General features: G+C 44.1%; 101 protein-coding genes, 1 other RNA gene, 1 pseudogene and 2 other annotated features. Of the genes and pseudogenes, 21 read left to right on the plus strand and 82 right to left on the minus strand.

Annotated elements, in window-relative coordinates; all coding sequences use genetic code 11:
- Positions 1-296 precede the first annotated feature (296 nt).
- From FFM78_RS04715 to FFM78_RS04755, 9 genes are all read right to left on the minus strand, one after another.
- Positions 297-866, minus strand: coding sequence for a sigma-70 RNA polymerase sigma factor region 4 domain-containing protein (locus tag FFM78_RS04715; protein WP_137637289.1), 570 nt, complete (start codon positions 864-866; stop codon positions 297-299).
- A gap of 91 nt (positions 867-957) precedes the next feature.
- Positions 958-1,485, minus strand: a complete 528-nt coding sequence (locus FFM78_RS04720; protein ID WP_137637290.1) for an NYN domain-containing protein — start codon at positions 1,483-1,485, stop codon at positions 958-960.
- Positions 1,482-2,264, minus strand: coding sequence for a 23S rRNA (guanosine(2251)-2'-O)-methyltransferase RlmB (gene rlmB, locus FFM78_RS04725; RefSeq protein ID WP_137637291.1), 783 nt, complete (start codon positions 2,262-2,264; stop codon positions 1,482-1,484). Before rlmB ends, FFM78_RS04720 begins: the two co-directional genes overlap by 4 nt.
- Positions 2,248-2,667 carry a Mini-ribonuclease 3 gene (locus FFM78_RS04730; protein WP_137637292.1) on the minus strand — a complete coding sequence of 140 codons (420 nt, stop codon included), beginning with the start codon at positions 2,665-2,667 and terminating at the stop codon, positions 2,248-2,250. The genes rlmB and FFM78_RS04730 overlap by 17 nt, the downstream gene beginning before the upstream one ends.
- Positions 2,667-4,073, minus strand: a complete 1,407-nt coding sequence (gene cysS / locus FFM78_RS04735; RefSeq protein WP_137637293.1) for a cysteine--tRNA ligase — start codon at positions 4,071-4,073, stop codon at positions 2,667-2,669. Before cysS ends, FFM78_RS04730 begins: the two co-directional genes overlap by 1 nt.
- A 93-nt stretch (positions 4,074-4,166) precedes the next feature.
- Positions 4,167-4,425: a binding site (T-box leader), on the minus strand.
- Complete coding sequence (gene gltX / locus FFM78_RS04740) at positions 4,421-5,911, minus strand: glutamate--tRNA ligase (protein ID WP_137637294.1); 1,491 nt, start codon at positions 5,909-5,911, stop codon at positions 4,421-4,423. Its footprint overlaps the feature before it by 5 nt.
- 119 nt (positions 5,912-6,030) lie before the next feature.
- Positions 6,031-7,170, minus strand: a complete 1,140-nt coding sequence (locus FFM78_RS04745; RefSeq protein WP_137637295.1) for a PIN/TRAM domain-containing protein — start codon at positions 7,168-7,170, stop codon at positions 6,031-6,033.
- Between the two features lie 14 nt (positions 7,171-7,184).
- Positions 7,185-8,555, minus strand: coding sequence for a DNA repair protein RadA (gene radA / locus FFM78_RS04750; RefSeq protein WP_137637296.1), 1,371 nt, complete (start codon positions 8,553-8,555; stop codon positions 7,185-7,187).
- Between the two features lie 79 nt (positions 8,556-8,634).
- Positions 8,635-9,171 carry a dCTP deaminase/dUTPase family protein gene (locus tag FFM78_RS04755; protein WP_137637297.1) on the minus strand — a complete coding sequence of 179 codons (537 nt, stop codon included), beginning with the start codon at positions 9,169-9,171 and terminating at the stop codon, positions 8,635-8,637.
- A 254-nt stretch (positions 9,172-9,425) separates the two neighbouring features.
- Between FFM78_RS04755 and FFM78_RS04760 the strand changes: the two genes are divergently transcribed.
- Both FFM78_RS04760 and FFM78_RS04765 read left to right on the plus strand, forming a co-directional pair.
- Positions 9,426-9,710, plus strand: coding sequence for a GNAT family N-acetyltransferase (locus FFM78_RS04760; protein WP_137637298.1), 285 nt, complete (start codon positions 9,426-9,428; stop codon positions 9,708-9,710).
- Positions 9,711-9,801: 91 nt separating this feature from the next.
- The gene (locus FFM78_RS04765; RefSeq protein WP_137637299.1) at positions 9,802-11,139 is read left to right on the plus strand and encodes a C1 family peptidase; all 1,338 of its coding nucleotides are present in this window, start codon (positions 9,802-9,804) and stop codon (positions 11,137-11,139) included.
- A gap of 155 nt (positions 11,140-11,294) precedes the next feature.
- Here the strand turns inward: FFM78_RS04765 and FFM78_RS04770 are convergent, their stop codons facing one another.
- Positions 11,295-11,969 (minus strand): 2,3-bisphosphoglycerate-dependent phosphoglycerate mutase, encoded by a 675-nt coding sequence (locus tag FFM78_RS04770; protein WP_137637300.1) that lies wholly within the window; start codon positions 11,967-11,969, stop codon positions 11,295-11,297.
- 204 nt (positions 11,970-12,173) lie between these two features.
- On the opposite strand from FFM78_RS04770, the gene thrB reads away from it, so the two are divergent.
- Positions 12,174-13,040 (plus strand): homoserine kinase, encoded by an 867-nt coding sequence (gene thrB, locus FFM78_RS04775; RefSeq protein WP_137637301.1) that lies wholly within the window; start codon positions 12,174-12,176, stop codon positions 13,038-13,040.
- 102 nt (positions 13,041-13,142) lie between these two features.
- Here the strand turns inward: thrB and FFM78_RS04780 are convergent, their stop codons facing one another.
- Entirely contained in the window at positions 13,143-14,084 is a 942-nt protein-coding gene (locus FFM78_RS04780; protein WP_137637302.1) for an AEC family transporter, read from the minus strand.
- Positions 14,085-14,285: 201 nt separating this feature from the next.
- Here FFM78_RS04780 and FFM78_RS04785 point away from each other — a divergent pair, with 201 nt between their 5' ends.
- Positions 14,286-14,573, plus strand: coding sequence for a chromosome partitioning protein ParB (locus FFM78_RS04785; RefSeq protein ID WP_137637303.1), 288 nt, complete (start codon positions 14,286-14,288; stop codon positions 14,571-14,573).
- 130 nt (positions 14,574-14,703) lie between these two features.
- Here FFM78_RS04785 and accA read toward each other — a convergent pair whose 3' ends face one another.
- The 8 genes from accA to FFM78_RS04825 form a co-directional block, all read right to left on the minus strand.
- A complete protein-coding gene (gene accA, locus FFM78_RS04790; RefSeq protein ID WP_137637386.1) occupies positions 14,704-15,468 on the minus strand; it encodes a carboxyltransferase subunit alpha in 765 nt (254 codons plus the stop codon).
- Between the two features lie 7 nt (positions 15,469-15,475).
- Positions 15,476-16,255: an acetyl-CoA carboxylase carboxyltransferase subunit beta gene (locus FFM78_RS04795; protein ID WP_137637304.1), complete on the minus strand. Its 780-nt coding sequence runs from the start codon at positions 16,253-16,255 to the stop codon at positions 15,476-15,478.
- Entirely contained in the window at positions 16,252-17,577 is a 1,326-nt protein-coding gene (locus FFM78_RS04800) for an acetyl-CoA carboxylase biotin carboxylase subunit (protein ID WP_137637305.1), read from the minus strand. Before FFM78_RS04800 ends, FFM78_RS04795 begins: the two co-directional genes overlap by 4 nt.
- Positions 17,578-17,976: an acetyl-CoA carboxylase biotin carboxyl carrier protein gene (locus tag FFM78_RS04805; RefSeq protein WP_137637306.1), complete on the minus strand. Its 399-nt coding sequence runs from the start codon at positions 17,974-17,976 to the stop codon at positions 17,578-17,580. It abuts the gene before it with no gap.
- Positions 17,977-18,021: 45 nt separating this feature from the next.
- Entirely contained in the window at positions 18,022-18,996 is a 975-nt protein-coding gene (locus FFM78_RS04810) for a beta-ketoacyl-ACP synthase III (protein ID WP_137637307.1), read from the minus strand.
- A gap of 505 nt (positions 18,997-19,501) precedes the next feature.
- Entirely contained in the window at positions 19,502-20,920 is a 1,419-nt protein-coding gene (locus FFM78_RS04815; protein ID WP_137637308.1) for an APC family permease, read from the minus strand.
- Between the two features lie 216 nt (positions 20,921-21,136).
- Positions 21,137-22,099, minus strand: a complete 963-nt coding sequence (locus tag FFM78_RS04820; protein WP_137637309.1) for an AEC family transporter — start codon at positions 22,097-22,099, stop codon at positions 21,137-21,139.
- Between the two features lie 14 nt (positions 22,100-22,113).
- Entirely contained in the window at positions 22,114-23,742 is a 1,629-nt protein-coding gene (locus FFM78_RS04825) for a malolactic enzyme (protein ID WP_137637310.1), read from the minus strand.
- Between the two features lie 124 nt (positions 23,743-23,866).
- Between FFM78_RS04825 and FFM78_RS04830 the strand changes: the two genes are divergently transcribed.
- The gene (locus FFM78_RS04830) at positions 23,867-24,751 is read left to right on the plus strand and encodes a LysR family transcriptional regulator (RefSeq protein WP_137637311.1); all 885 of its coding nucleotides are present in this window, start codon (positions 23,867-23,869) and stop codon (positions 24,749-24,751) included.
- Between the two features lie 85 nt (positions 24,752-24,836).
- Here FFM78_RS04830 and FFM78_RS04835 read toward each other — a convergent pair whose 3' ends face one another.
- The 21 genes from FFM78_RS04835 to cdaA all read right to left on the minus strand — a co-directional run bounded on the left by FFM78_RS04835 (position 24,837) and on the right by cdaA (position 44,245).
- Positions 24,837-25,724 (minus strand): N-acetylmuramoyl-L-alanine amidase family protein, encoded by an 888-nt coding sequence (locus FFM78_RS04835; protein WP_137637312.1) that lies wholly within the window; start codon positions 25,722-25,724, stop codon positions 24,837-24,839.
- 316 nt (positions 25,725-26,040) lie between these two features.
- Positions 26,041-26,411, minus strand: a transfer-messenger RNA (tmRNA) gene (gene ssrA, locus FFM78_RS04840).
- 53 nt (positions 26,412-26,464) lie between these two features.
- Complete coding sequence (locus tag FFM78_RS04845; protein WP_137637313.1) at positions 26,465-26,911, minus strand: nucleoside 2-deoxyribosyltransferase; 447 nt, start codon at positions 26,909-26,911, stop codon at positions 26,465-26,467.
- 145 nt (positions 26,912-27,056) lie between these two features.
- Entirely contained in the window at positions 27,057-27,713 is a 657-nt protein-coding gene (locus FFM78_RS04850) for an ABC transporter ATP-binding protein (protein ID WP_137637314.1), read from the minus strand.
- Between the two features lie 15 nt (positions 27,714-27,728).
- Entirely contained in the window at positions 27,729-29,183 is a 1,455-nt protein-coding gene (locus FFM78_RS04855) for an ABC transporter permease (protein ID WP_137637315.1), read from the minus strand.
- Between the two features lie 165 nt (positions 29,184-29,348).
- Entirely contained in the window at positions 29,349-30,728 is a 1,380-nt protein-coding gene (locus FFM78_RS04860; protein WP_137637316.1) for an amino acid permease, read from the minus strand.
- Positions 30,729-31,000: 272 nt separating this feature from the next.
- Positions 31,001-32,200, minus strand: a complete 1,200-nt coding sequence (locus tag FFM78_RS04865) for an acetate/propionate family kinase (protein ID WP_137637317.1) — start codon at positions 32,198-32,200, stop codon at positions 31,001-31,003.
- A 140-nt stretch (positions 32,201-32,340) separates the two neighbouring features.
- A complete protein-coding gene (locus FFM78_RS04870) occupies positions 32,341-33,351 on the minus strand; it encodes a class I SAM-dependent methyltransferase (RefSeq protein ID WP_137637318.1) in 1,011 nt (336 codons plus the stop codon).
- Between the two features lie 85 nt (positions 33,352-33,436).
- Positions 33,437-33,727 (minus strand): hypothetical protein, encoded by a 291-nt coding sequence (locus tag FFM78_RS04875; RefSeq protein WP_137637319.1) that lies wholly within the window; start codon positions 33,725-33,727, stop codon positions 33,437-33,439.
- A complete protein-coding gene (comGF, locus tag FFM78_RS04880) occupies positions 33,724-34,173 on the minus strand; it encodes a competence type IV pilus minor pilin ComGF (protein ID WP_137637320.1) in 450 nt (149 codons plus the stop codon). Before comGF ends, FFM78_RS04875 begins: the two co-directional genes overlap by 4 nt.
- Positions 34,154-34,441 (minus strand): type II secretion system protein, encoded by a 288-nt coding sequence (locus tag FFM78_RS04885; protein WP_137637321.1) that lies wholly within the window; start codon positions 34,439-34,441, stop codon positions 34,154-34,156. The genes comGF and FFM78_RS04885 overlap by 20 nt, the downstream gene beginning before the upstream one ends.
- Positions 34,434-34,847, minus strand: a complete 414-nt coding sequence (locus tag FFM78_RS04890; protein WP_137637322.1) for a hypothetical protein — start codon at positions 34,845-34,847, stop codon at positions 34,434-34,436. Before FFM78_RS04890 ends, FFM78_RS04885 begins: the two co-directional genes overlap by 8 nt.
- Positions 34,847-35,140, minus strand: coding sequence for a competence type IV pilus major pilin ComGC (gene comGC / locus FFM78_RS04895; protein WP_137637323.1), 294 nt, complete (start codon positions 35,138-35,140; stop codon positions 34,847-34,849). Before comGC ends, FFM78_RS04890 begins: the two co-directional genes overlap by 1 nt.
- Positions 35,140-36,216 (minus strand): competence type IV pilus assembly protein ComGB, encoded by a 1,077-nt coding sequence (gene comGB, locus FFM78_RS04900; protein ID WP_137637324.1) that lies wholly within the window; start codon positions 36,214-36,216, stop codon positions 35,140-35,142. Before comGB ends, comGC begins: the two co-directional genes overlap by 1 nt.
- Complete coding sequence (comGA, locus tag FFM78_RS04905) at positions 36,128-37,084, minus strand: competence type IV pilus ATPase ComGA (RefSeq protein WP_137637325.1); 957 nt, start codon at positions 37,082-37,084, stop codon at positions 36,128-36,130. Before comGA ends, comGB begins: the two co-directional genes overlap by 89 nt.
- A gap of 128 nt (positions 37,085-37,212) precedes the next feature.
- A complete protein-coding gene (locus tag FFM78_RS04910; protein ID WP_137637326.1) occupies positions 37,213-37,953 on the minus strand; it encodes a YebC/PmpR family DNA-binding transcriptional regulator in 741 nt (246 codons plus the stop codon).
- Between the two features lie 94 nt (positions 37,954-38,047).
- The gene (locus tag FFM78_RS04915) at positions 38,048-38,566 is read right to left on the minus strand and encodes a VanZ family protein (protein WP_137637327.1); all 519 of its coding nucleotides are present in this window, start codon (positions 38,564-38,566) and stop codon (positions 38,048-38,050) included.
- Positions 38,567-38,671: 105 nt separating this feature from the next.
- On the minus strand, positions 38,672-40,486 hold the full coding sequence (gene glmS / locus FFM78_RS04920; RefSeq protein ID WP_137637328.1) for a glutamine--fructose-6-phosphate transaminase (isomerizing): 1,815 nt from the start codon (positions 40,484-40,486) through the stop codon (positions 38,672-38,674).
- Positions 40,487-40,902: 416 nt separating this feature from the next.
- Positions 40,903-42,261 carry a phosphoglucosamine mutase gene (gene glmM, locus FFM78_RS04925; RefSeq protein WP_137637329.1) on the minus strand — a complete coding sequence of 453 codons (1,359 nt, stop codon included), beginning with the start codon at positions 42,259-42,261 and terminating at the stop codon, positions 40,903-40,905.
- Between the two features lie 29 nt (positions 42,262-42,290).
- Entirely contained in the window at positions 42,291-43,409 is a 1,119-nt protein-coding gene (locus FFM78_RS04930; protein ID WP_137637330.1) for a CdaR family protein, read from the minus strand.
- Positions 43,406-44,245, minus strand: coding sequence for a diadenylate cyclase CdaA (gene cdaA, locus FFM78_RS04935; RefSeq protein WP_137637331.1), 840 nt, complete (start codon positions 44,243-44,245; stop codon positions 43,406-43,408). The genes FFM78_RS04930 and cdaA overlap by 4 nt, the downstream gene beginning before the upstream one ends.
- A gap of 210 nt (positions 44,246-44,455) precedes the next feature.
- Between cdaA and FFM78_RS04940 the strand changes: the two genes are divergently transcribed.
- Complete coding sequence (locus tag FFM78_RS04940; protein WP_137637332.1) at positions 44,456-45,148, plus strand: DUF1361 domain-containing protein; 693 nt, start codon at positions 44,456-44,458, stop codon at positions 45,146-45,148.
- 25 nt (positions 45,149-45,173) lie between these two features.
- Here FFM78_RS04940 and FFM78_RS04945 read toward each other — a convergent pair whose 3' ends face one another.
- The 12 genes and pseudogenes from FFM78_RS04945 to FFM78_RS05000 all read right to left on the minus strand — a co-directional run bounded on the left by FFM78_RS04945 (position 45,174) and on the right by FFM78_RS05000 (position 58,904).
- Positions 45,174-46,721 (minus strand): glycosyltransferase-like membrane protein, encoded by a 1,548-nt coding sequence (locus tag FFM78_RS04945; protein ID WP_137637333.1) that lies wholly within the window; start codon positions 46,719-46,721, stop codon positions 45,174-45,176.
- 35 nt (positions 46,722-46,756) lie between these two features.
- Positions 46,757-48,298, minus strand: a complete 1,542-nt coding sequence (locus FFM78_RS04950) for a glycosyltransferase-like membrane protein (protein ID WP_137637334.1) — start codon at positions 48,296-48,298, stop codon at positions 46,757-46,759.
- A 52-nt stretch (positions 48,299-48,350) separates the two neighbouring features.
- Positions 48,351-49,373, minus strand: a complete 1,023-nt coding sequence (locus FFM78_RS04955) for a glycosyltransferase family 2 protein (RefSeq protein ID WP_137637335.1) — start codon at positions 49,371-49,373, stop codon at positions 48,351-48,353.
- A 35-nt stretch (positions 49,374-49,408) separates the two neighbouring features.
- Complete coding sequence (locus FFM78_RS04960) at positions 49,409-50,968, minus strand: TIGR03766 family XrtG-associated glycosyltransferase (RefSeq protein WP_137637336.1); 1,560 nt, start codon at positions 50,966-50,968, stop codon at positions 49,409-49,411.
- Between the two features lie 49 nt (positions 50,969-51,017).
- Positions 51,018-51,389 (minus strand): 6-carboxytetrahydropterin synthase, encoded by a 372-nt coding sequence (locus FFM78_RS04965; RefSeq protein ID WP_137637337.1) that lies wholly within the window; start codon positions 51,387-51,389, stop codon positions 51,018-51,020.
- Between the two features lie 5 nt (positions 51,390-51,394).
- Complete coding sequence (locus FFM78_RS04970; protein ID WP_137637387.1) at positions 51,395-52,732, minus strand: TIGR03111 family XrtG-associated glycosyltransferase; 1,338 nt, start codon at positions 52,730-52,732, stop codon at positions 51,395-51,397.
- A 7-nt stretch (positions 52,733-52,739) separates the two neighbouring features.
- Positions 52,740-53,362 (minus strand): annotated as a pseudogene (xrtG, locus tag FFM78_RS04975) (exosortase XrtG).
- A complete protein-coding gene (locus FFM78_RS04980) occupies positions 53,359-54,678 on the minus strand; it encodes a Firmicu-CTERM sorting domain-containing protein (RefSeq protein WP_137637338.1) in 1,320 nt (439 codons plus the stop codon). Before FFM78_RS04980 ends, xrtG begins: the two are co-directional and overlap by 4 nt.
- 429 nt (positions 54,679-55,107) lie before the next feature.
- Positions 55,108-56,181, minus strand: a complete 1,074-nt coding sequence (locus FFM78_RS04985; RefSeq protein WP_137637339.1) for an ABC transporter substrate-binding protein — start codon at positions 56,179-56,181, stop codon at positions 55,108-55,110.
- A complete protein-coding gene (locus FFM78_RS04990) occupies positions 56,178-57,005 on the minus strand; it encodes an ABC transporter permease (protein ID WP_137637340.1) in 828 nt (275 codons plus the stop codon). Before FFM78_RS04990 ends, FFM78_RS04985 begins: the two co-directional genes overlap by 4 nt.
- Entirely contained in the window at positions 57,002-57,814 is an 813-nt protein-coding gene (locus tag FFM78_RS04995) for an ABC transporter permease (RefSeq protein ID WP_137637341.1), read from the minus strand. The genes FFM78_RS04990 and FFM78_RS04995 overlap by 4 nt, the downstream gene beginning before the upstream one ends.
- Positions 57,801-58,904, minus strand: coding sequence for an ABC transporter ATP-binding protein (locus tag FFM78_RS05000; RefSeq protein WP_137637342.1), 1,104 nt, complete (start codon positions 58,902-58,904; stop codon positions 57,801-57,803). Before FFM78_RS05000 ends, FFM78_RS04995 begins: the two co-directional genes overlap by 14 nt.
- A 472-nt stretch (positions 58,905-59,376) precedes the next feature.
- Here FFM78_RS05000 and FFM78_RS05005 point away from each other — a divergent pair, with 472 nt between their 5' ends.
- On the plus strand, positions 59,377-60,363 hold the full coding sequence (locus FFM78_RS05005) for a YhdH/YhfP family quinone oxidoreductase (protein ID WP_137637343.1): 987 nt from the start codon (positions 59,377-59,379) through the stop codon (positions 60,361-60,363).
- A 202-nt stretch (positions 60,364-60,565) separates the two neighbouring features.
- Here the strand turns inward: FFM78_RS05005 and FFM78_RS05010 are convergent, their stop codons facing one another.
- Both FFM78_RS05010 and murB read right to left on the minus strand, forming a co-directional pair.
- Complete coding sequence (locus tag FFM78_RS05010; RefSeq protein WP_137637344.1) at positions 60,566-62,689, minus strand: cation:proton antiporter; 2,124 nt, start codon at positions 62,687-62,689, stop codon at positions 60,566-60,568.
- Positions 62,690-63,151: 462 nt separating this feature from the next.
- On the minus strand, positions 63,152-64,066 hold the full coding sequence (murB, locus tag FFM78_RS05015; protein ID WP_137637345.1) for a UDP-N-acetylmuramate dehydrogenase: 915 nt from the start codon (positions 64,064-64,066) through the stop codon (positions 63,152-63,154).
- A gap of 151 nt (positions 64,067-64,217) precedes the next feature.
- On the opposite strand from murB, the gene FFM78_RS05020 reads away from it, so the two are divergent.
- Together FFM78_RS05020 and FFM78_RS05025 are read left to right on the plus strand one after the other, a co-directional pair.
- A complete protein-coding gene (locus FFM78_RS05020) occupies positions 64,218-64,982 on the plus strand; it encodes an exodeoxyribonuclease III (RefSeq protein WP_137637346.1) in 765 nt (254 codons plus the stop codon).
- A 215-nt stretch (positions 64,983-65,197) separates the two neighbouring features.
- Entirely contained in the window at positions 65,198-65,734 is a 537-nt protein-coding gene (locus tag FFM78_RS05025; RefSeq protein WP_137637347.1) for a 3'-5' exonuclease, read from the plus strand.
- A gap of 158 nt (positions 65,735-65,892) precedes the next feature.
- Here FFM78_RS05025 and FFM78_RS05030 read toward each other — a convergent pair whose 3' ends face one another.
- From FFM78_RS05030 to FFM78_RS05045, 4 genes are all read right to left on the minus strand, one after another.
- On the minus strand, positions 65,893-66,420 hold the full coding sequence (locus tag FFM78_RS05030) for a GNAT family N-acetyltransferase (protein ID WP_137637348.1): 528 nt from the start codon (positions 66,418-66,420) through the stop codon (positions 65,893-65,895).
- Positions 66,417-66,884: a tRNA (adenosine(37)-N6)-threonylcarbamoyltransferase complex ATPase subunit type 1 TsaE gene (gene tsaE / locus FFM78_RS05035; protein WP_137637349.1), complete on the minus strand. Its 468-nt coding sequence runs from the start codon at positions 66,882-66,884 to the stop codon at positions 66,417-66,419. Before tsaE ends, FFM78_RS05030 begins: the two co-directional genes overlap by 4 nt.
- Before the next feature lie 184 nt (positions 66,885-67,068).
- Positions 67,069-68,043: a phosphate acetyltransferase gene (gene pta / locus FFM78_RS05040; RefSeq protein WP_137637350.1), complete on the minus strand. Its 975-nt coding sequence runs from the start codon at positions 68,041-68,043 to the stop codon at positions 67,069-67,071.
- 71 nt (positions 68,044-68,114) lie between these two features.
- Complete coding sequence (locus tag FFM78_RS05045) at positions 68,115-68,813, minus strand: uracil-DNA glycosylase (RefSeq protein ID WP_137637351.1); 699 nt, start codon at positions 68,811-68,813, stop codon at positions 68,115-68,117.
- 141 nt (positions 68,814-68,954) lie between these two features.
- Here FFM78_RS05045 and FFM78_RS05050 point away from each other — a divergent pair, with 141 nt between their 5' ends.
- Together FFM78_RS05050 and FFM78_RS05055 are read left to right on the plus strand one after the other, a co-directional pair.
- Complete coding sequence (locus FFM78_RS05050; RefSeq protein ID WP_137637352.1) at positions 68,955-69,827, plus strand: Cof-type HAD-IIB family hydrolase; 873 nt, start codon at positions 68,955-68,957, stop codon at positions 69,825-69,827.
- 68 nt (positions 69,828-69,895) lie between these two features.
- Positions 69,896-70,417: an LURP-one-related/scramblase family protein gene (locus FFM78_RS05055; RefSeq protein ID WP_137637353.1), complete on the plus strand. Its 522-nt coding sequence runs from the start codon at positions 69,896-69,898 to the stop codon at positions 70,415-70,417.
- 310 nt (positions 70,418-70,727) lie between these two features.
- On the opposite strand, the gene FFM78_RS05060 is transcribed toward FFM78_RS05055, so the two are convergent.
- A complete protein-coding gene (locus tag FFM78_RS05060; RefSeq protein ID WP_137637354.1) occupies positions 70,728-71,291 on the minus strand; it encodes a GNAT family N-acetyltransferase in 564 nt (187 codons plus the stop codon).
- Between the two features lie 275 nt (positions 71,292-71,566).
- Between FFM78_RS05060 and FFM78_RS05065 the strand changes: the two genes are divergently transcribed.
- Together FFM78_RS05065 and FFM78_RS05070 are read left to right on the plus strand one after the other, a co-directional pair.
- The gene (locus tag FFM78_RS05065) at positions 71,567-73,015 is read left to right on the plus strand and encodes an amino acid ABC transporter substrate-binding protein/permease (protein ID WP_137637355.1); all 1,449 of its coding nucleotides are present in this window, start codon (positions 71,567-71,569) and stop codon (positions 73,013-73,015) included.
- Positions 73,012-73,761 (plus strand): amino acid ABC transporter ATP-binding protein, encoded by a 750-nt coding sequence (locus FFM78_RS05070; protein WP_137637356.1) that lies wholly within the window; start codon positions 73,012-73,014, stop codon positions 73,759-73,761. The genes FFM78_RS05065 and FFM78_RS05070 overlap by 4 nt, the downstream gene beginning before the upstream one ends.
- A 111-nt stretch (positions 73,762-73,872) precedes the next feature.
- Here the strand turns inward: FFM78_RS05070 and FFM78_RS05075 are convergent, their stop codons facing one another.
- The 7 genes from FFM78_RS05075 to FFM78_RS05105 form a co-directional block, all read right to left on the minus strand.
- Entirely contained in the window at positions 73,873-74,241 is a 369-nt protein-coding gene (locus FFM78_RS05075; protein ID WP_137637357.1) for a PTS sugar transporter subunit IIA domain-containing protein, read from the minus strand.
- Between the two features lie 150 nt (positions 74,242-74,391).
- Positions 74,392-75,351 carry an ABC transporter ATP-binding protein gene (locus tag FFM78_RS05080; RefSeq protein WP_137637358.1) on the minus strand — a complete coding sequence of 320 codons (960 nt, stop codon included), beginning with the start codon at positions 75,349-75,351 and terminating at the stop codon, positions 74,392-74,394.
- Between the two features lie 12 nt (positions 75,352-75,363).
- Positions 75,364-76,458: an ABC transporter ATP-binding protein gene (locus FFM78_RS05085; protein WP_137637359.1), complete on the minus strand. Its 1,095-nt coding sequence runs from the start codon at positions 76,456-76,458 to the stop codon at positions 75,364-75,366.
- Between the two features lie 5 nt (positions 76,459-76,463).
- Positions 76,464-77,486 carry an oligopeptide ABC transporter permease gene (gene opp3C, locus FFM78_RS05090; RefSeq protein WP_137637360.1) on the minus strand — a complete coding sequence of 341 codons (1,023 nt, stop codon included), beginning with the start codon at positions 77,484-77,486 and terminating at the stop codon, positions 76,464-76,466.
- Positions 77,486-78,421, minus strand: coding sequence for an oligopeptide ABC transporter permease (gene opp3b / locus FFM78_RS05095; RefSeq protein WP_137637361.1), 936 nt, complete (start codon positions 78,419-78,421; stop codon positions 77,486-77,488). The genes opp3C and opp3b overlap by 1 nt, the downstream gene beginning before the upstream one ends.
- A 132-nt stretch (positions 78,422-78,553) precedes the next feature.
- Positions 78,554-80,203, minus strand: a complete 1,650-nt coding sequence (locus FFM78_RS05100) for a peptide ABC transporter substrate-binding protein (protein ID WP_137637362.1) — start codon at positions 80,201-80,203, stop codon at positions 78,554-78,556.
- A 285-nt stretch (positions 80,204-80,488) separates the two neighbouring features.
- The gene (locus FFM78_RS05105; RefSeq protein WP_223877013.1) at positions 80,489-81,586 is read right to left on the minus strand and encodes a competence protein CoiA; all 1,098 of its coding nucleotides are present in this window, start codon (positions 81,584-81,586) and stop codon (positions 80,489-80,491) included.
- A 218-nt stretch (positions 81,587-81,804) separates the two neighbouring features.
- Here FFM78_RS05105 and FFM78_RS05110 point away from each other — a divergent pair, with 218 nt between their 5' ends.
- The gene (locus tag FFM78_RS05110) at positions 81,805-82,476 is read left to right on the plus strand and encodes an EAL domain-containing protein (RefSeq protein WP_137637363.1); all 672 of its coding nucleotides are present in this window, start codon (positions 81,805-81,807) and stop codon (positions 82,474-82,476) included.
- A gap of 117 nt (positions 82,477-82,593) precedes the next feature.
- Complete coding sequence (locus tag FFM78_RS05115) at positions 82,594-83,247, plus strand: hypothetical protein (RefSeq protein WP_137637364.1); 654 nt, start codon at positions 82,594-82,596, stop codon at positions 83,245-83,247.
- A gap of 87 nt (positions 83,248-83,334) precedes the next feature.
- On the opposite strand, the gene FFM78_RS05120 is transcribed toward FFM78_RS05115, so the two are convergent.
- The 10 genes from FFM78_RS05120 to FFM78_RS05165 form a co-directional block, all read right to left on the minus strand.
- Complete coding sequence (locus FFM78_RS05120) at positions 83,335-83,982, minus strand: nucleotide-binding protein (protein WP_137637365.1); 648 nt, start codon at positions 83,980-83,982, stop codon at positions 83,335-83,337.
- Positions 83,983-84,138: 156 nt separating this feature from the next.
- On the minus strand, positions 84,139-84,507 hold the full coding sequence (rplL, locus tag FFM78_RS05125) for a 50S ribosomal protein L7/L12 (protein ID WP_137637366.1): 369 nt from the start codon (positions 84,505-84,507) through the stop codon (positions 84,139-84,141).
- Positions 84,508-84,539: 32 nt separating this feature from the next.
- Positions 84,540-85,049, minus strand: coding sequence for a 50S ribosomal protein L10 (gene rplJ, locus FFM78_RS05130; RefSeq protein WP_137637367.1), 510 nt, complete (start codon positions 85,047-85,049; stop codon positions 84,540-84,542).
- A 52-nt stretch (positions 85,050-85,101) separates the two neighbouring features.
- Positions 85,102-85,250, minus strand: a sequence feature (ribosomal protein L10 leader region).
- Between the two features lie 194 nt (positions 85,251-85,444).
- A complete protein-coding gene (gene rplA, locus FFM78_RS05135) occupies positions 85,445-86,134 on the minus strand; it encodes a 50S ribosomal protein L1 (RefSeq protein ID WP_137637368.1) in 690 nt (229 codons plus the stop codon).
- A gap of 87 nt (positions 86,135-86,221) precedes the next feature.
- On the minus strand, positions 86,222-86,647 hold the full coding sequence (gene rplK, locus FFM78_RS05140; RefSeq protein WP_137637369.1) for a 50S ribosomal protein L11: 426 nt from the start codon (positions 86,645-86,647) through the stop codon (positions 86,222-86,224).
- Positions 86,648-86,856: 209 nt separating this feature from the next.
- Entirely contained in the window at positions 86,857-87,396 is a 540-nt protein-coding gene (locus FFM78_RS05145) for a hypothetical protein (protein ID WP_137637370.1), read from the minus strand.
- 21 nt (positions 87,397-87,417) lie between these two features.
- The gene (nusG, locus tag FFM78_RS05150) at positions 87,418-87,966 is read right to left on the minus strand and encodes a transcription termination/antitermination protein NusG (protein ID WP_137637371.1); all 549 of its coding nucleotides are present in this window, start codon (positions 87,964-87,966) and stop codon (positions 87,418-87,420) included.
- A gap of 128 nt (positions 87,967-88,094) precedes the next feature.
- Positions 88,095-88,277, minus strand: coding sequence for a preprotein translocase subunit SecE (gene secE / locus FFM78_RS05155; RefSeq protein ID WP_137637372.1), 183 nt, complete (start codon positions 88,275-88,277; stop codon positions 88,095-88,097).
- A 9-nt stretch (positions 88,278-88,286) separates the two neighbouring features.
- Positions 88,287-88,436 carry a 50S ribosomal protein L33 gene (gene rpmG / locus FFM78_RS05160; RefSeq protein WP_137637373.1) on the minus strand — a complete coding sequence of 50 codons (150 nt, stop codon included), beginning with the start codon at positions 88,434-88,436 and terminating at the stop codon, positions 88,287-88,289.
- Between the two features lie 80 nt (positions 88,437-88,516).
- Positions 88,517-89,497, minus strand: a complete 981-nt coding sequence (locus FFM78_RS05165) for a UbiA family prenyltransferase (protein ID WP_137637374.1) — start codon at positions 89,495-89,497, stop codon at positions 88,517-88,519.
- 485 nt (positions 89,498-89,982) lie between these two features.
- Here FFM78_RS05165 and FFM78_RS05170 point away from each other — a divergent pair, with 485 nt between their 5' ends.
- The 4 genes from FFM78_RS05170 to FFM78_RS05185 all read left to right on the plus strand — a co-directional run bounded on the left by FFM78_RS05170 (position 89,983) and on the right by FFM78_RS05185 (position 93,987).
- On the plus strand, positions 89,983-91,863 hold the full coding sequence (locus FFM78_RS05170; RefSeq protein ID WP_137637375.1) for an NAD(P)/FAD-dependent oxidoreductase: 1,881 nt from the start codon (positions 89,983-89,985) through the stop codon (positions 91,861-91,863).
- A gap of 123 nt (positions 91,864-91,986) precedes the next feature.
- Positions 91,987-92,403: a NusG domain II-containing protein gene (locus FFM78_RS05175; protein ID WP_171001841.1), complete on the plus strand. Its 417-nt coding sequence runs from the start codon at positions 91,987-91,989 to the stop codon at positions 92,401-92,403.
- The gene (locus FFM78_RS05180) at positions 92,400-93,020 is read left to right on the plus strand and encodes a Gx transporter family protein (protein ID WP_137637377.1); all 621 of its coding nucleotides are present in this window, start codon (positions 92,400-92,402) and stop codon (positions 93,018-93,020) included. The genes FFM78_RS05175 and FFM78_RS05180 overlap by 4 nt, the downstream gene beginning before the upstream one ends.
- Entirely contained in the window at positions 93,007-93,987 is a 981-nt protein-coding gene (locus FFM78_RS05185) for a polyprenyl synthetase family protein (RefSeq protein ID WP_137637378.1), read from the plus strand. The genes FFM78_RS05180 and FFM78_RS05185 overlap by 14 nt, the downstream gene beginning before the upstream one ends.
- Positions 93,988-94,093: 106 nt before the next feature.
- Here the strand turns inward: FFM78_RS05185 and FFM78_RS05190 are convergent, their stop codons facing one another.
- The 5 genes from FFM78_RS05190 to FFM78_RS05210 form a co-directional block, all read right to left on the minus strand.
- Positions 94,094-95,203, minus strand: a complete 1,110-nt coding sequence (locus tag FFM78_RS05190) for an Ldh family oxidoreductase (protein ID WP_137637379.1) — start codon at positions 95,201-95,203, stop codon at positions 94,094-94,096.
- Between the two features lie 197 nt (positions 95,204-95,400).
- Complete coding sequence (locus FFM78_RS05195; protein ID WP_137637380.1) at positions 95,401-96,909, minus strand: glycosyltransferase; 1,509 nt, start codon at positions 96,907-96,909, stop codon at positions 95,401-95,403.
- A 200-nt stretch (positions 96,910-97,109) separates the two neighbouring features.
- Positions 97,110-98,258, minus strand: coding sequence for an RNA-guided endonuclease InsQ/TnpB family protein (locus tag FFM78_RS05200; RefSeq protein ID WP_137637381.1), 1,149 nt, complete (start codon positions 98,256-98,258; stop codon positions 97,110-97,112).
- 156 nt (positions 98,259-98,414) lie between these two features.
- Positions 98,415-99,962, minus strand: coding sequence for a glycosyltransferase (locus tag FFM78_RS05205; protein WP_137637382.1), 1,548 nt, complete (start codon positions 99,960-99,962; stop codon positions 98,415-98,417).
- Between the two features lie 122 nt (positions 99,963-100,084).
- The gene (locus FFM78_RS05210) at positions 100,085-101,113 is read right to left on the minus strand and encodes a DUF1002 domain-containing protein (RefSeq protein WP_137637383.1); all 1,029 of its coding nucleotides are present in this window, start codon (positions 101,111-101,113) and stop codon (positions 100,085-100,087) included.
- A 347-nt stretch (positions 101,114-101,460) separates the two neighbouring features.
- On the opposite strand from FFM78_RS05210, the gene FFM78_RS05215 reads away from it, so the two are divergent.
- Both FFM78_RS05215 and FFM78_RS05220 read left to right on the plus strand, forming a co-directional pair.
- Positions 101,461-102,360, plus strand: a complete 900-nt coding sequence (locus FFM78_RS05215; protein ID WP_137637384.1) for a proline-specific peptidase family protein — start codon at positions 101,461-101,463, stop codon at positions 102,358-102,360.
- 170 nt (positions 102,361-102,530) lie between these two features.
- Entirely contained in the window at positions 102,531-103,202 is a 672-nt protein-coding gene (locus tag FFM78_RS05220; RefSeq protein WP_137637385.1) for a histidine phosphatase family protein, read from the plus strand.
- A 44-nt stretch (positions 103,203-103,246) separates the two neighbouring features.
- Here FFM78_RS05220 and FFM78_RS14165 read toward each other — a convergent pair.
- Positions 103,247-103,331 (minus strand): IS3 family transposase (locus tag FFM78_RS14165; RefSeq protein WP_137637389.1); only part of this gene is annotated, 85 nt, incomplete at its 5' end.

Genomic DNA, 103,331 nt, shown 5'->3' on the forward strand with positions numbered 1-103,331 from the left:
CACCCGTAGTCTATTTGGTTTTCAATTAAAGATTGAATTGACGATATTGGTATACAATTTAGGCTTTTTTGATTTTATGACGAACTAGCACCACGCGTATAACTAATATAAAATAACACAAGAAGCAACGGCATTAAAAGTACTAATAGAATTTCACGAATAAGCATAACGATCCCCCGACTTCCTTTATCGCAATCATTATAGCAATAAAATAGACATAACAACAATAGTATTAGGTTATAAAAAATAACGGTGCACCAGAAGATTCTGATACACCGCTATTTTTTAATAACCAGTTAATGAAAAAAATGATCGTTTAAGTAGCGTTTTAGCTTATAACGACACCTTTCTAATGCATTACGTGTCTGTGAATCACTTAGATCTACCTGCTCACACTGCGAATTTAGACTACTCAATACAAAGCGACAAAAAATTTGATACTCAAAAGTTGATAAACAGTGAAGAAAATCAGGCGCAGCGGTAAGGATCAATGCTAAATCAAGCGATTGCTGTGTACCTTTTGCTTCAATACACTGCCTAATATCTTCATTTTCCATTGAAACCGTATGCGCTTCACCTACACGCTTTTGCGCACTTTGCCGCCGAATTAGGGAATAGACGCGGCACAATAGACATTTCTGATAATACCGACCAAAGGTTAGATTTGTATCCCACCGATAGTTTTGTGCTGCGCGAAAGCAAACAATTCGCGCCTCTTGATCCCAATCATCATCATCAAAATCACGTAGATAATAATGTTGCTGAATCTTCTTTAACATCGGCCGATAACGGGAAAATAATTGCTCGCAAGCACGAGAGTCGCCGGTCGCTGCTGTAAGGATTAACACTCTAAGGTCTTCATTCATTTTATTCACTAGTTGTCATGTTCAAAAAAAGCATAGCAATAATGAAAGCGTCTTTCAAGCGAACTAATGTTTATTTAGCTATTACTTATCCCTAATCGTTTTGCGTTAAATCATCACGTAATTTGGCTAACGATAGCATTTGTTGTGAATCCCACGGCGAACTGCGGCGAAGATCCGTGTCACGATAATGACGAACATCCCGCGCAATCTCTGCCTTAGCACGTTGAATCACCATTTTAAACTCCCGTGATGAAATCCGAACCGCGCCACGCGAGAAGATCGTCCACTGCTCAGCCTGATCGCTGGTTACCACCGTGACTTGTGTCAACCGATTTTGTAATTTACCGGCCATTTTTTCGATATAACTATCCGCGGTTTCATCTTCCTGCGTCCAAACGACCTGTAAATTATATTGATCATAGCGCTGTGTGATCCCGGGCACATACATTGCATCAAAAACTAAAATAATTTCTGCATCTTCGTATTTACGGAATTCGGCTAATTGTGCTAACAATTCGTCTCGGGCATCCGCCAATTTATCATCCTGCTTTAGCTGCGCTAATTCTGGCCAATTACCGATCACATTATAGCCGTCAATGATCAGGATCTCATGCATCATGGGAGCTCACCGCTTCCTTGCTTAACTGCATACGCCTGATATAGCAATAAGCCGGTGGCAACGCTGGCGTTCAGGCTTTGCACATGTCCGATCATGGGGATCGTAACGATCTCATCCATCTCCCGCTTCAACAGTGGTGCGATGCCTTTACCTTCATTGCCGATCACCAAAGCAATGGCGCCTTTAGCGTTCCACTGTCGATAATCGGTGCCCGCCATATCCGTACCAAATAACCAGACACCACGCTGCTTTAATTCCTTTGCTACTGCCACTAAATTAGTGGCCCGTACCACCGGCATGTGTTCGATCGCCCCAGTTGATGTTTTGGCCACTGTACTAGTTAGCCCAACAGCACGATGCTTAGGAATAATGATGCCGTGAACACCAACAGCATCCGCAGTTCGCATGATCGAGCCTAAATTGTGCGGATCTTCAATTCCATCTAAAATCAGGAAAAAAGGCGGTTGTTGCTTAGCTTCAGCCCGAGCAAATAAATCGTCTAAATCAGCGTAAGCATAGGGTGTGATCGCCAAAACAACCCCTTGATGATTGCCATGATCACTTAACGTATCCAACTTATTTTTTGGCGCCGATTGTACTGGGATCCGCTTAGCCTTAGCCAGCTGCTGAAGCGCGTGTAAAGAATCAGACTTTAACCCTTCCTGTAAAAAAACTTTATTGACCCGTTTGGCGCCTTCAGTTTGCAATGTTTCATGGGCAGCGTGTCGGCCAATCACAAAATCAGTGGCGTCAGTTTTGGGCTCATTTGATTTGTTCATTTATTTTTCCTTCCTCTACTTGGGCAATGCACCAAGCGGCGAGCTCATCTAAGCGCTGTTGTTGGTCGCTTAACGCTAAATAGCCCATTAAAGCCTCGAAACCAGTCGAGATCCGGTAAGTCGTCACCGACGTATTTTTAGCATGTGTATGACTATTAGCGTTACGCCCACGTTTATAAAAACTCAGTTCTGTTGCGCTTAATAACTCCTGAGCCAACATGGCTTCGATCAAAGCGGCCTGCGCTTTGGCCGATACAAAATGTGTGGCTTGATGCTGCAAACGTGTCGGCTTAGTGATCCCTTTACTTAACAGGTGCCGGCGAATATATACCTCATAACTGGCATCACCCATATAGGCTAAGGCGATCCCGTTTAACTGCTGATAATCTACTGTTTCTGCCATTATTTCCTCCGCCAACGTGTGCCTTGTGCCGTATCTTCTAAAACGATGCCTTGTGCCTTCAATAAATCACGGATTTCATCGCTGCGCTGATAATCCTTATTGGCCCGCGCAGTTTGGCGATCTTGTAATAATTGTTCAATGTCGGCCGCCAATAAAGCCTTAGGTTGGAAGCTGACCCCAAAAATCTGTAGCCACATCGTGAAGCTGCTGAGTAAATGGTTCAACGTCGCCTCACGAACAACCTGCTGTTCACTATAAATATTCATCAATTTAGCCAACTCGTAAACTTCTGTCATACCATTTTGTACATTGAAATCATCGTCCATTGCCGCAATAAAAGCAGCCGTCAATTTGGTCAATTGTTGTTCGATTTCTGGATCAAGCCCAGCGGCTACATCTTTTTGCCGATAACTTAAATTATCCAAAGCGATCCGCAACTTCTGTAAATTATTGGCAGCTTCTTTTAAGGTTGCTTCACTGTAACGAATCGGCCGCCGATATTGAGTGGTCGCCATGAAAAAACGCAACGTTTGTGGATCGACTTGCTGAATCAGATCATGAACAGTTACAAAATTACCTAGCGACTTACTCATTTTTTCATCGTCATCACCAATGGTCACAAAACCATTGTGCAACCAATAGTTAGCAAATTTTTGACCGGTTTTGGCTTCACTTTGGGCAATTTCATTTTCATGGTGCGGAAATTCTAAGTCTTGGCCGCCGCCATGAATATCAAAGGTATCCCCTAAATATTTAGTCGCCATCACTGAGCATTCGATATGCCAGCCAGGCCGACCCTGCCCCCAAGGTGCTGACCAGGCAATCTCTCCCGGCTTAGCCGCCTTCCATAAAGCAAAGTCAATGGGATCTTCTTTGCGCTGAGTTTCTTCATCAACAGTGTGTTCACTAGCCCCTTGTTCTAACTGATCAATATTTTGATCCGATAATTCCCCATAATGAGCGAACTTACGGGCACGATAATAAACATCGCCGGCCGCAACATAAGCATAGCCCTTATCCAATAAAACCTGAATAAAAGCCACAATATCGGGAATATTTTCTGTTGCCCGTGGTCGTACTGTAGCCGGTTCAATATTCAAAGCGGCTGTGTCTTCGTCAAAGGCTTTGATGAACTTAGCAGCCAGCTCTGGAACTGTGATTCCGTCGCGTCGCGCCTGCTTGATCATTTTGTCGTCAACGTCCGTAAAGTTGGAAACATAATTAACGTGATAGTGACGAAACTCAAAATAACGGCGAATCGTGTCAAAAGCAATGGCCGAACGCGCATTACCAATATGAATGTAATTATAAACAGTGGGGCCGCAGACGTACATATTGACCACACCGGTAGTTAAAGGTTTAAAGATTTCTTTTTGCCGCGTCAACGTATTATAAACTTGAATCACTACTCGCACCCCCATAATTTTTAATGATTACTTTATTTTAACATTAAACTAAATTCAAATTAAATAAAAAACGCCTCTTGATCGTTATTGCAATCAAAAGACGTTTACACGTGGTTCCACTTTTTTTCGAAGCCAAATAGCTTCCTTGGCATTCGCTAACGTGAATGATTCCGGTAAGAACTACCTTGACCAACACCCGATCAAAAAACTGCCAGCCGGCTTGTTTTTAAGGCTGTACCAATTCATTCTTACACTCCAGGAGGCATTTCGATCGAGTAACTGACGCTTTTTCACCAGCCAAGCGCTCGCTATGACAGTCGCACGATCTACTTATTCCCATCACTGCTTTAATGATTCAATTCAGCTAAAGTAACTTCCAAATGATGCATCGTTTTTTCGCGACCTAACAACTCAATTGACTCTGCAATAGCAGGGCCATGAGTTGCCCGCGTTGTCCCAATACGAATCGGCATGTACAGCTGCCGTCCCTTGACCCCAGTTGCTGCACGGACTTGTTGAATTGCGTTATTGATCTCAACTGCATCAAAGATCTTAACTTGCTTGATCAATTCAGCAAATTTATTCAACACTGCCGGTGCGGTTTCCACTGCTAATTCGGTCAATGCGGCTTCATCCAACTTAGGCGGTTCTGTGAAGAAAACAGCCGATTCTTCGACAACTTGCGCCGCGTAACTCATTTGATCATGGTACAAACCAACCAAAGTCCGGGCCCATTCAATCGTCTTATTATCTGGATCTTCTGGTAAGCGCCCTGCTTTGATCAATTGATACAAGCCCATATCAGTTACTTTGCTGCTATCAGTTTGTTTCATGTATTGATTGTTGACCCATTCAAGTTTCTTAGCATCGAATTTAGCTGGTGATTTACTCAACCGCTTAGGATCGAACATTTTGATCAATTGTTTCCGGCTAAAGATCTCATCTTCGCCCACTGGTGACCAGCCTAACAAAGTAATGAAGTTAAACATGCCTTCTGGTAAATAGCCTAACTCACGGTATTGTTCAATGAATTGTAGGGTATTTTCATCACGTTTAGATAATTTTTTACCAGTTTGCGTATTGATAATCAAAGTCATATGGCCAAAAATTGGTGGCTCCCAGCCAAGGGCCTCATAGATCATCAATTGCTTAGGCGTGTTAGCAATATGATCATCCCCACGTAAAACGTGGGTGATCTTCATTTTATGATCGTCCACCACAACGGCAAAATTATACGTCGGCATCCCGTCACGCTTCATAATGACAAAATCGCCGCCGATCGAATCGGAATCAAATTCAATATGACCCTTCACTAAATCATTGAATTCATACTTTTTATGCACCGGTACATGGAACCGAATAACTGGTTTCAACCCTTGGGCTTTAGCCGCCGCAATTTTAGCTGCCTTTTCTTCCGCGTTGAGGCCAGCAAATTCATCTTCATAATGAGGCATTTCATGGCGCGCTTTTTGTGCTTCACGCTGCGCCGCTAATTCATCTTCAGTAATATAAGATTCATAGGCTAGGCCTTGATCAACCAATTGTTGGATCAAAGGTGCATAGATCGCACTGCGTTCTGACTGGCGATAAGGACCAACTTCACCAGGCTTATCGGGACCTTCATCCCAATCCATCCCTAACCATTTAAGCATGGTCAATTGGCTTTCTTCGCCACCTTCAACATTACGTTTAGTGTCGGTGTCTTCGATCCGGATCACAAATTCACCTTTATTATGCCGCGCAAAAAGATAGTTGAACAATGCCGTCCGTGCGTTACCAATATGCAAATGGCCAGTTGGGCTTGGGGCATAGCGCACACGAATTTTTTTATCTGCCAATTTAAATTCCGCCTCTTTCAAATTTTTCCTTTTTTGATCATTATTGTCAGGCACTCAGCCTGACACAGCACTTATAATTTTACTGGTCAAAACCAGACTTGTAAAGGTAACTGCTGAAATTATTTATTGTGTTCACGTAAACTTTTCTGTGAGTGAGTTGGCTTAGCAAAGATCATGCGTCCAGCCGCAGTTTGTAGCGCACTTGTCACGGTGACCGCTAAGGATTTGTTCATATAATGTTGACCATCCTCAACGACGATCATCGTGCCATCGTCAAGGTAAGCAACGCCTTGCTGACGCTCGGTTCCTGCTTTCACAACCGTCACCGTCATCCCATCACCCGGAATCACTGCTGGTTTCAACGTATTCGCCAATTCATTAATGTTCAACACTGGTACATTTTGGAACTCACTGACCTTATTTAAATTAAAATCATTAGTTACGACGATTCCATCCAGCAATTTAGCCAATTTGATCAGCTTGCTATCGACTTCAGTAAGATCTTCAAAATCGCCTTCGTACATTTCCACAGGCATCGCGTCAGTTTTTTGTAGATCATTCAAAATATCTAATCCGCGCCGCCCCCGGGTACGCTTCAATGAATCGGCCGAATCAGCGATCAACTGTAGCTCATGGAGCACGAAATTAGGAATCAATAAGGTGCCTTCAATAAAGCCGGTTTGCGCTATTTCGTAAATTCGCCCATCGATGATAACGCTGGTATCCAGAATTTTATATTTATGAAAATTGTCACCGACCTTGCGTTCCAATACTTTATTCTGTTCAGCGGTAGTTTCAACCACCGCTTTTTTACTCCGGAGTTGGAATAGCCGCCGCCATTCATCCGTTCGGGTCGTTCCCACACGAAAACCGATATAGCCTAACAACACCATTAAAATAATCGGTGCTAACGTGTTAAACAAGAAAAAGTTTATCCGGTAAAGTGGAATCGAAATGATATTGGCTAAAATCAAACCAACGATCGTAGCTAAACTACCAAATAGTAGATAGGTCGGGGATTGCTTGCTGACAAAGACCTCCGCTCGTTTAACGATTCGATCGAACAAACGCACAATTAATCCAGCCAGGAAAAGCGCAATCAAAAAGGAAATAATAGCACCAAGCAAAACATCAACGAATAAATTATTTAAATAACGCACGCTGGCCAGACCAGTTAGACGCCACAACGCGGGTAGAAAAGTTCCTGCCACTGACGCACCAACTAAAACGATCAATAACGCTGTAATTCTTTTTTTCATTAATTCACCTTCTTTCAATTAAATGCTTTTTGTAATGCCTCCGCGATGGTAGTCACACCGACAACTTTGATCGTTTTTGGGATCTCTAAACCCTTTAAATTATTATGCGGAATGAATACGCGTTTAAAGCCAAGTTTAGCTGCCTCGTTGATCCGTTGTTCGATTCGATTAACGCTGCGTACTTCACCGGTCAACCCAATTTCACCAACAAAACAATCCGTTGCCTGAGTGCCCTTATCCCGATAAGATGACGCAATGCTGACGGCAACCGCCAAATCAATCGCCGGTTCATCTAGTTTCACACCACCGGCGGCTTTTAAGTAAGCATCTTGATTTTGTAACATTAAGTTGGCCCGCTTTTCTAACACTGCCATGATCAGGGCAGCGCGGTTCCGATCAATCCCGGTGGTGGTCCGTTGCGCATTGCCGAACACCGTTGGCGTGATCAAGGCTTGAATCTCCACCAAAATTGGTCGCGTTCCTTCCAAAGACACGACCACCGCCGAACCAGTGGCACCGGTCAAGCGTTCTTCCAAAAAAATTTCCGATGGGTTGGCCACTTCGTGTAACCCGCCGGCCCGCATTTCAAAAATACCAATTTCATTAGTTGAACCAAACCGATTTTTTACTGCTCTTAAAATTCGGTAAGTTCGCTGTTGGTCGCCTTCAAAGTACAGAACCGTATCCACCATATGCTCCAGGATCTTAGGCCCCGCGATGGCGCCACCTTTAGTCACATGGCCCACAATAAAGATCGTGATCTGATTTTGCTTAGCGATCTTCATTAACGACGCCGTGACTTCCCGAACCTGTGCCACGCTACCGATCGCTGAACTAAGGTCAGGCTCTTGCATTGTTTGAACAGAATCGATCACCACGTAATCAGGCTTCAACTGCTCAATTTGGTGGCGAATACTCCCCATATCGGTTTCAGGATAAAGATATAGTTGCTTGCCAGCAACACCTAATCGGCCGGCCCGCATTTTGATCTGCGACGCACTTTCTTCACCAGAAACGTATAACACTTTACCTTTGTCCTGGCTTAACTGGCCGGAAACTTGTAGTAATAAGGTCGATTTACCGATCCCAGGATCGCCACCAATCAGTACTAAAGATCCTGGCACAATGCCACCGCCAAGTACACGATTAAGTTCCCCTAATTGTGTATGTACCCGCGGTTCCTTTTCAATACTGACCTTGGCCATTAATTCTGGTTTAGCCACTTGGCCAACTAAATTAGTCTGAGCATTGGTTGTTTCGACTTTAGTCGGCACTTTCTCCTCCACCATTTGGTTCCAAGCGCCACAGTTAGGGCAACGACCTAAAAAACGTGGTGAATTATAGCCGCAATTTTGACAAACAAATTGTGTTTTTGTTTTTGCCACAGAATACATCCTTTTCTATTGTAAGATAAATTTTAGTTTAGCCGTTTGTGCTTACTAACGAATCCGTCAAAAGGCTGAACTAACGCCCCGAAGAACCAAAACCGCCAGTTCGCTGTCCTTGACCACCTTGATCGCTATCACTACGTAAATAAGGCATAAAAATACCTTGACCGATACGTTCACCTTTTTTAATGGTCACTGAACGCACCCCTAAATTAACCAACTGAAAGAAAATTTCGCCTTCATTTTGCGCATTATCATAATAGTCAGCATCCACGATCCCCACCCCGTTCGGTAAGATCAAACCGCGTTTGATCGGCCCACTGGAACGATTGGCCAGCAATAAATATTCATCAGGTTGCATATAAGCCTTGATCCCAGTGGGAACTAAATATGGTTTTAACGTTTTACCCGCAGCAATATAATCTGCGTCAGTCAATGATTGGCCATGACGTTTATGCCACAGTAGCCGTAAAAAATCGCCACGCCAAATTGAAGGTAACGTAAAATCTTCCGCCGCTTGAAAATCATAACCGGCTGCCTGTTGCGTTGCGCGTTGGGGAAGCTGTAAACCAGCATCTCGATAGCGCGCAACGGTTGCAAATCCACGTTTCATAACAAACTCCTTATTTAATCGTATCAGCAACAACTTAAATCAAAATGAATGCTGAAAATTTTTTATTTAAACTTATTTCTTGTCTTTAATGATAGCATTTATTAGCTTAAATGGGTAACAATCTTAGTGCTTCACTGCTCCCTATCTACATGGCTAAAAGCGTTTCCTTGCCTTTTAAGTGGCGAAACTTTACAATGATTTTGCTAGTGGCGTTTTCAAAGATCCTTAACTTAATAGAGAAAGTAGGCACGGATATGAAATTTACTTTTGAACCAGGTCGTTATTATTACAATGATGCTGATGATCGTTTAGTCGCTGAAGTGACTTTTCAAAGTTTACATGCGGGAACTGTTTTAGCAGTCGACCATACTTTTGTTCGTGAAGATCACCGTGGTCAAGGAATTGCCAGCCAATTGATCACCACTATGATCACCTATGCGCAGGAACAACAAGCCAAAATTTTACCGCTTTGCCCTTACGCCAAACGTTTTTTTGCCAATAAACCTGAATATACTGCATTGCTTACATCGAAAGGCTAACTTTTAGATCACCCTTATTTACTAATCGGTGACGCTTGTACTAAAATAGAAACAGACGTGTAAACGTCATTAAAATTGGGGAGTGAATAAATTGAGTCAAGAAATTACGCCCGCTGCAATTGCCGCTTACCAAGCACAATTACAACAAGTCCCACAATCGGCCACGATCAAACGTGCCGTCATGAATAATGGGGTGCTTACTACCAGTGAAAACACTGATTCTAAAGTGGCCATGAACCAAACGTTCTCCGTTGATCTAGCTGCTGAAAAGGTAGCCAATCAAAAGCAAAGTGGTCGTTGCTGGATGTTTGCTGCGTTAAACACCATGCGCCGTAGCATTGCCGACCAATATAATTTAAAAGATTTTGAATTATCACAAAATTACACTAATTTCTGGGATAAATTTGAAAAATCTAACTATTTTTATGAAAACATTTTGGCTACGGCTAACGATCCCTTAACTAGCCGTAAAGTTGCCTTCTTACTGGCGACACCACAACAAGATGGTGGTCAATGGGATATGCTGACTGCTTTGATCGCTAAATACGGGATCGTCCCGCAATACGTGATGCCCGAAACGTATAATAGTTCAAAATCAAGCGAACTAAACAGTGTTTTGAATCTGAAATTACGTAAGGACGCCGTCACTTTGCGTCAATTAGTTGCGGACAAGGCGACTGATCAAGTTATTGCCGACACCAAAGCGCACTTGCTTAGTGAGGTTTACCGGATCTTAGTTTATACCTTAGGTGAACCGCCAGTGAAATTTGATTTCGAATATCGTGATGGTGATAAAACTTATCATATTGATCGTCACTTAACGCCGCAGAGTTTTTTCAAAAAGTATGTTGGTTGGGATCTAGATAATTATCAATCAATCATTAACGCCCCCACCGCTGATAAACCATACAATCATTTATACACGATCGAAATGTTAGGTAACGTAGTGGGCGGTCGCCAAGTACGCCATTTAAACTTGGACATTGCTACCTTCAAACAATTAGCCATCAAACAATTGCAAGCTGGCGAAAGTGTGTGGTTCGGTAGTGATGTTGGTCAGTCCTCCGATCGTCAAATTGGGATCATGGACACTGCGATCTATAATAAGGATGACTTGTTCAGCGTTGATCTGACCATGACTAAGGCACAACGCCTAGACTATGCCGAAAGTTTAATGACCCACGCCATGGTGATCACCGGGGTTGACTTAGTTGACGGACAACCGACTAAATGGAAGGTCGAAAATTCCTGGGGTGACAAGGTCGGTGAAAAAGGTTACTTTGTCATGAGTGACGCTTGGTTAGACCAATATGTCTACCAAATCGTTATCAATAAAAAGTATTTACCAGCTGAGCTTTTAGCCGTCACCAAGGAAGATCCTAAGGTTTTAGCACCATGGGATCCCATGGGCGCTTTAGCAGCACGGTAAGTACGGTCAGTGGCTATAAATAATGGTTTAGTTAGCCCAAAGATAGTGGCCGTACAAAACAGCACCAATAAAGTAGTAATCTACTTTTATTGGTGCTGTTTTTTTATTATTGGCTAATGCGCATCAGCTGCCTATTTTCCAACCGCAGCTAAACTTCAATCAATGATCGTTTTATTTTTAATCCGTAGCTTGGCGTCAAGTTCATAAACGATCGGCTGCCCATTGGCGACTTCCACACCATCAATCCCCGCATCGGAAATACCTTCTAAATATTTGATCAACGCGCGAATCGTACTGCCGTGAGCCACAACGAGTTGATCCTGACCGTTGATCAATGCAGGGCCAATATGATCTAACCAATAGGGCACTAAGCGTTTCAGCGCCATGGCCAAACTTTCGGCCAAAGGTTCAAAGCGATAACCATAACGCGTGTAGCGCCGCTCATAATCGGGTCGTGTTAATTTAGGCGGCACTGTGGTGTAACTGCGCCGCCACAAAGCAACTTGCTGCGCCCCATATTCTTGGCGGGTCAGTTCCTTATTTTGGCCCCGTAAAGCGCCATAATGCCGTTCATTTAAACGCCAAGTTTTGTGTAACGGAACCGCCGCAATATTCAATTCATCCATCACAATATTCGCCGTGACAATGGCGCGTTGCAATAACGATGTGTGTACAGCGGTAAAATTAAAATTTTGCGTCAGCAAAAGTTGCCCTGCACGTTGCGCCTCACTAATACCGGCACTAGTCAACGGGACATCTGACCAGCCTGTGTAGACATTATCTCGATTAGCGGTACTTTCACCATGCCGCAATAAAACTAATCGTGCCATTTACTGATCACCCCTTTTTAGCTTGTTTTTAAATTGTCTAGGTCACTTTTCATTTCATAACACCTTCTAGTTTACCGAAAAGATCACGAAAAAAACAGTTATACCGCGATTTTTCTGTTCACTTAAAGCATTGAATTCGTTATAATTAAAATTAAATAAATATCTAATGAAATTTTAATTTTCCGTTTTACATGGAGGTAACTTATGAAAATTCAAGTTCCCGCAACGACTTCCAACCTCGGCCCTGGCCTAGATTCTTGTGGTCTTGCGTTAGCCCTTTATTTACGAATTCAAGTGGGCGCTGAAAGTGCACATTGGGAAGTGCAGCATAATTTAGGTCCACAAATTCCTAATGACCAAAAAAATCTGATCGTTAAAACGGCACTAACCGTTGCTGGCCAATCCCTACCCCCGCATCAACTTAGTGTGATGTCGGATATTCCTGTACAACGCGGCTTAGGTAGTAGTGCTGCCGCTGTTGTTGGTGGCATTGAACTGGCCAACCGCTTGGCGAATCTCAATCTAAGCGTTGATCAAAAAATCACTTTGGCAACGGGCTTTGAGCATCACCCTGATCATGTAGCCCCTGCGATTCGCGGCAATTTTGTCACTTCGGTCATGATCAAACAACATGTTTTCTCAGTCCGCCACCTTTTTCCAGACTCTGATTTTGTGATCTACATCCCCCGGGAAATGTTGCCTGCCGTCAAAAGCCGGGAAGTTTTACCGACTACATTAAACTACAGTCAGGCAGTAGCTGGTAGTGCGGTGGCCAACGTGATGATCGCCGCAATTTTAAATGGTGACCTAAACTTGGCCGGCGATATGATGGAACACGACTTATTACAAGAACGTTATCGGGATAACTTTGTTCCTTTTTTGAAACAAATGCGCACTACAGCTAAGGACCTCGGCGCCTACGGAACTTTCATTTCTGGTGCTGGCCCAGCGATCATTACTATGTGTCCAGAAGAAGCTACCGAAGATATCAAGGCGGCGTTAATGCAAAAACACCCGACCGGCACTGTGATCTCTCTTTCAGCTGATAAGGATGGTATTCAAGTCTTTTAAAACTAAATTTCTAGCGCCAAAACAAGAGAACTTCTATTGAATTGATTTTTCAACAGAAGTTCTCTTTGTGTTTAAACTAACTGGCATCCAGCAATCCTTTTTCTACTGGCGCAAAATAGTCATTAAAATCGGAATAACGATCAAACTAAGTAACGTTGATTCCGTCACCATTAACGCCGCATAATCCGCGTCGGCCCCATATAATTTGGCCACAACTGGCGCATTGGTCATGACGGGCATCGCCGATTGTAAAATAAAAACTTGTTTCATCAACAACGGTACCGGTGCCGGCAGCACCAATAAACTCATCAATATTGGGGCTAAAATGAAGCGGCCGACTAAAATACCCAGACTGTGCCGCGAAACGCGCATTTGACTCAACCCAGCATTCTCAATCGCGATCCCAATAAAGATCATGGATAGTGGAATCGTTAATCCCCCGATATAACTGAAATCTGACATTAAAAACTTCGGTACTTGGATATGTAACAACACTAAAATAACGGCCACCATGAAGCCTAACAATGGCGGTGAGAAAACTTTTTTGATCGTCGTCCACCAGCTAAATTGTTCCGTGCTAGTGCCATCGCGTTTGATCAGGTAAACACCTAAGGTCCAGAAAAATGTGGTGTTAGCCATATAATAGACCAAAACGTACGGTAAACTTTTAGCCCCAAACAAAGCCATGTTGATCGGTAAACCAATAAAAACCGTATTAGAATTGAAAAACATGGATTCAAACAATCCGCGCCGTTCTTTACGAATACGAATAATCCGCGCCACAGCCACCGAAATGCCGAATAAAATCAGCATTGAAACAACCGGGAATTTTAGATCCGGTAGCAAACGAAATAATTCAGCCGCGGTAAAATCACGCGTGATCGTGTCCAGCATGTAGCAAGGTAACGCGATCTGCGTCACTAAACGCGCAATCAGTTTACTACTTTTCTCATCAAACCAACCTGCACGTGCCAAGCAGTAACCAACCACAATCATCACCAGGATGACCAAAACACCCTCGATGCTTTGTAAAAATATGCCCATAAAACCACACCTTATCATTGTAATAGCTATCAGTTTACCACTTTCATAAGCTTTTCCAAAGTACTGCCGGACTAAAAATCAGCCTTTAAACGGTTACATTAGCTTAAAAGGCGGTATAATTAAGTTAGTAACAATTGACGTGATTCCCTATTAGGTTAAGCGAACAGCATGCTATTTAAGCGTAAGAAGGAGTGGTTTATAATGGCTAATTATTACGATATTACTTTTAACACCATCGATGGCAAAGCTTTTATCAAACGGAATGTGGCTTCTGATCTGCCGGCAACTAAAGTCTGGCAAGATGCCTGCGAAAAAGTTGAGGCTGATAATCTTTATATTCTGATGAACGATAAAACATTAGTTAATCTTGTGCGGCACCACATTGTGCGAATTGATATGACAAAATTAGATACCCCTAGTGAAAAACGTGCGCGTTATCAAGATCAATTTCTAAATACAGTCAATTCGTTGGCCAATATTGGCTTATAGCATATAAGTAACCGCCTAGCAGCTAAGGTCAATCGTTCACCGTACCCACTCACAAGCGGCTTTCTGAAGATGACAAGTCAAGCGCGTACCATAAGGCTATCTATAGCTACCTTATGGCACGCGCTTGTTTTTATTGATCGGTAAAGCGATCTAAAATCGCTAAATATTTTTCCGTACGTTGCTGCTGTAATTGCTTAGCCGACAAGTGACCTAATTCAGTTAATTGCTGCTGCAGCACTTGTTCAATATGCGGTAGTAGTTGCTCATCTTCAGCAATGATCTGATCAACTAAGCCTAACTGCTTAAGCTGATCCGCAGTCATCGGCAAATAGTTAGCTAAGGCCTGCTGTTTATCTTTTAAAATTGCTTGCACCGCTTCAGGCGATGCCACTGAGTACAAGCTATTCGCTAACATGATGATCCGATTACAATTGGCTAACGCCAACGCACCGCCACTTTCTCCTTCACCTAAAAATAAAGCAACATTGGGCACCGTTAAATGCCCCATCTGACTGATCGTCGTGGCCAAGGCTTGACTTTGACCATTTAATTCAGCCGCAACATCCGCTGCAGCTCCAGGCATATTGATCAAGGTCACCACTGGCCAACCAAATTTTTCAGCTTGCGTCAAGCCACGACTAACTTTACGATAACCGGCTGGACTTAAAGCACCAAAATGATAATCAAGCCGCTGTTGTAAATTAGCACCACGATTAACACCGACAAAGAGAACCGTTTGCTGGTGAAAGTGGCCATAACCAACCGTAACTGCCGGATCATCAGCCTGCAGGCGATCCCCATGCAGCACAAAGAAATCCGTGGTCAGCGCTGCGATTACGGTAGCCGCACTAATTCGTTGTGCACTGCGAATCTTTTTTAATTGTTCTTCTAACATCACTGACTCACTTTCTTTGATGAAGGCGCAATAATTGGGTCAAGGTCGCGGCTAAGTCAGGCCGCGCAACCACCGCATCTAATTGACCATGTTCAAAAAGACTTGCGGCTTTTTGAAAATCAGGTGGTAACGGTTCACGACTAGTTTCTTCAATCACACGCCTACCCGCGAAGCCAATGGTGGCACCAGCCTCAGCGATCACAGCATCAGCAGCAAAAGCAAAACTAGCCGTTACGCCTCCCATTGTCGGATCCGTTAAAATATTCAGCGTAAAATTGCCGGCAGCGTTGAGGGCATCATAAGCAGCTAACACCGTATTCATTTGTAGCAAAGACAGAATACCTTCTTGCATTCGCGCGCCACCGGAAGCAATCACTAACACTAACGGTAATTGCTGCTGCTGGGCGGCAGTAATCGCCTGACGCAAACGCGCACCAACGATCGTATTCAACGTTCCCATCATAAAATGACTATCCATAACACCTAGCACAAAAGCTTGATCACTCAAAGTGGCCGTCCCAGCAGTAAAGGCCTCACTTGCACCAGTTTGTTGTTGTGCTTGGGCTAACTTCTTTTGATAGCCTGGAAAAGCAAATGGCGGTGCGGCGGTCAACTCCGGTAACGGTTGAAACTTTTCACTGAGTTGTTGAATCCGGCGGGTGGCACTTAAACGTAAGTAGTGCCCACAATGAGGACAGATTTGTAAGTTGCCCCACTCTAAACGGTGGACATTACGCCGGCATTTAGGACATTGCTGCCAAATACCGTTTGCTGGCAAATGACTCATTGCGCATCACCTGCCAAATGGGCTAAAAAGTGAATATCAACTAAATTAGCTTGATAACTAGGAAGTGCCATAATCTGGGTCAACGTTGGTAAATTGGTGCCAATGCCGTTGATCTGCACATGCTGCAGGCAGCGTTGTAACTTTTCAATCGCCTTTTGCCGCGTTGGTTGTTTAACCAAAATTTTAGCAACTAAGGCATCATAGTACGGTAAAACCTGGTCGCCTTGGCGATAGCCAGTGTCCACGCGAGCCCCGGTGAATAATCGAAAAGTTGTCAGTTTCCCGGTCGCGAGTAACGCGCCTTGAGCTTGAGCATTTAACCGAACTTCAATGGCGTGACCTTTAAACTGCTTAATACCTGGTTTGATCAACTGGCCAGCAGCCACTTTGATTTGTGTGACGACTAGGTCCATACCGGTGGTCAGTTCGGTCACCGCATGTTCCACCTGTAAACGCGTATTCATTTCCAAGAAATAAAATTGATGATCCGCAAACAAAAATTCCAACGTCCCCAAGCCAATGTAAGCCAACCCCACCATCAACTGCTGTGCTAATTGATAAAGCTTAGTACGTTCAGCCACCGTCAAAATAGCCGCTGGACTTTCCTCGACTACCTTTTGATGATTACGTTGTAAACTGCATTCACGGTCACCAAGCAACTGTAAATGGCCGGCACGATCTTGTAAGACTTGAACTTCAATATGCCGCGCGCGGGTCAAATACTTTTCTAAATAAACCGCATCATTCAAAAAAGCTTGCCGGGCCTCTTCTTGAATTAAATGATATTGATGTTGTAGCTCTTGTTCCGAGGCTAACACACGCATCCCTTTACCGCCGCCACCAAAACTGGCCTTCAACATCACGGGATAGCCTAGACGCGCCGCAGTTTGTCGCAAAGCCGCTTCATTTTTAAGCGCACTGCCCCCTGGAATCACCGGAACACCTTGCTTTTGCACGTAAACTTTGGCAGCCGCCTTATCAGCCAATAATGCAATCGTCGCTGGTTGTGGCCCAATAAAAGTCAAGCCACATTCGGCACACATCTTAGCGAAAACCGCATCTTCAGCTAGAAAGCCGTACCCAGGATGAATCGCGTCGGCACCACTTAACAAAGCCGCCATTAAAATCGCTTCCCGATTCAGATAACTAGACTGGGCAGTATTAGGGCCTACACAATAGGCCTCATCAGCTTGTTGCACAAATAAACTGGTGCGTTCGACCTGTGCATACACAGCCACCGTTGCAATATTTAATTGATGACAGGCGCGAATGATCCGCAATGCCACCTCACCACGATTAGCAATCAAAATTTTTTTGAACATTTAGTCCGCCTCAGTAATTTTAAATAAGGGTGTGGCAAATTCAACGCCCTGGCCATCACTGACCGTAATAGCGGCGACAGTGCCGTTAACAGGACTTTTAATATCATTAAATAATTTCATACTTTCGATCTGGGCCAAAGTTGTTCCCTTAGTGACCTGTTGGCCAATTTTGACAAACGGCTGCTTCGTATCATCCAATAAATGAATGATCCCCACCATGGGACTATTAACAGTCTTACCTGCTGTGGCCGCACCTGGTGTAGCCGGCTTAGTGATCACATCAGGTGCGGCCACCGTACGCTTAACGTGTACGTATAGATCCGCATCCCTTAATTCAACTTCGGCAAATTCACTTTTAGCCAACACAGCTAACAGGTCAGCGATTTGTTTTGCATCCATCCCCAAGCCCTACTTTCTAACTAGTTAATTATATTTGCACACTCTTTAGAGACGTAACAGCAGGCTACCATAAGCTAGGCCACCGCCAAAACCTGTCAGTACAGCTAGTTTACCGTGTGCTTGCGGCCAAACCTCAGCCAAGGCCATCGGGACCCCCGCCGACGAAGTATTACCATAACGCTGGACATTAGTGGGAAACTTACTCATCGGCTGTTTTAATGCCGCCGCAATTTGTTCAATGATCCTTAAATTAGCTTGATGACAAATGAATAAATCAACATCATCTGCCGTTAACTGATTAGCGGCCAGTAAGTCAGCAATTTGCACCGGCACCGTTTTAGTGGCAAACTCAAACACCGCCCGCCCTTGCATCGTAAATGGTGCCATCTGCGGCTTGTGGTCTGCTTGCAGTGTACTTAACGGCGCCACCGCACCACTCATAATTGCTTCATGCCGCCGACCATCGGTTTGTAACTTACTATCAATAAAACTTTCTGCCGTAGCAACCGTACTTTGGCTCAATAAAACCCCACCAGCCCCATCACCGAAAAATACAGCTGTGGTACGGTCCTGCCAATCCAACATTTTACTATTGGTTTCCGCGCTGATCACTAACGCATGTTTAAATTTACCCTGGCGCAAAAATTTTTCGGCAGTAGTCGCGGCAAAAATAAACCCTGCACAGGCAGCGCTAACATCAAAAGCCACTGCATTAGTTGCACCGATCTGTTCCTGAACTAAGCAAGCCGTCGCCGGCGTTAAATAATCTGGTGTGATCGTGGAAACAATGATCAAATCAATGGCACTAGCCGCCACACCACTTTGGGCTAACAACTCAGCGGCAACTTTACTAGCTAAAGTCGCCGTATTCTGCTGTAACGCAATGTGGCGCGTTTTGATTCCAGTATGACTTTGGATCCATTCATCACTGGTTGGCATTAGCTGACTCATTTCATCGTTGGTCACCACTCGCTCCGGCACATAATAGGCGCTAGCAGCAAGTTTCACGTAATTAGGCATGGATATAACCCTCCCATTTCGTTTACTTGATCGTTAACATTACTGACCTAATTAGCCGTAATGCTAAAAGTTGTTTTATGAATAAATAGTGCAAAGATTGTTCTCTAATTGGTAGCAGGAACCGTTTAGTAACTACGGACAACCCCTAAAATTTGACTAAACGTGTTGTTATGCTCAGATATCCCTGCCTTGGGGCCGTACTCACCTTAGATCAAGCGGCAAGCACTTCCCCTTCATTTTAAAGTTCTAACTTAAAATGACTTAATTCCAAACAGATTAATTATAATAAGCTGACGCGACATAAACAAGTCATCTGGTTGTAACTTGGTTTTTTATTAATAATTTGGTGGTTGTTAAGTTGAAGTGCTATTATAACATACTCACGTTAAGCGCCGTAGTTAAGCAAAAAAAGAATCGCGACATAAATAATATTATGCCGCGACCCTTTACTTTTTTCAAATCATAGACTTAAAGTGCCTAGTTGCACACTTGCTTAGGGCATACTTTATTCTTCCTGTTGGCGGGTAACACTGTGCCAATAACCATAACTGAAGTAAACGATCAACCCAATGACCAACCAAATAATAAAGGCAACCCAGGTAAACAAACGTAACTGCGTCATCAATACAATACAAAAGATAAATGACAACCACGGCAAATACGGATAAAACGGTACTTTAAAGGACTTAGGTGCGTTGCCTAAAACTTTATCCTTGCGCAAGAACACCACCCCAACCGAAACCAAGGCGAAGGCAAACAAGGTCCCGATGTTCACCAGTTCAGCAATTCGGTCCAACGGAATAATTGCGGCAAAAATTGCGGCGATCAAACCAAAAACCCAAGTGTTTAAAACAGGGACATGGGTTTTTCGATTTAATTTCATCAATCCCTTAGGCAATAAGCCATCACGACTGATTGCAAACAAGAGGCGCGTGCCCCCGTAGGACATGACCAACAATACCGTTGTCATGCCGATCACAGCGCCAACAGAAACGATCCCTGCTACCCAATTTTGCTGCATTAATCCAAGGGCAAAAGCAACTGGATCATCAACATTTAACTTCGTGTAGTGGACAACACCCGTTAAAACTGTGGATAAAATCGTGTAAAGCAGTGTGGTGATGATCAAGGAAGTAATGATCCCGATCGGCATATCCCGTTGCGGATTTTTAACTTCCTCCGAAGCCGTTGAAACGGCGTCAAAGCCAATATAGGCGTAAAAGGCCACTGATGCACCAGTTAAGACCCCATGAAACCCAAAAGGTAAAAAGGGATGCCAGTTAGTTGGCTTAATGTAAAACGCCCCGACAACCACAAATAACACGATCACGGAGATCTTGATCAAAACCATCACATTATTGACCCGCGTTGATTCAGTGATTCCGCCAGTTAACAGCAATGCGATCAATAGAACAACGATAAAGGCTGGCAAATTAAACACCGCACCCGCCTTACTGGCCGTCCCTGCGGCAGCCGTCAGCGCCACCGGTAATTTTAAGCCAAAACCGGCTAAAATATTTTGAAAATACGCCGACCAACTGACCGCCACCGATGAAACGGCAAATAAATATTCTGAGATCAACGCCCAACCTAAGATCCAGGCCAGAAATTCGCCAAAAATACTATAAATATAAGTATAGGCACTACCAGCTAACGGGATCGTTGATGAAAATTCTGAGTAACACAGCGCCGCTAACGAACAGACCACAGCTGCCAACAAAAAGGAAAACATTACCCCTGGGCCGGTATATTGAGCCGCCAAGATCCCCGGTAAAATGAAGATCCCTGAACCAACGATCGCGCCAACACCCATCATACTCAAACTAAAAGCCGACAAGTTTTTTTCCAGCCCTTGTTTTGAGTTCGCCAACGCATCTAAGTCAATGTGTTTGCGCACAAATAAATTCTTTAATGTAAACTTCAATATTAATTTCCTCCTGACACTCACAAAAAAATGGCGCAATACCGCTTTAGCGCAACCACACCCGCTGTGCTGGTCTTTTTAACCAATCACGATACTATCGTCAATTTCATTGTTTAGCCATTTAATTTTAATGCATCTCTTATTCTGTGTCAATTTTCTAAGAATCAAAGTGACATCAGTGTACAAAAAAAATCGCCGGCTAGCGGCGATCTAAATTTAAATAAATTGAATCAATTCCATTAAAATTGGCACGACGATCACGAAAAGGACCGTACTTGTCGTCACAACGTTAGTCGCATATTCCACATCACCATGTGACTGTCCCGCCAAGATCGGTAAAACGGCTAAGCCAGGAGCAGCGGCCTGGATGATCAAGGTGCTTGATTCCAAATTAGGAATACCGGCGCCACCACTTTTACCGATAATCAACATTAAGATCATCAACGCTGGCGCAATGACGAAACGGCCTAACAACGCCCAAACTGTATCACGATCAAAATGGATCGAGGCCAAACCAGCATCGGCTAAAACGATACCGATATAGATCAATGACATCGGTGTGACAATCCCGCCAACCATGGATAACGTGCTATCGATCCATGCCGGAACGGGAATTGCTAACAGCAGAAAAACCAAAGCAACCAAGAAACCGATCAATGGTGCTGGCAATAACTTACGCCAATTAAACGGTTCCTTATGACTTTTATCCTTCGTTGGATCATCATTGGAAATAAAGAAGACACCGACGGCCCAAGTAGAAACAGTATTCATCACATAATAGATCAGGAAGTACGGCATACTTTTTTCACCGAATAACGCTAAATTTAGTGGTAACCCAATAAAAATCGTATTGGCGTTAACAAACATATTAATAAACGTGCCCCGGCGTCCAGGCCGAATGTGTAATAGCTTAGTCAGTAGCCACGCGACAATGTAACCAAGCGTGAAGCTCCCAAAAGCATACAATAAGCCACCAGACAGACTAACTAACTTGTCCCGGGTCAAATATTTTAACACGGAAACGAAAATCGAAGCCGGTAACGCAATATTCATGATCAAAAAGGAAATACTAGTTTTAAATTTTTCATCGAATTTATTTTTTTTACGTAGGTAAAACCCTAAGGCAATCACTAAAATAATTTCGACAACACTTTCGACTGACGTCATAAATGCAGTCATTGATCAACACCCCATTATTTATATTCTGGTACCCATTTTAAGTTAGTTACGGCCGCGTCCACATCCGTGATCGGCTGCCGATTTAATTGCTGGGCAACGGCACTGTGTGCAACAGCGGTGGCTACAGTCTGTGAGAATTCGGCCAATTTGGAAACTGGCGGTAACACCGCAGCACCTGGTTGGCTGGCGTCAACAATGCCACCTAGCGAGTGCGCCGCTGCCGAAATCATGGTGTCATTTAAACGTGTCGCCGTTGCGGCCAACGTCCCTAAACCTAAGCCAGGATAAACTAAAGCATTGTTGGCCTGACCGATTTGGTAAGTGACCCCTTTGTAAGTCACATCTGCAGCGGGAATTCCGGTTGCCACCAAGGCGCGGCCATCCGTCCACGCAATTAAATCAGCGGCTTTGGCTTCAGCTAATTTAGTTGGGTTAGACAATGGGAAAATAATTGGCCGGTCAGTATGGGCCGCCATTTCCTTAACAATTGTTTCGGTAAATGCCCCTGGCTGAGTTGACGTTCCGACTAAAATCGTTGGTTGCACGGCTTTGACCACCGCAGCTAAGTTAGTCAACTCAGCTGCGTTAGTAAATTCACTGCGTTGCCGCGCAAATAATTTTTGTTCTGGCGTCAAAGTTGGATCATCGCTGAACAGTAATCCTTGCTTATCCACTAAATAAAAATGCCGCCGTGCTTCATCCGGTGTCAAACCAGCTTCCACCATTTCGTCAAAGATCCGGCTAGTAATACCGGCGCCGGCAGTTCCGGCACCAAAGGACAGATAAACCTGATCCGTGAATTTTTGTTGAGAAATTTGTAGCGCCCCTAAAATGCCAGCTAAAACAATAATTCCTGTCCCTTGAATATCATCGTTGAAGGTCGTGATCTTGTCTTGATAACGATTCAAAATATTAGCAGCATTACTGCGGCCAAAATCTTCCCAATGCAAGTACAATTCTGGGAATAAGTCTTCAGCAGCGGCCACAAAATGATCCACAAAGTCATCATAACGTTGCCCGCGGATCCGTTCATGCTGATTACCTAGATACAAAGGATCAGCCATTAGCTTTTGATTATTAGTTCCTGCATCTAAAACAACGGGTAAGACGGTACTAGGGTCAATACCGGCGGCAGCAGTATAAACCATTAATTTACCCACCGCAATATCAACACCATTTGTACCCCAATCGCCAATCCCTAAAATACCTTCAGCATCAGTGACAACGATCAACTTAATGTCACGACCGGCGGCAGCATGACGCAAAGTTTCTTTGATCGTTGCATCGTCTTCATCGATCGATAAGAAGGCTGCTCCTTGGGACTGTACATACAATTCACTGTAATTTTCAATGGTATCGGCGATCGTAGGATCATAAACGATCGGCATAAATTCAACTACATGTTGACTAAATAGCTTATAGAATAGGACCCGGTTGGTATTAAAGATTGCCATCAAAAACAACCGTTTTTCCAGATCAGATGATTTCGTTTGGTACTGCGCGTATGTTTGTTCAACTTGCTGCGCCAAAGTTTGAATCTGCGGTGGCACCAAACCGGTCAAACCAAGTTCTTGCCGTTCAGCGGCCGTAAAAGCAGTTCCTTTGTTTAGAAATGGATCATTTAAAATTGTTTGTGGATTCATAAAAAGCGCTCCCTTTAAGTCATTAATAAGTTCATGACCGTAGTCTACACGCAAGCAAAACTTATAGTCAAACCCAGCAACTGTGATAAAATATTTTTATATGAGCACAAAAGGAGGAGCTATTATGAACTTACGCGACTTAACTTACTTTGACGCTTTAGCAACCTTAAAAAATTACACCGCTGTTGCCCAGCGGTTTCACGTTAGCCAACCTACGATCACTTACGCGATCAAACGCTTGGAAATAGAGTTAGACACACAATTACTATTGCGCGATCGTTCCCACCGGCAGATCGAACTGACCACTAACGGGCAACAATTCGAACAACATGTGGCCTTGATCTTACATGAATTAAAATTGGCGCGAACCGAGATCACCGCCAGTCGCCAACAAAAAGTTAAGTTTGGCTTACCACCGATCATTGGGACGTACTACTTTCCAAAATTGGCGCAGCGCTTGGCGCAACACGGCCTGATCAGTCACCTAAATACACTGGAAGCTGGCTCTAGTACGCTTTTACAACAGCTGCGCACCGGTGAAGTTGATCTGGCTTTATTAGGCTCCACTACCCCGCTGACAGATCAATTGATCGCGGCCGAAATTTTATATCAGCAACCATTTAAAATCATTGTCAGTCCCGAACATCCGTTGGCCCAAGCTGGCAAAGTTGCGTTTACGCAATTGGCAAATGAAAACTTCGTTACCTTAAAGGAAGGTTTCGTTCACCCCGCCGCTTTACGCCAATTAGCACAGCCAGCTGGCTTTACGCCTAATGTCGTTTACACCACACCCGATATCAGCGTTTTGAAAAGTATGGTCGCCGAAAATATTGGTATCGGCTTTTTGACGGCTTTGGCGATCTCCCCAGCCGATAATGTGATCGCCTTAGAACTAGCCGATGTTAAGCCACCGCAATTTCTGATTTCGTTGGCCTACCGTAAAAACCAGGTGCAATCTGCTTTGCAACAAAAACTGATCACCCAATTACAACAGCCACTCAAGGCATAAAAAAAGTCACGCCACCTTGATCAGGGTGCCGTGACCAGCTATTTATTTTCGGAACCACCACGCCGTATTAAGTCGTTTTTCGGGTTTAATTGGCCGTGTAGTTTGCTAAACCTTTATAAACTAACCGTGCAACTTGCTGCTGATACGCACTGGAACTGATGTACGAATAATCAGTGTAATCGTTAATATAACCCATTTCCAACAAGACAGCCGGCATTGTGCTATCCCGAATAACTTGGAAATTACCGTAAGCTGTGCCCCGATTGTCCAAAGTCAAAGTATTCAACGATTTGGATAAGGTTTTGGCAAAAGTTTTACTAGCTTTATGATAATAATAAGTGGTAAAACCAGTTGCGGTGTTCGCCTCGGGAGAAGAATCAAAATGGAAACTGATAAACAGACTTGCTCCCTGCTTGTTGGCTAATTTAGGGCGCGCTGCTAAGGCGACACTGGTGTCACTGCTACGGGTCATGATCACCCGTGCGTGGCTGGCCTTTAATTGTTGCTGCAATGCCAGCCCCATTTTTAAGGTGTATTTCTTCTCATAAGTCCCATTTGTGGCTAACGCACCTGAATCGACGCCACCATGACCAGGATCGATCACGATGGTTTGTTCCGCTAAACGGTTAGTTGCCGTTGTCGCGTTATAATCGCTATTGATCAGCCACGACGGCAACCAACCGATTTTACCTGCATAGGTGACCTTATCCCAACCATTTTTCTTACTTAAATAACCGATTTTAGCGCCACTTTTGACTGTCGCCACTGCCTTACTGGAGTTAGGCGCTTGACGCATGATCAATGCTGGTGCAGAAACTGTGATCGTTTTGGTCGCCTTTTCATTGGGCTGCGTCACGTGTTTAATACCCAACCAAATCGCACCACATACCAAAATCAATACTATGATCTGAGCAATACGAAAAGTCATTAATTGTTTTTTGCGTCGCTGCTGCGCTCGTTTCAAACTGGTCACCTTTTCATCATCTAATTTATTTCGTAACGTCTATTTTACGCATCTTAGCTAAAAATAACCTTAAAATTTTTATTAATAATTCTGATTACCCTACATCGCGAATCAGGTGCGCCCTTCAAGTACGCCTAAAACACTCGGCTAGCCGTACCACAAGCACCGTTTACACTCAGATTACTAAATAGCTTAATATACAAACTGATTGCCGCGCTTCTGACCTACCTTCATATAGAAGTTAAGCGATTTAGACAAAAAAATAACCCTACTAATCATTGATTTAGCAAGGTTATTTTACACTGCGGCAGCTATTGAATTTTAAAAATGGAGGCGGCGGGAGTCGAACCCGCGTCCAAGCATATTGCCTCTAAGATATCTACGCTCATAGTTATCTTATTTAGAAATTCGCCTAATCCAAACGCCAGACCACACGGCAACCAGAACTAGACTATCCTGATGATCTCTTGTAAAAACTGCAGGTGGAAGTTTTTACCGTAGTCCACTTAATTTGAGACCCGTATCCAACACATGGACGATGCTAGGCGGATCTACGCAGCTACTGTTTAGGCAGCTAAAGCGTAAGAGTTGTTATTGTTTTTAGCAGTTATATTAACTGTTAACGTTTTAACGTAGTCGTAACCTACGAAGCGCAATCTTAGCTCAAACTACACCTGTCGAATCCTAAACGTCCCCATATATTACCTAAATAGTATAGCATCGAATTGGCCAAGCGCCAAGCAGTTTGCTTAGAATACTTCACCAGTAAAGGGCTTCTCCGGTAAATGTTCAAAATTTAATTGCGTTAATTCGATCAGTTGGTGGCAATAGTGATGCAGTCCCTGTGCGATCATCAAATTAACACTGTGATGTTGTTGGTAATAAACCACCACCGGGATCTGTTTAGCCACAGCATAACCGATCTCAAACATCGTACCGGGATCGCTGTAGCCAGCCTTATAATCGTAAACTGCCACCACAACATCCGCGCTGGTCAGACCCGCCAGATCCTCATGGTAAGCCAGATTGCGCCACTGCGGAGTGCCAAATTCCAAGCCCGCCGCGTTAGTATCGTTCATCGGCACAAAAATATTGGCCACCGTTGGATTTTGCTTCAAGGTTTGTTCCACTGCCTGTAAGCGTTCGATCTGATCATCATCAAAAAATGGTGCCGCAAGATAAATATTAGCTGCCACAGTAAATTGCTCCTAACTGAAATTAATAGTAGTGCCATTATACGTTAAAAACGAACAAAATTCAATCAGAAATATGATTCATTCGGCTTATTCTACAACATTTAAAAGGGTCAAAACCCGCAGGTTTTGACCCTTTTTTTAACGCTTAACTAACCATAAATTGGCGTTCTGCTAATTTAATTTGAACGTCACCTTTTTGCGCGATTTTTGTATCATGGGTAACAATGATCACCGTTTTATGATGTTTATGGGCTAGATCTTGAAATAATTTAACGATCATCGCGGAGTTCTCATCATCCAAATTACCGGTGGGCTCATCGGCGATCACAATATTGGCATCCACTAGCATGGCGCGAATGATCGCCACTCGTTGCTGTTGACCACCTGAAAGCTGCTGCACGTTTTTCTTTGCGTCTGCTTCCTCGATGCCGACACCTTTTAACGCATCCAAAACATATTGTTTGTCGTTTTTATGCTGCGAAGCGGTGACGGCCAACGCGGTCAGCACATTGTCCAGTGCCGACATATACATCAACAAATTATATTGTTGGAACACAATGGCGACCTTGTGTTTACGATAATTAGTGGCGCCGATCTTTTCAATATTTTCACCATCGAGAAAAATTTCTCCCGCCTGTGGTTTATCCAAACCAGCAATGAAAGCTAAGAAAGTCGTTTTGCCTGAGCCGGATGCGCCGACGATCGTATAAACTTTATCCGCAGTAAAGCTTAGATTAACATTCTCGTAAAGCGGTTTACCTGATTTACCATACCAATGAGTCAAATTTTTAACGGTTAACATAAGTTAAGCCTCCCTCTATTCGCCGATCAAGATATCCTTCGGCCGCAAACGTAAAATGCTGACAGCAGCTAAACAAACGGCCAGTGCAATGATCACTAAGCCCATACCGCCAAGTTTAATGACGGAGCTTGGCGTAATACTTGTATTTAACGTCTTCAAGGCTTTCTTATTAGCTGCACTAGTGGTAGCCTGATTAGTCATGCCCCCGCGCAGCGTGCCGCCAGTTTTACCAGCAGGCATATTACCGCCTCCAGGAGTGCCAGTTGGCGCGCCACTAGTCGAGCCCGTGTTGGAAACGGAAGTTGTTTGCTGCTGTGCCAACAACTGATTACCGACTTTATTACCGACAAAGCTACCCAGCAATAACGCCACCACCATTGCGCCGATCAAAATGGTAAATAGTTCCGCAAATAATTGACCAATAATATGCAGCTTAGACTCCCCTAGAGAAACCAAAACCCCGATCTCACGCTGACGATTACGCACGGATAAAATAATGATCAGACCGAGAATGATCGTTCCGGCAATCGCCACTAACCAAACGATTTTCTTAGCAAAAGCTTGCACGTTTTTCATCGGCTGGAGTAATTGCTGATAACTAGCATCATCAGAACTAACGGAAAATGAGCTATTTGCAATGATCTGTTTGATCTGCTTGGTGGTCGCTTTTTCCTTGGCTGAATTTTCTAAAGTATAGGTCACACTACTAGATTTACCAACAGTGCCGCTAATACTAGCCGGTAAAGTGTAGCTGGTATAGATCGTATTGCTGGGATCATTACCTGGCATTGAGGTACTACTGGTTTTGGCCTTATAGATCCCGACAACCTTTAATTTGATCTTTTTAGCACTGGAGGCCGTCGTTTTAACTGTGATCGTATCGCCGACCTTAACGCTGTTATCCGTGGCTAATTCTTTTTCAATAACCACGTTTTTCGTGTTGGCGTCACTGGCGGTAATGTTGCGCCCAGACACAAGTTTAGCCTGGTTACTAGTAAAAGCAGTGGTGTGTGCTGTACTAGATACCCCATTGATCGTGATATCACCAGAGCTAGCTGTCGTGCCACCGCCACCAGGACCACCACTGGGCATACTACTAGTTCCAGTGGTTGTGGAAACGGCATCAAAAGAGCTGGCATTGACCGATGCAGTGTTGGTGATGTTATAGTACGCCACCGTACTCAAACTGCCCGCCTTTTTAATCTTCGTGTTAGCCACAGTTGGGGTGGTCAAAGTTTTCGTTTTGGCCGTACTCGAGCGCATTTGCGAAAACATTTTATCCCGATTAGCTGCAACGGAGATTGTAGTCCCTGCTGATTTAGTGACGTTGTTAGTCGCTGTGATCGCCGCATTTTGAATAATAATACCTGATAATACAAAAACTAAAATGGCCGACATGATCAAAAGCATTAACAAACTCTGCCCTTTCTTATGAACCAAATAGAGTCGCGACCGTTTTAAATAATTCATTTTCTCATCTCCTTGCCTGATTAAGCCGTATTTTACGCAGTCTAACTTAAATGAAGGTTAAAACAAAAAAACGTACGCCCAAAGTTGATTGGGACGCGCGTTTTAGTGTAATGTTTGAAAACAAAAGCGGGATAGACAAAAGTTCCGGCCGCACTGCTGAGCCTGTTAGTCAGTTTCTAAAGCAACCCGCCGTTCATGCCAAGACCGAATAAGGTATAAGCCGACGATCCAAACTAAGGCTAACACCAATGCTACCAACGTATCCTGAGATAAGCACAAAACCACGCCGACAAATAACAAAAAGGCTAACACAAAGTAATCACCAAAGGGAAACAACGGCGACTTAAATTGACTTGTTTGCCCAGCCGCCGTGCGCTTAAACTTGATGTGCGCCACAATGATCGCACCCCAAATGAACAAGAAACAAGTCGTTGCAATACTAGAAACCAACGTGAAAACCACATCAGGAATCCATAAATTAAGTAGCACCACAATTGCAATGATCCCGGTTGAAAATAATAAGGCCGTCGCCGGCACGTGACTTTTAGATAAACGGCTTAATTTACGTAGCCGTGGATTTTTACTGTCATAAGTTAATGAAAATAACATTCGTCCGGTGCTAAACAACGAACTATTACAAGCGGAAGCCGCCGCGGTGATCACCACAAAATTAATGATGCCTGCCGCTGAACGGATCCCGACATTTTTAAAAACTTGAACGAACGGGCTTTGAGAGGCGGACAAATCATTCCACGGATAGATACACATAATCACCGTTAACGCGCCGACATAAAACAAAATGATCCGCAAAGGAATATCGTTGATCGCCTTTGGAATAACTTTTTTAGGATTTTCAGTTTCGGTAGCGGTAAGACCCACCATTTCGATCCCAATAAAACCAAAGACCACCATTTGAAACGATAAAATAAAGCCTTTGAGCCCGGTGGGAAAAAGACCGCCAAAATTAACTAAATTGCCAACACTGGCGTGACCTACCGGAGTATTGAAACCGACAATGACCATGAAAACACCAGCAACGATCAAAGCAATGATCGCAACAATTTTGATCAAGGCAAACCAAAACTCGACTTCGCCAAAAGCACCAACTGTGACCAAGTTGACCCCTAATAAAACCACTAAGATCACTAATCCTGGCAGCCACTGGGGTAAATTAGGAAACCAAAAATGCATGTATAATCCCACTGCAGTCACATCGGCCATGGCAATAGTGATCCAACAGATCCAATACGTCCAACCAGTGACAAAGCCCACCTTTTCACCTAAGTACCGTTTGATAAAATCAACAAACGAATTCAGTTTCAAATCAGATAACAATAACTCCCCTAAGGCCCGCATCAATAAAAAGCAGGCCAAGCCAGTCAATAAGTACGCAAAAATAATCGCTGGTCCAGCTAAGTGAATTGATTTACCGGCTCCTAAAAAAAGCCCAGTACCAATGGTGCCACCAATGGCAATTAATTGAACATGGCGACTTTTTAAATTCCGCTCTAATTCCTGTGGTGCATCAATTGATTTTTGGCTCATAATTTACTCCAATCACCTGTAATAGTTTTCGTCGCTTGCTTGATTAAGTATACCACCGGTATTAGCCGTTACTTAAGGTGAAGCCACTGAAACTTATTCAAATGAAAGTGAAATTAATTCACTTAGCCGTGACTGTAGGAAATATAACCTGTAAATAGAACTGCTACGCAACTAACCTACCAGTTAGGCTTCACTAGTTTACAACCTGGCAACCGAATTTAACCAGGCATTAAAAAAAGACCTGGTCACTAATGGCCAGGTCTACATATAACTTATTTATTCCGCAAACGTTCAACATCGCGAACGATCATTAATTCTTCATCAGTTGGCACTAACAAAACTTTCAATTTAGAATCGGCCGTGCTGATAACTTTTTCAACACCATGAACATTATTGCGTTCATCATCAATTTTAGCACCAAAATAACTTAATCCATCAATGATCCGTTTACGCATGATCACATCATTTTCGCCGACACCAGCGGTAAAGATCAAAGCATCGATCCCACCCATTTCGGCAACATAACTACCCACATATTTTTGAATGCGGTTAACAAAGATATCGATCCCTAATTGTGAACGCGGATTCGTATCCCGTGATTTTTCTAGATCACGCATGTCTGGTGATACACCGGAAATACCCAAGATCCCAGATTTATGATTTAAAATATCGATCATATCTTCTGGATCCGAAAGATGTAATTTTTGCATCAAAAAGGCAACCAAAGAAGCATCAATATCGCCAGAACGAGTAGCCATTGTGATCCCAGCTAACGGTGTAAAGCCCATTGACGTATCAACAGATTTACCGCCGTCAACCGCCGTGATCGAAGCGCCAGCGCCTAAATGTAAGGTAATCAATTTCAAATCTTCAATTGGTTTACCGAGAATTTCAGCGGCGCGCATCGACACGTACCGATGGCTGGTACCGTGGGCGCCATACTTACGAGCACCGTATTTTTCATAGTATTCATAAGGGATGCTGTACAAATAATTCACGGCCGGCATTGTTTGATGGAACGAAGTATCAAAAACCGCCACGCTTAGTGCATCAGGTAGTAACTTACGGAAGGCCTGAATTCCTTGTAATTCTGCCGGGTTATGCAATGGTGCATACTCAGCCAAATCGTCGATCTGTTGGGCAACTTTGTCCGTGATCACCGTTGATTCAGTGAATATTTCGCCACCGGCAACGACACGATGCCCAACACCAGTAATTTCAGTGATGTCAGTAACAATATTCAGTTCAGTCAGTTTCTTTAATAACATATCAACCGCCGCTGTTTGGTCGTTAATATCTAAGGTCGCCTTAAACCGTTCCTTTTCGTCGGGACCATATTTAGCCGTAAAAACTGAATCCTTTAAACCGACACGATCGACCATTCCTTCAGCGATAACGGTCTCGGCTGGCATCTCAAACAACTTCCATTTCAAACTTGAACTACCGGCGTTAATTGCAATTACTTTTGACATGACTAGCACTCCTCTGCTTCACAAATTGGCTTAACTTTGACGTTCCAAAATCGACTATTCTTTAAACGTTGAAAATAACTGAGCGCTGTGAATAAACCGCCAACTATTTTCCGTACCATATACAACTACCTTTGACACAATTAAGCTAGATTTTGCTGCTTCCACGCCACTAATTCAGCAGTGAAACGCCGGAAACCAGCTTGATCTTTCAACGAGGGCAACTCACCTAGTAGAACACGCTGCGCTTGTTTTGCCTGTCCCCCCTTATTCTGCAAAATCAGAATTGCCTTTTGCGCAGCTTCACTATGAAATAGCTCACGAGGCAAATTCAGTAGACCTTGCATATAAGTGGCCGAGGTCATCCATTTGGTCAAACTTTCGGCTTCGGCCGACTTAAAGATCATACTTGGTACGATAAAAAAGCCAAAACCACCAGCCGCGGTATAGCGCATGCTTTGCTCGATCAATAAATGATGGGCGTATGAATGACCAGTTGCTGCGTGGGTAGTAAAATCAGCTGCCCGCTCATCAACAGGATAGTAACCGATTGGTAGATCAGCAATACTAGCCGTTACCTGCGGCACCATTAGCTCACTAATCGCATCCTGATGAAACAATTCAACCTCCAAGCCTTGTAAACGAGCGCTGACACCGGCCAAAGCTAACATTGTATCATCATTATCGATCCCGTAAGCAGTCAAAGCTGGATCCGCTGCTGCCTGAAGTCGATTCAAAACCGTATAAAGTAAATTGCCTGTTCCTACAGTCAGATCGAGCAACGTTGCTTGTGTAGGTAAATCAGCTAAAGCTTCCAACAAATAAGCAACTAAAAAACCAATTGAATCCGGCGTCATTTGATGATTAGCCTGAATCAAATCCGTTCGCTCACCACGAATGATGGCCAACTGTACGGCCTGGCGAATTTCATCAGTTGTGAGCTGATTTAAATTAACCAATGCATACTGTTCACTTAATTGATCACGAACGGATTGATGCGGTAAACCACCTTCTACTTTGACACGTCCACCATCCAGAATATTCTCGCTGGTTTCGATCAAGGCATCCATATAGGACACGTCTAAATCTTCCTTCAACAATGCGGTTGTTGTATCAAGACGCTTATACAATTCACCAACATCTGTTTGTCCCATTTTTTCACCTCAAATTAAAATTGTTCACTTTACCATTCTAACCAAAAAGTACCGGTATTTCAAGCGCTTTCTTAGCCAACCAATTTCATGGTAACGGTCGTATTAATACCTTAGTGTTGGCTTTTAGCTTCACTTGGGCCTGCTTTTTATCTAAGTGGACTTGGCCTAAATTGAAAACATACCAAGTTTTATTTTCACCTTGAGCCTGACGCGCCTGAGCCAAGATGATCAAACTTTTCACCTGATAGCTTTCTTCAGCCAATTGCAGTGTACTGACTTGGCGGGCATAAACTTGAAGATAACCTTGGAGCAACAATAGTAATAAACTTAAGAATAAACAAGCTGATAATAATAAACTTGCTGGTCGTTGCTTCATTTGTTTACCTCCGCTGGTAAATAAAAATCACTTTGGTAACAGTGGCCACTTTGCATCGTTACTGTTAGCTGTACAAATGGCTTTTGATAAGTCAGCTTAGCCTGTGTAACACCATTTAACAGTGGCATATGACCATAAGTAGTTCCCATCAAACGAATCATCTGCTTGTAAGGCTCCACCCGATAATGTTTTTTCTTTGCCGGTTGATAAAAATAAACTTTGTTAGTGGTCACTTTTTCAAAGGTTGCGCCAGCAATAAAGGTGTCTAGCTGATGCGTCGCCAAATGCCACCGAATATCTTCTTCAATAAAAGTTTTGGTCACCACCTGGGGTATTGCTTGCAACTCAGTTTGCAATAAACTTAACGTGACCCCAAAAACGAGCAATGCTACCAATGTTTCTAGTAATGTAAATGCTGGTCGCACCTTACCACGTAATTTCAACATGCGCTGCTCCCTGACCGATATCGATCTGCTTAGCCTTTATTTGTACTGGATAAGTCCGGCCGTTAACTTTTAATTGTGTCAGTGGTTTGTCTTGCGCATGATGCTGGGCTGCGACCCACAGCACCTGCGTCTGATCAGTTGCTTGCCGCTGCTGTTGTAGTTTTAAAATAAACTGTTGGAAGGTGGTATTAAAAGTATAAAGTCCAAGCACGATCACCGTTAACGCGCAGATACTTTCGGCTAAAATAAAGGCTGGTCGCTTATTCATAAATTCCCCACCCCATTTGTGGTTTAATAACTGTCGTGTGCCCGAAGTAATGTGAATTAAACTGAATTTCTCGTGGTCCCATATGGCCTGGCGGATCAATAAAAATATCCTGTGTATCTACCACCATCCCTGCCGGTAACGCCAACGTCCGCGTTGCCACCCGTTGTTTGCCGACAAATGCACGAAAGGTAATCTGATCCGCATAAAATTGAATCTGGGTATGTTCTTGATTTAATAAAGCTCGTGCTTGCAGTTCGCGCCATTCTTGGTCAAAGCTATTAAAGAAAATTTGTTCAGTGTAATGCTGCCGCAGTGGTCCAAACTGGGTAAGCGGAATCAGGGCAAACCCAGCAACTAATCCTAAAACAACAACCGCTTCTAGCAGGGTAAATCCAGTGTGGCGCATCACTTGACGTCGCCAAGTTTCTGCGCCCGTTCGAATTGGCGTTCAGTCAAATAGCCATCCGTTTTTAGTTCCTGCAAAGTTGGCATTTTGCCGTCATGCTCATTTTGATAAAGTTGCTGTTGCGTTTCAATGGTCGTTCTAAAGGCATCGTCTCCTGTTGTCTGGGCCTTTTTACGTTGTGCACCGACATTAGGCAAAATAATTAGGATCAACAAAGTAATTATGAAAAGTACAACTACCATTTCAATTAACGTAAACGCTTTTTGTGGCTTAGCCCATACTTTTTTCGTCATCAATATAATCCCTCCATCATATGGTACATCGGTAGTAACAAACTTAAATACACGCCGATGATCAATAATGCGATCACGGCAAACAACAACGGCTGCACATAAGTCGCCAACTTAGCTAAGCTGGCCAGCATTTTCTGGTAAGTTAGGCGGGCGGTCATCAACAATTCATCACTGAGGTGGTCTAAAGAACGGCCTTTGCGAACAAATAAATTTAATTCTGCTGGCAATAAAGGTTGGTGACTGATAATCGTGCTTAAGGCAACTCCAGCCTCTAATTGTGGCTCCAACTGTTGGCCTAAACAGTAGAGCAAACTATTAGGTGCCAGTGTTTTTAATAAGCGACAGATTGCCTGTAGATCAAGGCCGCCCTTTAACAAAATTGCTAAATTAAACAGCAGATAATACTGATAATAATAGCGGTATGTTTTGCCTAGCAACGGTAAACGAATACGGGCCTGAGCTTTTTTCAGCGGATCATGCTGCCGGTAGACCTGTACCAGCCGCCCGATCAATAATAAAAATAGCCCCACTAATAAACCAATAAAGATCAGCCAGTAAAGTAGAACTTCATGATCTAAACTAAGCTGCCACTGGCGTAATTGTGGCCCGATCAAAAAACGTACAACGGCTAATAATCCGGCAACTAACCCTAACAACAATAATGGATAACGTAATAAGCGCTGGAGCTGCTGGCGTTGTTGAATTTTTTCAGCTAATAACCGGCCGATCTGCGTCAATGAATCGGTTAGATCACCATGCTCTTGCGTAATACGGATTTGGTTCACGATATCCTGATCAACGCCGATTGCTTGAAACCCGGTCGCTAAATCGGCCCCATTACGCAGTGCTTCACTTAATTGATCTAAACGCTGCGCATATTGCGGTAGCAAAACCTGCATAAATTGAATACTTTGCGCAATAGAGAATCCAGCTAATAATAAATCCGCCAATAAACTGAAAAAGTCCGCCTGAAAACGTGTCCCTTGCCTAGCCATGCTTAAAGGTCCGCGCAGTTGCGGCATTGATCTTACCCACCCCAACCGCTTGCGCCAAACTTGATTGCCACGTTGATTCATGATCAGTGCCTCCTTGTGTCGGGTCATAAAGGTCAAATAAAACGGCCGCACCAGTAGTGGTCGGTAACAGGCGTTGGTAACTGATGCCTGCTAAACAAGCATTAAGGGTGGCTGGGGCAACACTTAATTCGTTTAAACGCGTCACTACTTGTCTAGCTGTTCGGGCGTGCACCGTACTTAAAACTAAGTGCCCGCTTAACGCCGCCTGCGCCGCTACCTTAGCCGTCTGCTCATCCCGGATTTCACCAACGATCAAAATATCCGGTCGATGGCGCAAACCAACCTTTAATAGCTGAGCATAGGTCATTCCTGCAGCTTCATTGACTTGTAATTGTAAAAAATCAGGTTGAAAAACTTCGATGGGATCTTCAATGGTCATCACCATTTTCCCAGTACCCAATGTGGTCGCCAATTGATACAAAGTCGTGGTTTTACCGGAACCGGTGGGGCCGGCAAACACAACTAAACCACGCTGGCAGCACAACTGCGTCAATTGATCAAATTGCTGGGGAAACACATACTGAATCTGGGCGGCCTGGGTGTAAATAAAACGGATCACTAGGGACTCTTGGTTCTGAAAATTGCCAACAGTTGATAAGCGTAGAAAAATTGTCCGCCCGTCAAGTTCGATCTGCCGTGCGCCTAATTGCGGTCGGCGCGTTTCACTTAGCGCCATTTTAGCAGTAAATTTTAGATGGTTCAGCCACTCTTTGGCTTGTTCCACTGGCAAGGTGCGTAATAAAGTAATACCAGATGTGGTGCGCAACTGTAACTGATAGGAGCGCTGATAGGGTAAAAAATAAAGATCGCTGGCCTGCTGAGCCACACACTGTTGTAATAATTCAGTGACCATTTTAGCAACTGACAAAAACTCACCTCCATTTCGACTTGCTATTAATTAATATACGCAGCGCAAAGCGTATTTATTTGGACAAAAAAATACACCGCAATTATTTTGCGGTGTAGCGACTGACATTAGTAACAACTGACAAGCGTTTAGGCTTCAGTATTTTCTGGTAATTCACCAGCATAATAAACTTCAGAAACATCATCATCGTCTTCTAAAAGATCGATCATGCGTTCAAATTGTTCTGCTTTTTCTGGTGGAACTGGCGTTGTGTTTTCTGGGATCATCGTCAACTCAGCAGTGGCCAAAGTATAATCTTTAGCTTCTAAAGCATCGCGTACAGCGGCTAATTGCTTAGGATCAGTATAGATCTCAAAAGCATCGTCGCTTGTTTGCATGTCATCGCCGCCAGCTTCCAATACATCTTCCAGCATTTGGTCTTCATCTACATCTAAGCCTTCACGTTCGATCACGATCAAACCGCGCCGATCAAACATATAAGACACTGAACCAGCTGCACCCATAGTGCCACCATTACGGGTAAACGCAACACGCACGCTAGATGAGGTCCGGTTTTTATTATCGGTCAAGGCGTGAACTAGAACAGCAACGCCACCAGGACCATAACCTTCATAAGTTACTTCATCATAATTAGCTGTATCTGAGCTTGAGCCCTTATCAACAGCCCGTTTAACGTTATCTTTTGGCATATTAGCGGCCCGTGCTTTATCCATGATCAAGCGTAATTGGGGGTTAGATGAAGGATCAGGACCCCCAGCTTTTACAGCCATGTATAACTCGCGAGATATTTTTTGGAAAATTTTTCCACGCTTAGCATCCTGGGCGTTTTTACGGCCTTGGATATTATGCCATTTTGAATGTCCTGACATGTTATGTCCCTCTTTCCTTTATCTTAAAAATAATGTGGCGCTATTAAAAGACACCTAATATATAGTAGCAGATGCAGCAAGCGCAATCAAGCGCTTAGACGGCTTTTTTGCCGCGGCGCCGCCAAAATTTAATGAACAGCCAGGCCAACACAATTGCAGTCAATGCGCCACTTGCATCCAACAAAACATCTTGGAACAACGGCGTCCGACCGCCAGTCAAACTTTGGTGAAATTCGTCCAGTGCAGCGTAACCGGTGGCCGCTAACCAAACAACGATCATCGTCAGTCCTGTTTGCTTGATCCGGTTACGGTAACCCATATAGCCGCCTAGCCCCATTAAAAAGTAGCTGCCAAAATGCGCGCCTTTGCGAATAAAGAACTCGATAAATTTATAGTAGCCACTGCTGGCAATACTGACTTCTTGACCCACATATTTGAAGGAAATCCCGGACAGTTGCGCTTTAAATGGTTGATTGTGTAACCAATGCTCTAAAAACGGAACCGAGGTTTGTTGCTTATAAGTTTCTGATGAACTGATGAAAAGTAAGATCATGATTCCTAGTGACAGCACTAACCACCAATTATCGCGTGAAAAACGTTTAATACGACTCACATCCTTAGAAATTTAATGACTTCAATCTAATTTAGCATAACCCGCCATAAAAAGGTAATTTCACACAAAAAAATCGAGCTTTTGCGCTCGATTTTTAGTTTAGCTTTATTCAACGGTTACGGCTTTAGCTAAGTTACGGGGTTTATCCACATCATAGCCGCGATTTAGACTGGTATAATAAGCCAATAATTGTGTTGGTACCACACTTAATAACGGCGAGATCAACGCATCAACATCAGCTAAAATAATATTGTCGTCCTTATTTGCAACAGCTTCCATGGCGATCGTCAAGACGTGCGCGCCACGTGCACGTACTTCTTGAACATTACCGCGTGTATGGCTAACCACACGTTTATCAGTCATGATCGCTAAAACCGGCGTGCCTTCTTCAATCAGCGAAATTGTACCATGTTTTAATTCCGCGCCAGCAAAGCCTTCAGCTTGAACGTAAGAGATTTCCTTTAACTTCAATGCTGCTTCCAACGAAACCGCATAATCGTAGCCCCGACCAATATAAAATGCATTGCGCGTCGTTGCCAAATAATTTTGAGCCAACTGATTGATGAAATCTTTTTCATCAATGATTGTCTGCATCCCATTGGCCACTAACCCTAATTGTTTACGTGCATCAAAGGCGGTCGCAGCTGCCACACCGCGCTTTTCACCTAAGGCCTTCGCCAAGATCGTTTGTAAAGCGATCTGTGCCGTATATGCCTTAGTGGAGGCAACGGCGATCTCTGGGCCAGCGTTGAGCAACATGGTGTAAGTGGCTTCACGTGAAAGCGTTGAGCCTTGTGCGTTGGTCATGGTCAAACTTGGGTAGCCCCATTGATTGACCTTAACTAAAACTTGGCGGCTATCAGCGGTTTCACCACTTTGGGAAAGGAATAAGAAGAAGGGCTTTTTGGACAACAATGGTGTATTATAGCCAAACTCACTGGCCAAACCAACTTCAACTGGGATCCCAGCTAATTTTTCAAAAACAGCTTTAGCCGCTAAGCCGGCATTGTAACTCGTGCCGGCAGCCAAGATATACAGCCGATCCGCTTGGTCAAGCGCCTTTAATAAATCGACTTCGATCACTGGCTTACCGGATTCATCTAAATAATCTTGAACTAAACGCCGCAAAACGGCTGGTTGTTCATTGATCTCTTTTAACATATAAAATGGGAAAGGTCCCTTTTCGGTGTCACTGGCATCCATATCAACATGGTAGGACGCACGATTAACGGGTTCGCCCGCCACGGTTTCAATGGTCACATTTTCTTTAGTAACGGTCACCATTTCACCATCATGTAATTCAATAAAATCTTTAGTCTCGGCCAACATTGCCATTGCGTCAGAGCAAACAACATTAAAACCGTCACCTACTCCGATCAATAAAGGACTTTTATTTTTAGCAACATAAAGTTTATCGGCCTGTGTTCGATCGACTAATAAAAACGCATATGATCCATCCAACAAGGTCAATGTTTTCCGGAAAGCTTCCTTACCAGATAAATTTTCGGTGGCTGCAAAATGGGCGATCAGCTGAACGACAACTTCAGTATCTGTTTGGCTAACCAAATCAACGTCAGCTAAATATTGATCACGCAATTCCGCAAAGTTATTGATCACCCCATTATGAACCAAATAGAAGCGGCCATCTGTAGAAACATGGGGATGCGCATTAGTATCACTAGGCACCCCGTGTGTGGCCCACCGGGTATGCCCGATGCCCATTGTACCCGCTACCTCTGCGCCAATTTTAGCTTCAAGCGCCGCGATCCGGCCTTTGGTTTTGATCAAATAATCATGACCACTTTGATCATTGACGTAGATCCCGGCTGAATCATAACCACGATATTCTAATTTTTTAAGGCCGTTTAATAAAATCTCGACCGTATTTTTTTTACCAATGACACCAACAATTCCGCACATATACAACATCCTTCTCTCGTTTATTTTTGTTTGTATATGTTTCCAACTGCTTGAGTTAGGCTCTGTTGCAAGCTTACACTTGTTTTTAACCTAAACTCTGTAGAGTGCAGACCCTGGAGTCACCCGCCGATCGTCGATAAACTCCCTCCTCGTCAACCACTAAAAAGTGGCCCTGGCGCTATTCCGTTTTCAAAATTGGTATAGACTTCCTTTCAGGTTATTGTTATTGGAAACAGATATAAATATAGTTGATTATAAGCAGATTGTCAATAATTTCACTAATTAAATTTCCTTAAAAAAGTTTAATTGGTCCAAAAATAATCCCTTGCTTTCAGGCCAAATAAAAAGCGGCCGCAACGCGACCACTAAATATAGTGTCTACCTATTGACAATTTTCATTGCAAATCCTTAAACCATTATTTGATCCCGACGCGCTCCCGGACAACGGTGGCGATCCGTTCAACGTATTGATCCACTTTTTCTTGTGTTTCTGCTTCCGCCATGACCCGCAATAAAGGCTCCGTTCCACTAGGACGAACTAAAACGCGGCCTTCGCCATTCATCTCTTTTTCAACCGTATCGATCACCGATTTGATCTCAGGGTCCGCTAAAGCTTGTTTCTTATCGACCACTTTAATGTTAACTAGCCGTTGCGGGTAAGTCTTAACCGGTGCCGCCAGTTCGGACAACTTTTTACCAGTTTGCTTCATAACGTTCAATAACTGGATTCCCGTTAATAGGCCATCACCAGTGGTATTGTAATCAAATAAAACCACGTGGCCAGATTGTTCGCCACCTAGGTTATAACCTTGTTCGCGCATTTCTTCGACCACATAGCGATCACCAACTTTGGTTTGTTTCGACGTGAGATCAGCGGCCGCTAAGGCCTTATACAAACCAAGGTTACTCATCACTGTTGTGACCACCGTATCTTGCTTCAACCGGCCCCGGCTAGCAAAATATTGACCGAGAATGAACATAATTTTATCCCCGTCAATAATGTTGCCTAATTCATCGATGGCAATACAACGATCACCATCACCATCAAAGGCCAAACCGACCTGGGCCTGCTGCTCAACCACACTAGCAGCCAATTTTTCGGGATGAGTCGAACCAACCCCATCATTAATATTCGTCCCGTTTGGTTTCGTCGCGATCGTCGTGAAGTCAGCCTCTAGATCAGCAAACAACCGGTTAACGATCCCAGAAGTCGCACCGTTGGCAGCATCAATAACCACATTTACCCCAGAAAGATCTTCTTGTAAGGTTTGTTCTAAGAACTGAATGTATTTCAACATACCTTCTGGATAATCAGCCAGCGTCCCTAAACCCGTTGTCGCCGGCCGTGGCAGTTTATCTTCAGGTGCGTCCAACAAGGCTTCGATTTGGGCTTCTTGTTCGTCCAGTAATTTAAACCCATCCGGGCCAAAAAACTTGATGCCGTTATATTCTGCCGGATTATGGGAAGCGGTGATCTGAACCCCAGCTGCCGCCCCTTGGATCCGGGTCAAATAGGCCACTGCTGGCGTGGAAATAATGCCAAGATCTAAAACTTCGATGCCAACAGATAGCAAACCGGAGATCAATGATTGTTGTAATAATTGCCCGGAGATCCGTGTATCACGGGAAACCAAAACTAGTGGCTTCTTAGTTTTATTTTCTTGTGCTTGTGCTAGAACATAGCCACCAGTACGGCCCACTCGAAAAGCCAATTCTGGCGTTAATTCTTGATTAGCCACACCGCGCACACCATCTGTTCCAAAGTATTTACCCATGTTTAAATTCCTCATTTCCTATTCAAATATCAGTTGCTACTGGACGAGCTGCTGGCGCTTTCGCTACTACTATCAGCACTACTTGAGCTGTCACTTGAACTACTGGATTGTTGACTACTACTATCACTTGAACTGGCAGCATCACGACTGCTAGCGCTGCTGGATGCAGCCGACGAACTTTCTGTATCGCTATCACTGACAGTGATTTTGACCTTGACCGTCGCTGGATCAGCCGTCACACCATTACTGGTTGGTACCGTGATCGTTTTCGTGGTGGTACTAGAAATATCCGTCACCGACACATTTAAGGCTAAAGTAGAAATCTTATCAAGACTAGTTTGTGCACCTGTTAAGGTCACGTTATGCACGTCACTGGACAACTGATAAGTTTTGTCGCTATCGCCGCTACCGGTTTGCTTCAGACTGAGCGCCACCTTCTTAGTTGGCCGCATAACTGGGATCGTCACCTTAACCGTCTCTGGATCAAGCAGGGCGTTGACTGTGTTGCCATGTTTATCCAGCGCCTGTAAAGTGGTTTGCTGGGTAAGATCCGTGGTCAAGTTATTTTGGGCGTTCACATTAGCGACCACCGAGTTGATCGAATCGATCTCTGCCTTTGAGCCAGTGACTACCGCAGTGCTTTGGCTTAATTCAGGATCACCACTGGTATAGCCTTGCGCCAAATTAGCCTTGTTAAATTTCACTTGGATCGGAAAACGCTTGGCGGCCTTGACCTGAATATTAACTTTAATCGTGTTGGGCACGATCCGGTAACCTAATTCCTTATTCAAGCCCTCTTGCGTCAGCCGAACTGTATGTTTGCCAACGCCTAATTTTTCCAAATTTGCCATGATCTTGAAATTCTGCGTGTTGGCTGTTGCCGTTACTAAAGCACTAGGTCCTTCGATGTTGATCTTGACTTTCTCTGGATAACCGGTGATAAAATATTTATCTGTATCCGCGTTGATCTGCAACGGGACCTTTAAGGTGCGGCTTTTATTAGCCAACATTGTGGTACTGCTGGTTGTCGCTTCCCGGGTCGAATTGATCCGGTCAATATTAACGTAGCCAAATAACATAATGGCAAAAACCAGCGCGAGGATCCGGTAAACTAATGGGCTGTTGAAAAACTTATTGAAGCCATTCATTTGCGGGTCCCCCCTTTGATAATGCCGTCAATAAATTCTTGCACGCCATTTCGCTGTGGGGTTTCGGGTTTAACTAAGGCCCGCCGCAAATATTTCAAATAATCTTCTTGCGTCAATTCTTGCAGCATTTCACTATTCCGGGTGATCATCACGCCGCCAGTTTCTTCCGACACAACGATCGTCAACGCATCAGTGACTTCACTGATCCCGACTGCCGCACGGTGCCGCGTCCCATACTCTTTCGGAATCAAATTACTTTCCGAAAGGGGCAAGTAAGCAGCGGCCACGGCGACCTTACCATCTTGAATGATCACCGCCCCATCGTGCAGCGGCGTATTGGGAATGAAAATATTGATCAACAGTTCACCGGTCACATCGGCGTTTAAGTCGATCCCAGTTTCAATATAATCTTCTAAACCAGTGTTCATTTGGATCGTGATCAAAGCGCCGATGCGCCGCTTCGACATATATTGGATCGCCTTATCTAAAGCCGCGATCATCTGATTTTCTTTTTCATTTTGATTGCGATTGCGCGTAAAAATAGAGCCCCGGCCTAAATGTTCCAGACCGCGCCGAATTTCCGGCTGAAAAACGATCACACTGGCAATAACGCCCCAGTTAATGACTTGATCCATGATGTACGACACCGTGCGCAGGCCAATGCCCCAACTGATCAATTTGATCACCACAATGACGACGATCCCTTTGAGTAACTGAACAGCCTTGGTGCCGCGAACCAACATGATCAGTTTGTAAACAAAATACCAAACGACCAAAACATCAAGGACGTTGACAAAATTACTCCAGGTCAGCAAGTCACTCCAATTTAAAGACATGCAGCTACCCCCATTTTTGTAAACTCGCGTTTTATTATAGCACGAACAGCACTATCTTGCTGAGTGATTATTAGGTGCACTAATAGCAACCTTTTAGCGGCGCTGGCAATGTAGATCACACCCACCCAGGAAAATTCAGTCCAATTCGCAGCCACCAGCCAGTAAATTTGTTAAAATAGAGCTTAAGAACCTTTTGTGGAGGTGATTTCTATGGCCCAACGCTATCGTTGGTTCGTGCGCGGTGCATTTCTTTTGTTTTTTGTTTATCTTTATTTCTTCGCGGTTGCGCCATTTCGTTTTGTTTTGCTTAATACTTTTCTTGGTTATATCCCAATTGAAATCGCCTTTCACTATGATCAGCATCAACCACGTTCAGCATTATTTTTCTGGTTACTGGTCGTGTTTTGGCTGTTATTCTACCCTAACGCCCCTTATTTGTTAACTGATCTATTTCACTTGTCCTTGCTGCATCCCTATGATCCAGCTACTGGTTTGATCCGCTTTAGTTTACGGATGTGGCTCGCCTACACGAACTTAACGGTGGCCGCTCTTAGTTGCACTTTGCTAGGCTTTTGGAGCATGGAACACACTATCCAGGCGGTGATCGTCCGCCTGCGTTTTCCGGACACGACCTTGATCAAAACTAGTTTAGTGGTGCTGATCACCTTTTTGACTTCTGTCGGCATTTTTATCGGTCGCTTTTTACGGCTCCATTCGATCTATATTATTCTAGAACCGACAAAATTTATCCAACCATTATTGGATATGTGGCAGCCACGTATGCTAATTTTTGTTTTCTTGATGACCTTGATCCAATTGGTCACTTATGTCTGCCTACAACTCTTTAAACAAACAACGCCGAATGCACTGGAACTAGAAAAAAAGTCATCTGATCAAGGTTAACCTTGAATGATGGCTTTTTTGTTCGCTAGTTATGGTGGCCTGGCAGTGACTTTAATCCCCGGCAAGTAATGAATTTATTTTCATGCAAAAATTGCCAAGTTCGCCACCAACCGACCACCGCTAAACTATAGATCACCGGCAAAAATTGGATCATGTAGCGCGCCCGCCCACCTTCGAAGAAAAGCAAGAAAACTAATAGGCCGAAAAAGGTCATCCGTAAAACCCGACACAGAAAAGAACGTTCTAAAAAGCTAAAAACGACCCCGAGCATGATCAAGATCCATAAAACTTGGTCAATCGTTCGCTGGATCGTTAACCGCGACCCAAAATTATAGAAGAAGCTGCGCATAAACGCGTGCTTTTTTAAATTGGGTTTACTAAAAAAGTCGCCTTCATTTAGCCAACCAAGCGTTCCGTCACTGGTATTAGCGTAATTTTTAACCACTAAAAATTTTAGATAACCTAACACGCCGAATTTTCCGAAACGCTGGCGAATCCGTTTGAAGTTGGCCTTTTGTTGACTAGCCTGGGTTGGATATTGCGTACTGTAGAGAAAGTCCGCCTGTGAATAACCGCCAGTTGTCGCCTTATTCATCCCCATCATGATAAAGTGACTGGGTAATTCTTGGATCGCTGAATTGATCGGCACAAACGTTTGGTGCTTAAGCTTATTTTGCGCCAGCAATTGACAACCGCCAAAGAATATAACAAACAAACCCGCCGTCACCAATAATTTCTGCGGCTTGATTTTGACCTGCTTAGACCACAAGACGAGCCCGAGTTCAATCAAAAACGCCAGCACAATGATCAGTGCGTTAGGCTTTAGCCGGTAGGCACTCCAAGTGATCAGCCCTAACAGGCTAGCTTGCCCCATTAAATTAAAATTTATTTTAGCTTCCGTTTGCCACGATGCAAATAAATGATTCAGCAGCAAAATGATGCCTGCAATAAAAGGCAAGATCAAGGTATCTGTATAAACGATCACGATCCAAGGTGAAAGCAACAAAATCAACGGTAGCAAGACCCACCTAACCGTTCGTTTTAGTTGCTGGCGCAAAACAAAACTAATCAAAATAAGGGCAATATCTACTGCCAGTAAATTAATAACATCAAGTACAATTGTATAATTGGTCAGCCCGAAAAACTTTGTCGCTCGATAGACCAACCGCTCAAAAAATAACAGGCCTAGGTTGTTAGGATAATGAGAAAAATAATTATATAAGTAACTTTCGGCAGGAATCGAAGTACTCTGGGCACCCCATTTAACGATGCCTGTATCGAAGCCAGTTTCACCAGCTAAAGTATAGATCAGACTAATTTGGTAGACGCCAGTTAGGCCGATCAAAAGCCATTTTGATTTGAATACGCGCTTGATCGCTGACCACAGCACTTGCCCTTTAGCCGGTAAATACCGCTTGCCTACTACCAATAACCCATCAATCAGCAGCAAATAGACTATTCCCCAACCTAAAATTTGCCCATTTAAATTATTTGAAGCTAATGTACCGGCAAAAGTTAGAAAAAAGAATGCCAAAAGAATGCGATCGATCATTTTGCTTAATTTTATTTGCATAATTAACCTCATTTATTCCGTGAAAATGACTTAGGTCAATACTCCCTACGTCTAAACAGGTGCGTGACCAGCCGATCACCAACGCGCCAATCAAGTGTTAACAGGTGGCTTGCCCCAACGCGGGTCCAGCCAATAACCGCCAGAATATAGATCATTGGCAGTGCTTGGATCAAATACCGGGAACGGCCACCTTCAAACAATAGTAAAAACAATAAAGTGCCAAATAATGATAGCCGCAAGCTACGCGCAAAAACAGATGAATCTAACCAACTAAAAATAACCCCCAGCAGAATACCGATCCAAATAATTTGTGCAGCAACGAAATAAACGGCCTGCCGGGAACCATAGATAAAGAAAAATGAGCGAATGAAATGATGTTGCTTTAACGAAGGCTCACCTAACTGATTATCATTAGACCACCCAAGTGTCCCATCGCTACTATTGTTATAGTTCTTATGAATTAGAAATTTAATGTAGCCAACAACCCCAAAATGCTGTAAGCGCTGTTTGATCAAACGGAGATTAGCACGCTGTTGTGACTTAGGATCCGGATAACTGGAACTACGATTATAGTCAGCTCCAGAATAGCCGCCGCCAGTTTTGGGATTCATCCCCATTAAAACAAAATGACTAGGCAACATGGCTTTTTCCTGATTAACACTCACCAAAGTTTGTTGACTCAGAATAACTTGTTCCGTTAATTTTAGCCCACCAAAAGTCAGCCACGTGACTGCGAACAATATTAAAACTCGGCGGCTAAACAGCAATGCACGCCAATACTGTTTTTGCGGCGACCAAACCAAGCAATAGAGCAATTCAAGCACCACCGCAAGCACAAAAATAATTGCGCTAGGTTTCAAAATATAAGCAAAAAACGTGGCCCCACCAAACAGTAAACTGAACCCGATCAACTTTTTAAGTGGGTAAGCAGGCTGTTTGACCCGTTGTGCCCCGGTGTAAACTAGCAAGATCATGAGCGCGACAAACACTAAGACCGCCGTATCACTATAAAATACAACGATCCACGGTGCTAACAAGAAACACAATGGCAACAAGGACCAGTGCTGTTTTTTATGTAAATAAGTTTTCAAAGTCAAGCCGATCAAAAAAATGGCGGCATCGATCAAAACTAAATTAACGCCGTTTAATATCAATTTGAAATTAGCTAAACCTAAAGCTTGGGCCAGTAAAAAAAGTACCCGCTCAATAAATAATAACCCTAAGTTGTTGGGATTAACTGAAAAATAATAATCATTGTGCGCACCCATTGCCGTACTGAGCACGGTGCCGGCATCGTAGCCCACTTGAGTGGACAAACCGATCAGTAAGGCGATTTGATACCCACTAACCAGCAGAATTAAAAACCACGGCTGCTTAAGCCAAGCTAGCCACTTAATTAGCCGCGCCTGGGGCACACGCAGCCCAATCAAAATAAACGCAAGCACGAATACTGTGGTCAAAATCAGTCCAAACTGACGTGTATTAATTAGATTAGTAGAAACCATGGCGCCTACTAAAGTTAGGGCCACTAACCCTAAAATCATTCGATCAAGCACGTGCCTTATAAAGATTCCCATAATATTCCCCCATTAATTGCGTGCCAGTTCTGATCACCCGTACTTGATCAATTCAAGCTACGGGGGCGTTTTTTTCATCAGTTCGTAAATGCCGTTGCTCCGGCGCAAACGAATCCGTATAGCTTTCCTCTTCGATCGTGTACCGGGGCCGTTGCTTCACTTCAATAAAAATCTTACCCACATATTCACCGATCATGCTAGTACAGATCAATTGCACCCCACCTAACATCCAAATCGAAGTCATCAGTGAGGCCCAGCCAGAAACAACTAAGCCCCGACTAGTTTGGATCAAAGTATAGATGAATAACCCAATGCCCACGATCACCAACAAAATACCTAAATTCATGATCAAACGAATCGGTACCGTGGAAAACGACGTGATCCCATCAAACGCAAACTTGATCATTTTCCGCAGTGGATATTTAGAGGTGCCGGCGAATCGTTCTTTACGCGCATAATAGACCTTAGTTGCTGGAAATCCCACCAACGGAACGATCCCCCTTAAAAATAAATTACGTTCTTTAAAAGCTAATAAGCCTTTAACCGCGCGCTGACTTAACAAACGATAATCAGCTGAATTAGGCACCATATCGACCCCTAAACGGCGCATCAAACTATAAAAAGCCAACGCCGAGCGCCGCTTAAAAAAGGTATCCGTATCCCGATTATTGCGCACACCATAAACAACATCATAGCCAGCATAATAGGCAGCAACCATTTTAGGGATCGCGTTCACATCATCCTGAAGGTCCGCATCAATTGTGATCACCATATCGGCATGATCGGCGGCCACAGTCATACCGGCTAACAAAGCATCTTGATGACCAAAATTACGGCTAAATTTAATACCGGTGAGCCACGGCATTTTTTGACTATAAGTCGTGATCAGTGACCAAGTACGGTCATGACTACCATCATTAACAAAAAGTAGCCGACTTTCTTTGCTAATTTGCTGGGCCGCAATTAATTCTTGTAAAATCTTAGTTAATTGTTTGACCGTTTCAGGTAAAACTGCCTCTTCATTGTAGCAAGGCACAACCACGGTCAAGCGTTTATTGCTTTTACTTGTATCCACTTAGTAAAACGCCTCCAAACTGACTTCAATACCAACTACTGATCGCTATGAACGGGTTTTAGCGCGTAAGCCCACTGATAAGTGCGCTTAAAAAAGGCGAAAGTTTGATCGTAAACCAACGTCGCCAATAAGATAAAGGCTGGCAAAAACTGGATCAGGTAACGACTGCGCCCGCCTTCAAATAATAACAAGTACATAAAACCACCAATGATCATTAACCGCAGCACCTGCACGATTTTAGTTTGATCACGCCAACCAAAAGCAATCAAAACGAGCCAAATGAGCCACCAAATTTGGGCGATAAACCGAAAATCACCTAAATGCGTTCCGTATAAATAAACAAACTGTTGCAGTAAGCCAGTAAAACCAGTGCCGGTTGGCCGGGGATCTTCATTGATAAAGTGGCCTTCTTTGACCCACGCAAAAGTGCCGTCAGCGGTATTGTTACGCTGCTTCTTAAATAGGAAAGTAACGTAGCCTAACGCCCCTTTTTGTTTTAACCGTTTGATCAACAACTGTTTAGAATAAGCATTGCGGCCCTTTTTCGTTGGAATAACCGCCATTGCTAGGGCATCCTTAGGATTATAGCCCCCGTCGCCTGAAAGACCCATGGCGATAAAATGTAATGGTGGCACGGAACGCTGCGTATTAACCGGCAAATACGTTTGCTGATCTAAAATGTGTTTTTCACCTAGGTAACTGCCACCTAAAACCAGCGTTGCACATAAAATCAAGCCTAGCGCTCTGCGCCACTGTTGGGCCGAATAGCTTTGCCGCAATGAATACAGTAATTCAACTAAGCCAATCGCGATCACACCAACAATGGCCGATGGTTTCATAAAATAAGTCGTGGCCGCCAAGAAACCAAAACACACCGCGGCTAGCACCCGCACTGGCAGCTTAAACCGCCCATGAGCTAATACAACGTAACTCAGCAAATAGCCTGACACCAGCGGCAATACCCAAGTATCCGTATAAGGCACAATGATCATGGGGAAAATCACCAACCAACAGGCATGCAAGTACATCCCGGCCGCTAATTTTTTCTTATTGAGCACCGCAATACTTAAAATATTAAAACTGGCGGCCAGATCGACTAAAAACAAATTAACAAAATCAAAAAATAACCACGATTTAGTGCCAAAAACAGTCGCCAGAAAGTGTTGCAACAGTAGGATCAAAATATTGTTGTAATAAAGACTAAAATAAGATCTAATATCTGGACTAGTGGTGTCGGTCAAAGCTTGGTGAATTGCGCCTACATCAAAACCGATCGGCGGGTGAACGGCTAACACAAACGTAATTTGCCACAGCACGACAGCTGCTAATAACAAACCGGCAGTCCGCAACTTTTGCCCAATAAAAACTTGATACCCCCACGCTCGGACCTGGGGATAAGTGATCAGCGCAACGATCACCGCCACTGCAAAGATCACCAACATAGTCGTCCATAAGGTGGTGCCCGCCCCTGTGATCCAATTATCGCCAAGAATGATATTCGGTGACGTCACCGCAAATAATAAGGTTAAGAAAAACAACCCGTTAAATAAGCGGGTCAAAGTTTTATTACCAAGGTTAAATAGCGTGTTCGTCATAGCTTGTTTATCATTCCCAACTTATAAGTTACCTTTGCTCAGTTGCCGTTCAATCATCCTCAACCGTAATACAATACGACCGCGTCGGTGATTCACCAACCTCGATGCGGATCAATTGGGCTGACAGTTGCTCCATTTCTGGCGTGATCAAATTAAATAACCACACGGTCACATTTTCCACTGTGGGATTGATTTCTTTGAAGTAAGGTAACTTATTCAAGAATTTTCCGGAGAAACGATCTAAAACCTCTTTGATGGCTTGCTCAATATTCCGAAAAACGATCATTTTATCGTTTTTACTTTTAATTTCGCAAATAATCTCCCACGTATGCGTATGTTGTTTGCCTTCACCGGCTTCCCAGCGCATTGCGTGACTGGCATTCACATACGACTTGATTTTATAGGTGTGCATTAAAGTCATGGTACTTACCTCCTACGCTTTTTCAGATTCTTCCAGTCGGTTTTGACCACAGCACTTGCACCCTTCACTTCCTGATCAAACCGTTCTGAATTCCAGACCGAAGCTTCGGTCATCCCGTTGATCGTTCCCACAAAACGGATAAACGAACAGACAAAGTTGTACAGTGGCATTGTCAGCAGCACCCACCATTGTCGCCCATAAAACCTATTTTCTTTTGGAAAATCTCGGAGTAATACGCGTACACAAATAAAATTTAACCAACCTACCAGTACATATAAAATATAAATAGCAACATATGACATACCCATCATGATTGGTGAGTAACGAAAGAATAGTAACGCAATGCTGGCAAATAACCAAATCATTCTTGGAAAAAGGAAGGTATGATCGATCATTATACGCCGGATCAAAAAATCGCTAAAGAACTTATGCACAGCAATGTCTTGTGTATGGGCGTGCATCACCTCAAGCTCGCCCTTTTGCCAACGTTGCCGCTGTGTGTACAAATTGCCTAGACTCGGGATCGGTTCAATATAGAAAATGGCGGAAGCGCAAATTGATACCTTACGTTTTAACTTATCACGGATCTGAAAAGTCATATCGGTATCTTCACCGATAGTAGCGGTATCGTACATGAAGGTATTCAGCAACGCCTCTTTACGAAATGCAGAGAAGGCCCCGGACATCGTAAATAGTTGATTGTTTTTGGCTTCGATCGTCCGACCAGACAGAAAAGCTTGGGCATATTCAAAATATTCATTATGCTGCAATAGTTTTAAAGGCCACGGTTTTTTAGCCTTGATCATTTCCCATTTAGGTAAAATGGTACCGGTCAACGCCGCAACATCATAATCATTTTCAAATTGAAGCACAATATTCATCAAAGCATTTTTCTCTAGCACGCCATCGCTATCAATATTGATAATGTAAGTGCCAATACTGGCGTAGATCGCCGCATTTAAGGCCGAAGCTTTGCCGCGCTGTGTGTGGATCAACTGCATGTTCATGTCCGAAAATTCATTTTGCGCCCGTTCGAAGGCACCAAAGCTATCATCAGTGCTTTGATTATCAGCAAGGATCACTTGAATCAATTCAGTCGGATATGTTGAGTCATGAATCGAACGTATACAATTAAACAAGGTATCTTCTGAATTATAAACCGGCACCAGCAGAGAGATAAAGGGCATTTTGTCCGGCATGATCAATGTTTTTTTGTGTAACGCCTTAACCAACAAACGAATTCCGGAAATAAATGCTGGAATGATCTCAACCACGATCGGTATCAACGCCCAGGTCAACCAAAAGCCCATTTTAAAAAGCGTTAATTGTAACCAGTAAAACATCATGAGGTCATCCTTTCGTTACTTTGAAGCGCTGCTTAAGTCGGCGAACCCGGTTTCTAAAGCTGCGGTACAGGCCTTGGGAAAGCTGTGAGTAAGTAAACACCTCATAGTATAAAATGATTACTAGAATGTAAAAAATCAAACGGCCAACAATCGAGTGGGCTAAAAAGAACAGATCACCACTGCCAAAATGGACAATTGTAATGACTGACATCAAGCGAATAATGTTCGCCAAGTAGATCCAGACTGTCCCCACGATTGAAAAAAAGATCCGTTCAAAACCATTGTACATTGGCAAAAAAACAACCAGACTAATAAAAGCGGTTGTCTCGATCACACCTGAACATTCATAATCAATGGTCATCGTCACTGGTACAGTCGAGTTAGTGATACTGACCAGCCCGTAACGCCCCATCACAGTGCTCATGCCAGTCAGGTCCCCTAACCACCTTATCCCATTGAGTACTGCGTGGGTAAACAGCCAAACCCAGTATGGATCACTTAACGCAATTAATATAAAAAAAGCCCGCCACTGCCAACGATAAAATGAAAGGCCGAAAGCCGAGCTCTTTTTAAAATAGACAGGATGTATAACCAAACAACGATCCCGATCAATAAATAGATATTCATTTGGTTCTCCTTGCACTTTTTAATGTCAATTTTTTATTGCCAGTTAACTTAACCACCGTTACGCTGGCAATTACAAAACCAACCCCCGCTAATAAAACTGGCCCGGTACTCCCACCAGTAGTCTGTAATTTACCAGTCCATAAATTACTATTAGCCAAAGTAATGGTTTGCCCAGCCGTATTTGAAGTCCCACTTAACGCCGAAAACGGTACTGAACACTCCAATACATAGCCATTACCAGTAACTGCTTGGCCAGAACCATTATACTGCGTTAACTTTTTATTGGCGACGTAGGCATCATTGGTATAAGCCGTGTAGGCAGCCGTTTTTTCGTTATACACCCCTAAAGTGACCGCCTGTTTTTGACCAACACTTAAGGTAACGGTTGAATTATTGTTAAAATCAAGATCATAGATCACACCGCCAACATTTAATTGGTAACCACTAGCCTGAAAATCTGCGTAACCGCTAGTACCGCCGTTACCTAATTTCGGCATCATCGCAACATAGAAATAAATATTATCTTCATCGGCTAACAAACTGGCCTTTTTCAAATTATCACTATCACCAGTAATGTACATGTCCGACATGTCTTTATCGGCCCAATCGCTGAAATCACCATCAATGGTGATTCCTAAACTGCCTGCAGTATTATTATTAGCCGCCTGATCGGAGTCAGTAGTGGCTTGATCACTACTTGAACCAGCTAAAGCCTGACTAACCGCGTTAGCGCTAGAACTACTGCTTGTGGTACTACTAGAATTGCTAGTTGAATTAGCATTAGAATCACTGCCGGTCGTGCTTTCAACCGGTGCGGCACTTAAGGTTGCGGTAGCCTTTTGTAAACCAAGATCATAACAAGATAAGGTAATTGCTTGTGCAGAATTGGTTTGTTTAACTCCTAAAGTTGCCAACGAGACCTTAGCTGTCAAAACGGGTGACGTACCAGCAACGCTTTTAACTGCACTACCAACGTTACTGATCGTTTGCCAATTAGTACCGCCACCTCTAGCCGAAAGGGTCAGCGTACCATTTGTTTCTGATGTTGTCAGCGTAAAGTCTTTGCTCCCAATTGTGACTTGATAATCATTAGGGATGCTACTGGTGAGTGAACCCATATTAACTTGAAAATAAAGATAAGTGCCATCCGTTGTTATTTTGTAGGTCCCAGTTTTTGTGCCATCATAACCAAATGATGTCGCCGTCACGCCGCTCCAGTCGGGGGTGCCTAAAACTGCGGCCTGTACAGCACTTGTTGTCAGCGCAAAAATCAGCGCCCCAGCAAAAGTAAGTATGCTTAATAATAATTTTCGCATTTTAGCTCCCCCCCTAGCAAAGGAATCATTTAGTGGCCGGCATAAAAAATGAGTAAAACAGCAATTACTTTTAGGGCTAAGCCTAAAGACTGCAGCCGCAACGTTGGCAACTGCACTTACTCAAAGCAAACGATATGTTACAACCTTGATGGCTTATGCTTCATTTAGTCATATTGTGATGACCATAATTACAGCAAGCATAATAGCCAAGATTACCAGTCTAAAGCGATCTTTAGCTATAATAATGATGAAAAAAGCTTCAGAATTCACCTCGACTTGTGAACTCATCCCTTAGTTTATTATAACACGTCTACCAAGCCTATAAACAATATTATCATAATAAAAAAATTATCTTATTAATTGTTTTTTTATGAAAACGAAAGGGAAGTAAGCGCTAGCGTAGCGACTAACTTCCCGATCCCCCACCGTTCAACGATGGTACATCTTAAATTCAAGAAATTTATCATTATAAATACCGACCATGCGGTTACCTAGATCAGCATAAACTTGTAATTTATTGATAACAGAATCACTGGGGTAAAACTGTTTATCAGTAGCGACTGCTTTAGGCAACAAAGCTTTGGCGGCCTTATTTGGTGTGGCGTAACCTACATATTCAGCATTTTGTGCCGCGTTTTCTGGTTTTAACATGAAATTCAAAAAGGCGTAGATCGCTTTGTAGTGCTTGGCGGTTTTCGGGATCACTAAATTATCAAACCACAGGTTACTGCCTTCAGTGGGTACGACGTAATGTAAATGTGAATTATTGGCCATCATCTCTGCTGCTTCTCCGGACCAAGTAACCGCTACTGCTGCCTCATTTTGGGCCATGTACATTTTGATCTCATCGGCCACTACCGCCTTAACATTAGGCATCAAGCCCTCTAATTTCAACTTGGCCTGCTCCAACTGCGCCACATTTGTCGTATTGACTGAATGCCCTTGGGTGATCAAGGCCATCCCCATAATATCGCGGGCACTGTCGACTAACATAATATTATTGCGTAACTTAGGTGACCACAGATCACGCCAATGCTGAACAGCACTAGCCTTGACCATTTGATCGTTGTAAATAATACCTAAAGTCCCCCAAAAATACGGCACTGAATACCGATTACCTGGATCAAAGGATTGATCACGAAAATGGGGATCAATATGATTGAAACCGTGTAAACGTTTATAATTCAAAGGCACCAGTAAGTGAGCCTTATGCATTTTCTGGATCATATAGTCAGAAGGAACAGCTAGATCATAGTTGGTCCCACCCTGTTGGATCTTAGTGAACATGGCCTCATTACTGTCAAAGGTCTCGACCTGCACCTTGTAGCCCGTTTGCTTTTGAAATTTAGTCAACAACGCCGGATCAATATAATCGCCCCAGTTATACAAGGTCAAGGTTCCGCTACTGCTAGCGCCTTGCGACTTCTGTAACTGGCTACTACCTACCGCTAACAGCGCACAAAATGCAATAATGGCTAAGGCAAAACTGATTAAACGTTTCATTTGATCAACTTCGCCTCCATCCGATTACGGCGACGCTCTTTTTTTGAACTATTGTATTGTTCAATGAAATAATAACCACCGATCAGTAACAATGAGAACAGAAACATCAGCGCCGACAACGCGTTAACTTCAAGACTGATCCCTTGCCGCGCCCGCGCGTAGATCTCAACGGATAAGGTTTCAAAACCATTACCTGTGACGAAGAAAGTCACCGCAAAGTCATCCAGCGAATAAGTGAACGCCATGAAAAAACCGGTTAGGATCCCCGGTGTGATAAAGGGAAAAACAACCCGCGTCAGTACCTGCAAGTTAGTGGCACCTAAATCAGTGGCAGCATCGATCAACGAATGGTTCATTTCACTTAGCTTAGGTAATACCATCAACACCACGATCGGAATTGAAAAAGCAATATGGCTTAAAAGCACTGAGCTAAACCCTAAGCGCAAGCCGAGAAAAGTGAAGAAGATCAAAAAGCTGGCCCCAATGATCACATCCGGAGACACCATTAAAATATTATTCAACGATAAAATTGAATTCTTCAACCACACTTTTTTGATCCCGTAAATGGCCAACGCACCTAAGGTTCCGATGATCGTGGCTAACAGCGACGACAGTAAAGCGATCAATAACGTATCCAGTACGATCTCGATCATCCGCGTATCAGCAAATAATTCCGCATAATGTTGCCACGAAAAGCCAGTAAAATGAGTCATCGTGGTGCCGGCATTAAAAGAATAGAAAATCAAATAAAAAATCGGCGCATATAACAATAGGAACACCAACCACAAATAAACATTGCGCCAATCATACCACTTACGTTTCATTCGCGGTGGCCCCCTTTCTTCCGTCGTTCACCGGTGGCAAACATGATCACGACCATGGCCACGATCAAAACGACCCCGATCGTGGAACCCATCCCCCAATTTTGCGTCACTAAGAAATGCTCTTCGATCGCCGTCCCTAACGTAATGACCTTATTGCCACCGATCAAACGCGTCAACATAAATAAGGAAAGTGACGGAATGAAGACAGCCTGCACACCGGCTTTGACCCCATTTAAGGTCAAGGGAAAGACCACTTTACTAAAGGTTTGCCAATTCGTGGCGCCTAAATCACGGCTGGCGTTGATCAGTGATGGATTCAATTCATCAATAGCATTGAAGATCGGCAGGATCATAAACGGAATTTCAATATAGGCCGCCACAAAAATAAAGCTGGTTTTAGTGAATAAAAGCTGCTGTGAACCAAGGCCGATAAATTCTAGAAAATGATTAGCCGCCCCAGCCTGACTGAAAATACCGATGAAGGCGTACGCTTTCAACAATAAATTGATCCAAGTCGGCAAAATGATCAGCAATAACCATAATTGTTTGTGGCGCGTTTGACTGAGCCAATACGCCGTTGGGTAACTGATCAACAACGTGACCAAGGTAATAATAAACGCATACCAAATTGAGTTAAACGTCATCCGTAAATAAGTCCCCGAGCCAAAATAAGTCTGATAATTGCTTAAGGTCAGCTGGCCGTTGATATTAAAAAACGATTGGTAAACGATCAGTAACAGCGGCGCAATAACAAATAAAAGCAACCACAACACGTAGGGCACGCTATAGAACGCATTATACTTCTTCATGGTCATCGTCCTCGTAGCTTTCCAAACGAGCGTCAAAGTCTTCTTCCGACTCACCAAAGCGCATTACGTGAATATCTTCCGGTTCAAAATAGATCCCCACTTGCTGGCCGACGGTGGTTTTACGAACTGAATGGATCAACCATTCATTACCGGCGGCATCGTGGCTCATAATTTCATAAATATCACCGCGAAAAACTTGTGTATCCACCGTCACCGTCAATTTTCCTTTTTCAATTGATGTTAGGACTAGATCTTCCGGCCGTAAAACAACTTCCACCGGTTCGTTGATCCGCATGCCGGCATCCGAGCATTCAAACTGATGGCCTAAAATCTCCACTTGGTAGTCGGCTAACATCCGTCCCTTCACAATATTACTTTCTCCAATAAAATCAGCCACAAAATGATTGATTGGTTCATCGTAAATATCCACCGGATCACCCTGTTGTAAAATAGCGCCGTTATTCATCACAAAAATTTCGTCACTCATGGCTAGCGCTTCACCTTGATCATGCGTAACAAATAAAAAAGTGATCCCTAAGCGTTGTTGCAACTGCCGCAGTTCCACCTGCATCGCTGTCCGTAACTTAGCATCCAGCGCGGATAACGGCTCATCCAGTAACAAAACTTCCGGTTCATTGACGATCGCCCGGGCGATCGCCACGCGTTGCTGCTGGCCGCCGGACAATTCACTGATCTCCCGGTCTTCATAGCCGGATAGTTGCACCAATCGCAGTGCTTCTAAAACCTTTTCTTGAATGACCTTTTTTGCCGTTTTCTTCAAAACTAAGCCAAAAGCCACATTATCATAAACATTCAAATGGGGAAATAACGCATAATCCTGGAAAACAGTATTGATTTTCCGTTTGTTTGCAGGCAGATCATTGATTTTTTGCCCTTTAAATTCAATGGTACCGGCACTGGCATCCGTAAAACCAGCGAGGATCCGCAAAATCGTCGTCTTGCCACAGCCAGAAGGACCCAACAGCGTATAAAATTTCCCTTGTTCTAATTCAAAGTCAATTTGCTTCAACGCCAGCGTATCCCCGAAACGCTTGTTCACACCACTAAATTTGATAATTGTATTGGCCAACTTAATTGTCACGCTCCCTTGTATTTTAGCTGTTTTATTGGGATCGTTGGGCAAGTCCTTACCTGCTCAACTTGAGCTTCAGAATTCTAAAAATCAACGCATAATCTTAATTATCTTTGCGCCCCATGACCAGTTAACAACCTTACTGCTAACGCTGGGCTTAAGGCCTAAGATCAGCCCGTTCAAGTTGCAACGTCAGCCGCAATTAGCTGATCAATTTTTTCTGATCGGCTCCTAATTTTTCTAAAGATCATTTAAGCCTTGCACTGGTAAAATAAGTACTGTTACCACTTAAAAATAACTGGGCACAGCACCTTAAATTATAAGCCATCCCAGTTATTTTTTAAACCATTTGTTGGCTTGTGTCTAGATAATGAAAGAGGTTACAATATAACGTAAGATCAAGCGCGTGATTATTTAGTTAGTTCCAGAACTTTAGCAAAAAAGCGTTTTCCTGAAGGAGGAATTTTGCATGAACTATCAAGCCCTAGAATTACATTTAGAACAAGATCAAGTTCGCCCAACTTTCGTTCACCGGCAATTACCTGAGTTGGCGGCAAATCAAGTCAGCGTCAAAGTCGCTTATTCGACGATCAACTATAAGGACGCTTTAACGTTAAATCCGCGTAGTGGTGTTCTCCGCCAATATCCCCAGATCCCCGGGATCGACGCTGCCGGTACCGTGGTCGCTAGTACCAGTGCTGCCTTTGCCATTGGTCAAAAGGTGCTGCTGACCGGCTTTGACTTCGGGATCAGCTGGCCCGGCGGCTACGCTGAATACCTGACAGTACCGGCGGCCTGGCTAGTGCCGTTACCAACATTATTAACACTAGCCGCCGCCATGTGGTATGGCACCGCCGGCTTTACTGCTGCCTTATCCGTACAAACACTATTACAGGCCCAATTACCGCAAAACGCGCCGCTGCTGATCACCGGTGGTACTGGTGGCGTTGGTGGTTGGGCAACGGCGATGCTACATCAATTAGGTTATACGGAGCTGACTGTGGTCAGTCGCAATTCAGCAGCTGGTGATTACTTACGGCAGTTAGGCGCCAGTCATGTGATCAGCGCCAATGAACTAGCGGCGCAGCAACCAAAACCATTACAAAAGCAAAAATTTGCCGGCGCGATCGATGCTGTTGGTGGTTCGTTATTAGCCGCCATTTTACCGCAGATCAGCTACAACGGGGTCGTTGCCTTATCTGGCAATGCCGGCGGTAATCAACTGACCACCACCACGTTACCGTTTATTTTACGCAATATTCAACTGCAAGGCATTGATTCCGTCGCCTATCCCGCGACTAAACGGCGCGCCATCTGGCAACATTTGGCCACTGATTTCCAACCGGCTAATGCGGCCTTACTGCAACAAAATACGGTTACCTTCAGTCAACTGCCTAGTGCTTTAAGTCATTTTATCGGTACGCCTCATTATGGCCGGACTTTAGTTCAATTTTAACCGGTGACCTAAATTCATTTAGTAACCTGCCCCACAATCCATAATTAAACAGCGCCAGTAAAGGTAGCTTCACAGGCTACTTTTGCTGGCGCTGCTGGTTTGCCAAGAAATTTTGAATTTAAAAAATACCAAATGATCAAAATTCGCCCGCATTGCTAACTTAACGGAACAACGTTACCACTGCTGGTAGCGCCGTCTACCATTAGTCGACATCTTCGCCTAACAGTAAGGCATTTTCCGAATAATTGACGTACTGCCGTAATTTAGCCGCTAACGCCCACGAAATATAACCTTGCTCCAACATACTTTGAATCCCGCTGCGCTCGGCTGCAAGTGCTTTAAAGCGCAGGCCCCGCATAGCGCGATCATAATCCGCGCGCCGTGAATGTTGGCCGTTTTGTTCCCGATGCAAATGCTTGACCTGCTCGATACGATTGCGGTAGCTAACAATAATCTGGTAAATAATTTGGCGGTTGTAATGGGCGGCCTTAGCCTCCGGTTTTTTCAAATAAGCGGATAACGCCTTAATACCGCCTTTAGCCGTTTCTTTTTCGATCATTAACCGTTCACTATAGTACGGCCCATTAAAACGCACCCGAATAATTTTATAGCGCAGGTGACTGAACCAAGTCCCGATCCGATGGACGCGGGTAAAAAAGTTCGGGCGCTGTAATTTATGCGGTAGATTTTCCACGATTCGCATCCGGTTGCGTAACTGCTTTTGAAATTGTTGGTAGCTACGTTCCTGAATCGTACCTGCCTGCCAAAGTTGCGCTAATACGTCAGCTTCACCTTGCAGTGCCACCCGCCGCAAAGTTAGCTCCTCGTTGAGAAAAGGCGCCAAACGCTCCTCTGGCTGATAGGCGGCCTGCAAACGCCGCACCATTTCTTGATATTCGGTGATCAGATCATAGACGACCCGCTGATTTTCTGGACGACGTTCACTTTCTAAGCGGTTGATCGCCAAACGTAACGTGTAGATCCGCGCTTCACTTTCCGAAATCTTCGAATCACCGGTGGTCACTGCCGTGGTGTCCATACTACTATCAGCAGCGGGTTCCGTGCCCCGCGTCGCGATCGCAATATGACTGCGCGTCAGCAGCGGGATAAAGATCACGGCCATCAACAAACTTAAAATGATCACACCGGCCGCAATAAACAACATCAATGAGCGCTCGGGAAAGGCGGCCCCGGATGCTAAGGTGTAAGGCACAGACAAAACCCCAGCCATCGTGATCGCGCCACGCACACCAGTTAATCCTGACAGTAACGCCACGCCTAAACTAGGGCGTTGTTGCTGCCGATCCTTAATCCATTTGAAAGTGACGTTAACCAAGGTCCACAGTACGCGGATCAAGAAAATAACTAGCCAAACTAAAATAATATCGCCGATGGCCATCCACGTGTTGTCGCTGGGATTGCGGATCGTTTGGGTCATCGCCAGCGGTAACTCAATACCTAGGATCAAGAAGACAAGCCCGTTTAATAAATAGATTGCAATATCCCAAGTCCGTTCGGTGACAATTTTTAGTTCCGGCAAATAATCCATCAACGCCGGTTGGGAAAAATTATAGACGATCCCCGCACTGACCACCGCGATCACCCCTGAGGCGTGCAGCAATTCCTCAACAACTAAATAAATGATAAATGGGGTCACGATCTGCAAAACCGTGTGCAAAACGACATCATTGATCCCCTGCTGCAACATGAAGGTGCGAACCGCTTGAATGGCGGCCATCAGCACCATTCCCATCAAAGCCCCAACAATGGAAATATAAAAGAAATCACCAGCAGCCTGCTGCCACGAAAAAATACCGGTGACCGCCGCCGCGATCCCGTACTTAAAACCGATCAGCCCGCTGGCATCGTTGATCAAACTTTCGCCACTCACTAAATGCAATACGTTGCTAGGTAACTTTGCTTGCTGCGAGATCGATTGCACGGCCACTGGGTCAGTCGGTGAAATAATCGCCGCTAAGGCAATACTAGCGGCTAATGGCAAATCGGGCACCAAAAAATGAATAAACCAGCCACCAACAAACATCGTCACAAAAACTAGAAAAATGGCGTTCATAACGATGGGTCCCCGTAAGGCCCACAATTCACGCTTCGGAAAATGACGACCATCATTAAACAGCAACGGTGCAATGAATAAAAGCATAAACCAATCTGTACGCAACGGAATCGTGACTTTAAAAAGCAATGCTAATAATAAACCAGCCATAATTTGAATCAAACTGACTGGTAAAAAGGTTAAATAATGACTAATAACATTGGAAACGAGTACTACGCTGACTAACATAATTACCGCTTCTAATATGTTCATAGCAACAACTACTTTCTACTTAAATTTTGAATTAGTTTAAAAACGTACTAAATTGGGGGACATAACTATTCTTCTGCTCTGGAACTACTCGGTTTGGTTTTGATCTTTAGTGCTCTAAGTTCTTAGTACCTTAAGTTCTTAATGTTTTAAATTCTTAGTGCTTAAATACATACTGTGGCTTTTTGAACAATAAATGGTTAAAAAGTTAAGTAAAAGCAACCGTTTTAAGCATTTAACTAGATATAAAATAAGCGAATACCGTTAATTACAATTAGCCATATACAAAAAACGGTCAGTCTTGCGCTCCGTTAACGTTAGCTGGTAGTTTGATCACGACCACTTGACGTCACATCCGATTCATTGGCTGGCACATCATCCAAGTGGTCCTCACGTCCAACAGCGTAACCAGCGGCACACTCCTTTTGGCAAAAAAACAGCTGACCGCGCAAGTCAGCTGCTCATTTATGCAATCAAATCTTCGCCGATAATGCGGACTTCGGGTTCTAAGGCAACGCCAAATTGTTCAAAAACCACCGTCTGGACGTAACGGATCAAATCCATATAATCAGTTGCGGTTCCGTGGCCTAAATTGATCATAAAACCAGCGTGTTTCAACGACACTTGCACATCCCCGCTGATATGACCTTGTAGGCCCGCCTCATGAATCAATTTACCGGTAAAGTAACCGGTAGGCCGCTTAAAGACACTACCACAGGAAGGATATTCCAATGGTTGCTTAGCCGCGCGACGCGCATTAAAGTCCGCCATTTTGGCCTCGATCGCCGGTTGATTGCCTGGAGTCAAAGCAAAAGTCGCCGCCAAAACAATGCTGTGATTGTCTTGGATCACGCTGTGGCGGTAAGCAAATTTTAAAGCTGCACGATTCAGCTCACTGATCGTGCCATCCGGCAACAATACGGTAGCTGACTGCACAGCGTCACTGATCTCACCACCATAAGCACCAGCGTTCATAAACATTGCACCCCCGACACTGCCAGGAATGCCCGCCGCAAACTCAATGCCACTTAACGCCGCCTGCGCTGCCGCGATGGTGGTATCAATGATCTTAGCCCCAGCTTGCGCATAGACCTTGGTGCCCGACACCTTGATCTGCGCCATAGCCGTTAAAATGATCACCAGGCCACGAATGCCCCCGTCTTTAACGATCAGGTTACTGGCATTACCGATCACCGTTAGCGGTAACTGTTGTGCTTTGGCATAAGCAACTAAGGTCTGAACTTCGGCATTACTTTTAGGTAACGCGAGAATATCGGCTGGCCCACCAGTTTTGGTGTACGTATAATGGCGCAATGGTTCAGCTAATTTAATATTAATTTGTGGAAATAATTCGACCACATTAGGTTCTTTGTGCAACATGCAGGACGCATTCCCTTCCCGTTCTAATCTATTAATATTTTAGCATGAACCGGCTTTTTTTGATAGTCAGTGGGTTCAGCACCCTTTTGTTTCCCGTTATTTTTCTGTAGAATAGAAAGCGAGTCAAGTTGTTAAATAAGGAGCGGATATCGTGAAATTTATTTCGTGGAATGTTAATGGTTTACGCGCAGTGGTTAAAAAGAATTTTATGGAATTTTTCAAGGCGGAAGACGCGGATTTCTTCTGTATTCAAGAAACTAAGCTGCAAGCCGGCCAAATTGACCTAACTTTGCCTGGCTATTATCAATATTGGAATTATGCGCAACGTAAAGGCTATTCCGGCACAGCGATCTTCACTAAACATGAACCGCTAAACGTCACTTATGGTCTGGGCATTGCTGAACACGATCAAGAAGGCCGCCTGATCACGCTGGAATACCAAGATTTTTACCTGCTGACTTGCTACACCCCTAATTCACAAAACAAGTTAAAGCGCTTAGATTACCGGATGGCCTGGGAAGATGCTTTTCGCACTTACATCAGCACCTTAAATCAGAAAAAGCCAGTGATCTTCTGTGGTGATCTAAATGTTGCCCACGAGCCGATCGACTTGAAAAACGATAAAACTAATCATAAAAATGCCGGCTTTTCTGATGAAGAACGGGCTAAATTTAGTCAGATCTTAGCGGCTGGCTTCACTGATAGTTTCCGTTACTTTTATCCTGAGCAAGTCACTTATTCTTGGTGGAGCTATCGTTTTAATGCGCGCCAAAATAATGCTGGGTGGCGGATCGATTACTTTGTCACTTCAAACCAGTTGCAACCACAATTGGCTGACGCGGCGATCTTAACCAATGTCCTCGGTTCCGATCACTGTCCAGTAGCATTATTGACCAAGCCAGAATTACAAGCCTAGTCACTTTACAAACGGTCAGATTATTTCTATAATGGCAGCACAAATTAAACGTTTTAAATTAATTGGTTGGCGCTGAATTTTGGTTAGAACAAACGGTCCCCGCTTTCTTTCGTCCCTCAGCGCCGGCTTACCGAGATAATAAAGGCCCTTTAGAGCAGCTATAATTTGAATTGTTTTGCATCCCGCCGGCAAGTTTAAGGAAATAGGTGAAATTAATGAATTTTGTGGCAATGGATTTTGAAACGGCTAATGCCAAACGATACAGCGCCTGTTCGCTGGCGCTAACGGTGGTGCGTAACGATCAGATCGTCGATGAATTTTATTCATTGATCAAACCAGATACGCCCTTTTTCTGGCGTAACACGCAGATTCATGGGATCCACACCGCTGATGTTGCTGACGCGCCGGATTTTCCTACTTTGTGGCCGCACATCGCACCATTATTTCAGCGCGATCGTTTAGTTGTCGCGCACAATGCAAACTTTGACATCGGTGTGCTGCGCAGCAGTTTAGCGCATTATCAACTGCCAACGCCGCAGTATCTAGCCTTAGACACCGTTCGTACCAGTCGCCAATTCTATCCTGAATTCAGCGACCACAAACTGAACACGGTCTGTGCCGAACTGAACATTGCGTTGGAACACCATCATAATGCGCTGGACGATAGCCGCGCTTGCGCCAACATTTTGTTGCGTGAAGCCCAACAATTTGGTACTGAACGGTTAAAAGCATTTGTTAAAGTCATTGCCTGAATAACAGCACTGGCAGAGCACTTATTGTTGGCTAAAGACTAAGCTTTGATCCTCCACAATAATAGCGCCAGGCAAGGTAGTTTTGTACTACTTCGCCTGACGCTATTTGCGTACAGTAAATTTAAGGCTGGTGCCGCTTTTTAAATTAAATCGTGGCTTCAATCAGAATGATCGATCAATTGCGCCATGCGAATCAACGTTTGAAAGCCAGCCTGTGCATCATAAAAGCCGCGGGCCGTTTTACCTTCAACCTGAAAACCTAATTTTTGGTACAGCTGATAAGCACGTTGATTGCGCTGCTGCACCGTTAATTCTAAGCGCCGGATCACTGAATTCGCCTGGGCCCACGCCTGTACTTCTTCAATCAATGCGGTGCCTAAACCGTAACCCCAAAATTCTTGTAAAAGCGCCACCCCAACTTCACCAATGTGCTGAATTTCGGGCGCCGCACTGGCGGCCACCCGCGCCATTCCCAGCAGCTCACCATCCAACACCGCCACCAACAGTAAATTATTAGGTGAATGGGCTAAGGCAGTCAACTGTGCCCCTTCAGCGGTAACTGAACTAGTCAAGTCCGTTTCATCAGTCAGCAAAAATGGCGTTTCCTGGCTGAGCTGGCGCATTAGTGTCAGTAATGGTTTCGCATCCGCCGGTTTAGCGGCACGAATCGTCACTTCTTCACTCATAACGCTTGTTCCAGTTGGGCAACTAAGGCCGTATAACGCGCCCCTTGTGGCTTAAAAACAAATTCCCGCTGCTCATTATCAGTGGCCGTTTTATTAATTTTGATCTGTAAATAATTCTCGGGCCACTCGGCTTCAATAAATTGCGGCCACTCAACAACACTGACGCCGGCACCATTAAAATATTCTTCCAACCCTAGTTCATCACCGCCACCATTTTCTAACCGGTAAACGTCCATATGGTATAGCGGTAAGCGCCCAGAAGTATACTCGCGGATCAACGTAAAAGTGGGACTTTTCACGTACTGCTGAATACCTAGCGCGGTAGCTAAACCTTTTGTAAACGTGGTTTTGCCAGCCCCAAGTTCTCCTTGTAACAACAGAACATCCCCCGGTTGTACTAACTGGCCCACCGCAGCACCGAGCCGCTGTGTGGCAGCATCACTGGTCACGCTATATTTAAACATTTCATCACACCCTTGCTGGATTAACTGCAACTGGATTTGGAAAAGCGCTTAGCTAAGCGGTACAACTGCTTTTTCAAACCCAGGCTGGCCGGATCAGATAGGCATGAAACTTTTCCAATCCGGCCTAGTTTCATTATAACAAAAAAGCACGACCTCACCAGGAGATCGTGCTTGCTTTTAAGCTTTAATCGATCAAAGTTTGTGCAGCCGTGATAATGGCCAATTTGTAGACATCTTCTTCACTGGCACCACGGGATAAGTCAGAAACTGGCTTATTTAAACCTTGGAGTACAGGACCGATGGCTTCAAAACCGCCAAAGCGCTGCGCAATTTTGTAACCAATATTCCCAGATTGTAATTCAGGGAAAACGAAAACGGTGGCGTTACCGGCAACTCGTGAATCAGGTGCCTTTTGTTGCGCAACTGCCGGAACAAAAGCAGCGTCAAACTGCAGTTCACCATCAATTTGATAAGCTGGTGCCGCGGCCTGAGCCAACTTAGTCGCCTCTTGCACTTTAGTGACCGCATCAGCCTTAGCTGAGCCTTTAGTGGAGAAGCTTAGCATTGCGACCCGCGGTTCAATATCGAACAATTCGGCCGTTTTAGCTGAAGAAACGGCGATCTGAGCCAATTCTTCCGCGCTAGGGTCAATATTGATCGCACAGTCGGAGAATAAGTAGCGTTGTTCCCCTTTTTGCATAATGAAAGCCCCACTAGTCCGGCTAACACCAGGCTTAGTTTTGATGATCTGCAAGGCTGGGCGAACAGTGTCCCCAGTTGGATGAACGGCCCCAGAAACCATGCCATCAGCCAAGCCAGTATAAACTAGCATCGTCCCAAAATAGTTGACATCGCGGAGCATTTTTTCTGCTTGTTCGGCAGTGTTTTTACCTTTACGCCGTTCAACGAAAGCGGTTACTAAGTCTTCAAAATTTGCCGCCGTTGCTGGGTTAATGATCTCTAAATCAGTTAAATCAAAATTATGGGCGGTGGCGACTTTTTCGATCTCCGCTGGGTCCCCTAAAACAATTGCGTGTAATAAGTTATCATGTTGCAACCGAGTTGCGGCACCTAAAACCCGGGCTTCAGCACCTTCGGGAAAAACGATCTTAATCTGTTTACCGGTAACTTTTGTAGTTAAACTTTCAAATAAATCCACAATCATGCCTCCAATTTTCACTTGATACTTCGATAATACAACGCTTACATAAAAAAAGACAGCAAAATTTTTTAAGCTGTTGTTGAATTTTCACTAACATGTGCCGGTAAACGCCAATCAATCGGGGTTTCACCAAATTTTTCCAAAGTAGCATTTGTTTTTGAAAAAGGTTTGGAACCAAAGAAGCCGTAACGTGCGGAAAAAGGACTGGGATGTGCAGCCGTCAAAACAACATTTTGATTTTCATCGATCAACGTTCGTTTGGCTTTAGCGGCATTGCCCCACAAAATAAAAACGACTTTGCCGCGTTGCGATAACTTTTCAATGGCCTTATCCGTCAGCTGTTCCCAGCCCTTACCTTTATGGGAAAATGCCTGCCCTTGCCGCACTGTCAAAACAGAATTCAGCAATAAAACGCCTTGGTCAGCCCACGCTTTTAAATAGCCATGTGCCACTGGCGCGATTCCCAGATCATCCTGTAATTCTTGATAAATGTTCTGCAATGACGGTGGTAGCCGCACACCCGGCCGCACCGCAAAGCTGACGCCGATCCCCTGATTCGGATTGTGGTAAGGATCCTGGCCTAGAATAACCACCTTGACCTTGCTGAACGGCGTCCATTCAAAGGCCGTGAAAATATGGTACATATCGGGATAAACCGTTTGCGTAGCGTATTCTTGTTTTAAAAATTGATGTAATTGCGCATAGTAAGCTTGCTGAAATTCCGGCGCTAAAATTGCTTGCCAATCGTTATGAATAATTGTTTTCATCGTCAACACCTCACTAATTAGTTTAGCGATTTTTTTACTAGATTGCCACCGCAAATTAAGCCGCCAGCGCAAACGATAACGGTTTCGCCTCACCCCTAAAATATGCTAAACTAAGATGAATAGAAACGGAGGCTGATTGCTTTGATCTCACTTATCGCATCCGATATGGATGGCACTTTATTAAATGAAAAAATGACCGTTCCCCCAGAAAACGTGGCGGCCATCAAAAAAGCGGCCCAGCAAGGGGTAAAATTTATTGTTGCCACTGGCCGGAGCTATGGCGAAGCAAAACCGTTGATCGAACAAGTTGGTATTACTGCACCGATCATCGCCATGAATGGTGCCCAAGTTTTTGATGAACAAGGCCAGGTGATCAGTACGGTCAGTATCAACAAAAACGTGGTCCGCAAAATTTTCCATTTACTGAAGGCTAAAGGCCTGTACTTTGAAGTGATGACCAGTTTGGGCACTGTTTCTGACAGTAAAATGCGCCGGATCCAAAACGTAGCTGCTTTATTGGTTGATATCCAAACCACCGATAGCTTTAAGATCGCCGTTTCATTGGCCTCGGCGCGTTTAGAATTAATGAATATCACCTATGTCGATTCCTACGAGCAATTACTAACCGATCCAAATGTCACTATTTTAAAAGTGATCGCCTTTAGTGCCGCCAAACAAAAGGCGTTACAACCAGTGACGGCTGAATTAAACCAATTAGGAAACTTGGCGATCACCTCCAGTTCCGCCAGCAATATTGAGATCAATCACATTAATGCGCAAAAAGGAATGGCCTTGGAGACCTACGCTAACAGCCTCAATATTCAAATGAGCCAAGTTATGGCGATCGGCGATAATTTAAACGATGCCTCCATGCTGCAGGTTGCGCAGGTTAGTTTTGCCATGGGTAACGCCACTGCTGAAATCAAAAAAATCGCCCGTTATGCCACCGACACCAACGTTAATCATGGTGTTGGTCAAGCAATCGAACGTGCATTGAAGGATAAATTAGCGTAACCTTGCGTATCAATAGCTTAGAAACTCAGACTAGGGGTACCCGACGCTAAAAAAAGAGGTGAGGCTGCTTGTTGCGTTTGTACATCAAACAACAATTGATGACGACTAAAGGCGTTCCGATCATTGTTCGTGATGCAAAAAATAATCCTTTGTATTTAATTACCGGCCGCTGGGGTTTGCGCCAAGACGCCTTTACTTTGTATACCATCGACGGCCGCTATGTGGCGGAGATCAAGCAAACCACGTTAGGCCTATTCCCCCGCTTCGATCTCTATTTAGGGCAAGAAAAAGTCGGCGCCGTCAAAAAAATGTACGGTGTCTGGCACCAATTTCAATTTGTCAGTGAATTAAATTGGATCATTATGGGCGATCTGATGAACCACCATTACAAAATCTACCACCGCACAGAAACCTTGCTGGTGCTCGATAAGGCGATCTTGGCCGACGGCGATTATTACGAGTTGGCCATCACCCACCCTGAGGATGCGCCGATCTGTTTACTGATCAGTTTGATTTTAGATCACTGGTCCGTTCGGCGCGATAAAACACCGGCCAAGCGCGGCGTGGCTAACCCAATTTATGATGTATAAAATCAGATTGACTAGCCCTGGCGCCGTTGATCGGTCATTTAAAGGACTGGCGGTTAGCTCATTTTGTTAGTGCCCTTTAAGTGGCCATTATTGTGTGTTCACAAATTTAAGCTTAGCAAATAAATCGCGCCAGTAAAAGTAGCTCTTTCACTACTTTTACTGGCGCGATTTTAGCTAGAAAACTAGGCTTATGTTGCACGGCAATTTCTGTTTTGGTCCAATTTCAGTCGCTCCACTTGGCTACTAACGCTCAAAATGCTGCTGGCCGGTTTATGGTTATTTCAAGCGCTGAAGCCGGTGCGACTTGCTGCTAAACTGTTAACTGCATATGTTCATAATCATGGCCGGCTAACTTGACCCGCCCAACAACTTGGTAGCCCATTTTGCTGTATAGCTTTTTAGCGTTGGGATTAGCTAGATCCACATTTAAACCGACCTTGGGTAGACCCTGCTGTCGCGCTACTGCTGGCACGGCGGCCAACAATTCACTACCAACGCCTTGGTGCTGATAAGCGCTGGCAACGGCTAAGGTATCTAGATACCATTCATTAGGGTAGGCTTCCTTGTCAGCAAATACTTTATCGTCGGCCGCCACCCCTAACTGCGGCAAAAACGGCTGCAGGGCATCATCAATGTGAGCTTCCGCCGTTTCCGGATAGCCAAACGCTACCCCGACTACTTTGCCGGCACGAACATTGACTAAGCCATGGCGGTAACTGTAACGATAATCTTCGGTTTGAAAAGCCTGCGCCAAAACCTTAAAGAAAGTTGCCTGATCGACATGATCTAAAAATGGCAATTCCATTTCTTCCAAAACAATGTTAATAATAGGTACCACTGCGGTGGCATCTGCTTTCTCCGCTGGTCGAATCATAAAATAACTTCCCTTCTAGACTGATTTAGGCCGGGTTTAAAAAAGCAGTCAGCTGCTTCAAACATGGGCGGCCTAGCTTTATTGTTAAGTGTTAAGCTAGCTCAACCTGCTACCAGTTAACACACTCTTTATAAAGTCTACGTTAACTCAATTATAGTGTCAAAAGGTAAGCCAATTTTTTAGTCCGCAGCCATGGTCAAAGTTATTTTTTTATGTTATATTTAATAACATGAATCCGTGTTATTAAATATAACATCATTTTTGGGAGGTCAATTATGCGGAAAAAAATATTTTGGTTTGCGCTGTTATGCACCACGCTTTTCAGCGCGTTACTAGTAAATGCAACGACCAGCCATGCAGCAGAAAAGACATATACTATCGGTACCGATATTACATACGCCCCATTCGATTTTCAAGGCAGCAATGGCCAATATACCGGGATCGACATTGATTTGATCAAGGCGATCGCTAAGGAAGAACATATGAAGATTCAGCTGAAACCAGTTGGTTTTAATGCAGCTGTGCAGGCCGTTGAAGCTAATCAAATGGACGGCGTCATCGCTGGTATGACGATCACCAATGCCCGTAAGCAGCAATTTGACTTCTCCGATCCTTATTACTACGCTGGTGAAGTCATGGCCGTCGCTAAGAACAGTAAAGTTAAATCATTAAGTGACCTACGCGGCAAAAAAGTAGCTTTAAAGGTTGGGACGCAAGGTGCGGCCTACGCTAAATCGCTACAAAAAAAATACGGCTTTAAGATCACTGAATTCGATCAATCCAATGATATGTATAATGATGTGATAACCGGCAACTCCGCCGCCGCTTTTGAAGACTATCCAGTTATGGCCTATGGTATTCAAAATGGCATCAAGTTGAAGATCGTCACCAAACCTGCGCAAGGTGGTAACTACGGTTTTGCCGTCAAAAAAGGTGAAAATCCTGAGCTTCTGGCTAAATTCAACAAAGGCTTAAAAGCCCTTAAGAAAAATGGCCAATACAACAAGATCATCGCTAAATATTTAGGTAAAAGCAGTGTGGCTAAAGCAACCGCAACCGCCCAAAAACAAGATAACAGTTTGTGGGGCCTAGTTAAACAAAATAAAAGTGCCTTAGGTAACGGCCTACTCCAAACACTGTACTTAACCATTATTTCTATTGTCTTAGCCACTATTTTCGGTGTGATCATCGGTTTAATGCAAGTCGTGCCCGCCAAATGGGCTAACTGGACTTCCAGCACCTTGATCTACATTTTCCGGGGAATGCCGCTACTGGTTTTGGCGTTGTTCATTTACATTGGTGTACCTAACTTGACCGGTAATAAGATCTCCGCCTTTGTCGCCGGGATCATCACCTTGACCCTAAATGAAGGTGCCTACACCGCCGCCTTTGTCAGTGGCGGGATCACTGCTGTCGATGGCGGTCAAATGGAAGCCGCCCGTAGTCTAGGCTTGCCCTATGGTAAAGCTATGCGCCGCGTGATTTTACCACAGGGGATCAAAATTATGATTCCGTCCTTTATCAATCAATTTATTATTACCTTAAAGGATACCTCGATCCTCTCCGTTATCGGTATTTTAGAATTGACCCAAACTGGGAAAATCATCATTGCTCGTAACTTACAAGGGTTCAAAGTTTGGACGATCGTTGCGATCATGTACATTGTGATCATTACCTTACTGACCTGGCTATCCAAAGCTGTTGAAAGGAGAATCAACAAATGAACGCTGTTGATAACAATCGTGTCGTCGTCACTGATCTGGTCAAAAACTATGGTAGTAATGAAGTCCTTAAAGGATTGAATTTAACCGTTAAAAATAATGAAGTGGTTTGTATGATCGGCCCTTCAGGCTCAGGCAAAAGTACCTTTTTACGTTGCCTAAACAAGCTAGAGGATCCCACCAAAGGTAAAGTCGTCGTCGATGGCTTCGATATTTCTGATAAGAAAACGAACATGAACAAAGTGCGTGAAAGTATCGGGATGGTTTTTCAGCACTTCAATCTTTTCCCTAACTTAACGGTTTTGGAAAACGTCATGTTGGCCCCCGTTGAGCTCAAAAAAGCGACTAAATCAGTCGCGGAGAAAGAAGCACGGCAGCTACTAGCCGAAGTAGGGTTAGCTGAAAAGGCCGATGCTAGCCCGGCTTCACTATCTGGGGGGCAGGAACAGCGGGTCGCCATCGCCCGCGCCTTGGCCATGCATCCCGATATTATGCTATTCGATGAACCGACCTCGGCTCTGGATCCCGAAATGGTTGGTGACGTCTTAGATGTTATGAAAAAGTTGGCTAAACAAGGGATGACCATGATCGTCGTCACCCACGAAATGGGCTTCGCCAAAGAAGTCGCGGATCGGGTAGTCTTTATGGCAGACGGTCACATCATGGAGGAAGGCGATCCGCAACAGATCTTTGATCACCCTCAGAATCCACGGACCCAAGACTTCTTACGCAAGGTTTTAAACGCTTAACCGACCAAAATAGCCTGTCTATTGAAAATCATTTCATTAGGCAGGCTATTTTTTTATCGCTATTTTCAATTAAAACTAGTTGTGCCTGGCTGCTTAATTAACCGGCAACCGTCACTTGATCACTAGTTTTTGGATCGCGGCATTGATCGCCGCACGGTCCTGCCCGGCCGCCAACAACGTTGCTGCCGTATAAGCCCCTTCGGTAAAGGCTGCGTCATAAATATAAATATTTTTTTCACCAAAAGCCGCCGCTAACTCAATGTTGCGCCGCGCACTACCAAAATCATAGAAAACTAATAATTCCCCGGCGGTATTTTTTTTAAAAGCGTGTTCAATTTGATCCATACTGGTACCGAGCGCACCAACGCTATTCCCGCCAGCCGCGGTGATCGCAACACTTGGCGCAATATTTTGTAATAACTTCGCTAACCCAGTTGCCATTTCCGGTACGTGGGCCACAACCACTACACCTAAACTCATTGACCTAATTCCTTTCCAACACCTGAATTTGATCCTTGCTCAGAATCGCTGCTCCCCTCTATTCTAGCAAAATTTGACCAGCGTTTCTCAATTATTTCGGTGGTTGCAAAAAAGACGGTCACAAAAATAAAACTTGCGCCGCCTTGTTGCCTATTTAACTAAGGTCGCCCGGTATGCTTCAGCTTTTTGCCGGTAATTAGGGAGTTCGGCCTCACTAGTACGAACAAAATGACCTGGCACCACTTCAACTAATTGACGCACTTGCTCATCACCTTCATGGGCGGCGGCGTCATAAAAAATCGGTTGCCGATTGCGTTCGTACTGCGGATCGGGTACCGGCACCGCCGATAACAAACTTTCCGTGTACGGATGCAGCGGATTAGCGTAAATTTCATCCGCAGTGGCGATCTCCATCAACCGACCATAATGGATCACACCGATCCGATCAGAAATATACTTCACCATCGACAGATCATGGGCAATAAATAAATAAGTCAGATTATGCTCGGCCTGCAGATCCTGCAATAAGTTGACCACTTGGGCTTGGATCGAAACGTCTAAGGCCGAGATCGGTTCGTCCGCGATAATAAAGCGCGGCTGTACCGCCAGCGCACGGGCAATGCCGATCCGCTGGCGTTGCCCACCAGAAAATTCATACGGGTAGCGGGTTGAATGATCCGCGTTTAAACCGACTACTTCTAGCAAATGAGCCACCTGCGCATCCCGGTCTTGATCATTTTTGGCCAGATGATGAATGTCGATTCCTTCAGCAATAATGTCCTTAACTTTCATCCGCGGATTTAACGATGCATACGGATCCTGAAAGATCATCTGCATCTCCCGGCGGAACTCCAACTGTTCTTTAGCCGACTTTAACTGCCGAATGTTTCGCCCGTTGAACAAGATCTCGCCTGCAGTAGGATTATATAAATGGATCACACTGCGGCCAACCGTGGTTTTACCGGAGCCAGATTCGCCGACTAAGCCAAAGGTCTCGCCTTCATAAATATCAAACGAAACGTCATCCACCGCTTTAACCTCATCAGGCTTACCCACATTAAAATACTGCTTTAAGTTTTTGATTTGTAATATCTTCTTACGTTCAACCAAGTTAATGCCCCCCTATTGATCTGTTGCCGGTGTATTCAATTTCACCGCCGGATTATTGGGCTGATCGAAGCCTTTAGCGATCATTTGCTGATAGATCGCCTGGCGCCGAACAATTTCCGGTGGTGGGGTTACTGTAGGTGCAGCGGGATGCAGTAGCCAAGTTGCAGCAGCGTGCGTTGCGGTCACTGGGAAAAACGGGGGTGCTTGTTGCGTGTCGATCTTCAACGCATAGGCATTTCGCGGCGCAAACGCATCCCCTTTAGGTGGATCTAATAGGTCCGGTGGCGTCCCAGGAATAGCGTACAGCCGATCGGCTTTAGTATCCAACGTTGGCATTGAATTGATCAACCCCCAGGTATACGGGTGCTTCGGGTCGTAAAAAATTTCGTCAACGGTACCGACCTCAATGATCTTACCAGCATACATAACCGCCACGCGATCAGCCATTCCCGCCACTACGCCAAGATCATGGGTGATAAAAATAATTGACGTGTCGATTTTTTGTTGCAATTCGGTCATTAAATTCAAGATCTGAGCCTGAATAGTCACATCAAGGGCAGTGGTCGGCTCATCGGCGATCAGAATTTTAGGGTAGTTCACTAAGGCCATGGCGATCACGATCCGCTGCCGCTGCCCGCCAGAAAATTGGTGCGGATAATCTTTCATTCGGGCGGCTGCATTTTGAATACCCACTAATTCTAAAACTTCTTTAGTCCGGGCGATCGCCTTTTCCTTGGACATACTTTTATGGATCCGTAAGGGTTCGGATACTTGCTTACCGATGGTCATCGTTGGATCAAGGGAGGTCATCGGGTCCTGAATGATCTCAGCAATACTATTCCCGTTGACCGTTGCCATTTCGTGGGCCGACGCCTTTAACAGGTCCTGGCCTTCAAACATGATCGTCCCACTGGCCACTTTGGCGTTACTATCCAGTAAGCCCATGATCGCTTTAGTTGTCACACTTTTACCCGAGCCGGTTTCACCGACGATTGCTAAGGTTTCCCCTTTGTGTAAGTCAAAACTAACCCCACGCACCGCCTGAACATCCCCGGCAAAGGTACCAAAATTAACGGTTAAATCTTTAACTTCTAAAATATTTTCCAATCTGGTTACCCCCTTGTCCGCGGATCGAATGCATCACGCAGTCCATCAGCCAATAAGTTGAAAGCGATCATAATGATCGAAAGAACTGCGGCTGGATACCACATTTGATAAGGCAAAAACCGAAATGTTTTGTAGCCATCATTCAGCAAGGTCCCTAATGAGGCGTTAGGTGCGCTGATCCCGATCCCGATAAAGCTAAGGAATGCTTCAAAGAAGATCGCCGTGGGAATCGTGAACATCAGCTGAATAATGATCGTGCTGGACAAATTCGGCAATAAATGTTTCAAGGCAATTTTTCTCGTTGACTCACCTAAAGTTCGCGCGGCTAAAATAAATTCCTGATCCTTCATTTTCAGCGTTTGTGCCCGGATCAACCGCGCCATGGTGATCCAGCCAGTGATGGCGATCGCCATACTGATTGAGAAGATCCCCGGTTTAAAAACAACGATCATTAAAATAACCACAACCAAATTAGGCACCGAGGAAATCACTTCTAGCACCCGCTGCATGATCGTATCCACACGGCCACCGTACCATCCAGAGATCATGCCGTAAGCAACACCGATCACTAAGTCAAAGAAGGTCGCCACAAAAGCAACCAGCAGTGAGATCCGGGTCCCAAATAAAATACGGGACAACAGATCACGACCAAGATAATCAGTTCCTAAAATATAGTACGTCCCTTTAGGAACCCCAGCTTGTTTATAGGCATCGACTACAGCGCCAGCAATATTGGCCTTGCCGTCAAAACCCCAGAAACCACCACCAATTTTTGGTGGCAAATTAGCGTAAGCAGCATTTTGTGCATTCGGATTCCGCGGTGAAAACCAGATCGAGCCCACCGCCAAAATAATGATCACAACTAAGACCCACAGCGAGATCACCGCCGCCTTGTTCTTCTTTAACCGGCGCCAAGCATCTTGAAGAAAGGTTAGCGAGGGCGCAGCGATCCGCTCACTATTCAGTTGTTCCGTTGCCTGCAGTGGTTCAAAGGCGTCTTTAGGTAATTGCATTTTTTCATCGGCCATTAGGCATTGACCTCGCTTCCACTAAGTCTGATCCGTGGATCGATAATGCCGTACAAAATATCCACGATCAAAATCACAACAACTAACATCAATGAATAAACCATGGTGACACCCATGATCGTTGGGTAATCATTGGTGGTAATTGATTTAACGAACTGTTCACCAATACCTGGGATCGAGAAAATATTCTCCACCACCATCGAACCAGTCATTAAATTAACCGCTAACGGTCCCGCCAACGTGATCACTGGGATCAAACTATTGCGCAGCGCATGGTGCCAAACCACGCCTGCCTGTGTCAGTCCTTTGGCGCGGGCTAACATAATATAATCACTGTTCAGTACATCGATCATTTCAGTGCGCATAAAGCGCGCAGTTTCCGCCAGTGGCATCATTGCCAAAGCGATCGTGGGTAGAATACTGGAACTAAAATTATCCCACAAGGCGATGGGAAACAGTTTAAGTTTAAAACCAAGAATATATTGCAATAATACGGCGAAGACAAAGTTAGGGATCGACATCCCTAAAATTGCCAGCAAAGTTGCTAAGGTATCCGCCCAAGTGTTTTTACGGATCGCCGCAATGGCACCTAACAAAATCCCTAAAATTGAGCCTACGATCATCGCCTGAATCCCTAACTGCAGTGACGGACCGATACGTGTGGCGATCAAATACGAAACTGGTTGACTGGAAAACTGAAAAGAAATTCCTAAATTTCCGTGGACCATACCAAAAATATAGATCAAATATTGCTGCCACACTGGCTTATTCAAGCCATACTGCACATTCATCATGTGAATTTGTGACGCACTCATTTTATCCTGATTTTGGTAAGGCGTGCCGGGCAGGAGTTTCATTAAGAAGAAGGTGATGGTGGCGATCAAAAACAGCGTCAGCAACATATATAGTACCCGCTTCAAAATATACTTACGCATGGGCAGATGCTCCTATCATATTGAAATAATTTAGCGAATACCGCACATTAAAGCTCAAAAAACAAGCACGGCCGGCCGATTAGCTGCACTCCCCTAACCTTGACCCAACCCCACTTGTTTTCGATGAGCTGCTTATTTAGCGATATAAGTTGTTTTGTAATCGTAACTTGCGCCAGTTTGATGATAAACGATCCCTTTAACTTTAGAATTAACTAAATGGAATTCGTTTTGTTGGTAGACCGGTGCAACTCCTTGTTCCGTCATCAAAGTATTTTCAGCATCAAGCAAGTTCTGCCAACGAGCATCTGGGTTAGCGGCATTGGCATTCTTAGAAGCAGATACATTCTTGTCGTAACTAGCATTACGCCATTTACCGTTGTTATAAGAATTGGTGCTAGTCAATAGATCCATAAAAGTAATTGGATCGCCAAAGTCACCATTCCAAGCGGTCATAACCATATCAAACTTACCATCGACTGAACGGGACAAACGGGTCTTAAATGGTAGGTTTTGGTTGGTCACTTTCAACCCCGGCAATTTTTCCATGCTATTTTGCATGTATTCCAAGATTTTCTTGGAAGAATCCTTATCATCACCCATTAATTCAACATTAAGTTTCTTAATGCCAACTTCCTTTTTACCTTCGGCCCATAACTTTTTAGCCTTTTTCATATTGTAAGCAACTGCGGCCTTTTCAGCAGCCCCCTGCGCTTCAGCCGAGAAGTCCTTACCATTCTTCGGATCATTAGCCAATCCTTCAGGAACGTAACCTTTAGCGGCGGTTGATCCATCAGATAAAACATCCTTAGCCAGTTTTTGGCGGTTGATCGTCAAAGAAATGGCTTGGCGGATCTTCTTGTTCTTGAAAGCCGGGATCTTCTTCTGGTTATATTCCAGATAGAAGGTCGAAGCCATCTTGCGGATCACTTTATCCTTATTATTGGCCGACTGCTTAGCCATTTCACTTGATAATGTGACGTCATCCAAGTCCCCACTTTGGTATAAGTTTAAGGCGGTTGACGGATCCTTCACCGTTTGGTACTGGATCTTATTCAACTTGACCTTGCGCTTATCCCAATAATCTTTATTTTTAACTAAGGTCCATTTTAAGTTCGTCCCGTTCCATTTGGTCAGCTTAAATGGCCCGTTATAAACTTGCTTAGCCGACGTGGTCCCGTATTCCGAGCCATACTTTTCAACCACTTTTTTGTTTTGCGGGAAGAAGGTTGGGTTGGCCATCAATAAATCAAAATAAGGAACAGGCTTTTCCATGGTTACCTGTAACGTATAATCATCAATGGCCTTGACCCCTAATTCACTAGGTTGCTTCTTACCATCAGCGATCGCAGCAGCATTTTTGATCCCCTCAAATAAAAAGGCGTATTGGGAACTTGTTTTGGGCGTCACTGTGCGTTGCCATGAATAAACAAAATCTTGAGCGGTTACTGGAGTACCGTTGCTCCATTTAGAGTGGCGCAAATGGAATGTATACTGCAAGCCATTATTTGTCGACTTAACCACTGACTTTGCCAAGGCCGGAACTGCCTTATTTTTACTGGTCAGGCGGTACAACCCCTCACCAGTATTATTCTGGATCGTTGCTGCATACAAGTCAGTTGTTTTAGAATTATCCATGCTGGTTAATTCTGTTGGTACCATCATCTTAAATGTTTGGTTTTTAGCTAAACTAGCTGCTTTGGCCGTACTAACACCACCCGCTAACGGCACGACCATCACCCCAGCTGCAGCAACCAAGCCGATTTTCTTAACTTGCTTCCACATCTAAATCCCCACCTTATTCATTTATTATGAATCCCAATGAAAAATCTTAACATTTTTTAACTTGTTGCCATTCTATATTAGAAAAAGATTAAAGTAAATATTTAGTTCTCATTATTGGTCAAAATCGCCAGTTTAATTAATTTTTGATTAAAAAATGATGATTTTTTACTAACTAAAAGGTTTTCAATATGATTAATTAGTGCTTTTTTAATGAAATTTTGCTCATAATCATTATTTAAGTTACATTCAATAATCGCCTATATGAGAATTATCTCATTATAATTCTTATTTAAGCAGTGCGCGTTGCTTAGCAAAATAATCCCCGTACCACTGTGCACCTTGATAGTGCCACTCAGTTTCTTGGGCGGTCACAATACCTTGGCGTTGCCAATTTTTTAGTGTTTGGACACACCACTGTAGATACCAAAACTGCTCATCCACTAATGGTAAGCAGTAAAAGGCACGCGCATTTTGCCAACAGAATTGCCGCAATTGTGCTAAGGTCACTTGCCCCAGCTGTTCACAAAATAGCAATAACCGAACCTGTAACAAGACGATTGCCCTACGATTAAGCGGTGGCATACTGGCCTGATGGCAGCACAGCGGGGTCCCTGCCAAATGGTGTCCCTTTAAATAACAGGCTTGCTGTAATTGCTGTAGCTCAGGCGCCGCCTGCCCTAATTTATAATATAATTGCCGACTTTCATTAAGTAAAGCGGCTACTGAAAGTGGTGGTCGCTGGGGTGGGGTTATGTGTTGTAATTGACTTAACGTGCTGACTTGAAAACTAGTTTGTTGCGGGTAGCCGCTGTGCGCGATGTGATGTAAAAGTCGCAACTCTGAGCGAGCAACCACCAAGTGCCATTGATACCAACCCCATTTAAGTGCATATTGTAAAAAGGCATGGTTACTTTGCCGCCACTGTTGCCGCTGATAGCGCTGGCCTAAAATCCAGATCACTTGGTAACCGATCTGGTGATAACCTTGCGTCCGCGCCTGCAAGCGCGGCACCGTGATCGGACTGCACTGAAACTCTAACGCGATTCGCCGGTGGCCAATACTGAGCAGTAGATCCGGCCGCTGTTGGATCGCCGGCAAGTAAACTTCATACGCAAAGGTAACTTGCCAGCGGCGGCACAACTGGCCCAACAACGCCTTGCCGGCCAGATGCTCGGCCGTTTCACCTTCCGTCGCCGCATGACACGCAGCCCCAGCAAAATGAGCAAAATGGGGTTGCATCGTCGTCCCTACTTTTAACATCACCGGTTGCTGACAAGCCGGACACGTGTAGGCTTGCTGTTGCAATTGGCGCAATTGTGGCCGAGAATATGTTAAGCAATTCAAATACTTTTGCTGAGCGTTTTGTGCGACTAACATTTTCATTTCACCTACTCATAACCCTGTTTAAAAATAAATTACGCACAAAGACACCAATTTGCTTTAATCTGTATTAAAATAGTTAATGAAGGGGTTATTCATAAACAAATTTGTTTAACCGTTTACTAGTTTAGAAAAATTGCCAGTCACGTTCACGTGGCCCGACCCGTACTTGAGCAAGTCAAGGATGGGCTTTTTTATTTTCAGCACAGGGAGGCCGATTTATGATTCGCTTTTTCGGGCAACCGAAGTATTCAATTACCCAAAATGCCTTAGGCTATGAACTTTTTATCCGTCAATCCGCTAAGGGGAATTGGATTTTTCCGAAAAACTTCAGTCAATTTACGGCACAACAACTTAAAAAATTATCAATTGCTTCAATTAAAGCGCTGCCTAAAGGTGTCGCGCTGGTTTCGATCAACTTAGATCAGGAGCAATTTATTAATCCTGACTTCATTCATAGCATGAAAGCAGTTCAGGCTGCGTGCTATCCGGTGGAGGTGGTGATCGAACTGACGGAACATCACCGCCACATCGCGCCTAATATGCTGGTTAGCGCGGCGCAAAAATATCAGGCAGCGAATTTATGGGTTTGTCTCGATGATGTCGGTACTGGCGATAACACCGTTGCAATGGCTAATTTATTGGATCCTTACGTAACTGAATACAAATTTGCACTACAGAACTTTAAGCGTGGTGCCAATTTTAGCTTTGTGATCAGCCCACAATTACAATTTTGGCGCCAATTTGCCCAGATCCACCATAAATTCTTCGCTATTGAAGGCTTTGAGACTGAAGCCGATCTGACTATTGGCGATCACTACCAGGCTGACGTTATGCAAGGTTATTATTTAGGTCGGCCCAAATTGATTACACTTGGAAACGATGCTATCTAATACATAAGGCTTAATTTTCGCAATGCTGTTTTGACTATTGTCTCCGCAGGCCTACTAATGATAAAATAAGTGTAATCGTTAACATACGATCAAATATATATCTGGGGTTGGGACATTATGAAAAAAGTATTAAGTTGGGGCATCATTACCTTAGCCACACTGTCATTAGCAGCCTGCGGCGACAACAACGCGGCCCAAAAAGATAGCTCGTCAGCGGCGGCTCGCTCATCCAGCCTAGCTAAGGTCAAACGTCTGCAACAAAAAAATGCACGTTTGCATAAAAAGGCCGTTGCGGCCAGCAAGGCTAAGGCTGCTAAGGCAAAGGCCGCCAGTAGCAGTAAAGCCGCTGTACAAGCAACTAACACCAGTCAGACAACCACAGCAACAAGCCAGCAAGCAACAACTGCAGCTAGCTCAACGTCAACTAGTCAATCCAGTCAAACGAATACGATGCAAAATTCACCGACAGATAGCACCAACAACAAAGTTAACAATCAGGCCAACGCAGGAACGACCGTTAACAATATTCAACAGGCAGTCGCTTTAGTCCAAGCTCAGGTAGGTAATGGTACTGCCAATGATCCAATCATTTGGACCACCATGACCGCTGGTAGTGGCGATCTGATCGACGATGGCGCTGGTCATCAATATTATTGGATCCGTGGTCAACATAAATCGGCTCAGGCAAATATGCAGGCGGTCGGTGCTGGTTCATACGATGGCCTTGATTATTATGTTTATCAGGATGGTCAGATCGTTGCCCGCCAATAAAATAAGCACTGAAAAAGGGCCGTTACCCGCGCAAGTCTGCGTTAGTAACGGCCCTTTTTACAAATAATTGTTGTTCCCCAATCACCGTTATCCTTGCTCCGGTGCCTTAGCCAACGCCAAGATTTCTTGGGCAACTTGGCGGTATGCGGCTAAAACGGCCCGCGGAAATCCCGTCACACTTTGTTGCGCTAAGCCAGGTGCAAACGGAATTTCAGTGGCCAGTAACTCAACCTGGGGTAATTCAGTCAAGCTAGCCAATTGATCGATCACAGCGCGTTGCTGCGCGGATTGCGGTGTTTCCGGTGGAACGATCCCAGTTAATAATAAGCGCTGCGGAATGGTGACATCATGCGTACTGATATCCGTCAGTAACTGGGCCGTGACTGCATATGCATCTTCTGTCGGAACAGTGACCACCATTAAATAGTTCGTTAAAACCACGCATAAAGGGACAAAATATTGATAATCATCAGCGAGATCTAACAAAATAAAATCCGTTGTTTGCCGGCGTAGATCAGCGATTCGTTGCTTTAATAATTCAAACGTGATCTTTAAATCAGTGGTCAACGCAACTTGTTTTGCCTTGGCCTCATTAGCTAAGTAGGCTTGGTTAACGTCGACCACCATTACAGAATAGCCAAGTAGATCCAAATTAGTTGCCAAGGCACGCGCAGCCGTTGTTTTGCCAACTTTGGCCTGCGGACTTGCAACCGTAATTATATAAGGTCGGTGCATGATGACTGGTCACTCCTTTTCCGAATACTAAGTACATTAATTGTAATCGTTTTCCAGACAAATGACTAGCATCCTGCCTATTTTCTCTTGGGATAATAAAAAAGAAGCTAGACGCTGAATGAACAGCATCTAACTTCTCTAAAATTAGCTGATTGACTATTTAACAGTAACTTCAGCGCCAGCTTCTTCAAGCTTAGCTTTAAGTTCGTTAGCTTCGTCTTCTGAAACGCCAGCTTTGATGACGTTAGGAGCACCGTCAACCATGTCTTTAGCATCTTTAAGACCAGCGCCTGTGATTTCACGGACAGCTTTGATGACTTTGATCTTTGATTGGCCAGCGCCAGTCAATTCAACGTCAAATTCAGTCTTAGCAGCTGCAGCGTCGCCGCCAGCAGCACCAGCAGCAGCTACAGGAGCAGCAGCGCTTACGCCAAATTCGTCTTCGATTGCTTTAACTAAGTCGTTTAATTCAAGAATAGTTGCATCTTTTAATTGTGCAACGATTGCATCTTTATCTAATGCCATTTTAAGTTCCTCCTAGAATAGGTAATTTATTATTATGCTTCAGCCTCTTCAGCTGGTTTTGCATCAGCAACAGCCTTAACTGCATACGCAACATTGCGCACTGGTGCTTGTAAGACAGAAAGTAACATTGAAAGTAAACCATCGCGGTCTGGCAACTTGGACAGATCGTTGATTTGGTCTAAGCTAGCAACTTTACCTTCGATCAGACCACCTTTAATTTCAAGGGCGTCTGCTGTTTCAGCAAATTTAGCCAAGATACGTGCAGGTGCAACGACATCTTCATTTGAAAAAGCAACGGCAGTTGGGCCAACAAATGTATCATCTAACCCTTCAAAGCCAGCTTTATCAGCGGCACGACGTAAAATCGTGTTTTTGATAACATGTAGTTCGACACCAGCTTCACGTAATTCCTTACGTAATTCTGTATCTTGCGCAACGGTCAAGCCACGGGAATCAACAATAACAGCAGATGCCGCATTCTTGAACTGATCAGTGACGCTATCAACAACTTTCGCTTTTTGTGCAATAACTGCTTCACTCACGAGAATCTCACCTCCTGTTAGAATCAGAGTGCGAACACTCTGTTGGTGGATTTCTCCTAATAAAAAAACGCTGTGTGCAAAGACACAACGCCGCAGAGAGTCTGTGTAAACCGTACAAACTTTCTCCTCGGCGGGCCGTTTAGCGGAACTAAACGTTTAAGGCAAAGCCACCTGAGTCTTAGGTAGAAATATAACCGAGAACCAGCATATCATGAATAAAGGTACCCGTCAAGCACGTTTATGCTTGAAATACTGTTTTTCAGAAAAATTGCGGATTAACCCACTGCGTTAGCGCAACTGTGATTGAAAAAGCAACTTGCGCTGTAACCTGAGCACTTTTTCAATCACGCTACAAAAAAACACAGTCAGCAAAACTGACTGTGTTTCCGCGCCGCTTAGAAAGAAGCAACGTCCACTTTAACACCAGGGCCAAAGGTTGAAGTAACCGTTAAGCTTTGGATATAAGTGCCTTTAGTTGAAGCTGGGCGAGCTTTAGCAATAGTATCTTGCATCGTCTGGAAGTTTTCAACTAATTTAGCGTCATCAAATGATACTTTACCGATTGGGGCGTGGATGATCCCAGCCTTGTCAACCCGGTAAGCCACTTGACCAGCTTTGATATCGTTAACAGCCTTAGTAACGTTCATTGTTACTGTCCCTGTCTTAGGGTTAGGCATTAAGCCTTTAGGACCTAAGACCCGGCCTAAACGACCAACTTGGGCCATCATTGGTGGTGTTGCAACGGCAACATCAAAGTCCAACCAGCCATCTTGGATTTTTTGCACTAAGTCTTCAGCACCGACAATGTCAGCACCAGCTGCTTTTGCTTCTTCGGCTTGTGGGCCTTGAGCAAAAACGATCACTTTTTGTGTTTTACCAGTACCGTTTGGCAAAACAACTGCCCCACGGATCTGTTGGTCTGCTTGTTTAGGGTCAACGTTTAAATTGTAAGCAACTTCAACCGTTGCGTCGAATTTTGCGAAATCAACTTTTTTTACTAAAGCGACCGCTTCGTCAACACTGTATTTTTTGTCAGCATCAACTTGTTTTAGCGCTGCTGCATACTTTTTACTTTTTTTAGCCATTTGTGTTTTTCCTCCTTGCAAATGTGGTCACAGGAATTAATTCCTCCCACTTGATTAGACAATTTTCATTGAAAATCCGTGCGCGCTTTAGCCTTCGACAGTGAAGCCCATTGAACGAGCAGTACCTTCAACCATGCGCATTGCAGCTTCAACGTCTGCAGCGTTTAGGTCTTGCATTTTAGTTTCAGCGATTTGACGTACTTGGTCGCTGGTTACAGTAGCAACTTTTTTCGTGTTCGGTTCGCCGGAACCATGTTCAACACCAGCAGCTTTTTTAAGTAAAACTGCAGCAGGTGGGGTCTTAGTTACGAAATCGAATGAACGATCTTCATAAACATTGATCACAACTGGAATCAACATGCCTGCTTGATCAGCAGTCCGCGCGTTGAATTCCTTAGTGAAGCCCATAATATTGATACCTGCTTGCCCTAATGCGGGGCCAACTGGTGGAGCTGGAGTTGCTTTACCGGCAGGAATTTGTAACTTAACGACATTTACGACATTTTTTGCCACGAGACAAAACCTCCTTAAGTCCGTGCTGTGGTAATTTGGCCAAGCTGATTTTGGCCTCCCACTTAACGCGACACCACTGTGCCACGGTGCGAAAATTCGCACCCAAGTAGTATAGCACGCTCCCCTGCGAGAAGCAAGGTCCATTTCAGGGCCACAATCCGCACCGCACTCCGCAGATAAAAAAGAAGCTACCTATATTATGTAGCTTCTCATCGTTCACTGGAAAAAACATCCGCCCGCCATAAGCGCTGATAGCTGGCGTGATCGATGCGGCCGTCAGCGGTGCGTGTCAGCAATACTCGCCGCGGCGAGTACAAATAAGTGCTGAGCCAAGTAGTTGCCTGTACGTCAACGGCCAACCAACAACTTAACTGCCGTTGTTGCATTAGTGGTAAGTCTAGTGGCAGCGGACAAACCAATTTTACCGGTGTTGTTGCTTTTAATAACGATGCTAAATACCCTTGGACTTGCTGCGCCTGTTGACTAGCCGACCACCGTTTGGGAACCACTAACAACAGCAGTGGATTGTCCAAATCAGTGGTCGGTTGGAATAAATTTGGGTGTGGCAAACGGATGGTTTGCTTCCATTGAATCACACCTTGTTGCGCTAAACGCCTGATTTGTCGTTTAGCCTTACGCAATGCTGGGCCAGTCGTACTAACAACCACCGTTAATTCGTTGGTGAAACTGATTGCCTGAAAGTAATGGCGCGGTATTTTAAAGGATCGGTTAAAATATGGCCACCGCATTCCTGCTCACCCCAATTATTTTTAAAGTTGGTCGACTTGATCGTAATCTAATTCCGTGCTTGTTTCCCGACCAAACATGTCGATATTAACTTTTAATTTCATCTTTTCGGCATCGACTTCAGTCACTTTACCAGATAGGCCTGAAAAGGCGCCATCAATGATGGTTACGGTATCGTCAACATTGAAGTCCGCATCGGCGTGCCGTGCACTCATTCCTAATTGACGTAAGATCCGTTCAACTTCTTCAGGCAAAAGTGGTGCTGGCTTACTACCGGCACCGTGGCTACCCACGAAACCAGTGACGCCAGGTGTATTCCGCACAATGAACCAAGTTTGATCGGTCATGATCAATTCGACTAAAACATAGCCCGGAAATTCCTTTTGCATGCTAACTTTTTCTTTACCATCTTTGATTTCCCGTTGTTCTTGTTCTGGTACGACCACGCGGAAAATATTATTTTCCATCCCCATTGATTGGGCCCGGGATTCTAAGTTACCTTTAACTTTATTTTCGTAGCCAGAATAAGTGTGCAAAACGTACCATTGTTTTTGTGCTGATTCGGTTTCCATTTTTTGTGCTCCTTTATGTCTGCAGTAAGTACCATCAAAAGTAAAAATGCCAAATAAAAAAACTCCGCGCCGCGAAGTTTTCGTCTCTGAACAAAGTATACCAGAAAAAGCATCTCGATACACGTTTATTATTTGAAAATAAATAGATTTAAGATCCACTGAATGCCGTTATCAACCAGTGCAAAGTAAGCGGCAAAAAGTAAGGATAACCACACAACCGTGCTGGTGTCATGACGTAATTCTTTACGCGTTGGCCAAGTAGTCGCACGCATTTCCTGGCGAACAGCGCCTAGGTAACGGAATAATTTCATTTAGATCACTTACCTCGTTTCTTGGTGAAGAGTTTCTTGATTACAATGTTTACAATATTTTTTTAAAGTTAACCGCTGTGTGTGTTGCGCATTAACGCGAACCGTGTAGTTACGTGCGCCACAAACCGAGCAGGCCAAACTGACTTTAACACTGGCCATGTTACGACTCCTTTAGACTGTTACTTTGCCAACGTAACTTTACGTTCATAACTTTAGCATGCGCAACTGCTGGCGTCAACTCAAGCGAATACTTGCGTCCGGATGATGGCGATCAACAGGGCCAGAATCTGCACGCCTTGAAAAAACATTAAATTTTGAATCGCCGTTTCAAACGTTGTCTCTTTTACTTGCTCCTTTCGGAAAGTACGAATATTTTTCAATATTGTGGGTAAAACTAACCAAACTAGCAAGCTTTCTGGTGGTAATACGCCTAACACAACGCTTAAGGTTACACAAACAAAGCAAAGATACAACAGCCAAGAATACAGAACCAGTGAACGCTTGATTCCCATATAATAAGGTAAGGTAAACCGTTTATTGCGAATATCTTGGGGCAGATCCGACATATTATCGGCAAACATGACGTTTCCTACAGTAAAGATATTCGGTAAACCAGCTAAAATGATCACGATGATCACTAGCAAATTACCGCTTAAATTAAAATTAGGCCAGTTAAAAAATAAACCCATGATCTTTTGGGGCAACACGTTGATATAGATCGTAATGAAGAAGACACCAAAGCCTTCCGCCACCCCTGACAGTAGCTCACCTAAAGGAAAGCGCGAAAACGGAATTGGCCCATAAGTATAAAAAATCGTGATAAAAATCCCAGCGCCACCCATGAATAGCAGCAATAAATTAGTCCGCCAAACCAGCACCACCCCTAATGTGCACGCTAATACTAAAAAAAACAGCATCAAATTAAGGGCGCGCCGTGGTGATAGGTGTTCACGACCGATAATATTATAAGTATCCCGATAATGCTTATCCACGGCCAGTTTATAGTCTTGGACATTGTTGAAGCCGGTCACAAAAAAGGCGATCGCCATCTGCGCAATAAAATAAAGCACCGAATTGATCCAGTTCACCTCTTGAAAATAATAAATTGAAAATAGGACCCCCAGAATAAACGGAATTGCGCTTGCGGTTTTCGCGTTCAACCGGATAAATTCTAAAAATAATTTAAACGTCATCGGTTTAAAAGTTGTTTCTTTTGTCATTGGTTATGCCCAGCTCCTTTATTTATACACTATTAGTTAGCCTAGACACTATTGTAAGCTAAATTAAGTGCCAGTCCAAGTCAACAATTTTTAGGCCAAAAGTATTTGTGAAATAGAGCAGCTAGCAACTACTAATTATCGCATCAGTAATTCTTAATCCACAGCCATTACTTGCGCTTTTAAGAACACGCTTTCTAAAGTCGCCATTTTTTGTGGGACTTAATTTGCATCACCAAAATTTAATGACTAGTTAAGGGACCAATTTTTAGCCTGCTTAGTCGCCTTTTTTATTTCATTTTGGTGCCGACTAGCCGTAAAAATAGGCCGCTTACAATTTTTGCGCTAAACTAAACATATTTGTTGGTATTTGATTCATTTAGGCAATGGACAAAGCGGTTACGGTTTTGTATAATCAAGTAGATATATCTTCGCAATTTATTTAATTGTGAAATTTTTATATACTGCAATTATTAAGGGGTGTTTTTATGGCTGAGAAAAATATTGTAGTTGTTGGGGCTGGCTTTGCCGGTGTTTCTGCTACAAGACGCTTAGCAAAACGATTCAAAAAGAATCATGACGTGCATATCACGCTCATTGACCGTCATTCCTACATGACTTATATGACCGAATTGCACGAAATTGCCACTGATCGAGTACCTGAAGAAGCTGTTCAATACGACCTGGGACGTTTATTTGCCCATAAAAAGAACGTTTCGATCGTAACGGACAGTGTCACCAAAGTCGATCATGACAAAAATGTTGTCACGACTGAACATGGCAGTTATAACTATGATTATTTGATTTTAGCAATGGGTGCTGAATCTAACGATTTCGGTACACCTGGCGTTAAGGATTATGGCTTCACGCTGTGGTCATTTGAAGACGCTGTCAAGATCAAAGAACATATCAAGGCAACCGTTGCGGCAGCTGCAGCTGAACATGATCCGGCCAAACGTAAAGCGATGTTGACCTTCGTTGTTGTCGGCGGTGGTTTTACTGGGGTTGAAACTGTTGGTGAAATGATCGACTGGCGACCAATCCTTGCTAAAGAAAACAAGATCGATCCTAGCGAGATCACTTTGATCTTAGACGAAGCCGTACCAACGATCTTAAACATGTTGGATCGGAAAGATGCTGATCTGGCACTTCGCTTCATGAAGAAAAAGGGCATCGACGTGCGGACCAGCGCTCCGATCACCGAAGTTGGCGATGGCTACATGACCTTGAAAGACGGTACGCACGTTCCAACTAACACGGTTATCTGGACTGCTGGCTTGAAAGCCAATACTGATACTAGTGATTTCGATATGGAACAAGGCCGTGCAGGTCGCTTGATCACCAACGAATTCATGCAATCGAAGCAATATCCAAATACCTATGTTGCTGGTGACCTTTCATTGAACACCAATGAAGGCGATCGTGGTACACCACAAATCGTTGAAGCTGCTGAACAAACTGGTGCAACTGCAGCTGAGCACATTGTTGCCACGGTTAACGGAACAACACCAAAACCTTTGAAGGCTAGCTATTCTGGGTTCGTTGTTTCCATTGGTTCACATTATAGTGTTGCCAATATTTTTGGTAGCATTCATTTAAGTGGTTGGTTTGGTACGTTGATGAAACACATGATCAACCTGCTTTACTTTGTCACTACTTTTGCTGGTTACTATATTTATCAATACAGTATGCACGAATTCTTCCGCAACCGTAACGGTCGGAACCCATTCTGGGGTCATATTTCCCGTTATGGTAACGTTTTGTGGAGTGTCCCGATGCGGATCTTCTACGCAGCAATGTGGTTAGTCGATTGCTGGACTAAGGTTCAAGGCAGTGGTTCTTGGTTTAACGGCAAATTGCGGTTACCATTTACCTGGCTCTACCCTAAAGTCACCACAAGTGCGGCTTCTGAAGGTGCTAAAACAGCTAAAAAAGCAGTCGAAACTGCAGCTTCAGCGACACCAAAGAATGAATTTTTCAGTTTATCATATGATTATGGTAAACAACCAATGATGATCTTCAAACATTTACCAAAATGGTACGAAAGCGTCACTAAATTCTTTATTCCTAACAAGCAAACTGCTTTGTTCATGCAAGAATTTATGACCATTGTTGAAATTGCTTTGGCACTATGTATCTTAGTTGGTCTCTTCACTTGGTTAGCTAATGCGATTACCATTGGTTTGGTAGTTGTCTTCTGTCTCTCCGGTATGTTCTACTGGGTCAACATGTGGATGCCATTCGTTGCTTTAGCGTTAATGAACGGTTCTGGTCGTGCCTTTGGCCTTGATTTCTGGGTTGTGCCGTGGTTACAAAAGCATTTGGGTCACTGGTGGTATGGCGATCTCAAATCAATCTACAGCAAATAGTTATTTAAAATTACAGTCGAATCTTTAACGGGGATGGTTCTGGGGTGAATTACCCAGAACCATTCTTTTTTAATCAATCAAATAGATGGGGTCAAGCCTGTGACTAAGAACAAATATTTTAAAATGATTCGTCCTTGGGATATCATTATTATCGTTTTATTGATAATTGGCTCCTTCACCCCTTTAATTATTTTTGCCATTCATGAACAGAACCAAGCAGCGGCACTTCAGCGATCACAAGCACAGGTGCGAACAGCAATTATTAGCCATAACGGCAAAAAGCTGTATACTATTAAATTAACTGATCATAAAGGTGTGACTAAATATCGTTACCAGGCCGCGGATGGTGATTACAATGATGTGGAGATCAAAGGTAGCCGTATCGCCATTGTGGACGCCAATTGTCAGGACCAGATTTGCGTGCGGCGGGGCTGGATCTCGAAGCCAGGACAAACCATCGTCTGTCTCCCCCACAAATTATTGATCGAAATCAAGACTAACCATGGTTCACAAACCCAAGGTGGAATGGTTACTGAATGAGTGAGGAGAAATTGATGGTTCAACCGAAAACTCAAAAGTACGTATATATTGCGTTGTTAGTTGCCCAAGGAGTGATTATTGGGTTGATCGAACGTATGATTCCTTTTCCGTTCGCTTTTGCACCAGGCGCAAAGTTGGGGTTAGCCAATTTAATTACTATCGTTGCCTTGTTTACGATGTCATTTCGTGATAGTTTTATGTTATTGTGGATGCGTTTAATTCTGACAACGTTATTAGGTGGGACTTTATCGACTTTTCTTTATTCTGCTGGTGGTGCAATTCTCAGCTACTTTGGCATGTTAGCGATCAAGCAATTAGGGCCTAAGCGTGTCAGTTTGATCGGGATCTCTGCAGCAGGCGGTGTTTTACACAATGTGGGCCAACTCTTGATCGCTAGTTTGATCGCACAAAGTTGGACTGTATTACTGTATTTACCGATTCTATCGTTCATCGGAATTCTTGCCGGTATCGCCATTGGGATCGCCGCCAACTATTTATTTGAACATGTCAGCACATTAAATTATCTAAAAACCAATTACGCACACCTACGAACGTTGAAGAAACGGCAACGACACGCTAAATATTTGCAAAAGGAGTCGCATTATGACAAAAATTAATGCAATGTGGCAACAATATCCCGAGCTTGCCCCGGAATTAAAAGCTACACTGACTTTAATGGAACAAAATATAAAAACTCATGATCCCAAGGTATCTGCGGCGATCATCGACATGATCCATTCCGGTGGCAAATTACTTCGCCCCGCTTATTGCTTATTATTTTCCCGCTTTCATGAAACCGAACGGAAGAAAATGATTGCGTTGGCGGCAGCCGTAGAAACGCTGCACACTGCGACTTTGATCCACGATGACATTGTGGATGACTCTGATCTTCGCCGCAACCAACCAACGATTCAGGCGCGGTTTGGTAAGGATACTGCTGTGTACGCAGGTGATTACCTCTTCGTTGTCTGCTTCAAACTACTGTCCCACTACACCAGTGGTTTACGGAGTATTCGTGCCAACACTCGGAGCATGGAGAAGATCCTCAACGGGGAAATCCGCCAAATGAACATGCGCTATAATTTAGCAATGCGCGTCGAGGATTACATCCTGCAGATCAAAGGTAAAACGGCACAACTTTTTGCTACGGCCTGCTTTATTGGTGCCTACGAAAGTGGCAACAGTCAATTATTCGCGCGCCAATGCGAAAAAATCGGCACGGCGATTGGCACAGCCTTTCAAGTTGTTGATGACATCCTTGACTACGCCCAAACTAGCCAAGTTTTAGGTAAGCCCGTTTTGGAAGACGTGCGCCAAGGTGTCTATTCAGCACCGTTGATTTTTGCGTTGCAACAACCAACGCCAGAATTACTGACTTTGTTGAAAAAGCGTTCCGCCATGACTGACGCTGACTGTGAACGTGTGCGTCAACTGGTGATTGCTGCAGGCGGTGTCACTACCGCACAGGAGTTAGCGGCCAAATATACCGATGAAGCCTTAAAAGCGATCGGTAAGTTACCTGCTGGCGAGGCCCGTGATGACCTGCAGCGGTTGACCAAGCAATTATTGACCCGTGAATACTAATTAAAAGGGATCGCGCCATTGAAGTGCTCTGCAAAAGCACCTCAATGTTGCGATCCCTTTTTGTTTTTCTAAACTGACCCACTAAAACATGTAGCCTAAGCGCGCCCTATTCCCAACTAAATTTAAAATCAATTTGATATTGATCCCGAACGGCGATCAGTGATGTCCGCACTGCTGGATTTAATGGCACACCATGTTGAGAACGTTCCAAGAAAGCTAAGTATTCTTTTTCACCACCAGTATAAATGCGTGCTTGACCTTGCGCTTTTTTTGAGGCACGCAACGCCCGCAAAATATTCCCAGCCGTTTTTTCAAAAGCAGCCACCTCCGTGAAAGCATTGATGTCGATTGCCATGAAGAAATGGCCTAAATGATAAGGTTGCTTCTTGCCGCTGGCATCAAGACCACTTAATTGATGCAAGAACCGCCCCCCTTGTAACGCGGCGGAAAGCACTTCAACCACTGTAGCATAATCATAGCCTTTATAACCGGCCAAATCTTCGCCAATGCCGCCAAGTGGTGCTAATGCGCAGGTTCCAGCCACTAACCCCTTTAAAGCAACATTCGGATCCGTGACCCCAGCTCCATGCGAATCGATCACCCAACCATAAGGCATGGTTTTATTGATCCGCGCATAATGTTCAATTTTACCGCGTTGGGTAATCGAAGTCGCCGCATCGATCATAAAGGGAAAAGCCTCATCAGTTGGGAAACCGATGGTCAACGGATTAGTCCCTAACATATTCTCGACCCCAAAAGTCGGTGCAATTGATGGTCGCGCATTAGTACCAGTGATCCCGATCATCCCATTTTTAGCGGCCATGATCGGATAGTAACCGGCGATCCCATAATGCGTTGAATTACGGACGGCTACCATGCCCATACCGTATGCTTTGGCTTTATCAATCGCCAGCTGCATGGCGCGCACACCGATCACATGGCCCATCCCATCGCCGCCGTCCAGTACCGCGGTAGTTTTAGTTTCCCGTATAACTTCGATCTGTGTATTAACATTTTGAATGCCGGCTTCGATACGATCAATATAAATTGGTTTAAAGCGACCTACCCCATGCGAATCGATCCCCCGTTTATCCGATTCGATCAGTACTTGCGCACAAATTTGGGCATCTGCAGTGGGCACTCCCACCGCTTCAAACCCTAAGATCATAAATTGCTGTAACTTCGTAAATGTTTCGTACTGGATATCTTGTGTCATTGTGTAACTTCCTTTCTCACATAGTGTAAGCGATTACAATTAACAGAATAGCATATCTCACCTGACGGAACAATTCTAAAACAAAAGCCATCATTATGACCAAAATAAAAAGCGCCCTGCTATTATAGTAAGGCGCTCATTATGCGTTTAATTTTTGCTCAAGTGACCCTTTAGAGCTACAAATAATGGTGGATATGCTATTTTAGCTTTAAAGCCTGTTGCCACAAAGGCCAGATCCGCGCTTCACCATACTGTTTAACACTATGGTACGCGTTTCGACTGAGTTGGCGCCAACGTTTTTGATTCACTAATGCCTTAGTCATCCCACTGGCTAAAGCATTGACGTCACCAGAAGCCACTAAATAACCGTTACTTCCATCGGTGATAATTTCCTTAGGCCCATAATTAATATCGTAGCTGACCACCGGCACCCCGTGCGCCAACGCCTCAACTAAGGCTAACGATTGACCATCACTTTCAGCCGGATAAACGAATAGCTGTGCCTGATCGTAAGTTTTAGCTAAATCTTGATGATACGGCACAAAAGTAATTACATTTTTCAAGTTGAGTTGCGTAACTTGTTGTTGTAATTTAGCGATCAAGGTGCCATAGCCGTGAATTTCCAAAGTCGTGTGTGGTAACCGCTGATGGACTTGACTAAACGCTTCGATCAACTGATTTAAGCGCTTCGTCTGATCGATCCGCCCTACAAAAATAATTTTGCCGGCTGTCCGCTCTGCCGCTGGTACTGGTGCCGCATTTAACGTGGTATCAGCCACCACAGCCGCAGAGATCGCCGTAATTGGCCGAAGTGGCTTATCGCCAAGCCAGCGCGTTAAATCGGCCGCCTGCTGCTTAGTCGCCGTGATCACGCCATCTAACTTAGCTAAATGGTCGTGTAACGCGTACACATAGGCGCCATTCATATTACTGAAAACTTGATCTTGTGGGTCATTAGCATGCGTGGTCGGTAACCAAACAAACTTACGCGCCGCCGTTTGCATATTGATCATTGGCCAGTCAGCCGCCAAAGGCCGATCAGCAATAAAGGTCCCCGGTGTCCGCCGATTTAATTCATCCAAGAAGAAGCGCATCAATTCATTTTCCGAATTAAACTGCCATTGCTGACCCCGATAATTTAGTAAACGAATCGCGGTCATATAATTTTGTTGCTCCTGGTCATGGGTGTAAAAGCGCTCAAACAAACGGCTACCATCTAAATTATAAATTAATTCAGTGATCAACTCACCATTTGGCGCAAAAAACTGATCAGCAGCTTTAAACCCCCGGGAATCGTAATAAGTTCGCTGAACAATATTCGTAAACGAATCAAAGTAATTGACGTAATATAAATGTCCAACGGTCCCTGGACTAAAATAAACGTCCGCCACCAAATGATCGCCTTCACGAACGTGACTAACATTAGCGCCAGGATCCACATTATAGGCTGGTGCTAAATTTAGATCTTGAATTTTTAAAACTTGCGGCGTCAGTTGCTCACTACCACGAAAAAAGTCATATAGATTGACCATATCCGTGGCTACTAAGCCAAAATGCTGACTATTTTGGTGCAGCAGCGCATCAAAATCGCGGGTGACGATTTTAGCAGCCACACCATGCCTTTTAAATAAAGCTAACCGTTTAAATTCGGCGTGTTCAACACCTGAATTTAAGGCCATTAAATACTGATTAACAAAATAAATCATTGGCGACCTGCTATGCAAAATATAGAGAAATGTAGTCAATCATTACGAATTGCTACATTTAGAAAGATTGCATATTTCCTTTCTTTATTTTACTTGCTGCCGTTAAGACGCTGGTATTCCGATAGGCCACCAGGGCGTAATCACATTGACCAACTAGGACAGCATCAGGGCAAAGCCTGCCCGTTAATTTTTTAATTATTTTAGATTAATGCTAATAAATTGGCCACGGCATTCTCATCGCGTTCAAGGGTGACGCCACAATGATAACAAACATATTCGTGATGCTTGGTTTTATGCGTGGCGTTACCCTGCAAGGTGAGCTTGTCGTTGCCGGACTTGATATGACCACAGGCCGAGCAACGTTGGGTTGACGGATAATGCTTATCAGCCAGCACCAACTCCTTGCCATACCATTCACACTTGTAGCGCAATATTTGGCGGAAATAGCCAAACATCGATCGTTGTAGGCCCTTTGAAGCCACATGCGCCATCTGCATTTTTTTAACTGATAGATCCTCAATGACGATTTTGTCATAATCAGTCACTAGCTGGGTCGTGAATTTCTGCATAATGTCGTGCTGGATGTTGGTCACCTTGCGATAATCCCGTTGCAACTTGGCTCTCATTGCCTGGTAATTATTGCTTTTAGTCGCCGTTTTGCCGTTCACGACCCGCTTGCGAGCTAACCGTTTCTGATAGAATTTGATCCGTTGATACAATCTTTGCAGCCGCTTAGGTAGCGTATTGACCACACCACCTGTGTAGTTCAGATGACCCACATTGACATCAACCGCCGAGCTTTCACCGGTTTTAGGCTTAGCCGCAACGGTAACTTCAAACGGCAAACTAGCCCAGTATTGGCCATTTTCACGGTAAACACTGACGACCTTGAGCGTGCCGGTTAAATTAACATGCTTGCTAAGGCGGATGTCATACCAAATTTTAGTCCCACGCGGCTTATCTAAACGTAACTTACCATTGACAAATTTAGCACGATCCGTTTTGAAGCCTTGTCGTGGCGCACGCTTGGATTTGAATCTCGGCTTGCCCCAATCAGGCAGGCTTTTATCAAAAAAATTCTGCCACGCTTTGCCTAAATCGGCGATCGCTAACTGCAAGGTTCGCGCCGACAATTCGTATTGCCAATCAGCTTTAGCGGCCACCAGCTCATTGCGCACCGAATAAGCGCTCGGTCGGGGATTACTATGCTCAATCGTGTGTAAGTCGTACATGTCGTTCCAAATTGCTAGGCCTTTATTCCAGCAATAACGGCGATAATCGCAGAGACTATCGAGGACTTTCGCCATATGCCGGTTGGGATAGAGTCTAACCTTTTGCGCCCGCAGCATTCGTTGCACCACCAATCAAACCAGCGTTGTTTTTTATTTCTTCCTACACACAGCATATCATCAGATTAAATAATAGTCATGCTGTTCAGCTTCATATTTACTTTTATGAATAGCGACTTACTTTGCTATTTATTTCTGCTTTATTACATATTTTTTCTAATGATTGTTTCCTCCTTTTTCCGCATAAAAAGTTTCTGCAGCAGTGATCAGTTGCTGCCAACCACGCCAAACTGCGGTTTCAGAATAACGCCGACTATCTTGGTAGGCTTGTTGACTATAGGCCTGTAATTTCTGCGGATCACTAAGTAACGTGTAAATTGCCTCAGCTAATGCGGTGACGTCATTGACCGGCACCAATAAACCATCCTGCTGATCACGAATGATCGCCTGGGGACCATACTTAATATCGTACGCAACTTGTGGTAATCCGTGCGCCTGCCCCTCCAATAAAGCCAAGGCAAAGCCTTCTGCACGGCTAGTCAGCACCGCCAATTGCGCCTGATTATAAACTTGCCCAACATTTTGGGTATAGTCGTGAAATTTAATGTACGCGCCAACGCCTAATTCTTCAACGAGTTGGCGCAATTTAGTCCCAGTGTCGCCATTGGCATAACCCCAGAAATCTAACGACACCTGCGGTAACTTGGCGTGCACTTGCTGAATAGCCTTGATCAACTGATCTTGCTGCTTTTCTTCAGATAAACGCGCCACCATAACTACTTTACCCGGTGTGCGGGTGGCCCAATGTGGATGCGGCGCCTGCAGCACAGCATCAGCGACCACCCCAACAGGAATGGTAAAAATTGGCGTTTTTTGTCCGTAGCGCGCACTAAAATCGGCCTTTTGCTGTTCAGTGGCGGTGATCACCCCATCCCACTGTGCTAAATTATTCAAGGCCAATTCGTAATTGTAATTTAGCGTTGCCTGTAGTGGATCAGTTGGATCATTAACGTGATTACTGTGCAAATGCAACACGCGAAACGGCCGTGTGTGCATGCGTAATGCTGACCAAGCCAGCTCATAAGTTCGATCAATGATAAACACATTTTTACCTGCATCGACGCGATTTAATTCGTCTAAGAAAAAGCGCATCATTGCTTCTTCACCAGCAAACGACCAATCATGCCCGTGATAATCCACAAAACGGTACAGTGAGTTTTTTAAGTTAGCCTGCTTATCCTGCATATGAAAAGTCTGATAAACCACTTTCCCCTGAGGATCAAAAACTTGTTCACTGGCAACTTGCCCGTCAGCAGTATAAAACTGCTCCAAGCCTTTAAATCCCCGGGTATCGTACCAATGTGTCGTCAATAATTTGCCATTTTGATCAAAGTACTGCACATTATTCAAGCGGGGATCGTTGGGCCCGATTGTATTGACCTGCATCAACAATTGCTGGCCTTGCCAGACCTTGTAATTATGGGTGTCAGCAACCACTTGGTAGTCAGCTGGTAAATTTAAAGCGTCGATGGTCAAACGCTGCGGTTTAAAGGCAGTTGAATGTTGAATAAAATCAAATAAATTGATTTGATCAGCTTCAGGAATACCCGCATCCTTTAAAGTTTCGTGTAAAGTCAATGAAAAAAAGCGGGTGACGATTTTAGCGGGAACCTTGTGATCTTTAAATAAAGCTAGCCGTTTCATTTCCGCATGTTCGATCCCCGATTTTTTCGGGTTAATACTTGTATTCACAAAATAAAACATGATTGCGCCAGCTCCTTCACCATAAATTTTTTTAAAAGACACTCTCTAGTATACCAAACTCACTTCAGCTTATAAAAAAAGTGGCCCAGCTGACTGCAAGCCCGCTGCCCCACTAATTAATTTTAGCCAAAAATACCTTGCCAAACGCCTTTGACCCAGTTAACAAATCGCTGCCACCAACCACTATTTTGGGCGTTTTTTAAAGCCCCGCCAACCTTATTCAAGGCTGAACCGATACTACTTTTAGCCTTATCCAGTTGATTCATGGTTGACTTATCCAAAACACCTGAAGTTGTTTGATACTTACCAGCCAAGTTGACCAATTGTTTGATGTTAGTTTGACTGATTTTACCTGATAAATTATTATCTTTGATCGCGTTATTGACAATTGTTGTGATCTGGGTGGTATTAGCAGTTTTACCTTGATTCTTCAAATCGGCCAATTGTTGCTTAATATCAGTTAAAGCATTGGCTAATTGTAATTTGATTTTCTTGGCATCCGCAGTATTCTCAGAACTACTTTGATCCGGATTGTCCTGTTCGTTTTGCTTAACGGCGTCCTGGGCCACTGAGTTAGTCGTTTCCAGCTCTTCTTGTCCCAGTGCCGCTCGATCAGGATCAATTGTCTCACCGTTAGTTTCAAAGGCTTTATACACGCCAGTCAAAGCACTTTCGCCGGTTACTGGTTTAACGCTGGCAACTTCAATGGTCGCATCGGTAATACCGGCAGTGATCAAGGGGTTCTTGTATTCATCCGCAGTGATCTGCGTAATATCTGCCGGTGTATCAATTTTAACCGTGATCCCATGGCCACTGGACTCACGCGTGACCAAAACAGAGGAGATCATAACACTAGTATCACCGGAACCAGAACCTAAATATTTGATCAGATCCTGCCCAGTGACGCTACTAGTGGTCACGTCGTTGCTATTAATATTCATAATGTTCATTGTTTGCTGGATCTGACTTTGATTCAGCCCGCCACCATAAATAAAAGTCGGCTTTCCCCAGCGTTCATTGACCACACTTTCACTGCTACTGCTACTATAAGTGTCAGCGTGCACCGCCACTAACCCGCTACCTAAAAATACGCCAGCTAAAGCAACAACGATCACAACTTGTCGTCTAAATTTCTGCCACCTTAATTTCATTATTGAAAACCCCTTAAATTTTTGACCGTAGCATCTGCGCTGCCCAACGATCATCAGTTTGATGTTAATCTAAGCTAGATCAAAGAAAACAATCATAACGCGAACCGCCTAATTTCCGGCCACCACATTGACCGCAAAGATAATTTTACGATCCAACCTAGCCCATTCATTTTAGCGAATTTTAACAGTAAAAGCGATTGCTTAGCGCAAACTTAAGCTTATATTTAGTTTTGCCGCAAAATAATTGCGCCCGTTCCCCACTTCGACGCTAATGTCGTTTATTTCAGCTTTTGCTTCACAGATGAAAATGCTAGAATGAAAGTATCTTAATAGAAAAAGGTGAGCGTATGAAAAACGGAACCAACATCATTACGTTAGACAACGGTTATCATTTGTGGACCCATACAGATGGTACTGGTGATATCCAACTTCTAACTCTCCATGGCGGCCCTGGTGGCAATCACGAATATTACGAAAACTTTGCGGAAAAGCTAGCGCCACTTGGTGTACGTGTTTCTATGTACGATCAGTTAGGTTCTTGGTACTCTGACCAGCCAGATTTTTCTGATCCCGCTATTCGTGATCAATTCTTAACTTACGATTATTACTTAGATGAAGTTGAAGAAGTGCGCCAAAAATTAGGCCTAGATCATTTTTATTTGATCGGTCAATCTTGGGGTGGCGCTTTGACTATGCTTTATGCCTTAAAGTACGGTCAACATTTAAAGGGCGCGATCATCTCCAGTATGGTCGATAATATTGATGAATATGTGGTCAATATCAACAAAATCCGTGAAACTGCCTTACCTGCTGATGCAGTTGCCTATATGAAGGATTGCGAAGCACGTAATGACTTAGATAACGAACGCTACCAAAGTTACGTTGATGTTTTAAACGCCGGCTACGTTGATCGCAAACAGCCGCCAGCAATTTCCCACTTAGTCAGCACCACGGCAACACCCGTGTACAACGATTTCCAAGGTAACAACGAATTTGTCGTCACTGGGAAATTAAAATCGTGGGATATTCGTGACCAAATCAAAAATATTAAGGTCCCTACACTGCTCACTTTTGGTGAACACGAAACGATGCCGTTAGCTACGGCAAAACGAATGGCCCAACAAATTCCTAACGCGCGCTTAGTCACAACACCTAACGGCGGCCATCATCATATGATCGACAATGCACCGGTTTACTTCGATCATTTAAGTCAATTTATCAAGGATGTCGAAGCGGGCACTTTTTAATTAAAAGCCACGTATTTCTGTCATTTACGCAGTAAAAATTACCTTAATCTTGAATAGGAGCCTGTCCGGCTTGCCGCGCCTTTTGCGGCTTAGCACGGAAGGACATCCGTTATGAAAATTGATTTTTTACGCAGTAAAAATTACCTTAATCTTGAATAGGAGGGCTACCTATGACTGAGCTGACCGTTTATCTTGTTCGTCACGGCCAAACTTATTTTAATCGCTACAACCGTATGCAGGGCTGGGCCGATTCGCCACTGACTGAACAAGGCATTCTAGACGCCGAAAAAGTAGGTCAGCGGCTAGCAAAGATCAAATTCAACCACGCTTACTGTAGCGATACTGGCCGTGCACGTAGTACTGCCCGCGTTATTTTGAAAGCTAATACTGTCAGTGGCTTAACTGAACCGGAAGATACCCCATTTTTCCGTGAAGAATTCTACGGTTATTTTGAAGGAATGAATTCACCGGAAGCGTGGTACATGACCGGCGCACCCCACGGCAGTAAAACTTATGCTGACATCATCAGCGATTACTCCATTGACGCTTCAAAAAACTTCATGAAGCAAGCTGATCCCTTTCACGATGCAGAAAATAGCACCGAATATTGGAATCGGTTATTATTAGGTTTCGATATGGTCCGCCGAGAAAATCCGGCTGGCACCAAGGTTTTGCTGGTAAGTCATGGCACCACGACCCGCAGTATCGTAGGCAAATTTGGTGCTGGTCAATACGACCTCACTGAAAGCCCGCGCAACGGGAGTGTGACCAAATTAATTTTACAAGCTAGTGAAATTAAAATCGCCTATTATAATCGCATTGATGAAGGGCCATTAGAATAATGTGAAAAGCCAATTGAACTGAACCCCATAAATTGGAGTAAATTTTAAGCAACTAACTGGTCGGAAAGATTTCGGTATTGAACCGGAGTTTTTCCGGCCAGTTTTGTTCTAATTCTTTTATTATTATAG

The organism is Loigolactobacillus binensis, from assembly GCF_005405165.1.
Taxonomy (GTDB): Bacteria; Bacillota; Bacilli; order Lactobacillales; family Lactobacillaceae; genus Loigolactobacillus; species Loigolactobacillus binensis.

Bases quoted from the DNA above. Each gene is read 5' to 3' on its own strand.
- rplL (WP_137637366.1), bottom strand. From the start codon at position 84,507: ATGGCATTAGATAAAGATGCAATCGTTGCACAATTAAAAGATGCAACT.
- cdaA (WP_137637331.1), bottom strand. From the start codon at position 44,245: ATGTCTTTAAATTGGAGTGACTTGCTGACCTGGAGTAATTTTGTCAAC.
- FFM78_RS04770 (WP_137637300.1), bottom strand. From the start codon at position 11,969: ATGGCACGATTAGTTTTATTGCGGCATGGTGAAAGTACCGCTAATCGA.
- rplA (WP_137637368.1), bottom strand. From the start codon at position 86,134: ATGGCTAAAAAAAGTAAAAAGTATGCAGCAGCGCTAAAACAAGTTGAT.
- FFM78_RS04760 (WP_137637298.1), top strand. From the start codon at position 9,426: ATGAAATTTACTTTTGAACCAGGTCGTTATTATTACAATGATGCTGAT.
- FFM78_RS04985 (WP_137637339.1), bottom strand. From the start codon at position 56,181: ATGAAACGTTTAATCAGTTTTGCCTTAGCCATTATTGCATTTTGTGCG.
- FFM78_RS04990 (WP_137637340.1), bottom strand. From the start codon at position 57,005: ATGAAACGTAAGTGGTATGATTGGCGCAATGTTTATTTGTGGTTGGTG.
- FFM78_RS05120 (WP_137637365.1), bottom strand. From the start codon at position 83,982: ATGCACCGACCTTATATAATTACGGTTGCAAGTCCGCAGGCCAAAGTT.
- FFM78_RS05190 (WP_137637379.1), bottom strand. From the start codon at position 95,203: ATGACACAAGATATCCAGTACGAAACATTTACGAAGTTACAGCAATTT.
- tsaE (WP_137637349.1), bottom strand. From the start codon at position 66,884: ATGTTTAAATATAGCGTGACCAGTGATGCTGCCACACAGCGGCTCGGT.
- rlmB (WP_137637291.1), bottom strand. From the start codon at position 2,264: ATGAACAAATCAAATGAGCCCAAAACTGACGCCACTGATTTTGTGATT.
- FFM78_RS04865 (WP_137637317.1), bottom strand. From the start codon at position 32,200: ATGTCAAAAGTAATTGCAATTAACGCCGGTAGTTCAAGTTTGAAATGG.
- FFM78_RS05185 (WP_137637378.1), top strand. From the start codon at position 93,007: ATGACAAAAATTAATGCAATGTGGCAACAATATCCCGAGCTTGCCCCG.
- FFM78_RS05205 (WP_137637382.1), bottom strand. From the start codon at position 99,962: ATGTTTTATTTTGTGAATACAAGTATTAACCCGAAAAAATCGGGGATC.
- FFM78_RS05100 (WP_137637362.1), bottom strand. From the start codon at position 80,203: ATGTGGAAGCAAGTTAAGAAAATCGGCTTGGTTGCTGCAGCTGGGGTG.
- FFM78_RS04910 (WP_137637326.1), bottom strand. From the start codon at position 37,953: ATGTCAGGACATTCAAAATGGCATAATATCCAAGGCCGTAAAAACGCC.
- FFM78_RS04825 (WP_137637310.1), bottom strand. From the start codon at position 23,742: ATGAATCCACAAACAATTTTAAATGATCCATTTCTAAACAAAGGAACT.
- FFM78_RS05165 (WP_137637374.1), bottom strand. From the start codon at position 89,497: ATGACAAAAGAAACAACTTTTAAACCGATGACGTTTAAATTATTTTTA.
- FFM78_RS04860 (WP_137637316.1), bottom strand. From the start codon at position 30,728: ATGAGCCAAAAATCAATTGATGCACCACAGGAATTAGAGCGGAATTTA.
- FFM78_RS05060 (WP_137637354.1), bottom strand. From the start codon at position 71,291: ATGATTCGACCAGCGGAGAAAGCAGATGCCACCGCAGTGGTACCTATT.
- FFM78_RS05220 (WP_137637385.1), top strand. From the start codon at position 102,531: ATGACTGAGCTGACCGTTTATCTTGTTCGTCACGGCCAAACTTATTTT.
- FFM78_RS05075 (WP_137637357.1), bottom strand. From the start codon at position 74,241: ATGAGTTTAGGTGTAGTGGTTGTGGCCCACGTACCGGAAATGGCAACT.
- FFM78_RS04875 (WP_137637319.1), bottom strand. From the start codon at position 33,727: ATGAAGCAACGACCAGCAAGTTTATTATTATCAGCTTGTTTATTCTTA.
- FFM78_RS04820 (WP_137637309.1), bottom strand. From the start codon at position 22,099: ATGACTGCATTTATGACGTCAGTCGAAAGTGTTGTCGAAATTATTTTA.
- FFM78_RS05065 (WP_137637355.1), top strand. From the start codon at position 71,567: ATGCGGAAAAAAATATTTTGGTTTGCGCTGTTATGCACCACGCTTTTC.
- FFM78_RS04960 (WP_137637336.1), bottom strand. From the start codon at position 50,968: ATGACGAACACGCTATTTAACCTTGGTAATAAAACTTTGACCCGCTTA.
- FFM78_RS04830 (WP_137637311.1), top strand. From the start codon at position 23,867: ATGAACTTACGCGACTTAACTTACTTTGACGCTTTAGCAACCTTAAAA.
- FFM78_RS04800 (WP_137637305.1), bottom strand. From the start codon at position 17,577: ATGTTCAAAAAAATTTTGATTGCTAATCGTGGTGAGGTGGCATTGCGG.
- FFM78_RS04720 (WP_137637290.1), bottom strand. From the start codon at position 1,485: ATGATGCATGAGATCCTGATCATTGACGGCTATAATGTGATCGGTAAT.
- FFM78_RS05110 (WP_137637363.1), top strand. From the start codon at position 81,805: ATGATTCGCTTTTTCGGGCAACCGAAGTATTCAATTACCCAAAATGCC.
- FFM78_RS04930 (WP_137637330.1), bottom strand. From the start codon at position 43,409: ATGAATGGCTTCAATAAGTTTTTCAACAGCCCATTAGTTTACCGGATC.
- murB (WP_137637345.1), bottom strand. From the start codon at position 64,066: ATGTTGCACAAAGAACCTAATGTGGTCGAATTATTTCCACAAATTAAT.
- glmM (WP_137637329.1), bottom strand. From the start codon at position 42,261: ATGGGTAAATACTTTGGAACAGATGGTGTGCGCGGTGTGGCTAATCAA.
- FFM78_RS04945 (WP_137637333.1), bottom strand. From the start codon at position 46,721: ATGCAAATAAAATTAAGCAAAATGATCGATCGCATTCTTTTGGCATTC.
- comGC (WP_137637323.1), bottom strand. From the start codon at position 35,140: ATGACGAAAAAAGTATGGGCTAAGCCACAAAAAGCGTTTACGTTAATT.
- glmS (WP_137637328.1), bottom strand. From the start codon at position 40,486: ATGTGCGGAATTGTTGGTGTCATTGGTAAAAAAAATACGGTCGAGATT.
- FFM78_RS05025 (WP_137637347.1), top strand. From the start codon at position 65,198: ATGAATTTTGTGGCAATGGATTTTGAAACGGCTAATGCCAAACGATAC.
- FFM78_RS04980 (WP_137637338.1), bottom strand. From the start codon at position 54,678: ATGCGAAAATTATTATTAAGCATACTTACTTTTGCTGGGGCGCTGATT.
- FFM78_RS04780 (WP_137637302.1), bottom strand. From the start codon at position 14,084: ATGGGCATATTTTTACAAAGCATCGAGGGTGTTTTGGTCATCCTGGTG.
- opp3b (WP_137637361.1), bottom strand. From the start codon at position 78,421: ATGCGTAAGTATATTTTGAAGCGGGTACTATATATGTTGCTGACGCTG.
- FFM78_RS04755 (WP_137637297.1), bottom strand. From the start codon at position 9,171: ATGAAACGTGGATTTGCAACCGTTGCGCGCTATCGAGATGCTGGTTTA.
- FFM78_RS04795 (WP_137637304.1), bottom strand. From the start codon at position 16,255: ATGAGTCATTTGCCAGCAAACGGTATTTGGCAGCAATGTCCTAAATGC.
- secE (WP_137637372.1), bottom strand. From the start codon at position 88,277: ATGAAATTATTCCGTTACCTAGGCGCTGTTCGCCAGGAAATGCGTGCG.
- FFM78_RS04850 (WP_137637314.1), bottom strand. From the start codon at position 27,713: ATGTTAACCGTTAAAAATTTGACTCATTGGTATGGTAAATCAGGTAAA.
- FFM78_RS05070 (WP_137637356.1), top strand. From the start codon at position 73,012: ATGAACGCTGTTGATAACAATCGTGTCGTCGTCACTGATCTGGTCAAA.
- FFM78_RS05180 (WP_137637377.1), top strand. From the start codon at position 92,400: ATGAGTGAGGAGAAATTGATGGTTCAACCGAAAACTCAAAAGTACGTA.
- FFM78_RS04890 (WP_137637322.1), bottom strand. From the start codon at position 34,847: ATGCGCCACACTGGATTTACCCTGCTAGAAGCGGTTGTTGTTTTAGGA.
- FFM78_RS04940 (WP_137637332.1), top strand. From the start codon at position 44,456: ATGGCCCAACGCTATCGTTGGTTCGTGCGCGGTGCATTTCTTTTGTTT.
- FFM78_RS05175 (WP_171001841.1), top strand. From the start codon at position 91,987: ATGATTCGTCCTTGGGATATCATTATTATCGTTTTATTGATAATTGGC.
- FFM78_RS04745 (WP_137637295.1), bottom strand. From the start codon at position 7,170: ATGAAAAAAAGAATTACAGCGTTATTGATCGTTTTAGTTGGTGCGTCA.
- FFM78_RS05200 (WP_137637381.1), bottom strand. From the start codon at position 98,258: ATGCTGCGGGCGCAAAAGGTTAGACTCTATCCCAACCGGCATATGGCG.
- rpmG (WP_137637373.1), bottom strand. From the start codon at position 88,436: ATGGCCAGTGTTAAAGTCAGTTTGGCCTGCTCGGTTTGTGGCGCACGT.
- FFM78_RS04970 (WP_137637387.1), bottom strand. From the start codon at position 52,732: ATGTTTTACTGGTTACAATTAACGCTTTTTAAAATGGGCTTTTGGTTG.
- FFM78_RS04965 (WP_137637337.1), bottom strand. From the start codon at position 51,389: ATGACTTTAATGCACACCTATAAAATCAAGTCGTATGTGAATGCCAGT.
- FFM78_RS04870 (WP_137637318.1), bottom strand. From the start codon at position 33,351: ATGGGACAAACAGATGTTGGTGAATTGTATAAGCGTCTTGATACAACA.
- FFM78_RS04950 (WP_137637334.1), bottom strand. From the start codon at position 48,298: ATGGGAATCTTTATAAGGCACGTGCTTGATCGAATGATTTTAGGGTTA.
- FFM78_RS05005 (WP_137637343.1), top strand. From the start codon at position 59,377: ATGAACTATCAAGCCCTAGAATTACATTTAGAACAAGATCAAGTTCGC.
- FFM78_RS04715 (WP_137637289.1), bottom strand. From the start codon at position 866: ATGAATGAAGACCTTAGAGTGTTAATCCTTACAGCAGCGACCGGCGAC.
- FFM78_RS05215 (WP_137637384.1), top strand. From the start codon at position 101,461: ATGAAAAACGGAACCAACATCATTACGTTAGACAACGGTTATCATTTG.
- comGF (WP_137637320.1), bottom strand. From the start codon at position 34,173: ATGTTGAAATTACGTGGTAAGGTGCGACCAGCATTTACATTACTAGAA.
- FFM78_RS05010 (WP_137637344.1), bottom strand. From the start codon at position 62,689: ATGAACATATTAGAAGCGGTAATTATGTTAGTCAGCGTAGTACTCGTT.
- FFM78_RS05030 (WP_137637348.1), bottom strand. From the start codon at position 66,420: ATGAGTGAAGAAGTGACGATTCGTGCCGCTAAACCGGCGGATGCGAAA.
- FFM78_RS04730 (WP_137637292.1), bottom strand. From the start codon at position 2,667: ATGGCAGAAACAGTAGATTATCAGCAGTTAAACGGGATCGCCTTAGCC.
- comGB (WP_137637324.1), bottom strand. From the start codon at position 36,216: ATGAATCAACGTGGCAATCAAGTTTGGCGCAAGCGGTTGGGGTGGGTA.
- FFM78_RS04810 (WP_137637307.1), bottom strand. From the start codon at position 18,996: ATGCCTAATTACGTGAAACTTGCTGCTAGCGCCTATTATGTGCCGGAG.
- FFM78_RS05170 (WP_137637375.1), top strand. From the start codon at position 89,983: ATGGCTGAGAAAAATATTGTAGTTGTTGGGGCTGGCTTTGCCGGTGTT.
- FFM78_RS05045 (WP_137637351.1), bottom strand. From the start codon at position 68,813: ATGAAAACAATTATTCATAACGATTGGCAAGCAATTTTAGCGCCGGAA.
- FFM78_RS05195 (WP_137637380.1), bottom strand. From the start codon at position 96,909: ATGATTTATTTTGTTAATCAGTATTTAATGGCCTTAAATTCAGGTGTT.
- FFM78_RS05210 (WP_137637383.1), bottom strand. From the start codon at position 101,113: ATGAAATTAAGGTGGCAGAAATTTAGACGACAAGTTGTGATCGTTGTT.
- FFM78_RS04785 (WP_137637303.1), top strand. From the start codon at position 14,286: ATGGCTAATTATTACGATATTACTTTTAACACCATCGATGGCAAAGCT.
- FFM78_RS05115 (WP_137637364.1), top strand. From the start codon at position 82,594: ATGAAAAAAGTATTAAGTTGGGGCATCATTACCTTAGCCACACTGTCA.
- FFM78_RS04885 (WP_137637321.1), bottom strand. From the start codon at position 34,441: ATGAATAAGCGACCAGCCTTTATTTTAGCCGAAAGTATCTGCGCGTTA.
- FFM78_RS04855 (WP_137637315.1), bottom strand. From the start codon at position 29,183: ATGAATTATTTAAAACGGTCGCGACTCTATTTGGTTCATAAGAAAGGG.
- accA (WP_137637386.1), bottom strand. From the start codon at position 15,468: ATGTTAGAAGAACAATTAAAAAAGATTCGCAGTGCACAACGAATTAGT.
- FFM78_RS04805 (WP_137637306.1), bottom strand. From the start codon at position 17,976: ATGGATGCAAAACAAATCGCTGACCTGTTAGCTGTGTTGGCTAAAAGT.
- FFM78_RS04995 (WP_137637341.1), bottom strand. From the start codon at position 57,814: ATGAAGAAGTATAATGCGTTCTATAGCGTGCCCTACGTGTTGTGGTTG.
- opp3C (WP_137637360.1), bottom strand. From the start codon at position 77,486: ATGGCCGATGAAAAAATGCAATTACCTAAAGACGCCTTTGAACCACTG.
- FFM78_RS05145 (WP_137637370.1), bottom strand. From the start codon at position 87,396: ATGCGGTGGCCATATTTTAACCGATCCTTTAAAATACCGCGCCATTAC.
- nusG (WP_137637371.1), bottom strand. From the start codon at position 87,966: ATGGAAACCGAATCAGCACAAAAACAATGGTACGTTTTGCACACTTAT.
- thrB (WP_137637301.1), top strand. From the start codon at position 12,174: ATGAAAATTCAAGTTCCCGCAACGACTTCCAACCTCGGCCCTGGCCTA.
- FFM78_RS05105 (WP_223877013.1), bottom strand. From the start codon at position 81,586: ATGAAAATGTTAGTCGCACAAAACGCTCAGCAAAAGTATTTGAATTGC.